Annotated in this window: 96 protein-coding genes and 2 pseudogenes (1 of these 98 only partly in view); 60 read left to right on the top strand and 38 right to left on the bottom strand. The window is 54.2% G+C overall.

Annotated features, from left to right (window positions below):
* The 5 genes from OR1_RS00685 to OR1_RS00665 all read right to left on the bottom strand — a co-directional run.
* A protein-coding gene (locus tag OR1_RS00685; RefSeq protein ID WP_041969338.1) for a multicopper oxidase family protein crosses the window boundary here: on the bottom strand, positions 1-1335 show its 5' portion. 1029 nt of this gene lie to the left of the window's left edge; 1335 of the gene's 2364 nt are visible here — the first part of the coding sequence; it begins with the start codon at positions 1333-1335; its stop codon lies beyond the left edge, outside the window.
* Between the two features lie 65 nt (positions 1336-1400).
* Positions 1401-2222 (bottom strand): PEP-CTERM sorting domain-containing protein, encoded by an 822-nt coding sequence (locus OR1_RS21890; protein WP_041969336.1) that lies wholly within the window; start codon positions 2220-2222, stop codon positions 1401-1403.
* 953 nt (positions 2223-3175) lie between these two features.
* Complete coding sequence (gene speA, locus OR1_RS00675) at positions 3176-5083, bottom strand: arginine decarboxylase (protein ID WP_041969335.1); 1908 nt, start codon at positions 5081-5083, stop codon at positions 3176-3178.
* Positions 5084-5241: 158 nt separating this feature from the next.
* Positions 5242-6390: a carboxynorspermidine decarboxylase gene (nspC, locus tag OR1_RS00670; protein ID WP_041969334.1), complete on the bottom strand. Its 1149-nt coding sequence runs from the start codon at positions 6388-6390 to the stop codon at positions 5242-5244.
* Positions 6391-6394: 4 nt separating this feature from the next.
* Entirely contained in the window at positions 6395-7591 is a 1197-nt protein-coding gene (locus tag OR1_RS00665) for a saccharopine dehydrogenase family protein (protein WP_041969333.1), read from the bottom strand.
* Between the two features lie 222 nt (positions 7592-7813).
* Here OR1_RS00665 and proC point away from each other — a divergent pair, with 222 nt between their 5' ends.
* Both proC and OR1_RS22435 read left to right on the top strand, forming a co-directional pair.
* The gene (gene proC, locus OR1_RS00660) at positions 7814-8629 is read left to right on the top strand and encodes a pyrroline-5-carboxylate reductase (RefSeq protein ID WP_041969331.1); all 816 of its coding nucleotides are present in this window, start codon (positions 7814-7816) and stop codon (positions 8627-8629) included.
* Positions 8630-8794 (top strand): hypothetical protein, encoded by a 165-nt coding sequence (locus OR1_RS22435; protein WP_193377078.1) that lies wholly within the window; start codon positions 8630-8632, stop codon positions 8792-8794.
* A 77-nt stretch (positions 8795-8871) separates the two neighbouring features.
* Here OR1_RS22435 and OR1_RS00655 read toward each other — a convergent pair whose 3' ends face one another.
* Genes OR1_RS00655 through OR1_RS00645 form a run of 3 tightly spaced genes read right to left on the bottom strand, consistent with a single transcriptional unit; the run spans position 8872 to position 12616 of the window.
* Positions 8872-9663 carry a polysaccharide deacetylase family protein gene (locus OR1_RS00655; RefSeq protein WP_041969330.1) on the bottom strand — a complete coding sequence of 264 codons (792 nt, stop codon included), beginning with the start codon at positions 9661-9663 and terminating at the stop codon, positions 8872-8874.
* A complete protein-coding gene (locus OR1_RS00650; protein WP_052440171.1) occupies positions 9660-11120 on the bottom strand; it encodes a pitrilysin family protein in 1461 nt (486 codons plus the stop codon). The genes OR1_RS00655 and OR1_RS00650 overlap by 4 nt, the downstream gene beginning before the upstream one ends.
* Positions 11117-12616 carry a pitrilysin family protein gene (locus tag OR1_RS00645; protein ID WP_041969329.1) on the bottom strand — a complete coding sequence of 500 codons (1500 nt, stop codon included), beginning with the start codon at positions 12614-12616 and terminating at the stop codon, positions 11117-11119. The genes OR1_RS00650 and OR1_RS00645 overlap by 4 nt, the downstream gene beginning before the upstream one ends.
* A gap of 195 nt (positions 12617-12811) precedes the next feature.
* On the opposite strand from OR1_RS00645, the gene OR1_RS00640 reads away from it, so the two are divergent.
* The 38 genes from OR1_RS00640 to OR1_RS22640 all read left to right on the top strand — a co-directional run bounded on the left by OR1_RS00640 (position 12812) and on the right by OR1_RS22640 (position 51285).
* Positions 12812-13780 carry a polyprenyl synthetase family protein gene (locus OR1_RS00640; protein WP_041969327.1) on the top strand — a complete coding sequence of 323 codons (969 nt, stop codon included), beginning with the start codon at positions 12812-12814 and terminating at the stop codon, positions 13778-13780.
* Between the two features lie 157 nt (positions 13781-13937).
* A complete protein-coding gene (locus OR1_RS21310) occupies positions 13938-14177 on the top strand; it encodes a hypothetical protein (RefSeq protein ID WP_082002737.1) in 240 nt (79 codons plus the stop codon).
* A gap of 145 nt (positions 14178-14322) precedes the next feature.
* Positions 14323-14853, top strand: a complete 531-nt coding sequence (locus OR1_RS00630; RefSeq protein WP_041969325.1) for a TlpA disulfide reductase family protein — start codon at positions 14323-14325, stop codon at positions 14851-14853.
* Positions 14853-15575 carry a cytochrome c biogenesis CcdA family protein gene (locus OR1_RS00625; protein WP_041969324.1) on the top strand — a complete coding sequence of 241 codons (723 nt, stop codon included), beginning with the start codon at positions 14853-14855 and terminating at the stop codon, positions 15573-15575. Before OR1_RS00630 ends, OR1_RS00625 begins: the two co-directional genes overlap by 1 nt.
* A 7-nt stretch (positions 15576-15582) precedes the next feature.
* Entirely contained in the window at positions 15583-15993 is a 411-nt protein-coding gene (locus tag OR1_RS00620; RefSeq protein WP_041969322.1) for a VOC family protein, read from the top strand.
* Positions 15994-16398: 405 nt separating this feature from the next.
* The gene (locus OR1_RS00615) at positions 16399-17184 is read left to right on the top strand and encodes an A24 family peptidase (RefSeq protein ID WP_041969320.1); all 786 of its coding nucleotides are present in this window, start codon (positions 16399-16401) and stop codon (positions 17182-17184) included.
* Positions 17185-17383: 199 nt separating this feature from the next.
* A complete protein-coding gene (locus tag OR1_RS00610; protein ID WP_237754186.1) occupies positions 17384-18796 on the top strand; it encodes a sensor histidine kinase in 1413 nt (470 codons plus the stop codon).
* Entirely contained in the window at positions 18783-20159 is a 1377-nt protein-coding gene (locus OR1_RS00605) for a sigma-54 dependent transcriptional regulator (RefSeq protein WP_041969318.1), read from the top strand. Before OR1_RS00610 ends, OR1_RS00605 begins: the two co-directional genes overlap by 14 nt.
* 205 nt (positions 20160-20364) lie before the next feature.
* The gene (locus tag OR1_RS00600; RefSeq protein ID WP_041969316.1) at positions 20365-21168 is read left to right on the top strand and encodes a DsbC family protein; all 804 of its coding nucleotides are present in this window, start codon (positions 20365-20367) and stop codon (positions 21166-21168) included.
* A gap of 31 nt (positions 21169-21199) precedes the next feature.
* Positions 21200-21745, top strand: coding sequence for a zinc ribbon domain-containing protein (locus OR1_RS00595; RefSeq protein ID WP_041969315.1), 546 nt, complete (start codon positions 21200-21202; stop codon positions 21743-21745).
* A gap of 125 nt (positions 21746-21870) precedes the next feature.
* Positions 21871-27096, top strand: a complete 5226-nt coding sequence (locus tag OR1_RS00590; protein ID WP_052440170.1) for a hypothetical protein — start codon at positions 21871-21873, stop codon at positions 27094-27096.
* Position 27097: 1 nt separating this feature from the next.
* On the top strand, positions 27098-27610 hold the full coding sequence (locus tag OR1_RS00585) for a Tfp pilus assembly protein FimT/FimU (RefSeq protein ID WP_041969314.1): 513 nt from the start codon (positions 27098-27100) through the stop codon (positions 27608-27610).
* A complete protein-coding gene (locus OR1_RS00580) occupies positions 27597-27995 on the top strand; it encodes a prepilin-type N-terminal cleavage/methylation domain-containing protein (RefSeq protein WP_052440169.1) in 399 nt (132 codons plus the stop codon). Before OR1_RS00585 ends, OR1_RS00580 begins: the two co-directional genes overlap by 14 nt.
* Before the next feature lie 24 nt (positions 27996-28019).
* Positions 28020-29171 carry a type II secretion system protein J gene (locus OR1_RS00575; protein ID WP_052440168.1) on the top strand — a complete coding sequence of 384 codons (1152 nt, stop codon included), beginning with the start codon at positions 28020-28022 and terminating at the stop codon, positions 29169-29171.
* Positions 29172-29186: 15 nt separating this feature from the next.
* Positions 29187-29843 carry a hypothetical protein gene (locus OR1_RS00570; protein ID WP_041969310.1) on the top strand — a complete coding sequence of 219 codons (657 nt, stop codon included), beginning with the start codon at positions 29187-29189 and terminating at the stop codon, positions 29841-29843.
* 38 nt (positions 29844-29881) lie between these two features.
* Positions 29882-30190: a helix-hairpin-helix domain-containing protein gene (locus OR1_RS00565; RefSeq protein WP_052440167.1), complete on the top strand. Its 309-nt coding sequence runs from the start codon at positions 29882-29884 to the stop codon at positions 30188-30190.
* Positions 30191-30520: 330 nt separating this feature from the next.
* Positions 30521-30721, top strand: coding sequence for a helix-turn-helix transcriptional regulator (locus tag OR1_RS00560; protein ID WP_041969309.1), 201 nt, complete (start codon positions 30521-30523; stop codon positions 30719-30721).
* Between the two features lie 21 nt (positions 30722-30742).
* Positions 30743-31798 (top strand): type IV pilus biogenesis protein PilM, encoded by a 1056-nt coding sequence (gene pilM, locus OR1_RS00555; protein ID WP_041969307.1) that lies wholly within the window; start codon positions 30743-30745, stop codon positions 31796-31798.
* Positions 31792-32373 (top strand): PilN domain-containing protein, encoded by a 582-nt coding sequence (locus OR1_RS00550; RefSeq protein ID WP_041969306.1) that lies wholly within the window; start codon positions 31792-31794, stop codon positions 32371-32373. The genes pilM and OR1_RS00550 overlap by 7 nt, the downstream gene beginning before the upstream one ends.
* A gap of 62 nt (positions 32374-32435) precedes the next feature.
* Positions 32436-32591 (top strand): hypothetical protein, encoded by a 156-nt coding sequence (locus OR1_RS23130; RefSeq protein ID WP_370543313.1) that lies wholly within the window; start codon positions 32436-32438, stop codon positions 32589-32591.
* A 1-nt stretch (position 32592) separates the two neighbouring features.
* Positions 32593-33042 carry a type 4a pilus biogenesis protein PilO gene (locus tag OR1_RS00545; RefSeq protein WP_370543312.1) on the top strand — a complete coding sequence of 150 codons (450 nt, stop codon included), beginning with the start codon at positions 32593-32595 and terminating at the stop codon, positions 33040-33042.
* On the top strand, positions 33023-33643 hold the full coding sequence (locus OR1_RS00540) for a pilus assembly protein PilP (RefSeq protein ID WP_041969304.1): 621 nt from the start codon (positions 33023-33025) through the stop codon (positions 33641-33643). Before OR1_RS00545 ends, OR1_RS00540 begins: the two co-directional genes overlap by 20 nt.
* A 12-nt stretch (positions 33644-33655) precedes the next feature.
* Positions 33656-36412: a type IV pilus secretin family protein gene (gene pilQ, locus OR1_RS00535; RefSeq protein WP_041969303.1), complete on the top strand. Its 2757-nt coding sequence runs from the start codon at positions 33656-33658 to the stop codon at positions 36410-36412.
* A gap of 28 nt (positions 36413-36440) precedes the next feature.
* Positions 36441-37010 (top strand): hypothetical protein, encoded by a 570-nt coding sequence (locus OR1_RS00530; protein ID WP_152609764.1) that lies wholly within the window; start codon positions 36441-36443, stop codon positions 37008-37010.
* A 65-nt stretch (positions 37011-37075) separates the two neighbouring features.
* On the top strand, positions 37076-40120 hold the full coding sequence (locus tag OR1_RS00525) for a CFI-box-CTERM domain-containing protein (protein WP_041969302.1): 3045 nt from the start codon (positions 37076-37078) through the stop codon (positions 40118-40120).
* Positions 40121-40497: 377 nt separating this feature from the next.
* Positions 40498-41685, top strand: coding sequence for a chorismate synthase (aroC, locus tag OR1_RS00520; protein WP_041969301.1), 1188 nt, complete (start codon positions 40498-40500; stop codon positions 41683-41685).
* Between the two features lie 77 nt (positions 41686-41762).
* On the top strand, positions 41763-42875 hold the full coding sequence (gene aroB / locus OR1_RS00515) for a 3-dehydroquinate synthase (RefSeq protein WP_041969300.1): 1113 nt from the start codon (positions 41763-41765) through the stop codon (positions 42873-42875).
* Positions 42875-43906, top strand: coding sequence for a lipopolysaccharide assembly protein LapB (locus OR1_RS00510; protein WP_041969299.1), 1032 nt, complete (start codon positions 42875-42877; stop codon positions 43904-43906). Before aroB ends, OR1_RS00510 begins: the two co-directional genes overlap by 1 nt.
* Positions 43885-44250 (top strand): roadblock/LC7 domain-containing protein, encoded by a 366-nt coding sequence (locus tag OR1_RS00505; protein ID WP_041969297.1) that lies wholly within the window; start codon positions 43885-43887, stop codon positions 44248-44250. Before OR1_RS00510 ends, OR1_RS00505 begins: the two co-directional genes overlap by 22 nt.
* Before the next feature lie 7 nt (positions 44251-44257).
* Positions 44258-44698 carry a type II 3-dehydroquinate dehydratase gene (gene aroQ / locus OR1_RS00500; RefSeq protein ID WP_041969296.1) on the top strand — a complete coding sequence of 147 codons (441 nt, stop codon included), beginning with the start codon at positions 44258-44260 and terminating at the stop codon, positions 44696-44698.
* A 13-nt stretch (positions 44699-44711) separates the two neighbouring features.
* Positions 44712-45779 (top strand): Xaa-Pro peptidase family protein, encoded by a 1068-nt coding sequence (locus tag OR1_RS00495; protein ID WP_041969295.1) that lies wholly within the window; start codon positions 44712-44714, stop codon positions 45777-45779.
* A gap of 57 nt (positions 45780-45836) precedes the next feature.
* Positions 45837-46304: an acetyl-CoA carboxylase biotin carboxyl carrier protein gene (gene accB, locus OR1_RS00490; protein WP_041969294.1), complete on the top strand. Its 468-nt coding sequence runs from the start codon at positions 45837-45839 to the stop codon at positions 46302-46304.
* A gap of 9 nt (positions 46305-46313) precedes the next feature.
* On the top strand, positions 46314-47654 hold the full coding sequence (gene accC / locus OR1_RS00485; protein WP_041969292.1) for an acetyl-CoA carboxylase biotin carboxylase subunit: 1341 nt from the start codon (positions 46314-46316) through the stop codon (positions 47652-47654).
* Between the two features lie 3 nt (positions 47655-47657).
* The gene (gcvH, locus tag OR1_RS00480) at positions 47658-48044 is read left to right on the top strand and encodes a glycine cleavage system protein GcvH (protein ID WP_041969291.1); all 387 of its coding nucleotides are present in this window, start codon (positions 47658-47660) and stop codon (positions 48042-48044) included.
* A gap of 73 nt (positions 48045-48117) precedes the next feature.
* Positions 48118-48666 carry a menaquinone biosynthesis protein gene (locus OR1_RS00475; protein ID WP_237754185.1) on the top strand — a complete coding sequence of 183 codons (549 nt, stop codon included), beginning with the start codon at positions 48118-48120 and terminating at the stop codon, positions 48664-48666.
* Entirely contained in the window at positions 48554-48943 is a 390-nt protein-coding gene (locus OR1_RS22645) for an MqnA/MqnD/SBP family protein (protein ID WP_237754194.1), read from the top strand. The genes OR1_RS00475 and OR1_RS22645 overlap by 113 nt, the downstream gene beginning before the upstream one ends.
* 16 nt (positions 48944-48959) lie before the next feature.
* Positions 48960-50549 carry a diguanylate cyclase domain-containing protein gene (locus OR1_RS00470; RefSeq protein ID WP_237754184.1) on the top strand — a complete coding sequence of 530 codons (1590 nt, stop codon included), beginning with the start codon at positions 48960-48962 and terminating at the stop codon, positions 50547-50549.
* Entirely contained in the window at positions 50530-51285 is a 756-nt protein-coding gene (locus OR1_RS22640; protein WP_237754183.1) for a bifunctional diguanylate cyclase/phosphodiesterase, read from the top strand. The genes OR1_RS00470 and OR1_RS22640 overlap by 20 nt, the downstream gene beginning before the upstream one ends.
* A 45-nt stretch (positions 51286-51330) precedes the next feature.
* On the opposite strand, the gene OR1_RS00465 is transcribed toward OR1_RS22640, so the two are convergent.
* Positions 51331-51780, bottom strand: a complete 450-nt coding sequence (locus OR1_RS00465) for an NUDIX hydrolase (protein ID WP_041969289.1) — start codon at positions 51778-51780, stop codon at positions 51331-51333.
* A 67-nt stretch (positions 51781-51847) separates the two neighbouring features.
* A complete protein-coding gene (locus OR1_RS00460) occupies positions 51848-52138 on the bottom strand; it encodes a PxxKW family cysteine-rich protein (protein ID WP_041969287.1) in 291 nt (96 codons plus the stop codon).
* Positions 52139-52342: 204 nt separating this feature from the next.
* Between OR1_RS00460 and OR1_RS00455 the strand changes: the two genes are divergently transcribed.
* From OR1_RS00455 to OR1_RS00435, 5 genes and pseudogenes are all read left to right on the top strand, one after another.
* Positions 52343-53764, top strand: a complete 1422-nt coding sequence (locus OR1_RS00455; RefSeq protein ID WP_041969286.1) for a phosphoglucomutase/phosphomannomutase family protein — start codon at positions 52343-52345, stop codon at positions 53762-53764.
* Positions 53765-53821: 57 nt separating this feature from the next.
* The gene (gene nifU, locus OR1_RS00450) at positions 53822-54682 is read left to right on the top strand and encodes a Fe-S cluster assembly protein NifU (RefSeq protein WP_041969284.1); all 861 of its coding nucleotides are present in this window, start codon (positions 53822-53824) and stop codon (positions 54680-54682) included.
* Positions 54679-55845, top strand: coding sequence for a cysteine desulfurase NifS (gene nifS, locus OR1_RS00445; protein WP_041969282.1), 1167 nt, complete (start codon positions 54679-54681; stop codon positions 55843-55845). Before nifU ends, nifS begins: the two co-directional genes overlap by 4 nt.
* An 89-nt stretch (positions 55846-55934) precedes the next feature.
* Positions 55935-56291 (top strand): hypothetical protein, encoded by a 357-nt coding sequence (locus OR1_RS00440; RefSeq protein WP_041969281.1) that lies wholly within the window; start codon positions 55935-55937, stop codon positions 56289-56291.
* Between the two features lie 53 nt (positions 56292-56344).
* Positions 56345-57855, top strand: a pseudogene (locus tag OR1_RS00435) (cobalamin-dependent protein).
* Between the two features lie 64 nt (positions 57856-57919).
* Here OR1_RS00435 and OR1_RS00430 read toward each other — a convergent pair.
* The 23 genes from OR1_RS00430 to OR1_RS00320 form a co-directional block, all read right to left on the bottom strand.
* Complete coding sequence (locus OR1_RS00430) at positions 57920-58690, bottom strand: cytochrome c biogenesis protein (protein ID WP_237754180.1); 771 nt, start codon at positions 58688-58690, stop codon at positions 57920-57922.
* Positions 58691-58697: 7 nt separating this feature from the next.
* Positions 58698-59999 (bottom strand): cytochrome c biogenesis protein ResB, encoded by a 1302-nt coding sequence (locus tag OR1_RS00425; protein ID WP_052440165.1) that lies wholly within the window; start codon positions 59997-59999, stop codon positions 58698-58700.
* Positions 60000-60007: 8 nt separating this feature from the next.
* Positions 60008-60529, bottom strand: coding sequence for a hypothetical protein (locus OR1_RS00420; RefSeq protein ID WP_041969279.1), 522 nt, complete (start codon positions 60527-60529; stop codon positions 60008-60010).
* Between the two features lie 99 nt (positions 60530-60628).
* Entirely contained in the window at positions 60629-67594 is a 6966-nt protein-coding gene (locus OR1_RS00415; RefSeq protein ID WP_041969278.1) for a CxxxxCH/CxxCH domain-containing protein, read from the bottom strand.
* A gap of 30 nt (positions 67595-67624) precedes the next feature.
* Entirely contained in the window at positions 67625-68065 is a 441-nt protein-coding gene (locus OR1_RS00410; protein WP_041969277.1) for a hypothetical protein, read from the bottom strand.
* 14 nt (positions 68066-68079) lie between these two features.
* Positions 68080-70857, bottom strand: coding sequence for an Ig-like domain-containing protein (locus OR1_RS00405; RefSeq protein ID WP_041969276.1), 2778 nt, complete (start codon positions 70855-70857; stop codon positions 68080-68082).
* Positions 70858-70872: 15 nt separating this feature from the next.
* Entirely contained in the window at positions 70873-72123 is a 1251-nt protein-coding gene (locus OR1_RS00400) for a CxxxxCH/CxxCH domain-containing protein (protein WP_041969274.1), read from the bottom strand.
* Between the two features lie 99 nt (positions 72124-72222).
* Positions 72223-72696 (bottom strand): hypothetical protein, encoded by a 474-nt coding sequence (locus OR1_RS00395; protein WP_041969272.1) that lies wholly within the window; start codon positions 72694-72696, stop codon positions 72223-72225.
* Positions 72693-73976: a hypothetical protein gene (locus tag OR1_RS00390; RefSeq protein WP_041969271.1), complete on the bottom strand. Its 1284-nt coding sequence runs from the start codon at positions 73974-73976 to the stop codon at positions 72693-72695. Before OR1_RS00390 ends, OR1_RS00395 begins: the two co-directional genes overlap by 4 nt.
* 328 nt (positions 73977-74304) lie before the next feature.
* Positions 74305-75453 (bottom strand): Na+/H+ antiporter NhaA, encoded by a 1149-nt coding sequence (locus tag OR1_RS00385; protein ID WP_041969270.1) that lies wholly within the window; start codon positions 75451-75453, stop codon positions 74305-74307.
* Positions 75454-75585: 132 nt separating this feature from the next.
* Entirely contained in the window at positions 75586-76011 is a 426-nt protein-coding gene (locus OR1_RS00380; RefSeq protein WP_041969269.1) for a CBS domain-containing protein, read from the bottom strand.
* A gap of 31 nt (positions 76012-76042) precedes the next feature.
* Positions 76043-76747, bottom strand: a complete 705-nt coding sequence (locus OR1_RS00375) for an ABC transporter ATP-binding protein (protein ID WP_041969268.1) — start codon at positions 76745-76747, stop codon at positions 76043-76045.
* Positions 76740-77465 carry an ABC transporter ATP-binding protein gene (locus OR1_RS00370; protein WP_041969267.1) on the bottom strand — a complete coding sequence of 242 codons (726 nt, stop codon included), beginning with the start codon at positions 77463-77465 and terminating at the stop codon, positions 76740-76742. Before OR1_RS00370 ends, OR1_RS00375 begins: the two co-directional genes overlap by 8 nt.
* A complete protein-coding gene (locus OR1_RS00365) occupies positions 77462-78400 on the bottom strand; it encodes a branched-chain amino acid ABC transporter permease (RefSeq protein ID WP_041969266.1) in 939 nt (312 codons plus the stop codon). The genes OR1_RS00370 and OR1_RS00365 overlap by 4 nt, the downstream gene beginning before the upstream one ends.
* Positions 78397-79326 carry a branched-chain amino acid ABC transporter permease gene (locus OR1_RS00360; RefSeq protein ID WP_041969265.1) on the bottom strand — a complete coding sequence of 310 codons (930 nt, stop codon included), beginning with the start codon at positions 79324-79326 and terminating at the stop codon, positions 78397-78399. The genes OR1_RS00365 and OR1_RS00360 overlap by 4 nt, the downstream gene beginning before the upstream one ends.
* 46 nt (positions 79327-79372) lie before the next feature.
* Positions 79373-80563 carry an ABC transporter substrate-binding protein gene (locus tag OR1_RS00355; RefSeq protein ID WP_041969264.1) on the bottom strand — a complete coding sequence of 397 codons (1191 nt, stop codon included), beginning with the start codon at positions 80561-80563 and terminating at the stop codon, positions 79373-79375.
* A 262-nt stretch (positions 80564-80825) separates the two neighbouring features.
* Complete coding sequence (locus OR1_RS00350; RefSeq protein WP_041969263.1) at positions 80826-81041, bottom strand: DUF551 domain-containing protein; 216 nt, start codon at positions 81039-81041, stop codon at positions 80826-80828.
* A 47-nt stretch (positions 81042-81088) separates the two neighbouring features.
* Complete coding sequence (locus OR1_RS00345; RefSeq protein WP_041969262.1) at positions 81089-81409, bottom strand: hypothetical protein; 321 nt, start codon at positions 81407-81409, stop codon at positions 81089-81091.
* Between the two features lie 31 nt (positions 81410-81440).
* Entirely contained in the window at positions 81441-82835 is a 1395-nt protein-coding gene (locus OR1_RS00340) for a TRAP transporter large permease (RefSeq protein ID WP_052440164.1), read from the bottom strand.
* On the bottom strand, positions 82832-83497 hold the full coding sequence (locus OR1_RS00335; RefSeq protein WP_041969260.1) for a TRAP transporter small permease: 666 nt from the start codon (positions 83495-83497) through the stop codon (positions 82832-82834). Before OR1_RS00335 ends, OR1_RS00340 begins: the two co-directional genes overlap by 4 nt.
* Positions 83498-83576: 79 nt before the next feature.
* Positions 83577-84569: a TRAP transporter substrate-binding protein gene (locus OR1_RS00330; protein WP_082002735.1), complete on the bottom strand. Its 993-nt coding sequence runs from the start codon at positions 84567-84569 to the stop codon at positions 83577-83579.
* Between the two features lie 253 nt (positions 84570-84822).
* The gene (locus OR1_RS00325) at positions 84823-86193 is read right to left on the bottom strand and encodes a sigma-54 dependent transcriptional regulator (protein WP_041969259.1); all 1371 of its coding nucleotides are present in this window, start codon (positions 86191-86193) and stop codon (positions 84823-84825) included.
* On the bottom strand, positions 86193-88706 hold the full coding sequence (locus tag OR1_RS00320; RefSeq protein WP_041969258.1) for a PAS domain-containing sensor histidine kinase: 2514 nt from the start codon (positions 88704-88706) through the stop codon (positions 86193-86195). The genes OR1_RS00325 and OR1_RS00320 overlap by 1 nt, the downstream gene beginning before the upstream one ends.
* A gap of 126 nt (positions 88707-88832) precedes the next feature.
* Between OR1_RS00320 and OR1_RS00315 the strand changes: the two genes are divergently transcribed.
* On the top strand, positions 88833-90671 hold the full coding sequence (locus tag OR1_RS00315) for a UbiD family decarboxylase (RefSeq protein ID WP_041969257.1): 1839 nt from the start codon (positions 88833-88835) through the stop codon (positions 90669-90671).
* A gap of 80 nt (positions 90672-90751) precedes the next feature.
* Here the strand turns inward: OR1_RS00315 and OR1_RS00310 are convergent, their stop codons facing one another.
* Complete coding sequence (locus OR1_RS00310) at positions 90752-97399, bottom strand: putative Ig domain-containing protein (protein ID WP_041969256.1); 6648 nt, start codon at positions 97397-97399, stop codon at positions 90752-90754.
* Between the two features lie 232 nt (positions 97400-97631).
* Between OR1_RS00310 and OR1_RS00305 the strand changes: the two genes are divergently transcribed.
* The 3 genes from OR1_RS00305 (at position 97632) to OR1_RS00295 (ending at position 99692) form a co-directional block, all read left to right on the top strand.
* Positions 97632-98240 carry a carbonic anhydrase gene (locus OR1_RS00305; RefSeq protein ID WP_041969255.1) on the top strand — a complete coding sequence of 203 codons (609 nt, stop codon included), beginning with the start codon at positions 97632-97634 and terminating at the stop codon, positions 98238-98240.
* A 93-nt stretch (positions 98241-98333) separates the two neighbouring features.
* The gene (gene greB, locus OR1_RS00300) at positions 98334-98840 is read left to right on the top strand and encodes a transcription elongation factor GreB (protein WP_237754179.1); all 507 of its coding nucleotides are present in this window, start codon (positions 98334-98336) and stop codon (positions 98838-98840) included.
* Positions 98841-98894: 54 nt separating this feature from the next.
* Entirely contained in the window at positions 98895-99692 is a 798-nt protein-coding gene (locus OR1_RS00295) for a M48 family metallopeptidase (protein WP_041969251.1), read from the top strand.
* 79 nt (positions 99693-99771) lie between these two features.
* On the opposite strand, the gene OR1_RS00290 is transcribed toward OR1_RS00295, so the two are convergent.
* On the bottom strand, positions 99772-101046 hold the full coding sequence (locus OR1_RS00290) for an MFS transporter (protein ID WP_237754178.1): 1275 nt from the start codon (positions 101044-101046) through the stop codon (positions 99772-99774).
* Complete coding sequence (locus tag OR1_RS00285; RefSeq protein WP_041969247.1) at positions 101033-101275, bottom strand: hypothetical protein; 243 nt, start codon at positions 101273-101275, stop codon at positions 101033-101035. Before OR1_RS00285 ends, OR1_RS00290 begins: the two co-directional genes overlap by 14 nt.
* Before the next feature lie 245 nt (positions 101276-101520).
* On the opposite strand from OR1_RS00285, the gene OR1_RS00280 reads away from it, so the two are divergent.
* The 8 genes from OR1_RS00280 (at position 101521) to OR1_RS00250 (ending at position 107674) form a co-directional block, all read left to right on the top strand.
* On the top strand, positions 101521-102072 hold the full coding sequence (locus OR1_RS00280; protein ID WP_041969246.1) for a hypothetical protein: 552 nt from the start codon (positions 101521-101523) through the stop codon (positions 102070-102072).
* A gap of 91 nt (positions 102073-102163) precedes the next feature.
* Positions 102164-102964, top strand: coding sequence for a DUF5677 domain-containing protein (locus tag OR1_RS00275; protein ID WP_041969244.1), 801 nt, complete (start codon positions 102164-102166; stop codon positions 102962-102964).
* A gap of 99 nt (positions 102965-103063) precedes the next feature.
* Positions 103064-103846, top strand: a complete 783-nt coding sequence (locus OR1_RS00270; RefSeq protein ID WP_041969242.1) for an RNA polymerase sigma factor — start codon at positions 103064-103066, stop codon at positions 103844-103846.
* Between the two features lie 67 nt (positions 103847-103913).
* Positions 103914-104357: an alpha/beta fold hydrolase gene (locus OR1_RS22630; RefSeq protein WP_237754177.1), complete on the top strand. Its 444-nt coding sequence runs from the start codon at positions 103914-103916 to the stop codon at positions 104355-104357.
* 32 nt (positions 104358-104389) lie between these two features.
* Entirely contained in the window at positions 104390-104833 is a 444-nt protein-coding gene (locus tag OR1_RS22625) for an alpha/beta fold hydrolase (protein WP_237754176.1), read from the top strand.
* A gap of 199 nt (positions 104834-105032) precedes the next feature.
* Entirely contained in the window at positions 105033-105968 is a 936-nt protein-coding gene (locus tag OR1_RS00260) for a hypothetical protein (protein ID WP_041969241.1), read from the top strand.
* A gap of 176 nt (positions 105969-106144) precedes the next feature.
* On the top strand, positions 106145-106678 hold the full coding sequence (locus tag OR1_RS00255; RefSeq protein ID WP_052440163.1) for a type II secretion system protein: 534 nt from the start codon (positions 106145-106147) through the stop codon (positions 106676-106678).
* A gap of 27 nt (positions 106679-106705) precedes the next feature.
* Positions 106706-107674 (top strand): hypothetical protein, encoded by a 969-nt coding sequence (locus tag OR1_RS00250; RefSeq protein ID WP_041969239.1) that lies wholly within the window; start codon positions 106706-106708, stop codon positions 107672-107674.
* A gap of 23 nt (positions 107675-107697) precedes the next feature.
* On the opposite strand, the gene OR1_RS00245 is transcribed toward OR1_RS00250, so the two are convergent.
* A complete protein-coding gene (locus tag OR1_RS00245; RefSeq protein WP_041969237.1) occupies positions 107698-109083 on the bottom strand; it encodes a TatD family hydrolase in 1386 nt (461 codons plus the stop codon).
* 33 nt (positions 109084-109116) lie between these two features.
* Positions 109117-109500 carry a response regulator gene (locus OR1_RS00240; protein ID WP_041969235.1) on the bottom strand — a complete coding sequence of 128 codons (384 nt, stop codon included), beginning with the start codon at positions 109498-109500 and terminating at the stop codon, positions 109117-109119.
* A gap of 154 nt (positions 109501-109654) precedes the next feature.
* Between OR1_RS00240 and dnaE the strand changes: the two genes are divergently transcribed.
* From dnaE to OR1_RS00225, 3 genes and pseudogenes are all read left to right on the top strand, one after another.
* Positions 109655-113128: a DNA polymerase III subunit alpha gene (gene dnaE, locus OR1_RS00235; RefSeq protein WP_041969234.1), complete on the top strand. Its 3474-nt coding sequence runs from the start codon at positions 109655-109657 to the stop codon at positions 113126-113128.
* A 207-nt stretch (positions 113129-113335) separates the two neighbouring features.
* Positions 113336-114299: pseudogene (locus OR1_RS00230) on the top strand (acetyl-CoA carboxylase carboxyltransferase subunit alpha).
* Positions 114300-114365: 66 nt separating this feature from the next.
* On the top strand, positions 114366-115166 hold the full coding sequence (locus OR1_RS00225) for a pseudouridine synthase (protein ID WP_041969233.1): 801 nt from the start codon (positions 114366-114368) through the stop codon (positions 115164-115166).
* Positions 115167-115343: the final 177 nt, after the last annotated feature.

The raw sequence follows: 115343 nt of genomic DNA, 5'->3' as shown, positions 1-115343 counted from the left end.
CATCGGCACTTCGGCAGCTTGTGAGAGGAAGCCGCCTTCGGTAGCAATCTGCAGCACCGCCGGCTTTCCATTTGGATTGAGAGCGTCTTTCAACGCGGCATTGAGGAACGGCGCGTTGGTCGGGATGCCGGCGGCATTAAGGGTGATGCCGTCAGGAGATCCGTCATCAAGATAGAGCTGCAGGTTCAGGAACCGGGCGTTACAGGCGTTGAGCATCCGCAGCCGGTAACGGCGCGGCTGGACCTGAATTTCCGGATATACGGTGCCGTTGACCAGCATGGTATCTCCGAACATCTCGGCCACGATCGACGGATTGGGGAGCGGTTTGGTGCTGTAGGTCTTACGCCAGCGGTTGGACTCGTAAAGGTGCGGATACCAGAGGCTGCCTGGACCCTGGGCGCTTGGGGAGACGATATTTTTCCACGACGGATCCAGCAGGTTGATGTTCTTGCCGACAAAGATCTTGTCCTGAAATACCAGCGGGATTTCCTGAATCTCAGTACCGGCTTTTGCCGAGGACTCGACGTACGGCGGCAGGCCGGCATTTGCGATCAGATTCGCCTCGAAGTTGTCCCTGATAAAATAGGCCGATGCAATGCCTGCATAGGCATGGATGCGCGTAACACCATAGGCATGGTCATGGTACCAGATGAACCGGGCGCTCTGGTTGTTGCCGTAGTAGAATTCGGCTTCACCGGCGGCTGCGCCGGGGTTGAGAGTTTCGTTATTTCTGAAGCTGAGGCCGTGGGTTCCGTCCGGTTTCCACCAGTCGAACGGGCCGCCGTCACTGATCCATGGGATGTAGCCGCCGTGGAGGTGTGTGCATGTCCGGTTTACACCCAGACTGGCACCACCGATGGTAATGTCATTGGGGATGATATGTTTGGTCAGCGGCTGACCATTGTAGGTCTTGTCCAGTTTGTTGCGGAACGTGATCTGGACCGGCTCCCCACGATTGGCAAGTATGATGCCGCCGAGGTGCGTTGCCGGCGGTTTGGCAAGCCCGAGAGCCTCCTGGACGGTGTTGGCCGGATCATAGCCCCAAAAGGTGGTTTTGTCGTAACCATACCCGGTCGGGATGATCTGGTCCTGGAATTCCTGAATGCTGATCGTATAATGTGTTACGCCGGTAACCGGAGCTTTGGTCAAGTCTGGTGCGCTGATCGGTATTTCAGTAATCCGGAAAGGGGTCTTGAACAGCGGAATCCCCGATGATTGATAGAATGCCATGGCGTTTCCGCTTCCGAGCCACTTGACCGGCATCGGCAGCATGCTGGCGCCGGCAGCCAAACCACTTATCTGGAGAAATCTCCTTCTGCTGAATCTCGTACTCATTGTGTGCCTCCTCTTATCAGCTATGCCTGGTTAGCTGTTGAACGGTTGATATGCCCTGAATCGTTTCAGGAAAGACTGGCCGCCCGGCGACGACGGTAGGCAATCAAGCCGGCCATGCCGGCACCGAGGAGCAGGAAGGTGCCCGGCTCGGGTACTGTGGCTGCAGTTTCAGCAAAGGTGAAGGCCTGCCAGTAGCCGAACCCGTCTCTAAAATTCATGGCAAGGTCTCCGGTAAAATAGCCGTCGCTGAACAGGGTTTTGTCATATGTTACGGAATTCAAAACATTGCCGGTACTGTCGGTGTTCACTAGCGCGAACTGGAAATATGATTTCCCGAATGCCGTTTCACCCAGAGGCGAGGCCGGGTCGAGAAGGGCAAAGGCGGCAGCGAAATCGAAGTGATAGGATACCGAAGCGCCCGCATCAACGGTGAAATACTGCCTGTAGGTGTAGTCGCTGTAAGCTGTTGCCAGTCCGGGGAAACCATCATTGATGTACGTTGCCGAGGACGCAACATTGAAGTTCTGCAATTCAATCCAGTTCGCGACGCCGTCAGCTGCGCTGTTCGTCCCCAGTACGTCTCCCGGCAACAGGGTAGCGGATGCGAAAGCCCCGCTCTGATCCGCCGGGGAAGTCTGGCTATCACTGCTGGTCAGCGATGTTGCGCCGGTTGCCGAAGCAGCCACATTCGCACTGGTTACGATGTCTCCGAGTATCAGTCCTGCCCCTGTGATGGCAAAGCCAGATTCAGGAAGATCGGGTGTACCCAGATGCACATCGTTTGTGATCGTGAGGTTGACGGCAAAGGCTGCCGGTGCAAATGCCGTGATTGCCAATGCAACGAGACTCCCCAAAATAACGGTTCTGCTTTTTCCATTCTTTCTCATTGTTGTATCCTCCCTTGCGTTTTAGTCGATTCAGGTTCCGACGAGTTTTGTCCTGAACTCTGTTAAGTGATAGCCACTCGAAATCGTGTTGATTAGATATAGCAATATGAGTGCCACGATGTAACACGCTTGAATTATTGAATAAAATGCGATATTTGGCTGTCTGGTATGGATGGCGGCAGGATTTGTAAGTCTGGTCGACAATGCCACTGGAAGGAAGTAAACGCTTGTTGCATCGGGAGAAATTGGGCGAGTAGCAACAACACCGGCAGTCGTGACCATGTGACCGGGGGATGGTTTCCCAAAGGGCTGGTAATTACGACTTAAAACCAGGAAATGATCTGACGGGTGATACTGGCGGCAGTATTGAGAGTGACACTACCTGTCATCCAACGTTTATACGCGTGCAAAGTATGTTTCAGGAAAAAAGTGTAAATAGATTCGACAGTTGTTGTGCGCTTACCTTTAACCGGATTGTATGATGCCAAGAGCGAGCGCTTTTTAACAACATTTTAAAATGATAATAAATTCCGGGTGTTGCGGTTATTGGTTGTCTGGATGCGATCAGAAAAGGGTGTCAATATTTTTGCAGCCAAAATGATGTAAAACAAATCCTCTTCCAAATCGTTACTTATATTCCGGATAACTATTCATGTAACCAATTGTTATGAGTGTATGAAATGGCAATGACCCTTTTGGGGGAGGGGGTATGACGGGGGAATTTTAATAACTGAGGCTCTGCAAAAAAAGTTTCAGGCATGTGATGCGTTAAAAGTGTTATAATTCCCGACATTACAAAGTATTTCATGTAAATCTAATGTTACCGGAACCATGAATCGAGCCGGTTCGGGATCGATAAGCTGCTACTCAGGGAGTTGTAAAGTTGGGCGCAGGGATTGGTGATACTGAAAGGGGAGCGGCATGGCCGTTCCCCTTTTTCTTGCGGATAACGGTTATTCTCCGAAATAGGTGTAGCCCAGCAGGGTCTTGTCCAGTAGTTCCAGGAAGTGACTGCTCTCCTCGATGGAGACCTTGCGGTGCGCGACGCTCTTCTCCAGGGTATCGCGGACATGCTTCAGGATCTCCGGTCCCTTGTACTGGACGTACTTCAGGCTCTCCCAGACCGCGTCGCCGTTGATTACGGTGTCGATTTTGTAGTTGGTCTTCTTGTTGAAAGTGATATGCACGGCATTGGTGTCGCCGAACAGGTTGTGCATGTCTCCCAGGATCTCCTGGTAGGCGCCGATGAGGAAGAACCCGATATAGTAATCCTCGTTCTTGCGCACCTTGTGCAGCGGCAGGAACTTGGAGCGGCCGTTCTCGCCGACGAAGCTGGTGATCTCGCCGTCCGAGTCGCAGGTGATATCGGCTATGGATGCCATGACATCCGGCTTCTGGTTGAGCCGCTGGATCGGCATGATCGGGAAGAGCTGATCGATTGCCCAGGAGTCGGGGATCGACTGGAAGAGCGAGAAGTTGGCAAAGTAGGTCTGGCGCAGGGAGAGCTGGAAGTTGGACAGCTCGTCCGGTATCGGCTTGATCTTCTCCAGAATGCCGTTGATCTTTTTGAATATCCTCGAACAGAGCCATTCGGCAACGGCACGGTCCTGCAGGTTCAGATACCCCAGGTTGAACAGGCTCACAGCCTCCTGGATCAGCTGCAGGGTGTCGTGGTAGTCCTCGCGCAGCGAATGGCGGTCGATGCTCTTGTAGATGTCCACCAGCTTGCGCACGGTTGGCGAGAGCTTCTCTGTGGTCTCCAGCACCTCCTCGAAGTCCGGGGTCAGGCTCTGGGTATTGGTGTCCAGGGCATTGGTGATCAGCACCGAGTAGTGCGCGACAATGGCCCGGCCCGATTCGGAGATGATGTTGGGGCAGTCGACCCCGGCCTCGTCGCAGATGTTCTTGATCTGGTAGACCACGTCGTTGGCGTACTCTTCGACGGTGTAGTTGACGCTGGAAAAATAGCTCGACTTGGTGCCGTCGTAGTCGACCCCCAGGCCGCCGCCGATATCGACGTATTCCAGCCCGACCCCCATCTTGCGCATTTCGGCGTAGATCCGGGTCCCTTCGATCAGGGCGTTCTTGATCTTGTCGATCTTGGTGATCTGGCTGCCGATATGGAAATGGAGCAGCTTCAGCCTCTCCAGCATCCCTTCCTCTTCCAGAAGTTCGATGGCGGTCATCAGCTCGGAGATCCTGAGGCCGAATTTGGCATCCTCGCCGCCGGAAGTGGCCCACTTGCCGGTCCCCTTGGAGGACAATTTGACCCGTATCCCCAGCTTCGGAACGATGCCGATCTTCTTGGACAGGGCGATGATCTTTTCCAGCTCGAACAGCTTTTCCACCACGATGGTGATGTCGAAACCGATCTTGGTGGCGTACAGCACGGTCTCGATGAACTCGGCATCCTTGTAACCGTTACAGATGATCGGGGTGTTGGTGCCGGCGGCAAAAGAGATGGCCACGACCAGTTCCGGTTTGGAGCCGACCTCAAGACCGATGTTGTAGCGCTTGCCGAACTGGGTGATCGCCTCAACCACCTGGCGTTGCTGATTTACCTTGATCGGATAGAAGGTCCGGTACTTGGCCGGATATTCGTTCTCGCTGATGGCGCTCTTGAAGGCCCGGTTGATGGCCCCGATCCGCCCTTCCAGGATATCCATGAAACGGAGCAGCACCGGCGGCTTGATCTTGCGTTTGATCAGGTCGTTCATCAGTTCCCGCAGGTCGATGGAGTATTTGGAGGTCGGGGAGGGGTGGACGCAGACATGCCCCTTTTTGTTTATGGAGAAGAGCTCGGAGCCCCAGTTGTCAATGTTGTAGATCTTGGCAGAGTCGGCGATGCTCCATTTTTCCATATCTTCTCCTTGGCGATACCGATGCCATATTCGCGCCCTAACGACTCCGGTTCGTCGTCCGGCTCCTCGGACGTAGCGCTGCTACGCCTGCGGGCCAAACTGCTCACCGGCGCCGTTATCATCGCGAATCTGACTCGTTGATCTGACGGTAATTAACTTTACGACAATCTGCTCTTGAAATCTCCGTAGCCGAACTTTCGCACCACCCTCAGTTCTCCGGTATCCGGGTCATAGGTGCAGATGGCCGGGTGCTGGATGCCGTTGAAGGTGGTGGTCTTTACCATGGTGTAATGGGCCATATCCTCGAACGCCAGCCGGTCACCAGGTTGCAGCGGCCGGTCAAACGACCAGTCGCCGATTACGTCGCCGGCCAGACAGGACGGGCCGCCGAGACGATAGGTGTGCGATCTTTCTCCTGGGTCGAAGCCGTTTGTGATACCGGGCCGATAGGGCATCTCCAGGCAGTCTGGCATGTGACAGGTGGCGGAGACGTCCAGAATGGCGATATCCATCTCATTGTGTACCACGTCCAGCACCTCGCTCACCAGTATGCCGGTGCCGATGGCGATCGCCTCTCCCGGTTCCAGGTAGACCTCGACCCCGTACTTCTCACGGAAATATCGCACCAGCTCCACCAAGGCATCGATGTCATACCCTTCCCGAGTAATGTGGTGCCCGCCCCCGAGATTGAGCCATTTCATCTGCGCTAGGAATGGGCCGAACTTATCCTCAAATGCCTTTGCTGTCCGCTCCAGCGGCTCGAACAGCTGCTCACACAGGGTGTGGAAGTGGAGTCCTTCGACTCCGGCCAGCGATTTGTCCTCGAACTCCCTCCGGGGAATGCCGAGCCGCGATTTGGGGGCGCAGGGATCGTAGATAGGGGTATGCCCCTCGGAGTGCTCGGGATTGACCCGCAGGCCTATGGAAACACCACTTTGCTCCCACAGCGGCCGGAACCGCTCCAGTTGGTGGAAGGAGTTGAAGACCAGGTGGTTGGAGGTGGTCAGGAGTTCCCGGACATCCTCCTCTTTGAAGGCGGCGGCAAAGGAATGCACCTCGCCGCCGAACTCCTCATATCCCAGCCGCGCCTCCCAGGGGGAACTGGCGCAGACGCCCTGGAGCGTTTCCCTGATGATGGGAAAAACGCTCCACATGGAAAACGCCTTCAGCGCCATCAGGATCTTGGCGCCGCTTCGCTGCTGCACCTGGTCCAGGATTGCCAGGTTGTGACGCAGTCGTCCCAGGTCCACAACATAGGCAGGGGATGGTGCCAGCTCAAGGATTTTCGGGATATCGATACCGATCAATTGACTAAAGTTCCGGCCACTCGCCGCCGTCGATGACTACGGTCGGCAGCCCCATGGGGCCCAGCTCCTCCAGGAACAGCTCCGGATCGAACTGTTCCATGTTCCAGACACCTGCCCCGTGCCACTTGCCGGTCAGCATCATGATGGCGCCGACCACGGCCGGGACGCCGGTGGTGTAGCTGATCGCCTGGGACTGGACCTCCCTGTAGCACGCCTCGTGGTCGCAGATGTTGTAGATGTAGACCTGTTTCTGCTTCCCGTCCTTCAGACCGCGGGCGATGACGCCGATGCAGGTCTTTCCCTTGGTGAGCGGCCCCAGAGAGCCCGGATCGGGGAGGAGCGCCTTGAGGAACTGGATCGGGACGATCTTCTGCCCCTGGAACTCCACCTCGTCGATGCGGGTCATCCCCACGTTCTGCAGCACCTCCAGGTGCTTCAGATAGTTGTCGGAAAAGGTCATCCAGAACTGGGCCTTCTTGATGGTCGGGATATGCTTGACCAAGGACTCCATCTCCTCGTGGTAGAGGCGGTAGCAGTTCATCGGCCCGATCCCCTCGGGGAAGTCGAAGACCCGCTTGGTGGACAGCGGCGGACTCTCCACGAACCGGCCGTTCTCCCAGTGGCGGCAGGTGGCGGTCACCTCGCGGATGTTGATCTCCGGGTTGAAGTTGGTGGCGAACGGCTGGCCGTGGGAGCCGGCGTTGGCGTCGATGATGTCGATCTCCTCCACCACGTCAAGGTACTTCTTGGCTGCCAGGGCGGTGTAGACATTGGTGACACCCGGATCGAAACCTGAGCCGAGGAGCGCCATCAGCCCCGCATTCTTGAAGCGATCCTGATAGGCCCACTGCCAGGAGTATTCGAACTTGGCCGTGTCGAGCGGCTCGTAGTTGGCAGTGTCCAGATAGTCCACGCCGGTCTCCAGGCAGGCGTCCATGATGTGCAGGTCCTGATACGGCAGGGCCACGTTGATGACCAGCTGCGGTTGCACCTGCTTGATCAGGGCCACCAGCTCCGGGACATTGTCCGCATCCACCTGGGCGGTCTTGATGCTGTTGTTCAGCTGGGCAGCAATGGCGTCGCACTTGGCCTTGGTCCGTGAAGCCAGGGTAATCTCGCTGAAGATATCGCGCCGCTGGGCGCATTTATGGGTCACAACCTGGCCGACGCCGCCGGCGCCGATTATCAGAACCTTGCTCATGAACTTCTCTCCCTGTTGCTGTCGAAATTTATCGGACCTTTCCAAATATTCTTTACCGGGCGTGCTGTCAAGTGAAAAGTTTAGCATTAATACGGGTAAAGTCTAAGTATTCCGGGAAATTTGACGAAAAACGGAATCTTCGTATATTTGGAGTTGACACGAAAAATAACTTCTATAAGTTTCTTGAAGGTATTGATCACAATTTGGTTGGGGGATGGCGAGATGCTCCGGAATATGCAAATAGGAATAATCGGTGGCGGTAATATGGCGGAGGCCTTGATCAAGGGGCTTATCCAGGGCGGGATTGCTGCCGGCAAAATTGAGGTGGCAGAGCCGGTTGCCGGCCGCAGGGATTTTCTGGCAGAGAAATATAGCGTACGCGTCTCCTCGGATAACGGCAGAGTGGCGGCAGATTGCAGCCTGATACTGCTGGCGGTCAAGCCGCAGATGGCTGACCCGGTCATGGCAGGGATAGCTTCAGCAGTAACCGCTGATACCTTGATAATATCGATTATGGCCGGGGCTACCTGTGCCGCGATCGAATCTTTATTCTCGATACCGGTCAGGGTGGTGCGGGCAATGCCAAACACTCCGGCGCTGGCACTCCAGGGGGCAACGGCAATCGCTGCCGGTACTCATGCCTCTAGCGAGGATATGACCCTGGCTGCGGAGATATTCGGCATGGTCGGGAAGTGCTGGCAGGTGGACGAGAAACTGATCGATGCGGTAACCGGGCTTTCCGGGAGCGGGCCTGCCTATGTGCTGACCTTTATTGAGGCGTTGTCCGATGCCGGGGTCAAGAACGGCCTCCCCCGAGATACCGCTTCCGGGCTTGCCCTTCAGACTGTTTTCGGCACTGCCTGCCTGCTGAACGAGACCGGAGAGCATCCGGCCCTGCTGCGCGAAAAGGTTACTTCTCCCGGCGGTACTACAATTGCCGGTCTCCAGGCCCTTGAGGTCGGCGGTTTCCGCGGCACGGTCATGCGCTGCGTTGAGGCGGCTACGCAACGGTCCGCTGAGCTTGGGAAGAAGAAATGAATGGCTGAGGAAAAGAAGCATCCTTGCAAGGACTGCGAGTATTGTCAGTGGTGCAGCGACGACCGCTGCCGCCTTTGTCTCGCCAGCGGGTGCAGGGAAAAGAAAAAGCTCTCTCTGCAGGAGCAGATCGAGCTTTTTGAGACGATCAACAGGCAAGAGAAATGACCGGGGAACGTGGATTTTTTGACGAGCTCAAGGCGCTCAACGGATGACGCCGAGATTGCGAAAAAGCCGCGTTCCCTTTAGTAAGCGATGTTCCGCTTCGGGGCGGTCCCAGCCAAGATCTGTGCGAACGCCTTCCCCTGATCCGAGTTTATCAGCAGGTACCGAGGCAGTTTCATGACTGAGTCGCCGGCCCCGGCATGGTGGCGTTCTATGGTAAAAGTGGCTGTATAGCCGCTTGCTGCTGCCTTGCCAAGAAGGTAGTCGTCGAAGATGCCGAATGGCCAGGCAAGCATGTCCACGCTGCCCCCCAGCTCCTTCTCCAGCTTGTCCTTCGATTTTCTCAACTGGGTGTTCACCAGCTTATCCAGCTCCGCAGGCTTGAGCTTCTTTTTTTCCCGCTTGAAGTTGGGATGCCAGAAGGTATGCGACTGGATATCGAACAGTCCGGTCTTCTTGAGTTCCCGCAACTGTTCCCAGGTCATGGCATATTTGGCGTTGGAGATGGCCGACGGGTACACGAATATCGTTACCGGTACATTGTATTTCTTCACCAGCGGCAGCATGTCGCTGTAAACGGTCTTGTGGGCGTCGTCCTCGACAATGACCACCGATTTCGGCGGCGGGGCAGGGGCCTTTTTCTGATACCAGTCCACTAGCCGCCTGAGCGGAATCACTTTGAAGCCGTTGTTTCTCAGGTATTGCAGATGTGATTCGAATACCGGAGTGGTTATGGTCATGCCGTCGGCAACAGTCGGTCCGAAACGATGATAAAGCAGGATCGGCACTCCTGGCTGTTGCGGCGGCAGAGAGGCGAGGGCAGGCGTTGCGAAGATTGATAATACAAGAAGAATTGACCAGATATGCTTCATTTTTGCGCACTACCACCTTTCATTTTGTCTGATTTTCCATTGTTTTCCAATTTGATATCTGTCACCCGTCCGAAGGTTGACAACGGTTTGTCAAAGGCATTGTCGTTGCCGACTACGGAAATTACCATCTTGTCCGGGTACAGATGTTTCCGGGCTGCCTGCAGAATATCGTCCCGGGTGACTTTGGCGATGTTATCCCGGTAGTTTTCCAGATAGCCCTTGGGATAGCCGTAATATTCGAGTCTTGCCTGCTGGTTTACGACGGCCTCAGGCTTGGCAAAGCCGAAGATGAAGGCGTTGATGATGGAATTCTTGGCGAGATCCAGTTCCTGGTCGGAGACCGGCTCTTTTGTGATTCCGGCAATTATCCCGGTCATCAATGTTATTGCCTTGGCGGTTGATTCGGACTTGGTTTCGGTCTGGGCGACAAAGGTGCCGACAAAGCGGCGCCCGACGTCGAAATGGCTCTCGACATTATAGGCGAGACCCTGGTTGGAGCGGATCTCTTGGGTGAGCCTCGACGTAAACCCCCCTCCCAGGATATAATCCATGACCCTGATGGCGTAGAGGTCAGGGCTGTCCTTGTCTATCCCCAGGTGCCCGATCCTGATGGCCGACTGGTTGACATCCTTGTGCGCCAGGAGAACCTGCGGCTTTACTTCCTCAGAAGGGAGAGGGATTTTGGGGAGAGGCTCCGCGGTATTGTTCCAGCCGGCAAAGAGCTTTTCCAGGCGCGCTTTCAACTCATCGGCCTTCACGTCACCGGCAACAGCCAGGATAGTCCTGTTCGGGCTGAAGAACCGGCGGTGGAATTTTGCCAGATCGTCACGGGTGATCGTGCCGATCCCGTCAACCGTTGGGTAAGCCCCAAGCGGGTGCCCGGCGTAGAGCGCCTTTCTGAGCTCGCGATCGGCAATCGCCTTGGGGTTGTCGTTTTGCCTCCTGAGAGCCTCCACGGTCTGTTTCTTGGCCAGGTTCAGCCTCTCCTCGCGAAAGGCCGGTTTCGTCATCACACCGGCAAAAATCTCCAGGGTGCGGTCGAGATTCTTGGTAAGGGTTGCCATCGACACGTTGCCGACATCGGACGAGATCCCGGCTTCAACCGAAGAAGCCATGAATTCCAGTTCAGAATCCATTTCGTCAGGAGTCATGGATTCCGAGCCGCCGCTTCTCATGACTGTGGCTGTCAGCGACGCAAGGCCTGACTTGTCCGGAGGGTCATAGATGCTGCCGGTGTTTACGTAGGCGGTGATGCTCACCAGCGGGAGCTCGTGGTCTTCAAGCAGGTAGACCACCATGCCGTTGGCCAGTTCCATCCTCTGGCTCTTAGGAATCTCGAATGACAGCGGCGGGAAAGTCATGGTGCGCGGATTTGCCTGTTTAAGCGCACCGGTACATCCGGATAGAGCAACAACAAAAAGGATCAATCCCAGAAAGCGGCAGGCGGCTCTGGTCATTTCGATTCCTCCTTAAGCTTCTTGGTGATGAAACCTACAGTCCGGTTTTCTTCGGTGAAATATTTTCTGGCAACTCTTACAACATCCATCGGAGTTACACTGGCCACTTTCTGACGATGCTCGATCAGGTAGCGCCAGGTGCCGGCAACAGCCTCGTATTCGGTCAGATTCCTGGCAAGACCGCCATTAGAGCCCATCTGGCGGAACTCTTCATATTCCAGCCGGTTGAGGATCTTCTGCAGATCCCGCTCGGATACCGGCTCGCTCTTGAACCGCTCCAACTCCTCATAAATCGCTCCTTCGACTTCCTTGACCGTATGCGGTGCCCGTGGTGTGGCCGATATGATGAAGAGGTTGGGATAACGGCTTCCCGGGGCGGAGAAGGAGCCGACTTCCGTTGCAATCTGCTTCTCCACGACCAGTTTCTTGTACAAACGGGAAGTCCGGCCGTCCGCGAGCAACATATCTATGACATCGAATACGTAATCATCCGGGTCGGGTAGGGTCGGTTTATGAAAGCCGATCATCATTTCCGGCTCGGCATCGCCGATGATTTCAACCCTTTTTTCCCCCTGCTGCTTCGGTTCCCTGACTGCAACCGGTGGCACCGGTTTGCCTGGCTGGATATTGCCGAAGTACTGCTCGACCATGGCAACCGTGTTCTCGGGGTTGATGTCACCGACAATAGCGATTATGGCATTGTTGGGTGCGTAGTAACTCTTGAGAAAATGCTCGGCCTTGGTCCTGGTCAGGTTTTCAATGTCAGACATCCAGCCGATGATCGGCTGCCCGACCGGGTGGGCGACAAAAGCGGTTGCCAGAAAGGTTTCCCAGAGCTTGCCGGCAGGCTCGGCATCATATGAGCGCCTGCGTTCTTCCATGACAACGTCCCGTTCGGTGTAGAACTCCCGGAGTACGGCATTCTGCATCCTGTCGGACTCGATCGCTGCCCAGAGCTCCAGTTTGTTTGAAGGCAGTCCGATGAGATAGGTCGTGCCGTCTTTGCTGGTGAAGGCATTGTAGTTGTAGCCGCCGTTACGGGAGTACAGGTCCGCGAACTCCTCTTTTATAACGAATTTACCGGCTTCGCCTTCGAGTTTTGCCAGCTCGCCCTGCAACATGTTAATCTTTTCTTTGTCACCCTTTTCCTGTCGGGCTTTCTCTTGAACGAGCTGTTGCGCTACGTCCTCAATCCTGTCCAGGAGCGGTTTCTCAGCTGCATAATCCTTGGTTCCGAGTGTTTTGGTCCCTTTAAAGAGCATATGCTCAAGCAGATGCGCCACTCCCCGTTCATCGCTGTGTTCGTCAACACTGCCGACTTTGAAACGGATCCAGGCGGAAACAGTTGGCGAGGTATGCCGTTCGACCATCAGGAGTTTCATCCCGTTTTTAAGGGTGTGCTCGATCACCCTTTCGGACAGACCCGCGCCGGATGCAGTCGAGGTAATGACAATAAGCAGCAGGAGTTGCAGAAAAAATGTGTTAACTGATTTCATTTAGATCCCTCTTGAAAGGCTGCTGTTTTGACTTTGCTGTCTGCAGGGGCACATATTACCCTGTAGTGTCTCAATTTGCAAGGCAAAGGGGCGATAAATGCAGCCTTGCCGGGACAGTGGTGAGTCCAGAAAAACTTTGACAAACTGCGAGGGGTTCCTATAGTATTGCCGCAGATTTAATTGAGGTATTTATTCATGGAAGCAGTCCTGGCCCTTATCGGTGATGAGCTAAAACAGGTAGAGCAGCAGTTCCGTAAGGACCTCGCGTCGGATGTCCCGCTTATTCGCAAGGTTGGCGAATATGTCCTTTCCAGCGGCGGCAAGCGGATAAGGCCTGCCTTGCTACTCCTGGCAGCAAAACTCTGTGATTATCAAGGCGATCGCCATGTACCGCTGGCAAGCGTTGTCGAGTTCATCCACACGGCGACTCTGCTTCATGACGATGTTGTCGATAACGCCAATCTCCGCAGGGGGATTGCCTCGGCAAATACTCTCTGGGGTAACGAGGCTTCCGTATTGGTTGGGGATTTCCTGTTTTCAAAATCGTTTTCTCTGATGGTTGCGGACGGCGACCTGGACATCCTGCGGGTGCTTTCAGGCGCGACGACCATGATTGCAGAGGGTGAAGTGCTGCAACTGGTATGTACCAGTGATATTTCCATGACTGAACAGCGTTACATCGATGTTGTGAAGTGCAAAACAGCGATTCTTATCTCTGCGGCGTGCCAGTCCGGGGCCATCCTGGGGAAGGTTCCGGATGAGATGGAAAATGCTTTGAGAGACTTCGGCATGGAGTTGGGGATCGCGTTTCAGCTGATGGACGATGTCCTCGACTATGCCGGGGACCAGGAAGAGTTCGGCAAGAGTATTGGCCACGATATCGAAGAAGGCAAGATAACATTACCTCTGATCCATGCGCTGCTGCAATGTACCGATGCAGAGAGAGGCCGGGTAGGCGATATAGTGACTTCAGAAACAGTTGAAGATGAGGATTTTACCTTTGTTTTCGATCTGGTGCGCCGCCATCGCGGCATAGAGTTCACTGTTTCGAGAGCTCGCGAGTATATAGAGCGCGCAAAGGCGTCTCTGAACCCTTTTCCTGAGTCAGGCATAAAATCCGCTCTTTTTCGGCTCTCTGATTACGTTGTTACCAGACAGCGTTAAAACCGGTAATCCCGGTTAAATCACCGTTGCTGCCTACCCTATCCGATCAGAATTCCATAAATTTTAACGTTAATTTCGCTTGGCGTGCATTTTGCAAAACTATTTTATAGTAATATTTAATTTTATGTATTGCTATTAATTCATGTGGTGAAATGCTATGGAACACGGGATTCTGGTACATCAAACTCAAGTTCATGTAGAAGGCGATTCTTATCATGTGCAGGTTTACTGCCGCGATGATGGCCGTCACTTTGCCAAGACGCACTTGGGCGGAGATGACATCATCATTAATGATGGCATGTCGCTGGAGGATGTGTTGTCGAAACATACCGAGCTGCTTCCTTTAGCGGTTTCGACCCGCAGAATTCGCCAACAGATTCGTGGGGAAGATTTCTAATATCCCCTTTTTCTTTTAGATTCAAATCATTCCGCAATATTTGCGTAATTATCCTTTCTTGCGCGAAAATCTCCTTGCTTTACATTAAACCTCGCCTAAAATAATTAAATCTGTATCTATCTACAACTATTTTTGGAGGTTGTTCATGAAGTGGTTTGTTCTTGCTCTTGTTGTTATTTCATTCTCCTTGGTTGCATTTGGCTGTTCAAAGGAGGACAAAGGCAAATCTGCTGAAGTCGGGCATCTGCTGGAGGGGAAGCCCGCCCCAAACTTCACTATCAAGGATCCGGATGGACGTGATGTCGCCCTATCCTCTCTGAGGGGAAAGGTCGTCTTTTTAAACTTCTGGGCAACCTGGTGCCCGCCATGCAAGGAAGAGATCCCCTCAATGATGAAACTAAACCAGAAGATGAATGGCCAACCTTTTCAGATGCTCGCAGTTTCTATCGACGAAGGGGGGAGGGATGCAGTCGTGTCATTTTTCAAAAAGACCGGTTTTAACCTCCCATACTTGAACGACCCGGAACAAAAAGTGGGGAAAATGTACGGCATAACCGGTGTGCCTGAGACGTTTGTCATCGACAAGAACGGCATTTTGGTCAAGAAGGTGATAGGAGGGATGGACTGGGCATCTCCTGAGTCGGTACAGCTCTTTTCCGATCTGGCAGCAAAATAATGACCGGAGCTAACATTTCGTATGCCGGAGCTTTCATTGCGGGTCTTCTTTCCTTTCTCTCCCCGTGTGTTTTGCCTCTCATACCTTCGTACATTACATATATTACCGGTCTCTCTTTTTCGGATCTTCAGGATGAGCACCCTTCGCAAAAGGTCCGGTATCAGACCGTTATCCACTCACTCCTGTTCATTGGAGGTTTTACCCTGATTTTCGTCCTGCTCGGGGCGTCTGCAACCTTTCTCGGTGGTTACCTGCAATCTAAGATCGATTTGTTGAGAAAAATCGGCGGGGTGCTGATAGTTCTTTTCGGGATTCATATCACCGGCCTTGTCCCTATCGGCATTTTGCTCGGAGAGAAAAAGATCAACATTCAGAGAAAACCTGCCGGTTATTTCGGGAGTTTTCTCGTTGGGATCGCATTCGCTGCAGGTTGGACCCCTTGCATAGGGCCGATACTCGCCTCAATTCTCATGGTCGCAGCAGCTGAGGACACAGTATATAAAGGGGTTGCTTTGCTGATGACGTACTCCATGGGGCTGGCAGTTCCTTTTTTCTTCTCATCACTTGCTTTGCACCGGTTCATTCTTATATTCAACCGATTCAAAAAGAATATCCGAATATTTGAAATCGTTACCGGACTATTTCTGATTGTTTTGGGAATAATGTTGTTCACAGATTATCTATCAATTTTGGGTCAGTATTCCACCAGACTTATGGGATGATTGAGTTATGAGCCGCCATTCTGCGAAAATGTCCATACAGCTTACCGTTGCCGATCTCTCCACCACCGAGGCTTTTTATGCCGGCATTTTGGAGTTGCCGGTCCGACGGGCTGTTACTGTTCCCGGAGCGCCGGAACATCTTGAAATGAAACTCGACGGGTGCAATTTGATTTTTGTAGAAGAGGCCACGGTCTTGAAGGTTCATCCGGTGCTTGAAGAACGGTTTGCCATGTTTCCTAAAGGTGTGGGGGCAACGCTTCATTTCAAGGTAAATGGATTGGACGAGATCTACGAGGCGATCATGGAGGAGGAGATGGAGATCCTTTATCATATGGAAGAGCAGCCTTACGGAATCAGGGATCTCTGGTGCTTTGATCCGGATGGTTACCTGGTTGTTCTGGAAGAGCCCACCCGTTGAATCAAGAGCCTCATTGAGTCGATATTCAAAATTGAGACACTGAACCTGATGAACAGGGCCGTCAGAAGAGACGGCCCTGTTTGATTACGGATGCTTTTCTCGGTCCTTCTTTTTTTCGCCCCGGTCCCCGAGGTCGCACGAATCCGATATTCAGGTAGGAACCCCCATCCGTGGCAGTATATATTTCTGCAGAACAACCCAAAAAACAGCCACTCCAGCAAGAATCAGAGCATCTTTCATTGCCGCCACCTCCGTTGCGTCAATATAACAAATATGCGGCATTTTATATATAGATAAATAATCATTTGCTTATATCCCACATTTTGCGCCGTTTCTGGAAAATGAACCCGACTCATGTATAATTCAACCGTCTCAATTGAATCATATTTCTGAAAAGGTTTCTTAATGTCTCCAACCGTTACCTACAATCTCTTTGCCTTCATATATGGCGCAGTAATCGGATCGTTTCTAAATGTCTGTATCTGCAGACTCCCTGAAAACCGTTCGGTCGTATCACCACCTTCCAGTTGTCCGCATTGCGGCTACCGGATAAGGTGGTACGACAACATACCGCTTGTAAGCTATGCTCTGCTTGGGGGGAAATGCCGGTCTTGCCGGGTTTCCATATCTTTTCGTTATCCCTTGGTCGAGCTTGTTACTGCCCTTCTGACCCTGATGCTTTTTATCCGGTTCGGTCCAACCCTTACTTTTCTGGCCCTGTTTATCCTCTGTGCCGCTCTGGTCGTTATAACGTTCATAGACATTGACCACCAGATCATCCCGGATGTGATCAGTTTACCCGGGATTGTGATAGGGTTCGCCTTCTCTTTTTTCCTTCCCTGGCTGGGGTGGAAAGATTCGCTTATCGGGGTGCTGGCCGGTGGTGGTAGTCTTTTGGTGGTTGCTTACGGCTACCAGATGCTTACCGGCAAGGAAGGGATGGGAGGCGGTGATGTTAAACTGCTGGCCATGATGGGGGCTTTCCTTGGCTGGCGTTCTATTTTGTTTATTGTTTTTGCGGCATCGCTTGTCGGGTCCATTATCGGCGTCGGACTTATGCTAGTCAGAGGCAGGGATTCGAAGCTGCCCATTCCGTTCGGCCCTTTCCTTGCCTTAGGCTCAATTCTCTATATATTTTACGGCAGCAGGATAATTGATTGGTATCTTGGCCTCTCGAGGCTCGGAGGGTAATAATACCCAAATGAAAAGCTTCAGGCCCAGCCTAACACTTTCCATCCTGGCCGTATTGTCTTCGATTTTATTACTGAACTGGCTTCTCCTCGGGGCTATATCATTAAGCTTGTCGAAAAAAGATCTATATTCCATGAAAGGGCAAGAAGGTAGCGCCCTGCTTGCAACAATTCTCAACTTAGCACCTCGTCAGTTGGTTTTGAGTAATATTATTGAATCCGGGTTCTCTGATGTAATCAGGTCGCTTCAGAGTATCCCGGATTTTGCCGGTCTGCTGCTGGTCGATCAGAACGCAAAAGCCGTTTATGCTGTAGATGAAAAACGCGGCGTTGACCAGAAACTCGCGGACACTGTCAGCACTGGCGTCGGGGCGTCCCTTTTGAGCGCCGGCGCCAAAGAGATACATGTCTATGCGCCTATCATGCATGAAAATATTTGTATTGGAGCGGCGCGCCTTGCTTTGTCCCTGGCAGGCGAACAGGAGCGGCTTGCGAGGTCACAACGACTCCTTATGGCATATTTTGTCCTGGATTTCCTGCTGCTCCTGGGAATTGGTTACGTATTTCTGAGGAGGAGTGTTGTTGCGCCTATGCGAGGGCTCCTTGCAGCGATCGACAGGGTTGCCAAAGGTGATTACGAACAGACGGTGCATGTTCCGGGAAGCGCTGAAATCGCCGATCTTTCAGACTCATTCAATGCCATGCTGGCAAAATTGCGGAACAATCGCGCTGAGGTTAAACAGCATGTCAGTTCGCTGGAAGAGGTAAACCTTAAGCTTCAGGAGGCGCGGGAAGAGGCTATCCGTTCCGAAAGATTGGCATCGGTCGGCCTGCTTGCAGCAGGAACCGCCCATGAGATCGGTACTCCTCTCGCGGCAATAATCGGATATTCCGCCATACTTTCCGATGAATTGACCGCAGAACCGGACAAAAGGGATTATTCCCGGCGCATAGAGCAGGAGGCCAGCCGTATCGACAGGATTGTCAGAGACCTGCTCGATTACGCCAGGCCACCGAGGTGTGAATTCACCTATGAGGAGGTCGCTCCGCTTATTGAAGAGACCGTCAGCCTGTTGGATGGCCAAGGGGTTTTTAAAAATATCTCCGTAAGTGTGGTTTCTGACTCTTTTCTTCCCGAGCCGTATATCGATCGTCACCAGTTTCAACAGGTGCTGATTAATTTGCTGCTGAACGCCCGTGATGCCATGCCTGGCGGTGGTACAATAGAAGTAAATGCCGGTCTGGCCGGGGAGATAAACTGGGGCAGTGCTCAGATTATTGTCGGTAGGTCCCTGGGTAGGCGCAAGGACGATTTTCGTTCGGCATTCCAGGCCGGGTTCTCCGGTGAAACGTCATCAAAAGCGCTCAGGATAGATATCCGTGACAGTGGCAGCGGCATACCGTGCGAAAATATGGAACGGATCTTTGATCCGTTCTTTACCACCAAAGAGCCCGGGAAAGGGACCGGTTTGGGGTTGTCCATAGCAGCAAGAATCATCGATTCTTTTGGTGGCAGAATAATAGTCACGAGCGACCCGGGGTTGGGGAGCTGTTTCAGCATATTATTGCCGGTAGCTGAGTCCGGAGGTTCTGATCAGAATGAAAACCCCTGAGAGCAAGCGCATCCTAGTGGTGGATGATGAGGAAAACCTTCGCCACATGCTCAAGGTTATGCTGCAGAAGATCGGCTATGCCGTGGAGCTTGCCACTGACGGGGCAGATGCGCTCGATAAACTATCTCACGACCGGTTTGATTTTGTGCTCTGCGACATAAGAATGCCCGGGATTGATGGAACCGAATTCATCAGGTTGGCAGTTGAATCCGGCGTAACAGCGACTATCATCATGATGTCGGCTTACGGGACGGTTGATTCCGCAATAGATTGCATGAAGCGGGGGGCATACGATTACATCTCAAAACCGTTCAAAAGTGATGAAATCGCCTTGGTGCTTAAGAAAGCAGAAGAGCGGGAGCGGCTGAAACTGGAAAACCGCCAGCTCCAGGAAGTTGTTAACCGCGAGTTTTGCTTCTCAGGGATTATCAGCAAGAACCAGCAGATGCTCGAAATCTTTTCGCTGGTCAAAAAAGTCTGCGATTTCAAAACTACTGTTCTGGTTCTCGGGGAATCAGGGACCGGAAAGGAACTGATTGCCAAGGCCCTGCATTTTAACAGTGTTCGACGAAAAGGTCCTTTTATCGCCGTAAACTGCGGCGCTATCCCGGAAAACCTGCTCGAAAGCGAACTGTTCGGTCATGTAAAAGGGGCTTTCACTGATGCATCCTGTGACAAGCCAGGCTTATTTGAACGGGCGGACGGAGGGACCCTTTTCCTAGATGAGATTGGAGAAATGCCGCTTTCCCTCCAGGTAAAGCTACTGCGGGTGCTTCAGGAAGAGGAGATCAGGAGGGTTGGGGCGTCTTCAGCGAAAAAAGTCGATGTCAGGGTCGTGTCTGCAACATCAAGGGACCTTGAGGCAGACGTGATCAAAGGACGGTTTCGGGAAGACCTTTATTTCCGGCTCAATGTCTTTTCCCTCACCCTTTCCCCCTTGCGGGAACGAACTGAGGATATTCCGCTTTTAGTGGACCATTTTCTTAATCGCTATGGCGATAAATTCGGAAAGAGCGGCATCCGCTGCAGTCAATCCACAATGCAGCTGCTCCTGGACTACCAGTGGCCGGGAAATGTCCGGGAACTTGAAAACACCATTGAAAGAGCGGTTGTCGTCTGTGATGGTTCGACGCTTGGTCCGGAATGTCTCCCGGAAAAGTTGCGCAGAACCAGTGGCGGAAAACTTCCGGAAATCATTCCTCCTGACTGCATTTCTCTGAAACGCGCCGAAGAACTGCTGGAACGGGCTTTTATCCGAAAAGCCCTTGCAGCGACTGGTGGCAACAGGAGCCAGGCTGCCAGGATACTGGAGATAAGCCACCGGTCACTGCTTTATAAACTCAAAGAATACAAGATTGACTGATATGAAATTAATGCATATCAATGGCTGGCTGACTATGCAATTATTGCGGTATAATGTAGTTCGATTAGAAGTGTGCCGTAAGTAATGTATTGAAAATACCGTATTATGTTGTTGCTGTATTAGCTGGCACTTGAGTTGCTTTAATTTTTTATCGTTCATGATAATAATACTCAATATATCAGCAATTCATGACGAAAGGTAGAATATGAAACTAGTGATTATAGCTGGATTGTTCCTGATTTTATCTGCCGCAACCGTGACCGCCTTTCAGCAGGAAGAAGGGTGTTCCGACGGGACTGGCCACTCAGGTGCAGAATGTGCAAATTGCCACAAACTGGGACTGGATGAAGCAGGCAAGTTACTTGAGGGAGTAGGTAAGGTGGTTTCAGTTGGACAATCCCAGGTACGCGGCCTATTTGAGGTTTCGCTGGAAAACCAGGGCAAGAAGGGGACGGCATATGTTGATTATGCAAAGAAGCACCTGATTGCCGGTTCCATTTTTTCTATAGCAGCGACTCAAAAAGACTCGGGCGATAACCAGGTCAGGGCACCATTGCCAAAACCCGCCAAGGTCGACATAAACGCATTGCCGGTAAAAAACTCGATCATTCTGGGCAATCCGGACGGCAAGAAGCGGCTTTTCGTTTTCACGGACCCTGACTGCCCATTCTGCTCCAAATTGCATATGGAATTGATCAAATTGATTTACATGGAGCCTGATTTGGCGATTGTAGTAAAGATGTTTCCTCTGAAAATGCACCCTGGAGCATATGACAAGGCCAGGGTCATTCTCGGCGGAGATTCCTCATATCTACTCAATAAGGCTTTTAGTGGCGAGCAGTTGCCGCCACCAGGGCCAAAGGACGCAAAAGAGCCTGTTGATGAGTCCATCAAGCTTGGCGAGTCCCTTGGGATTACCGGGACTCCGACTTTAGTGCTTCCGGACGGGCGAATTTTGCCCGGGTTTAAAGAAGCCGGCGAGATAAAGCGATTACTTGATAGCAAATAGAGACGTTATTTTGGGTTCAAGGGGATAAAATGTGAGTGATTCGGCCAAAAATCTAGCGGAAAAATATGACAATTTGGAGCTTTGCTACAAGGTAATGGGGTTGTCTTTCAGTGATCCCCCTGAAAAGGTTGATAAAGTATTTAATAACCTTATGGCGGGGTATAAACAAAAGCTCAGATCATCCAAGCCTGATGAAGCACAGGATGCCCAGATGAATATTGAGCAGATTCAGGAAATATACGAGCGAATAACCAATTCGATGATTTATAAGGATTATGCCCGCGAGTATGAAAAGTATAAAAATGCTCAGAATGCCGTTAAAGAAGAACGACAAATGAAGGCTCATGTTGAAAAAAGCACGTTTGTGAACTGTCCTTCGTGCGGCAAAATCTTAAACATCGGTTTCAAAACTTGCCCTTACTGCCGTAAGAAGGTGTATACCCCGGCAGAAATGATGATGATGAAGATTTTCTCGACCAGAAACATAATAATTGCAGCTGTCGTGATCTTGGCGATTGCGGCAGTCGGGATTTATTTATTCAAGCCGGAGCTTGTAAAGTTTTTGAAACAGGTCTGACCGCGTTGAGAATGTTTTGTCGTGTTTGCCTGACGGTTCAATGCCGGGTTTCAAGGAAGCGGGAGATATCGAGAAGCTGCAGCAATAGGGGAATAGGTGTTTTACCAGGTGGAGGAGAAAGCGTCATGAAAAACAGATCCATATTAACGCTTGTTGTTGCTTTGTTCATTACACTGCTCGGTACGATGGCATTTTCGACAACTGCATTTGCCTGGAATCCATACTTTACATCATACTATGGCACTAATAACACTAATGATTTCAATGACGCAGCAGCCAACTGGACCGGGGGTACAGTCTATAGAAAAGGAAACAATTACTATCAGCTGGGAACTTCAAGCCATTTGGAAAATCAGGCAGGGTCAGACGGCGAGAAAACTTTCGAAGTAAGACCTGCATCCGGCTACAAGATCAAGCAGATCAAGTGGTGCAGGGCTTCCTGGACCAATCCGGACACGGTAACAGCTCCATATTCCGCATTCTACTCCTGGCATGATGTCTCAGGGCTGGCAACAAACCAGACCGACAACTTCCAGTTTTCATTCGATACATCTAACGACAGGAAATACCTGATTTGGGTCATATTCGAAACGTACGATCCGGATGCCCATGGTGGCCAGCTTGGCGCCTGGTACGGCACCAACAACACCACCGGTTACAATACCCCGGCTGCCAACGGCAGCGGCGGATCGGTCTGGAAGACCGACGGCACCGATGCACAGCTTGCCAACGGCGATGCCAATGGTACATCACTGTCTTCGGATGGTCACCGGCATATTTCGGTGCGGCCTGCCTCAGGCTATAAAGTGGTAAAAATTGAGTACGGAGAGAGCTTGAGCCCGACTGTATGGACGCCAGTCACTCTGCCGGATTCACCGCAGACATCCTCTGTGTCGTTTACAATTGATATGAGCGGCGGGAAGCAGTACGTCCTCTGGGTTGTCTTCGCTTCCACCGCGGCCAGCAGTTACACGGTCAGCGGGAGCGTTGATGCCGCCACGGATGCCGCCTGCACTTCCAACTCCGTGTCGCCGTCGAGTTCCGATGTCAATGCCAATGAGACTTCGTCGTTTGCCCTCTCAACTTCCGCGAACTGTGTAGTCGACTGCGTCAACTTTAACAGCGGCGGTTGCACTACTACCGGTGTTTCGGGTTCGGTTTACACTACGCCGGCCATAACCCAGGATTCGACATTTACCGTAAAATTCAAAAAGGTTGATTTCACAATAGCCGCCACTGTGTCGGCTTCCAGCCCTTCCGGGTCGGGAACCATCACCAGCCCATCCGGAAACGGCACCATTGCCGTCACCCAGGGTTCCAGCCTGACCTTCACTGTGACGGCCAATGCCGGATACAGCGTTTCCCATGTTTACGTGACCGATCCGAATAAATCGTACACCAATCTCGATGTGGCGCCGCTGGCGTCAAATACTTACACTTTTAACAATATTCAGGCCAATGGTATTATTACCGTGCATTTTGTTGCGTCGGTTCCGGTGTCCGGTAACGACTATTGCCAGATCCCGCCATTTGTCCAGGGTCAGACCAACCTTACTCCCAATGTGCTGATCATCTTCGACAACTCCGGCAGTATGGGGGGGACCGATACTGACGGCTATGCCTACTACAACAACAAGACCTACAGTTGCACCGATGCCCATAATGCTACGACAAATCCATGTCCGACGATTTTCTATGGCTATTTCGATCCGATGAAGATGTACAAGGTTGATACAGGTAACGCCAATGTTTACCTGATAGATAATGTTACGCTGAACCTGTCGCAAACTAACGCCAAGTCAGGGAATTACCTCAACTTCCGGCAAATGAACAAGGTAGATGTAGTGCGCAAGGTTCTGGTCGGAGGGCGGGTTACCGACAAGGGGTCTACGACGCTTGCTGGTGCCAACCGTGCCACTCTGGCAACAAAATACCTGTATTCGGATAAGGGGAAGTGGGTCGAGTATGGTACGTCCGAGCCAAAGGGGCTGGTGCAGGATCTTTCGGACCGGGTGCGGTTCGGCCTTGAGGTGTTCGGGTCCACCAGCAACACAAATACCGATGGCGGCAAGATCGTGGCAAAGCTGGGTTCTCCGGTGGGGGATCTGGTAACCGCCATCGAAGGTCCGGATACCAATCCGAAGACAAACACCCCGATCGCCGAGGCGCTATACGAAGCGGTAAGGTATTACCAGGCAAAACCAAGCGCCTTTAATTCCAATACCAACTACGGTGATGCCACCTGGAACCCCCCCGCCAATCCAATCATCCAGTTCGCTTGCCAGAAGCACTTTGTCCTGCTGCTGACCGACGGCGAAGCTAACAGCACCGACAAACTGCCCGGTTTGGCCACAAATCCGTCTCTGAACAGCTATACCGATAATGTTTTCGATGTGACAACCTGGGTCGGAAGAATGACTGCAGCAGACAAGCCGACCGGGAGCGATGGGCAGTATGCTGACGGTGTGGCATACTACGCCCATGTGAATGACATGCGGAGTACGACGCTGGGCAATGACATGACCGGCACTCAGAACATTACCTTCTATGCGGTCTACGCATTTGGCGACGGCACCGGCACCAAAACCCTGCAAAGCATGGCCAAATACGGTGGTTTCGAGAGCAAGAACGGCGACGACAAGGGGACTTCTCCAAACCAGTACCAATCGCCGGACCTTGCATCCGAATGGGACAAGGATAGCAACAACGTGCCGGATACCTATTTTGAAGCTGATGACGGGGCCGTTTTAGAGTCGAGCATAGCCACTGCCATGTCGAATATCCTGGCAAAGGTTGCATCCGGTACTGCGGCTTCGATATTGAGCAACAGCGAGGGTAGCGGCGCTAACCTGCTGCAGGCGGTATTTTATCCGAACAAGATCTTCCCTCCTCCTACTGTTAATGATGTGGCGACATCAGCAACATGGATCGGGGAGATGCAGAATCTTTGGTACTATGTTGATCCGTTTATTGCGAACAGCACCGTCAGAGAGGACACCGATTTCTCAACCACTACCCCTCACCATATTTTGCATCTGAAAAATGATTATGTGGCCCGGTTTTTCTTCTCAAATTCAGAGACAAAGGTCGAACTCAAGCAGGACACTAACGGTGACGGCCTGGGCGACTCTCTTATCACAGCCGCTGAAGACCCGGACCTAGTTAACAGTCTCTGGCGGGCCGGCAAGCAGTTGTGGGCGCGTTCGGCCGATTCCCGGAGAATCCATACCAGTATTGACGGTTACTCCCTGTTGCTACCGAATACGGATACCAAAGGGGGATTTTACGCTCCTACTGCTGCGGCTACCAGAACTACCAGCCTCCAGCCCTATCTGCAGGCTGCCGATGGCGCTGATGCAAAAAAGATAATCGATTATGTCCGGGGGAGTGACCAGTTCGCCTACCGGAACCGAAAGGTTTCATTGTTGTCCGGCGGTTCCACGGTCACTTCGGAATGGAAGCTGGGCGATATCGTAGCATCAACTCCCCGTCTGCAATCCACCAACAAGCTGAATGCATACAACCTGGAAGCTCCCGCAGGATATGCAGATAAGAGCTACGCTGCCTTTACAGCATCAGCAAACTACAAAAACAGGGGGATGGTGTATGTCGGGGCCAATGACGGCATGCTGCATGCCTTCAAACTGGGCAAACTCACTGTTAGCGGGATAACGGACGTGCCAAAAAACCCGAGCGGTCATGTGGTGATCGGCGGCGATATCAAGGCAACCCTTACCGGCACCGATCTTGGGGAGGAGCAGTGGGCGTATGTGCCGAGAGGTGCGCTGCCATATCTGAAATATTTTACCGATGCTCAGAATTACAAACATCTTTTCTATGTTGACGGCGCGACAGTGATTGCCGATGTTTCCACTGCCGGATGTGTGGATAATCCCGAATATTCACTCTGTGAGAGGGACAATTCAGCCGGGTCCAATTGGAAAACCGTGCTTATCGGGAGCATGGGGCTGGGTGGCGCGTCTTACATCAAGAACTCCGCCTGTACCGCCGATATTAACGGCACCTGCGTTAAAACCCCAATTTTTGCCCGCGATGCATCCAACAATGAAGACGCAACCAGGGGGGTCGGATATTCTTCGTATTTTGCGCTTGATATAACAGATCAGTATTTCGCCAATGACGGCAGCTTGGTAAATCAGCCGACATTGAAATGGGAGTTCCCGCCTGCCGATGCGGTTGGTGATATCGGCCTTGGCTATGCAACGTCCGGCGCGGCAATAGTAAGGATCGGCGACAAAAACAAGAGCGGCAAATGGTTTGCGGTGTTCGCCTCAGGCCCGACCGGGCCGATCGACACGGGCATGCACCGGTTTATGGGGCGGTCCGACCAGAACCTGAAAATATTCGTAGTTGATTTGGGCGCATCCGGGCCTCTGGTGAAAAACACTGCAGCTCCGCCTGCAGCTCCGAATGGCAACTACTGGGTAATCGATACCAATATCAAGAGGGCTTTTGCCGGTACCATAGTCAACTCGGTAATTGATACGGACAGATGGGACAGGAACACCGACGGCAACTACCAGGATGACGCACTTTATATCGGTTACACGAAAGCGAGTATCCCGGACTCTGATCCGATTCTCTCAACAACCGGCGATGTCTGGACTACCGGTGGCGTTGTGCGGCTTCTGACCAAAGAGGATACCAATCCTGCCAACTGGTCGGTCAGCAAGGTTATTGAGGGTATCGGTCCCGTGACTTCAGGAGTTGAAAAGCTGCAGGATAGAAAAAACAGGAAGCTCTGGCTCTATTTCGGGACCGGCCGGTTCTTTTTCAGCGGCGATGACTCCACAAATGCTCGCTATATAATGGGGGTCCAGGATTTGTGTTATACTGCAACCAATAAAATTAAAAAGGATTGCACTGTTGCTGATGCCCCGATACTCGGAATAGGAGACCTTAAAAGGCAGAATACCATCGGCGCCATGGGAACTGAAAAAGGATGGTATATCGAGATGGACGCGCAATCCGCCTCTATGGGAGCTGAACGGAACATAACCGATCCGGTGGCTTTGACCAACGGGCTTGTTCTGTACACTACATTCAAGCCGACCGCTGATGTATGCAAATTCGGCGGTGATTCTTATGTCTGGGGCGTCAAATACGATACGGGAGGGACCCCCTTGGCATCAACCACAACAGGCAAGATGCTGGTTCAGGTCTCGACCGGCGCATTTGAGGAGATTCCTCTCGGTTCCGCGTTGACAGCCATGGATGGCAGGAAGATGGGGACTGCCATGACCGGTAAACCTCCGGCAGACCGTCCCCCGGTCGTTAGCAATGCCGGTAACAAACCGGCAAAGAAGGTCATACATGTGCAGGAAAAGTAAAATGACGTTTTTGCGCAAGGCCAATGGGGTTACTCTGGTTGAGCTTGTGATTGTTATCGGGATAATCGCGTTTGCTTCGACTATTGCAACCATATCATTTCGTTCATGGGTGATAAAATACAATGTCGAAGCTCAGACCCGCGAGATTTATAATGATTTAAACCGCGCCAGGTCCAATGCCTTTCAACAGAAGAAGATACACAGTGTCATTTTTCAACCCAGCGGCTATGTGATGAAGACATACAGTTCACAGTCTGAACCCACTGCGGCGGGGCAGACAGTGCTCCGTAAGACCGGCCTGAAATACGGGCTTACCATGAAGTCCGGCGCTGCTCTGAACGCGGATATAAGCGACTACGGGCCGACATATGATATCAGGGGATATGACGCTCTAGGGAATTTCACCCTGATAGTCAACCCCTATGATGCCGGTTCGGCCGTCAATTGCATTGTCATATCCAAGTCAAGGGTGAACCTGGGGAGAATCAATGGAGCGACATGTGAGTTCAGATAATCAGAGCGGGTTCACCCTGATTGAGTTTTGCGTGGCAGTTCTGATCATGATGGTCGGGCTGTTGGGGTTGCTGCAGGCGGTCAATATGGCGACCGAAAAGAACCTCACCAATATCCTGCGCAATGAGGCCGTATCGGTTGCCGACAATCAGATGGTCCAGACAAAGGCTTCCGTTGTCGATACCGCCACTTTCAATACCCTGGCCAATATGTCGTCTCTTGTGAGCACACGGATAAGAAGCGGCTCCAAGAGCTATTCCGTAACCAGAAACGTTACTGCGGCCAGTTCGAATTCCAAAGAGGTCGTGGTCGCGGTGTCCTGGCAGCACAAGGGGAACACATTCAGGCATTTGATTTCCTCTATGGTCGTTAATCCAAACAACTAATACCGGTGGAATATGAGTGTAGTCATGCGAAACAACCGTGGTTTTACACTAATCGAGCTGGTCATCGCCATGGCGCTGTTTATCGTTGTCATAATGATTTCCGCGTCAGCATTCGAGTCGATCTTGAAGACGTCCGGCAGACTTATTTCCAGTGAAGAGAGCAACATCGAAGGGGTAGTCGGCCTGGAGATGTTCCGCCACGACCTGATGCAGATGGGGTTCGGTCTGCCGGCTTCTTTTCTGATAACCCCTACATATTCTGAAGCCGCAGCAGGTCCGGATGGCCTTAATGACTCTCCGTCCGGGGTCCCGCGGCCGGTTGTCTCTCGAGAAAACTATTCCGCTTATGGCGATTACCTGGCAGTCAAGGGGTCGTCTGTCGGTAATAATGCGGCTGCCCAGAAATGGACCTATATGAGGTATTCTTCGACCACTGCCAAGGCACGAGTCTGGCCGAGGGGCGACGAAAATCTTGATACTGAGCACGACAGAGTGGTCATTCTTGATCGTTCCTTTTCTAAAGACGGGAAAATGGCCAGTACCATGGTGAATGCTACTGAAGATGACTGGAAAGGGTATCTCCCTAATTCAGTCTCACCGGTCGACAAAACCCAGATCTATTATATCTACGGAGTTAACAAAAATAATGATCTCAGGATGCCATTCAACAGGGCGGATTATTATGTGAAAAGACCGGTGCAAGCTTCCAGCGTTCCAGCCTGGTGTGCCAGTAACGTCGGCATATTGTACAAAGGAACGGTTAACCATTCCGATGGGCAATTCACTGAAAACCCTCTGGTAGACTGCGTTGCCGACATGCAGGTGGTATTCGGGTGGGATGTGGCTGGTACAGGGGTTATTGACGAGTCTTCGGCATACGACTCGGATGCGGCAAAAATCTCGGTATCCGGCACGGCCACACCGGCAGAGATCAAGGCTATTATGGAAAACCCCGATGAGGTCAGAAGCAGGCTGAAATATGTGAAGATATATATAATGGCCCAGGACGGACCCAAAGATCTGAATTTCACCAACAGCTCGAAAATTGTCGTCGGAGATGTCGAAAGTCTCGTGAGTAGCTATACGGTGGCGGCACTGACTGCCAAAGGGTGGCTGAACTACCGATGGAAGATCTACAGGTTGGTCGTAAGGCCCAAGAATCTTACTGGTAACTAAGGTCTGGATACAGATATGAAACCTATACGCAATCAAAAAGGGATGGCTCTGGTAACGTCGTTGATGCTGACGCTCATATCGTTAACCATTGTCATGTTTTTGATGTACCTGATTACATCGGGGGTACAACTTTCCGGTGCCAATAAGCGTTACAAGACCTCTCTCGAAGCATCCTACGGCGGGGTTGAGATCATTGCCAAGGATGTCATGCCGCAGCTGTTTGCCAATATTTCCTCTCCATCTGCTGCCATCTCCGCCGGCGGATTCGGAACGGCATTCAATTTCCCGGCAACTACCGACGCTACGGCAAATGCCTGTCTGCATAAGAAGCTGACTAGCCCTTCTTCAAGCTGGGGTACTTGCAGCAGTACCACCGACCCCAAGACGTCACCTGATATGAGGCTGACTTTAAATTCAACCACTTCCGATCCATATACACTGTACAGCAAGATCGTAGACACAGTATGCAGTGACAGCCGGCCTTATCCTGAAGGTAAGTGTACCGGAAGCGATCTTTCCGGAGTCTATCTGGACGGTGGACTCGGGGTTGCAGGAGGTAACTCTGATGTTGCCGTCCAGCCAAAACCAGCATTGTACCGGATTGAGGTTACTGCCGAACATTCAGGAAATTCTCAGGAAAAATCCAATTTGTCGATTCTTTATGCATATTAGGGGGACAAAAAGTCTCAGAAAAAATTGGGGGTAAAATCATGATCAGGGCGACACGAACATTAATGATAATTTTCGTACTGTGCTTATTATCGGTTACGATTACCGGTGCTGCTGAAAAAAAGACAACCTCGAAGTCTCATGAAGAAGAAGTCACCCTGACGAACATCAATACCGCTTCAGATACGGCCTTGAGATCTTTACCCGGCATTGGGGAATCAAATTCATTGCGCATAATTGCCGGCCGGCCGTATGCATACAAGGAGCAATTGAAGACGAAAAAAATTATTCGAGAGTCAGTGTATAATAAAATCAAGCATTTAATAACAGTTGGGGGAGGCAAGGATTGATAAATAGCCAGCCGTGATTGAAGGCTCCGGACGTTCGGCACTGAAAAAGCCACTGTAAATAGATAGTTCGCATATTTTTATGAAGTTCCTTCAAGATTCTTCAAAGTCAGCCGATATTTTTATTATCGAGCCCTCTCATTTTTGACGACGTTCCTCCTTACTCAGTGATGTCAAAATAGAATTTGGTTTTTGTTGTAATAGTAGTTATGCGTACAGGAGTATAAATGCATGACAATCACATATAATTATATTAAACATCTTGACAATTGCAGAAAATGCGATACATTTCCGCTAAATATTGGAAATGTCTTAATATATGGTGGGTCAAGCATGAAATGTAAGAATAATGTGAAAAAAATCAGGGAAGCCAAGCTGATGAGCAAGGCGGAATTGTCACGACTTGCCGGGGTTTCGCCGGTCACAATTGATCGGATTGAAGACGGAAAAGACTGTCGGGTGGAAACCAAACGAAAGATAATTCTTGCTTTAGGTTATTCTCTTGCCGAAAAGGACAAGGTTTTTCAGGAATAATCCCAGGGATAGGAAACGCTCATGTTATTCCAAAGAAAAAAGGAAATTCTCGGGATTGATATCGGTTCAAGTTCCGTGAAGCTTGTACAGCTCAAGCAGCAGAAAAACGGCTATATTTTGGTTAATCTCGGGTTGTTGCCATTGCCAACTGAGGCGATTGTAGACAATTCGCTCATGGATAGTTCTTCCATAGTTGAAGGCGTCAAGAATCTGATAAAAAGTCTCAATATAAAGGATAAGGAAATTGCTTGTTCGGTGTCAGGAAACTCAGTGATTATCAGAAAAATACTGCTGCCCTCCATGTCACCGGAAGAACTTGAAGACCAGATCCAGTGGGAAGCCGAGCAATATATTCCTTTTGATATCAATGACGTTAATATTGATTTCCAGCTGCTTTCTCAGGACGATAATGACGTTTCAAAGATGAATGTTCTGCTGGTAGCGAGCAAAAAGGACGTCATCAACGACTATATAACTGTTTTCAATGAGGCGGGGCTCAAACTCGTTGTCATGGATGTCGACTCGTTTGCGGTCCAGAATGTGTTCGAACTGAATTACGATATTGATCCGGAAGAGGTCTATGCCCTCATAAATGTGGGCGCTAGTATTATGAACATCAATATTGTCCGGGGTGGTATTTCCCTGTTCACTCGTGATGTGCAGATGGGCGGAAATCTTTACACCGAAGAGATCCAGAAGCAGTTCGCTTTATCGCGAGACGATGCCGAGCGCGTCAAGATTACCGGTGAGACCCAGGAGCCTGAACGTTTGAGTGATGTCATAGACAGGATTAATGACACCCTGGCGATTGAGATTCGCCGGTCTCTGGACTTTTATAATTCAAATGCCGGCGAGGGGAAAATATCAAAGGTATTTTTGAGTGGAGGGTGCTCAAAGACGCCGAAACTACCGGCTTCAGTAAGTGAACGACTTGGGATGCCGGTAGAATTGCTGAATCCTTTTCAGAAAATAAAATTCAGTGAGAAAGAGTTTGACCCTGAATACCTTCAGGAAATCGCGCCTCTCATGACTGTTGCTGCCGGTCTGGCGACAAGGAGGTACGGGGATAAATGGTAAGAATCAATCTACTACCTGTAAGAACGAATAAAAAGAAGGAAACTGCAAAGCAGCAGGTTCTAATTGCCATTGTAGTGTTTTCTGCGTGCGTTGTTGCCTGCATAGCGGTCTATTCTCTCACCCTGGCTAAAATTGCAACAACAAAGCAGGAGATTACCAAGTCTGAGAAAGAAATAGCGGCATTAAAGATAAAGATAGGTGAAATAGACAATATTAAAAAGCTTCAGGATGACGTGAGGCGAAAACTCGACGTTCTTAATCAGCTCAGAAAAAACAAGACCGGCCCAGCAAAACGGCTTGCTCACATCTGTGACTCTGTGCCTGACAAGGTATGGCTGACCAAATATGTTGAAAGCAGCACATCCATTTCAATGGCAGGTGTGGCTTACAATGAAGAGCTAATTGCTGAATTAATGCGCAACCTCATGGCAACAGGCGATTTTTCCAATGTTGAGCTTCAGGTCTCTGAACAATATGAAGTGGTTGGCGTCAAGGCAAAGAAATTTGAACTTGTATGCTCATTGAAGACAGTGCCGGCAGCGCCCCCTAAAGAAGGCGGTGCTCCCAAGAAATAAAGATCTTCTCCCCGGTTACGGGAGCGGTTCTACTGGATGAAATCTCTTTGGGGATAATCTTTATGGATCCAAGCATTGAAAAAATACTGAAGCTCCCGGCAAAGCAGAAAGTTGGCCTGCTGGCTCTTGTTATCGTTGTCATTGGCGCGGGGTTTTTTCTTTGGCCTTCAGCAACCAAAGCTCAAGGAGTTGAAGAAACAGCAGAACAATCTGGCTAAATTGCATGAGCAGGTCCAGGAAAAAAAGAAAATTGCCGATCAGCTGCCGAAATTCAAGAGCGAATATGCAAAACTTCAGAAGGACCTCGAAAGCGCCCTGACCGAACTCCCCAATCAGAAAGAAATTCCATCGCTGCTGACAAGCATAACGAATGTCGGGAAGGCAGCGGGCTTGGATTTTCTTCTCTTCAAGCCAAAAGCTGAAGCAGCCAAAGGGTTCTACGCGGAAGTTCCCGTGGACATTACTGTTTCAGGCAGTTTCATGAATGTAGCCAATTTCTTCATTGCTGTGGGGAACCTGCCGAGAATCGTAAATATTGGCAACGTAAATTTTGCTGACATAAAGTATGACAAGGATAAGGGGCGTACTAACCTTCGCGTAAACTGTCTTGCAACGACATTCAGATTCCTGGACAAGAAAGAGATCAAGGATGACAAGAAGAAGAAATAGTCGCAAGATCGCCTTCCTGTTACTGGCTCTAGCTGTATCGGTTGCCGGGTGCAAAAAGGAGGAGACTCCCGTACCTTCTCCGGCGAAGCCGGCCAAGCCCTCGCAGCCGGTTGCCCAGAACAGATCGACATCTGCAGCCAGATCTCCACAAAAGAGTGTGCAAAAGCCGCTCTCTTCTTCGGCTGCTCCAGGTAAAGGGGTTCAGTTGCAGAGCTCGTCGATGAAGCGTGTCGCTGTCTCTGAGACGCAGATTGATTTCGCTGGCAGAAAAGACCCTTTTAAACCGTACATTATCCAACCGGTCACGCCGGTCAGAAAAGCTGGCCAGGCAAAAATTCAAAATGCGCTTCCGATACAGAGTTTTGATGTTAACAAGTTCAAACTTACCGGAATCATAGTAGGACTTAAAGAAAATCGGGCGCTGATAGTTGATCCGTATCGCAAGGGGTATGTGGTTAAAGCAGGCATGCTACTTGGCAACAATAATGGACGAATTACAAAGATTACCGGTGATGCCGTAGAAGTACTCGAACAGTTTCGTGATGATAACGGAATCCTTCGTAAACGTACTGTGCGGCTTGTTCTGCCTCAGAAAAAGTAAGGAGACAGTCAGATGAGAATACATCCGTTCAGTAAACTGCTAACTCATGCACTGACCGTCGTGGTGATGATCCTGGCGCTATGTACCGGATTAGCCTCGGCAGCGGTCGAAAGCAAGGGAGCGGATACTCCGGCCTTGCTGAAGGCGATCAAAGCTTCCCCTGACGGCTATCAGGTCGAAATTGCTGCGGACAGAGCTCTGACATTCACCTATTACAAAACATCCAATCCCTACCGAGCGGTTATTGACCTTGCTCAGGCTGACGCCGGGGAAGTTCAGAAAAACCTGGAAGTCAACGTCGGCATTATCAAAAGAATCAATGTAACCAAACATACTTTTGGGGCAGGGTTTCTGAGCAGGATTGAGATTGTCCTTGCTGCAGATGAAGAATTCAGCGTAACCCCGGATGCGGAAGACAAAGGCCGGCTGATTGTCGCATTCGCAAAGCCTCCGGTCCAGTCCGCCAAGCAGGACGAACAGAAGCCGGCTGAAGCAAAGGACGTGGAAAAGCCGGTTGATACGGCAGCGATCCCTGACGCAGCTGCAACAACTTCAGCTCCGGCAGAAGTCCCGAAAACTTCAGCCAGTGAGCAGCCGGCCGGTAAACCAGCAGCCGAAACGCCTGTTACCGCACCAACGCCGGAACCTCCTGCAGTTGCGGAAAAGAAGGAAAGTACCGTAGTTGAGATTACAGCTGTAGAAGCTTTGAAAGACTCAATTGCAATCAAGACCAACGGGCAGGTAGCTTCATTCAAAAGTTTCAGAATGAACAAGCCCGACAGGCTGGTAGTTGACATCCTTGGCGCTAAATCTTTGCTGAAAACGCAGTCGATTGACCTTAGCTCATTTGGAGTCGGCAAAGTCAGGATCGGGACAAGCCCCGACAAGGTACGCCTTGTCTTTGATTCTGCAAAGGACCGGTTGCCGCCGACCCTGGTTGAAAACAGTGATACCGGTTTAAAGGTGACCTTTCCTGCCGAGGAGTCTAAAGGGGCCGGAGTAAAAGAGGCACCGGTAACTCAGGCTGCGCCGGCCGTCAAAGAGGCCAAATCCAAGAGCCCGGGTGTAGTTGAGGCAATTGATTTTGAAGTGCAGGGCGATAATTCGCTGGTTACCGTAACAGTTAGTGGAGTTTGTGAGCCCGGCAGACCAGTCAAGGTTGCCAAAGGAGCCACCCTGACATTTAAAAATTGCCAGATCCCGCGCAGGCTCCAGCGTTTTATCGATTCAGGATCGTTTCCGAGTGTCGTCAAAGGGATAACACCGATTAGTGTTAAACGGAAGAATGCCGGTGATGCCAGGCTGATAGTGCAGTTAAGGGCCGATGCACCAAGCAAGGTGATGCAGTCCGGCGACAAGTATATATGGGAGATCAGGAATACAAAGCTGCCAACACCAAAAGTTGAAAAAAACCTGCCGGAATTGAAATCCGGAGATGTCAAATCGACCAAAAACATCGGGACTGAGCCGGCAGAGATTGAGCTTGCCGGTGATAGCGGTGTTGAAATACCGGCTGTAGATAATGCGACAACGTTCACTCAGAAGTCGGTTGCGAAAAAGAAGTATACCGGTCGCCGGGTATCTCTGGAATTCTCTGATGCGGAAGTCCGTAAAATATTCCAGCTGATTGCCGAGGTCAGCAATCTCAATTTCCTGATTGCCGACGATGTCTCCGGGACCATCAGCATAAAACTGGTTAATGTCCCCTGGGATCAGGCGCTTGATGTGATTCTCGAGTCCAAGAACCTGGAAATGAAGCGAGAGGGGAACATTGTTCAGATCAAGCCGAGGGGTAAGTTTAAGAGTGCCCAGATCGAAGAACAAGAGGCTAAAAAAGCTCAGGAACGCACTATGCCGCTTGTTACTGAAATCTTCGATGTAAACTTTGCCGACATTGGCGAAATCCAGACGCAGTTTGAAAAGATAAAGAGTGAAAGAGGGGTAATTACCAAAGACGGGCGTACCAATCGTGTCATTGTTAAGGATATTCAAAGCGCTATCGACGAAATGAAATTCCTTCTGAAAAATGTCGATATGCCTGAACGGCAGGTGCTTATCGAGGCTCGCATCGTTGAAGCGACATCGACATTTACCCGAGATCTAGGGGTGCAGTGGGGGCTTCACTATCGTGACGGATCGGCATCGTTTGCCGGCATTAACAGCCTGGACACCGGATGGGGCGGGGTAATCGGGATCGTTCCACCAACAACAGGGTTCAACCCTGCTGATACATCAGGGACGTCCATGGGGCTTTCGTTTGGAAAACTAACCAGCAACATACAGCTTGATCTCCGGCTCTCAGCTGCTGCCAACGCCGGTCTGGTCAAGATCGTTTCCAGTCCAAAGGTCGTGACGCTTAACAACAAGCAGGCAAAGATTTCACAGGGTCAGGCGATTTATCTACCTTCCACTTCTGCCGAGGGAACGAAGCAGGACAAGGTGGACGCGACCCTTTCTCTTGAGGTGACGCCGCACATAACCCCTGACGGTACAATATCCATGAAGATCACCGCCAAGAATGATGCTCCGGGTACTGCGCCTCCGGGCGCGACCGCAGCGGTCAACAAGAAAGAGGCGAATACCGAACTCCTGGTCAAAAATGGCGAAACAACGGTTATCGGCGGTATTTACGTGGACAGCGACAATGAAACGAACACCGGTGTGCCATATCTGATGGATATTCCGTTGATCGGTTGGATGTTCAAGTCAAATTCCAAAGTTAAGACAAAGACCGAGTTGCTGATATTTATAACACCTAGAATAATTTAAGTGATAACGCAATTGTCGAGGAGATTTTATGAGATTTAAAGACTTGTTGGCAGCTACTGCAGCACTTAGCACCCTGTGTCTGGTAACATCTTGTGGTGATTCGTCGTTAGGGAGTGGCGTGGGTGAAGGCAAGACGGTAAACGTAACTGCTCAGGCTGCAGATTCATACAAAGAGTTCGATGTCATAACTGGCAATACCTGCAGTACTACCGGCTCGACCGGAGGAACAATCGCTACCGAATTTGTTAATGTTGACGTTGCATCCGCGCAACAGATTTCTACAGGCAAAGCATTGGACGTCAGGGTGAACAGCGCCACTATCTCGTACACACCGGCATCTTCCACATCGCCACCTATTCAAAATCAATATGTTGCCATCGGCACTACTCTCCCTGCTGGCGGCTCAATCTCAATACCCATTCCTGTTGCCTTGAGAGAAGTCAAGCTGGACTTAATGAACAAAGGGCTGCTGCCCTGCTCGACCACAATATACAAATACCATGTAACGGTTTCTTTCGAAGCGGTTGAAATCGGTACCGGTTCGACCATGTATCCCACTGCCAACATGACGGCATCATTTGCTGACGTTTCAGGTTAGTTCGGCTAATTGTAGGAAAATATGCCTGGATGATTTATTGACCGATTGAACAGGAGCCCCCCGATATGAGTTTAAATAAGTTATTTCTGAATATGACCCAGCTTATCATCCTTTTGATACTCATTGTCATAACAGGATGTTCGGGAAGTACCACTACCGGCTCTCAAAATTCAACTGGATCGCCGAAAAAATCGGTAGCCAAGCTGGTAGGGGGCGAGATTACGGTCACTGCAGCCAATGATGATCAGCAGAACCCTCAGGTAATATACCTGGCTGACAAAAACATCTATTTTTCGGTATGGGAAGACTGGCGTAATCGCAACGTCACCGGCGGCGACATATACGGCAAGTTTATAAACCCTGACGGAACTGCCTGTGGCTCAGAATTTGTCATAACAAATGCCCCCGGTAACCAGACCGTACCCAGTGCCGCTTATCGTCCCGGAGACAAAATAGCCGTAGTCTGGCAGAATTCCAACGGCACATCATCAGGCGGCTATGTGCAATACGCGGGTATTACCGGCATTCCGACTGGAGCTGCCTGTTCATCGGTCAACCCTGTCATTGGCGCTGCGGCAAATGCCGGTTTCACTCAATCCAAGCAATACGGATTATCGTCTGCCATAGCTTTGGAAAGTGCAACAGGGGCAATCTTTTCCAATACCTCCGGGGCAACGAAATTGACTTCCAGTCTGTCGCCGGCAAGCATAGTATATGGGACAGTCAACGTAAGCCGAAACTCTGTAACAGCTTTTCGAGATAATGGCGACGGCACTCTGACTGGTCAGGATGGAAGCGGAACTATCAATTATCTGACCGGCGCGATTACTGTTACCAGAACTGACCCGGTTCCTAAAACAGGTGTCTCCTATGACGTTCAGTGGTCAAGTTATACGCTTAATCCTGCAGACTCGGGGGATGCACTGTTATCGAGGAAAAGCCCGAAAATAACCTATGATGGACCCCGGGACAAGTTCTGGGTAACCTGGAATGAATCTAGAAACACGACGAACTTTGCTTCTGTTCTTTGTTTTGGGGCTGTTCCGGTTACATGGACGTATGGAGACACAACTTTTGCAGGGCTCATGAAACTTAATCCCGCACTGACAGAAGATAGAATCTTTAATTTTTCAACTGGGCCGGAAGTTATTCGCAATCAGGAGACAACACTCAGTCGATTCCTTGCGACGACAGCGACTGCGACTCAAGAAATATACACATTTGAATATTTTACGTCACTAAATAACCCCACTGCAGCAACTGATACCTCATCTCCTGAGGCGCTCTTTGTCTGGGAAGGGGTACGGAACAAGGGGATTGTTACCTGCACTCTCGATGCAGCAAAGGGCATTGTCACTTCAACATTTACATCATCTCCTTATGATGACGGTAAGCTCAATATTTATGGTCTGTTTGATAAACAGTTGAATCAGGCATCATTTGGCTCTGTCAAATTAAGTGATTTAAGTGTCGGGGCAGCTGCTGCGACGGCTACAGCGTCTAACCCTTCCGTGGCAGTCGATGACATTAGTGTCCCGAGAAAATTCCTGGTTGCTTGGGAAGACACCCGTGACGGAGATAATACGAAATTATATGGCCAGCTGATTAATTCCGGGGGGGACAAGTACAATACCAACAAGCTGATTTCTTTCTCGGATACCAACGGCGATGCTATTCAGGACTCCAATGTGGCGAATTCCCGACAGACCAGGCCGGTAATTTCCTATGACTCGGTCAATCAGCGCTATTTCGTGGCATGGCAGGACGGTCGGAATGGAACGGTCTCTCTGGAAAACCTGGATATTTTTGGCCAGTACGTCGATCTGGAGGGGACACTCAGAGGGGGTAATTATGCTATTACCACCAAACCGTCCAGCCAGATTGCGCCGGCACTTGCCTATAATTATCAATCTAACCAGTTTTTGTCTCTCTGGAAGGATGCCACCGGCATCACCTCGACTCCGTCCACGGCATCCGATGTCATGGGGCAGATCTTTTCGCTCGGCCAGCCGCAGTTGACGGTTCTGAAAACCGACAATACCTCTCTTGAACCAGCGCTCATTGATTTCGGCAATGTTATTGCGGGCGGTTCGCCGACGCGGGTTTCCTTTAAAGTTCGTAACAGCGGCGATGCGGCTTTGAAGATTGATTGCATCTCTCCTATGCCTTCCTCGCCTTTCAGCTTTGAGAATCTCCCTGCAGCACTCAATACCTGCAGTGACGGCCAGACCTACGACCTGACACCAGCCGGTGAGATGACCTTGACGGCCAAATTCTCTCCGACCGCTGGAGGCAGCTTCAACAGCGACTTTACCATCAAGAGTGACGGCGGCGACCGACAGGTGTTTCTGCTCGGTCAGGGAACTCCGCCGACCATGACATTGACCGAAGGTGACGGTTCATCCGACGGCACTCTCAATTACGCCAATGTCGAGTCCGGTCAGACCAAGGACATCACCCTGACGATTACCAATAACAGTGCGGTTACTTACAATATTACCGCTATTCAGGGAGTTAACACACCGTTCAGTATTGTCAATGCGCCAACATTCCCGGTGGCCATGGCTTCTTCGGCTTCGTTGACGCTCACCATTCGCTACTCGCCGACAGCCGCAGTTAACAATACGGCGCAGCTGACAATCGTCACGGACAAATCTCTGACCCAAACCGTCAACCTGGTCGGCACCGGTACATCCTCAGGAACCACTCCTCCTCCGGATAATGGGGGGAATACCGGTGGGTCAGGAAACAACGGGACCTCTGTTGCTCCCACGTCCTCAGGTGGCGGCAAGAGCGGTTGTTTCATTGCTACTGCGGCCTACGGCAGCTATCTTGATCCCCACGTCATGGTGTTGCGTCATTTCCGGGATGATTTCCTGTTGAAAAGCGCTCCGGGCAGGGCATTCGTGGCATTTTATTATAAGCACAGCCCGCCAATCGCAGATTTCATCAGCGAGCACGATCTGCTCAGGGCTGTTACCCGAATTCTTCTTACTCCGCTGATCTTTGCAGTAAAGTACCCGATTCTGTTTGCCTTGCTGCTTTCGACAATTGCAGCGGGTGTGGTCAGTTTCAGGAAACATCGGAAAGAAGAGGCGTTAGGGGACTGATTACCAGTATTGATGAGGTTAGAAGACCTCCTGGGAGCAATTCCCCGGAGGTCTTCTTGTATCATGGCGCATCATCCTGGAATTGTTATTAGTTGAAGTTGCGGAAGTTCCTTAAAAGGAACTCATTCATTTTCCACAGGTTACAATTGTGATGTAATTGCGATTGGGAGTAGCTGTGGTATTATTTCGCCATCATTTGAGATAATTCACGATATTAGCGGTGCCGGTTGTCTGACAATATAATTTCAGGAAGTTATCAGTATGGATTCAATGACGATCAATATTTGCTGTTTAAGCTCTTTTGGGGAGAGCCTGTTGTTTAGAGAGTTATTTCGTGGTAGTCTGCCCTCCTTTAGCTCGTATAGGAGGTTTGTTCTGTGACCAGATTACGTTATCTTACTGCCGGCGAGTCTCATGGCCCGCAACTGACTACTATTATTGAAGGCATTCCGTCGGGGTTAACCCTTGTGGATGACGATATTAATCTTGATCTTGCCAGACGTCAGATGGGATATGGGCGCGGAGGCAGGATGCTGATTGAGAAAGATACTGTTGCCATTCTTTCAGGGGTGCGCTGGGGGAAAACCATTGGTTCGCCGATAACGCTCGGTATTCAGAACCGGGACTGGGAGAACTGGCAGGAGAAGATGTCGCCGCATCCCAGACATCGGGACGACCGTATCAGGGTGACGCGTTCTAGACCTGGGCACGCCGATCTTCCCGGGGCAATGAAGTACAACCATACCGATGTCCGGAATATCCTCGAACGGTCAAGCGCCAGGGAAACCGCTGTCCGTGTGGCTGTGGGAGCTGTGGCAAAGGCCCTGCTGGCCCAGTTCGACGTAACGGTTTCCGGGTTTGTTACTGAACTGGCCGGCGTCAGGGCGGAGCGGAAAAACCTTCCTCTTACGGCACTGCGTGAACTGGCAACCAAATCCGAACTATTCACCTATGACGCTGACGCGGAACTGAAGATGAAGGAGGAGATCGACCGGGTCAAAGAGTCTGGCGACACCGTTGGTGGCGTTATCGAGGTTGTGGTGACAAACGTCCCTCCGGGGCTTGGCAGTCATGTGCAATGGGACAGAAAACTCGATTCCCGCTTGGCAATGGCGCTCATGAGCATCCAGGCGATCAAGGGGGTCGAGATCGGCAGCGGATTTGATGCGGCACGAAACCCCGGCTCCAAGGTTCATGACGAGATCTATTACGATTCTGCCCGTGTTGCACACGGCGCTCAGAGCGGATTCTACAGAAAGACCAATAATTCCGGTGGTATTGAAGGGGGAATCTCGAACGGCGAGGATATAGTGGTTCGGGCTGCCATGAAACCGATTCCCACACTTTACAAACCGCTCAAGTCGGTGGACATAGTTACCAAGGAGCCTTTCGAAGCCACAGTCGAGCGGTCGGACACATGCGCCGTTCCTGCAGCTGCTGTGGTTGCCGAAGCCGTGGTTGCCATCGAGATCGCCAACGCCTTTTTGGAGAAGTTCGGCGGGGATTCGATTGAAGAGATTGAACGTAATTTCGGAAGCTATATAGAATACCTTCGGTCATTCTGATCAAAGTATTGCGATTGGTTGCTGTGAAAAGACTGAGATAATGGAATTTTATTATGACTAAAATCTTATCGTCGGGAATGGACGATTTATCTTCGGTTGGGGGAAATTCTCCAGATGTGACGGTTTCCCTTGGTGATCGCAGTTACGGGATTGCCATAGGGAGCGGCACTCTCGGGAATCTCGGCCAGGAATGCCTTAAGCTGGAAATCGGGAAAAAGGTTGCCATCATTACCAATCCGACGGTGGCCGGATATTATCTCGCTTCGGTCCGAACTTCGCTCGAATCGGCAGGGTTTAACGTGGCAGTGGTCGAAATACCGGACGGAGAGGAGTTCAAGAACCTTGATACCGTGGCTAGCGTTTATAACGATCTTGTCGATGCCGGGATGAATCGGGGTGGTTTTGTTGTCGCGCTTGGAGGTGGGGTTGTAGGCGACCTGGCCGGCTTTGCGGCTGCGACCTTCCTGCGGGGGATCGAGTTTGTTCAGGTGCCGACTACCCTGCTTTCCCAGGTTGACAGCAGCGTAGGGGGCAAAACCGGCGTCAATCTCGACAAGGGTAAAAACCTGGTGGGCGCGTTTCATCAGCCAAGATTTGTTCTGATTGATGTCATGACTCTTTCGACACTGCCGGAACGGGAGTTCATCGGCGGGCTTGCCGAAGTAATCAAGTACGGAGCTGTTCTGGATGCAGAACTATTCGGTTTCCTGGAACAGCACTCGGAAGAGATCCTGGCGCGTGATCCTGAACCGCTCAAGCAGATTATCTCCTGGTGTTGTCGTCTCAAGGCGGATGTAGTGGCCCAGGACGAGCGCGAAACCGGCCTCAGGGCCGTACTGAATTTCGGTCACACCTTGGGGCATGCGGTTGAGTTGCTCACAGGATATGGCAAGTATTCTCACGGCGAGGCCGTAGCCATAGGGATGGTTGCTGCGGCAAGTTTTTCGGAGCAAAAGGGGTTTGCTGCTCCGGAAGATACCGCCCGGATTAGGGCATTGCTCGCCAGGATGGGATTGCCGGCCGAAGCCCCGCAGTTTGCGCCGGGAGAGTATATCGCATCCCTTGTCAGGGATAAAAAGTCCCGTGACGGTGGCATTACTTTTGTTTGCAACAAAGGTATCGGTGGCTTCAGCTTTGAACGGGTAACCGATCTGTGGCCGCTTCTTTCGGCATCCGGCATAGGGGGGTAATGGCGTTGAACGATTCTTCCTTCTGGGCAGATATCAAGAAGTTCGAGGACACTCTGGCAAAAGACCCTGCTTCGTACTGCTTCGCTCCGCTTGCAGAGTTATACCGGAAGTCCGGGCTGGTGGACGATGCAATTTCAACTGCACTGAAGGGGACAGAACTCCATCCGCAGTATTTCGGCGGATATATGGCCCTTGGGCGGGCCTATCTGGACAAGGGTATGAATTCCGAGGCGTTGACTGCGCTGCTGAAGGTAATCGGAATCAATCCCGAGAATGTCCTGGCTCAGAAACTCCTGGCCCAGATTTATATGGATAAAGGTGAGAACGGTCGTGCGCAAAATGCCCTGGAAGCAATACTTGCTTTGAATCCTTCGGATACCGAAAGCAGGATATTGCTGGAGTCTCTTGAAAGGGAGTCTGCTGGCGCTGGCAAAGGTAACGCAGAAATAGTTGCGGACGAGGCAGGAGAGCCTGCAGATTTCAATTTTCTGATTGAGCTTGAGCCTGGTGATGATTCGGCTGTAGATCTGGAGGAACTCGAGCTTATTGAAGAGCTCGAAGAAGTTGAGGATTCCCCTGCCATTTTCTCGGAACCCGAGATGGCGCAAACTGTAATTGTGCCGGATGGGGATGAGCAGTTCGATATTGGTGAAGAAGAGGATTCCCGGGCCGGGATCAGGACAGTTACTATTGCCGAGCTTTATGTCGCCCAGGGACATTACCGGAATGCTGTCGAGATTTACCGGGAACTGCTTGAAGCCGAGCCGGCTAATCAGGGATACCGGACGCGCATTGCAAAACTGGAGCAGCTTCTTTCCGAAGAGCCTGGAATACCGGTACCCCCGGTTGAAATACCGCTAGTTGACGAACCTGTTCCCGAGTTGTATCCGGATCGAGCCGAACAGACTGTTGTCACGGTTTCGGAGCCGGAGTCCGATAGTCTCGACAGTAATGACGAACTTGTTGTCATGCTCCAGGGGTGGCTGAATAACATAAGGAGGGCTAGAGAATGTCGTTCCGGGAGAGACTGAAAAACATAGTCGAGCAGGTGGATGGTGCTATAGGTGCCCTTATTATGGGTTATGACGGTATTCCCATAGACGAATGCATTCTTCCGGACGTTTCTCTGGACGTGCAGCTGTTAGCGGTTGAATATGCCACTTTATTGAAAGAGATCAAGAGAACCGTAGATGTGTTGAAGACCGGCGGCATGGAGGAGGTTTCCATTTCCACCGGGGAATTACGAGTTGTGATCAGGGCTCTGAACGAAGAGTTTTTCCTGGTTCTGCTGATGGTGAAAGATGGGAATTTTGGCCTGGGTCGGTATCTTCTCCGGCTTAATGCTTCAGTTTTCAGAGAAATGCTTCAGGATTGAGGACAATATGAAGATTCTGGTAATTCACGGGCCTAATCTTAACCTTCTTGGAACCAGGGAACCGGATGTTTACGGCAGCCAGACGATCTCAGACGTAAATGCCGCATTGCAAAACCTTGCCGTAGAACTCGGGATCGAACTTTCATGCATGCAATCCAATCACGAAGGGGCGATAGTCGATGCCATTCAGGCGGCAAAGGCCGATTGCGCCGGAATCCTGATCAACCCGGCTGCATACACCCATACAAGCATAGCAATCAGAGACGCTATTTCTGCCGTGGCACTTCCTGTAGTTGAAGTCCATATCTCTAATGTCCATGCCCGCGAAGAGTTCCGCTGTAAAAGCCATATCGCTCCAGTTGCCGTCGGCCAGATTTCCGGATTCGGCGTAAATAGTTATCTGCTGGGGCTTCGCGCAATTTTTAGTCATATTAAATTGAGATTGTAATCCCCCATTGATTATGCTAAAAGACAGAATCTTTTCGGCCAGAGAGTGTTTGGAGCGACATAGTCTGGATGCGCTCCTGGTAACGAGTCTTCACTCGATACGTTACCTGTCGGGTTTTTCCGGTAGCGACGGGGTGTTGCTGGTGACCCCGGACAGCGGTTGCTTCCTCACCGACTCACGTTATACCACCCAGGCCGGTATCGAGGTTTCAGGATTCCCTGTTGCCGAATACCGGATCAAACTCGATGCGGTTGTAGAATGGCTTTCTGCCAATAGTTGCCGCCGGATCGGATTTATTGCGTCTCAGCTTACGGTGGAGGTCTTTGACGAGCTCAAGGGGAAACTCCCGGTAGCCGAGTTTGTGCCTCTCAAGGATGAACTGGCCGAGATCAGGTGCATCAAAGACCAGTCAGAGCTTACCCTTTTGGAGACCGTTGCCGGGTTGGCCTCCGAGGCGTTCCTGGCTGTTCTGCCTTTGATAAAGCCCGGAGTTCCGGAGCGGGAACTCGCCCTGGAGCTGGAAATCGCCATGCGGCGCCTGGGTGCGGACGACAAGGCCTTTGATTTCATTGTCGCATCGGGAGAGAGGGGGGCGCTCCCCCATGGTCATGCCAGCGAGCGGTTGGTGTCTGCCGGTGAACTCGTGACATTTGATTTCGGCGCGATTTTTCATGGCTATAATTCGGATGAAACTGTTACTGTCGCAGTCGGTGGGGTTGACCCAAGGCTGCTTGATATTTATTCCATCGTAAAAGAGGCCCATGACCGGGCCATTGATGCGGTAAAACCCGGAGTTCCCCTGAAAGAGCTCGACCGGATAGCCCGTTCCTATATAGCCGAGAAGGGGTTCGGACCTTATTTCGGCCATGGTCTGGGGCATGGTGTCGGGCTGGAAGTTCATGAAAAGCCTCTTGTTTCTTTTCGGAGCGAGGAGGTTGCCGCTGAGGGGATGGTTTTCACAATCGAGCCTGGCATATACGTTCCAGGTCTCGGAGGGGTCAGGATCGAGGATACGGTATCGGTTGAGAAATCCGGGTGCCGGCTTTTGACAAAGGTTTCCAAGGAACTGCAGGTGCTTTGAATACTGCGGATTTTTAGCGTGAGGCAGTTGATGCTGCCGTTTGAAAAGGAGATTAGTATGGACATCAAAGATATCAAGACGTTGATAAAGATGGTTACAGAGACTGACATAACGGAATTCGAGGTTGAAAACCAGGAAGAAAGGATCATGATCAAGCGTGGTTCGACCACTGAGGTCGTGCATCTTCAGGCACCGCAGGTTATGTCCGCACCGCAGATCTCTTCAGCCCTTCCCCAGGTGGTTCCGGCTGCAACAGCCTCTGTTGCCCCTGCCGCAACTGAGAAGGGGGATCCGATCACTTCTCCGATCGTCGGCACATTCTATCGTGCCCCGGCACCTGACGCCGCTCCTTATGTCGAGGTCGGTCAGGTGGTGGAGAAAGGGCAGGTGCTCTGCATTGTTGAAGCGATGAAGCTTATGAACGAAATTGAAGCGGAATACCGCTGCAAGGTCATAAAAATATGCAAGGAAAACGCCCAGCCGGTAGAGTTTGGCGATGCTCTGTTCCTTGTCGAGAAAGCTTAGGGGTCTTACATGTTTTATAAAGTTCTCATCGCCAATCGTGGCGAAATAGCGCTTCGTGTAATACGTGCCTGTCGCGAACTCGGCATTAAAACCGTCGCTGTCTACTCGGAAGCCGACCGCGAATCGCTTCATGTCAGACTGGCCGACGAGAGTGTCTGCATAGGTCCGGCGCCGAGCCTGAAGAGCTATCTGAACATAAACGCTCTCATCAGTGCCGCAGAACTGACCGATGCCGAGGCCATTCATCCCGGCTACGGATTCCTATCGGAAAACGCCGGTTTTGCTGAAATTTGCGAAAAATGCGGGATAACCTTTATCGGCCCCTCTGCCGAAAGTATGCGGATAATGGGGGATAAGATCAGCGCCCGCCAGGCAGTCATAAAGGAAGGGGTTCCGATCCTCCCCGGCACCAAGGAAGGTGTCCAGGATGTCAATGAGGCGGTAAAGATCGCCAAACAGATCGGATTCCCGGTAATTATCAAGGCCACAGCCGGTGGTGGCGGCAGGGGGATGAAGATTGTCCATTCGCCCGCTACCCTCCCCAATGCCTTTGCCACCGCAAGGGCCGAGGCCCAGGCCGGTTTTGGCAACCCGGAAGTTTACATTGAGAAATACTGCGAGCAGCCGCGTCACGTTGAAATACAGATTATGGGCGACAAACACGGCAATGTGATCCATCTCGGCGAGCGCGATTGTTCGATCCAGCGCCGCCACCAGAAACTTATTGAGGAGGCTCCTTCCACCATCAGCACGCCTGAGTTGAGGAAAGCAATGGGGGATGCGGCGGTCAGAGCTGCAAAAGCTGTCGGATACAGCAGCGTTGGTACTATGGAGTTTCTGGTCGACAAACAGAACAACTTCTACTTCATGGAGATGAATACCAGGGTTCAGGTTGAACATCCTGTCACCGAGATGGTTACCGGTGTCGATATCGTGCGGGAGCAGATCCGGTCAGCGGCAGGTGTTAAGCTGCGTTACAAACAGAGCGATATCAAGATCAACGGTCATGCCATCGAGTGCCGGATCAACGCCGAGGATCCGTTCAAGTTTACCCCCTGTCCCGGCCGGATCACTGCTTATCACCCGCCAGGTGGGCTTGGGGTCCGCGTAGATTCGTTTGCTTACGCCAACTACTCAGTAGTGCCGCATTACGACTCGCTGATAGCGAAACTGATCGTTCATGCTGAAACAAGAGACGATGCCATCTGCAGAATGGCGCGAGCACTTGACGAATATATAATCGATGGTATAAAAACGACCATACCTTTTCACAAGCGGATAATGGCCAACAAGGATTTCATTGAAGGGAACATCGATACCAGCTTTTTAGAGCGTATTGTATTGGAGTAGGAGATGGACTTTCCTGAGGAACTGAAGTACAGCAAGGAGCACTTCTGGGTGCGTGTCGAAGGGAACCGGGCTGTCATCGGAATTACCGATTATGCCCAGAAAGAGCTGGGGGTAATTACCTCGGTTGAACTTCCCGAAGTAGGTTATGAACTTGAACAGGATGATTCGTTCGGGTCGATCGAGGCCAGAAAAACTGTAGCCGATCTGTACGCCCCTGTGGGCGGTGCGGTATTGGCTAGCAATGAAGAGCTTGTTGACGCCCCGGAGCTTATCAATGACGATCCTTACGACGGTGGCTGGTTTGTCGAGGTTGAGCTGTCGGACAAGGATGAACTCAACCTTCTCATGACTGCAGAAGATTATCAGGATTATGTAGCGGAAGAAGAGTGATAGGAGCCAGAATTATCACACTTTCACAAGGCGGGGATACTCGCCTTGTTTTTTTTGTTGAGGTACATCAGTCATGACTCTCAGGGTTGGCAGGATAGAGTATGCTAATTGTATCCCTCTGTTCCGGGCACTGGATGAGCTTAGTGATAACAGACACAGTTATGTGAACGGCGTGCCCGCAATATTGAACGCCATGCTGTCGCAAGGCGAAATCGACCTTTCACCTTCGTCATCAATACTGTACGGAGTTGACCCGAAGCGTTACTGGCTTCTCCCTGATCTTTCCATAAGTGCCACCGGCCCGGTCAAAAGTGTATTGCTTTTTTCGAATCAGCCGGTTGAAACACTTGACGGCGCAACTATTGGTCTGACTAACGAGTCAGACACCTCAGTAGCACTTCTTAAGATAATCCTGGCCAAATTTTTCGGATTCAATAACAGATTTCTGCGTACGGACATGATGCCGCAACAGGCTACAGAGGCGTTCGGTGCTTTACTTCTCATCGGAAATCAGGCCATGCGGGAGAGTATTAGCGGGGGGGGGTCAATATGTCTACGATCTGGGCGAACTTTGGTTCCGGTTCACCGGACTTCCGTTCGTATATGCGCTCTGGGTCGTTAACAGGGAGTCTGTCGCCGGCAAAGAGGAACAGGTGATTGATTTGGCGCGCGCCCTGCAGCAGGCAAAGGTAGCAAGCAGGGACAGGCTTAGTTTATATGTAACGGGATCGCGTCTTGAATGGTATGGCGTAGATAATCTGCTATCTTATTGGCAGACAATCTCCTATGATCTTGGCGAACGCGAGATTGCCGGAGTCAGATCTTTTTATCAGTACGCAAGTGAATTGGGCATTATCGGGCAATCCCCGGAACTATCTTTTTTCCCTCTGGTTAGATAAGCCCACGGAGACATTGATGTCAGACATCAACGGTAATAAAGGGAGCGCCAGATGGTTTGATACCCTTGCAGACCGCTTTAGGGGAGTTCGCAACGGTCGCAAGATTGAGCCGATCAGCGTTGCCGAGGGGCGAAGCCGGCTCGTGGCCAGGGTTCGCTGGCTCCTCCTTGTTTTTATCGGATCGTATGTCATCTCTGCGGGCAGCGTTTTTTCTTTCAGCCGCTACGGGTTTTTCATATCGCAGGAGCAGAAGTTTATTCTTATCGGCAGTGTTCTTGCCGTTGCCGTTTATAACCTGGTTTATCAGTTCTGGTATGACCGGATTAGCCGTTTCCGTTTTGTCGATCACTATCAGATCCTACTCGACATATTTTTTGTCACCGCACTTGTGCATGTGAGCGGTGGCGTCTCCAGCTGGTTCTGGGCGGTATATCTGGTAGTGACAATAGAAGCGGCGTTTCTGCTTGAGAAAAAAAGCGATGTCTGGATATTGGGCGCAATCGGTGGTCTCCTGTTCGGAGCATTGCTGGCGGCTGAATATTTCGGGCTTATAGAGTATGTCATGATGCCTTTTGTTGCAGGGGAGTTGCATCATGATTACCTGTACATTGCCTTGCGCTGGCTTTGGGTGGCGATTATCAACACTGTAGCCGCATTGGTGACCACTTTCCTGATGGGGGTAATTAGGACCGAGTCTCAACTGCTCAGGGAAAGTGAAGAGCGGTTGATCAACTTTATCGATACTGCCAATGACCTTATTCTCTGCTTCACTCCTGAAGGACGCGTCATATATGCCAACAAATCAGTGTGTAAATCATTGGGATATAACAAGGAGGAGGTTCTTGAGCTTCAGATCACCGGCTCAATATCAATTGCAGGACAAAAGGCATACAATGCTGCAGTTGGCCACGCAATAAAACATGGCTATTCGGAAACCGTTGAAACCGATCTGGTGACCAAGGAAGGCAAGGCAATACCAGTTGAGGGAACCTTTACCTGCAGTTTTCGCGGCAATAATCCGGTTGCTGTCTGGTGGATATGCCGGAACATCTCTGAAAGGAGATTGGCGCAACAACAACTTTACCAGCTTGCCCATTATGACTCCTTGACCGAGCTTCCCAACAGGGTCCTGTTGTATGACCGTCTGAAGCAGGCCAGGGCTTATGCCCACCGCGAAGGGAGCATAATGGCGGTTATTTTTCTGGACCTCGACCGGTTCAAGATCATCAATGACACCCTTGGCCATCCGGTGGGGGACAGGCTTTTGCAGTCGGTCGCCAAACGGCTTTCTTCATGCGTCAGGGAGGTTGATTCTGCGTCCCGGATCGGTGGAGACGAATTCGTTATCATACTGGTTAACCTTCGTGAGCCATCCGATGCCGAAAAGATAGCTGCAAAAATCCTCGCATCTCTTTCCACTCCGCACCTTATTGATGATCATGAGCTATTCATTACCACCAGTATTGGAATCAGCCTGTATCCATGTGATGACGAGGATCTGGACAACCTGATAAAAAACGGCCGACATTGCCATGTATGCCGCAAAATCGGAGGGGAGCAACGCTTACAAATTCTACGATACCTCAATGGACGAAAATGCCCATAAACGGTTCGTGTTGGAAAACAGCCTCAGGAAAGCAGTGGAAAATGATGAGTTCCTGCTTTACTACCAGCCCAAGGTCGACATCTTAAGCGGAGAAATAACGGCATTTGAGGCTTTGCTGAGATGGGAGCATCCTGATCTCGGGTTGCTTTCGCCTGCAGAGTTCATTCCGCTGGCTGAGGAGACCGGATTGATCATCCCGATCGGCGAGTGGGTCATCCGGAAGGTGTGTGCCCAAAATGTCGCTTGGCAGCAGGAAGGGTTAGCAAATCTGAGGATTGCAGTAAATTTGTCCGGGTATCAATTGCAGCAGAAGAATTTCCTGTTATTCGTCCAGGAAATATTATCGGAAACAGGGCTCGATCCGGGATGTCTTGAGTTCGAGATAACAGAGACAGTAATAATGCAGAATCCTGATTTTACCATTAACATGCTTAATAATCTCAGGGACATGGGGATTCATATTTCCATAGACGATTTTGGCACGGGATATTCTTCACTTTCGCATCTCAAGCGTTTTTCGGTTAACACGCTGAAAATCGACAAGACCTTTGTCAGCGAAGTTGAGTCAAGTGCTACTGATGCTGCGATTGCGTCGGCAATTATTGCTATGGGGAGCAGCCTTAACCTCAGGGTGATTGCCGAAGGGGTGGAAACCAGGGGTCAGCTTGAATTTTTAAAGGAAAAGCTTTGTGACGAGATGCAGGGGGTTTTATTTCAGCCGGCCCATGCCGCATGATAAGGTGACCGAGTTCATGAAGGGGAGGTTGATCAGATGCGCAGATTAACTGGTTTTTCCCTTTAGGTCCGCATAGTCTTGCAGGATCTTATTGTGGTCAAAACAAAGCTTTGCCGGCAGATTTTCCAGGGTAAAGACGCTAAGGTTTTTTGCGTCATCCGCTGCCTTTGGTATTCCCGAACCTCTCCCGAAATAAACCGTCGAAATAGTATGAAAACGGCTATCCCTCGACGGATCCGAATAGCACCCGAGCAGTCGCAGGCCTGAAACCTCCAGAGAAGTCTCTTCCCTAGCCTCCCTTATTGCAGCATTCTCCAGAGATTCGCCATAGTCAACGAACCCGCCGGGTATCGCCCAGCCAAAAGGTTCGTTTTTCCGCTCAATCAAGACTATTCCATGTTCCGTTTCGATAATGATGTCTACCGTCGGCAATGGATTGCGGTATGATTTGACCGGCTCCCCGCATCTGGGGCAGGTGATGGTATCGAAAGCCATGTGCACCTCATAAAAAAACGGGGGCCATAGGCCCCCCGGTACTCTCGGGGACTCGTCCCCATAAAAGTTACTTCTTTTTCCCGCCGGCAGCTTTTTTCGAAGCCTTGAGAGGGTTGATCTTGAGCTCTTCACTCTTGATTTCTACCTTAACATGTGTGGCGAAATTGCATATACCGTCGACCCACTTCTTGCCAGGTGCGGGATAAGCGTTGCAGACCTGGCCGATCGAGCCTTCAGTAACCCTTTCACATCCTTCGCAGTTCTCCACAATTACCTGGCAAGAGCCACCGGAGAACACACACCCCTGATTCCCCCAGAATGTACACTCTGTACCGCGAAGCACGGTTTGACACTGCATGATTCTCCTCCTCTTTTCCGTTCAGCTGTTTCAAACGTAAAGCTTAATTTACCAATTTTGGTTTGATTAAGTCAACCGGAAAAAACCATTAACACTATCTTTAGTTCCCATGGTTTCCCTTGACTCGTCAGGGGGTGTGTATTAACCTCTTAACAGCCATATTATCTGTTGATTGGCTCAGAAACTGCTTTCTCGGGAGGGGATATGAATCGGATCGCATTCGGTACCTCAGGATGGCGCGGCATACTCTGTGAGGACTTCATTTTTGAGAACGTCAGGGTAGTGACTCAGGCAATAGCCGATCACCTGATCGCAACAGGAGAGAGCAGTAAGGGGCTCATAGTAGGTTGCGACTCCCGTTTTCTGGGGGAGAGATTCGTCCGCGAATCGGCTCAGGTTCTTGCCGGCGCCGGCGTAAAGGTATTTATCTGCAATCGCGACACTCCCACTCCGGTAATTTCTTTTGAGATTCTCCGCAGAAAGACTGCCGGGGCTATAAATTTTACTGCCAGCCATAACCCTCCGGAGTATAACGGCATTAAATTTTCTCCGTCCTGGGGAGGCCCTGCTCTCCCGGAAACCACCAGCGATATCGAGCGCCGGGCAAACGAGATGCTCGGCGAATTCTGCTACAAAGAACGATTTCTGGACAAGGCCAAGAAAGACGGGCTTTGCGAGGAGATCGATTGCCGTTCCGCCTACCTTGATGATCTTGAGACAAAAATTGATTTTGATGCCGTTGCAACTCTCGGAGGGATTGCCCTGAACCCCTTGTATGGAACTGCCCGCGGCTACCTCGACGAGCCGCTGAAAAAGCGCGGTATGAAATTCCATCAGATCAACGCCCATCGTGACCCGTATTTCGGAGGTTTTCCGCCGGAGCCATCGGAAAAGAACATCCATGATTTCATCGCGCTGGTCAGGAAAGATCCGGCAATCAGTCTCGGCCTGGCAACCGATGGCGACGCGGACAGATTCGGCATCATTGACGCGGACGGGACATACATAGAACCGAACTATATAATTGCTCTGCTGCTCGATTACCTGATAAGAGTAAGAAAAATGTCAGGCGGGGTTGCCAGAAGCGTGGCCACATCCCATCTGATCGACGCGGTGGCGAGGCATCACGGGGTTGAACTCTTTGAGACCCCGGTCGGGTTCAAGTATGTTGGCGAACTGATCAGCAAGGATAAGATAATTATCGGCGGTGAGGAAAGCGCCGGTCTTTCGATCAAGGGTCATGTACCCGAAAAGGACGGCATCCTCGCCTGTTTCCTGGTCGCCGAGATGGTCGCCAGGGAAGGCAAAAGTGTATCGCAGCTTTTAAAAGAGCTTTATGCAAAGGTTGGGTGCTACCTTACAAGGCGTGACAATATTAAACTCTCCCCGAGCCTTGAGGCTGCCTACAAGGGTAAGGTGGCCGCTGTTCCCGCCGAGATTGCCGGGCTGAAAGTCAAGGATGTGGTAACGATAGACGGCATGAAGCTGATCCTTGAGGACGGCAGCTGGATGCTGTTCCGCAAGTCCGGTACCGAGCCGGTGGTACGCCTGTATGGTGAGGCGTCGTCTGAAGAGCGCCTCAATAAGGTTATGTCAGCTGGTCGAGAGTTCATTCTCGGCAAATAGGACTTGATTTGTCCTGTTGTCGGTTATATTATTTGATAGAAAAATCTGGAGGGTCTTATGTGGGACTATACCGATAAAGTCAAAGAACATTTTCTCAATCCTCGCAATGTCGGCGATATCCCGGATGCGGATGCGGTCGGCGAGGTCGGCAGCCTGGCGTGCGGTGATGCGCTGAAACTTTTCATCAAGCTGGACGATAATAAGGAGCGGATCGTTGACGCCAAGTTCCAGACCTTCGGCTGCGGCAGCGCTATAGCGTCTTCTTCGGCGCTGACTGAGATGATCAAAGGGAAGACTCTGGACGAAGCTCTCGGAGTGACCAATCAGGAGATAGCTGATTTTCTCGGCGGGCTTCCGGAAGAGAAGATGCACTGCTCGGTCATGGGCCAGGAAGCGCTCGAAGTCGCTATCGCCAAATACCGCGGCGGCCCTCTGCCGGTCCATCACGACCATGGCCATGACCAGGAGCAGGAGGGGGAGATCGTCTGTAAATGCTTCGGCCTGACTGACGGGTTCCTGAAAAAAGTCATTGCCCAGAACCGGTTGCATACCGCCGAACAGGTGACCCATTTCACCAAGGCCGGCGGCGCCTGCGGCGGCTGTATCCCGAAGATAAAGGAGCTTATTGCCGAGGTGCTCGGCGAACAGAAACAGGATGCTCCGAAGAAACCGGAAAAACTGACCAACCTTCGCAAAATGCAGCTGATCCAGGAGGTGCTGGAGAACGAGATCAGGCCGCAACTCTGGACAGACGGCGGCGACCTCGAACTGATCGACATTGCGGGCACAGTGGTGCAGATCGCTTTCCGCAAGGCATGTGCCGGTTGTGCGTCGTCCGGCTATACTGCCAAGTTTGTCGAACAGAAGCTGCGCGATCTCGTAAGTGATGACATCACTGTCGAGGAGGTAGCGCAATGAAAGAGATTTACCTCGACAACAATGCGACATCCAAAGTGGACGATGCCGTCTTTGAAGAGATGCGACCGTATTTTTGCAACTTGTACGGCAACCCCAGTTCCATGCACTTCTTCGGAGGGCAGGTCCAGAAGAAGATTGACGAGGCCAGGTCACGGGTCGCGGCACTGCTCGGCGCAGACCCGGCGGAGATAATCTTCACTGCCTGCGGTACCGAGAGCGACAACACGGCAATCCGGTCGGCACTGGAAGTATTCCCAAACCGCAGGCACATCATCACTACCCGTGTCGAGCATCCCGCGGTGCTGACCCTCTGTCGCAACCTGACCAAACATGGCTACCGGGTGACCGAACTCAATGTGGATGGGGCCGGACGGCTTGATCTTGAAGAGCTGAGAAAGGCGGTGGATGAAGATACTGCCATAGTTTCGGTTATGTATGCCAACAACGAGACCGGCGTGGTATTTCCGATCGAAGAAGTAGGACAGATCGTGAAGGAAAAGGGAGCTCTGTTCCATACGGATGCGGTGCAGGCGGTCGGAAAGATCCCCCTGAACATGGCCGCATCGACCATTGACATGCTGGCGCTTTCGGGCCATAAACTTCATGCTCCAAAGGGGATCGGCGCTCTTTATCTCCGCAAAGGGGTACCATTCAGGCCGTTCATGGTTGGCGGCCATCAGGAGAAGAGCCGTCGTGCCGGAACGGAAGCGACAGCGTCCATAATTGCGCTCGGCAAGGCCTGTGAGCTAGCCGGACAGAGTCTCGAAGAAGAAAACACCAGGGTTAAGGGTATGCGTGACCGCCTGGAACGAGAGCTGATGACGATTATCCCGGCGGCAAGGATCAACGGCGGCGGGGCTGAGAGGCTCCCCAATACCGTTTCAATCGCATTCGAGTTTGTCGAAGGGGAAGCGATCCTGCTGCTGCTGTCGGAAAAAGGGATCTGCGCATCTTCAGGCAGCGCCTGCACTTCCGGCTCGCTTGAGCCCTCTCACGTTCTGCGGGCAATGGGGGTTCCGTTCACCTGTGCCCACGGCTCAATTCGCTTCTCCCTCTCGCGCTTTACCACTGACGACGAGATCGACGCCGTAATCCGGGAACTGCCGCCGATAATCCATCGCTTGCGGGAGATCTCACCATTTGGCAGGGAACTGCTCAAATAGCATTCGATGAAAATCATCAGTAAGTTAAAGCCACGTACGATGCGTCTGCGTGGCTTTTTTTCCTAAAATCGGCCAATAGCGGGGCAGCTATGCCAATCCTTAAAAAAATTTTCATCGTTTTGAACGGTTTTGTCCATGATTTTTCTGCCGGCTTTTGGCTTGCGTCCGTCACCTGCATAAAGATTCTACACAGCTTTCAACTTAGCTTGCCTTCGGTGGCGCAACTCCTTGGTACCATCGAGCGGGTCTTTTTCTGGAACTCTCTGGCAGCGGCAGCTGTCATCATGATAACCGGAGCAGGGAGGGTCTTTACCTATGTGGACAACGCATTTGGCGATCAGACCGAACGTGCCCGTCGCATCATGCTGATAATCAAGCATGTCATCCTGTTGCTTATCTTCGGGTCAGGCGGATGGTACGGCTATTTGCTGGCTTTTCATACTTGAAGGTTGTTCTGTTGCAGTTATACTTTAAATAAACAATGGATTGCCGGGCTATCATGAAGATACGGAAAATTGCACTCATAACTCCGCCATACCATTCCGGTGTGGTAGAGTCGGCCGGTACCTGGTTGAATGTCGGTTTTGTCTACATCGCCGGCGCTTTGAGAGCTGCCGGGTATGAGGTGGATTATTACGACGCCATGTCGCTGTGGCACGAATGGCCTGATATCCGCCGCAGAATAGAGGCTTTCAGCCCCGATGTCGTGGCAACTACTGCCTATACTGCTTCAGTGGTTGATGCGATTGAGCTTTGTGGTTATGCAAAAGAGATTAATCCCGCAATCGTAACGGTTCTCGGCAATGTCCATGCAACCTTTATGTATGAAGAGGTGCTGAAGCGCAACAACGACAAGGTTGATTACGTGGTCAGGGGAGAGGGGGAGCTGACGCTCCCTGAGCTGTTGGATTGCCTGAATGCGGGAGATGACCCGGCTAAGGTCGCAGGGATCGCCTTCATAAAGGAAGGCATGGTTCAGTCGACCCCGAAACGGCCATATATCCAGGATCTGGACTCGCTTAAAACAGCCTGGGATCTGGTCGAATGGCCTATTTACACATATCGCGCAAAGAAGAACGCCCGTCTGGCAATAGTCTCATCGTCCCGTGGTTGTCAACAGCAATGCTCCTTCTGCTCTCAGCAACTATTCTGGGCGCAGACATGGCGTGCCCGCTCACCGGAAAACTTCGTTGCGGAACTGGAGCTGTTGCATTCACGGTTCGGCGTAGAGGTGGCGATGCTTTCGGATGAGATCCCCACCTTCGACCTCGGCCGTTGGAACGCCATCTTGGACCTTATGATCAGCCGCCGGGTGCAGGTTAAGCTGCTGCTTGAGACCCGCGTCGACGACATCCTCCGCGATGCGGATATCATGGATAAATACCGTCTCGCCGGGGTAGAGCATATCTATGTCGGTGTCGAGGCCGGACGGCAGGAGACGCTTGATCTGTTCAAGAAGGATACTAAGGTGGAGCAGTCCAAGAAGGCGATCGACCTGATAAACGGCGCAGACATGGTCTCGGAGACCTCATTCGTTCTGGGCATGCCGGACGACACCCCTGAAACAATCGCGGAGACGGTGGAGCTTGCCAAGCATTACAACCCGGACATGGGGGTTCTTCCTGGCCATTGCGCCGTGGCCGTATTCCGATCTCTACCCTGAGCTGGCACCTTATGTTGCAACGAGCGACTACCGGAAATACAATCTTGTTGAACCGGTGTTGAAACCCCGAAACATGACTATGGAGCAACTGGAAAAGGAGTTGGGACTGGCGTCACAGAAGGTTTTTTATGCACAAGTTCCGGAACCTCCATACCCTTTCATCCTGGAAGCAGGAGTTCATGCTTTCGGTTCTGGATCTATTGATCAACCATTCTTACCTGGCTGATCAGATGAAAGCGGCAATGAAGGCCGGCGGGGAGATGCCGGACGAGGTGAAGCAGCTTATCAGGAGTGTCAGGGCATCACAGGCAAGCCAACGCCAGAGTGTCGTTGCCCCCATTCCTTGAACCGGTTACTTGAAGTATTCCGCATGGATTGAACTCCCCATGTGGGAAGTGACGAAAAGCGAGATCAGTGACACGACGAAGCATGCCAGGTACAGCCACGCCGCCGTTTCCCCCCCCATCTGAAAAAGTGTCGCAGATGCAGATACACGCCGAACATGAGCCAGGTCATCAGAGACCAGGTCTCGACGGGATCCCATCCCCAGTATCTTCCCCATGACCGATAGGCCCAGATCGAGCCGGCCAGCATCGCTATGGCCCAGAATATGAAGCCGAACCCTGCGAATCGGTATGCATAAAGATCCACGGAGTTGGCGTCCGGAAGCTTGTTGAGCCATTGCGGGGGGTGGCTTCGCGCCTTCAGCAGGACAAATACGGAAAAGGCGCAGGCGATCACCAGGGTTGCCAGTGAAATCTTGTAAAAGGAGATATGGAAGATCAACCAGACCGAGCCGAAGGTGGTCGGCAGAGATCTGATGCCCGGGTTGTACATGTTCGCCAGCGCCAGCATCAGGAAGGTGGCCGGGAACACCAGGATGCTTGCCGGTCTGATTCTGGGGAATTTGCGGATGAAAACGATGAACGCGGCCATGGTGACCCAGGCGTCCGATGACAGGACCTCGCTCGGCGCCATGTACGGTCCATGCCCAACGATTTTCCACCAGTGCCCTATTGCTGCGGCGTGAACAACAAGGGCCGCTGCAGCGAGCCAGTAGCTCCTGCTTTCCGGTTTTTTCCGGTCGAAGACGATCCCCCACACATTGGCGATCGTGGCGAGAACATAGAAAAACACCGCTATCCAGTTGAGCGTCACATAGAGTGCTGTCTGCTTGTCCATCAGTCTCTTACCTTTCCTGCCCCATTCCGGCGCGGATATTTTCCAGCTCTTCCCGATACAGCTCTGCAAATCTTTGCGAACGCCACGAAAGAAAGACTTCCTCGCCTTTCGCAACTATCACCGCCTCTCGTGGCGGCATACAGTAGGTCAGGGCAGCCCCGATCACAATCAGGAAGAATCCGGCAAAAACCCCCTCTATGCCGTATAGCCGCACAAATATCAGTCGCCCCCAGTCACGCACATCAAGCAGCGCCACCCGGTCCCCACCGAGCATGCCGCTTTCCCCTTGGCGAAGGGTCAATCGGGCGCTCTCCCTGTCATTGTCCATAAGCCTCAGGGTCAACGGCATTTCAGCAGGATCGAGCGGTTTCCCGCTTGCGAACGGGGAGTATTTCGCCTGCATCAGCCTCGGCTCGCCAGGAACCCTGAACTCGTTGTAACCTGCCTCGTCGATTCGCGCCGGGAACCGGATCGAATATGCGGCCCGTGACAGCTCGCCTGTTTGGGTGCGAATCTCAATGAGGAACGCTTGGCCGTACTCATTACCCTGGTAGATGGTCAACCCTTCATGCGACAAAGGGGTGTTGATCGCCGTTTTCGCCATGATTCCGGCCGATCGGTCGGTGCCGAAGAACAGGGTGGCCTCCACACCCTTGACGCTCCCATTACTATAATCAAGCCTCAAACCGTCCAGCCTGACCGGTTCCGGGAGCACCAGGCTCCCTGCCAGCAGCCCTCTTTCCTCACCAGTCCAAGGCGCACCTGCCAGTTGGGTCTCTCCCCGGACCAGATCCACGCTCCCCCGCTGCTGGGTGAGCGCTATGAGCAGCGACGCCGCAATGCAGACGAGCAGCCCGAGATGGAGTGAAAAGGCCCCCCAGTACCCCCAGGGATTTTTGATGAAGCGGAGGGTTGCCTGAGACATTTGACGATATCCGAGAGCACGGAGTACGCAAATCGCGTGCTCCTGCGTGATCGGGAAGTAGCCGACCGGCTCCCCGCCTGGAGTCCCCTTGAAAGTCTTGGCCCATGCGGATTTACCCTGCTCACCGGTCGATATCGTGAGGGATATGCAGACTAACAGCAGTATGACGGCAAATCCGGGGGTGGTGTAGACATGCCAAAGCCCCAGGAGATCGGAGAGCGTGGACAAGGTGGGGTGCAGCGATCGCCATTTCTCCAGCTCGATCCGGTCGGTAATGAACTCCTGGGGTACCAGCGCTCCTAGGGTTACAGCCCCCAGGGCAAGGAGGATGATGGTGAGGACGGTACTACGGGAGAGGAAAAACCGTTTCACGCGGGTCATCATGCTATCTGCTACCCGTAGAGTGGTTCAGGGGGGGGTCTTTTCTTCTCCGGCCAAGGGATGACCGTATCGGTGCTGGTCCCGGAGAGCGTGTCAACGTTCGTGATGGCCCAGCGGCTACCATCACGCTTCATTTGATAGCGCATCTCGTAGATGAAACCGCGCTCCTCGGCAAATTTCTTTCCGGTGTCGATGTTGATATGCGTGAAGTCCCAATTCTCTCTGGTCTGGATAACCGCTTCGCCGGGGCGCGGGTATTCGGTTTTGACAAAGGTGATCCCTTTGAGCGCCGAATCCATCCGGAGCTTACCCTCGCCAAGGGCGGCCATGTGGTGGTACAGCCTGGTTGCCTGCTCCACCGTGGCCACCTCCTGGAGCGGGTTCATGTTCATGCTGCGGTAGCCATCGGCAAGTAGCTGGTTGTAACGCATGATGACCGATTTGACCTGCCGTTCGGTGTCAGCCGCAGGGTTGGACAGGGTGCAGGCGTATAGGACTAGGGTTGCGAGTAGAAGTAGATAGCGTGGTGGCATTGTCGGCATCGTAGGGAAATAGTATCACGCAGTAAGTGGAGTGCAAAACAGTATGAAAAAACAGCCCCCGCCGGCATGGCACCGGCGGGGCGGTTATGGCTACCAGGTTTCCGGGGAGGTCACAGCTCCGTGACTGCTGCAGCCACTCTGGTTGCAGTTGCTTTCCGAGTAGTTGCTAGGGCCGGCAGCTTTCTTGAATTGCGTTACCCTTCCTCCGGAGAACGCACCGTTATTGCCATCAGGCTTGTAACGTCCCGGCAAACCCGCCGTATCTGTCGTAATGAGACGAGACAGTTTGCCGCCGTGGGGAACCCGGATATGGCAGTTCACGCAGGGGATGCTTGTATGGTTGCCCCGAGAGTGAACATTGTTCTGGTTTGTGCTCGGATGACAGTTGAGACAGAACAGGCCGTTATTCGTACCACTGTTTGTGGTCCTGGTACTCAAGGTGAAGAAAGTCCCTGCAGATGTGCCGTTGCTCGCCGCTGATGTGTACGGCCATGCCTTGTTGGCTCCGGTCAGCATCCACTTGACGGTCGAGCCATGCGGGCCCTGGGAGCCGGCGGTATCTGAGGCATGGCAGTCGGAGCAGTACATGGTCTGGGTGCCGACAGCTGTCCAAGGTGCAGTCATCTGCGCGGCGGTCAAGGCTTTAGGAGCCAATGACCCGGTTTGGTTGTTCAGTGAGACGATAACCGGATGCGCGGATTTGTTATTCGGGTTGAATTCCAGCCCCAGATCGGTCCAGGCTGCCGCTCCTGTGCCGCCCCAGGAGATATTATTCAGGTTGTGGCACTTGAGGCAGATTTTGTATTCCATGTCGGCCGTAGCTGCATTCGCATACGATGAGACTCCGCCCCAGTTGGAAGCGACGAAGCTCGGTGTGGCGCCGCCTACGCCGGTCAGGACTCCGGAGACATTGTTAGTCCCGATCGCATGATTTGATGCTGTTGCTGCATGCGGGTTGTGGCAGTCGCCGCATTCGACGTGCTTTGTGGTTATAAGCCCGCTTCCGTTTGGCTCGGTAAGATAATGAATGCCGCTGTAACCGGCAACGTTATGCCTGCCGCCGGTCTTGGCAAAATCAGAGAATACGGCTTCGGCTGCGGCATCCATGGCAGCCCTGTTGTAGTAGTCACGATTGGCGGTTGTCTTTGCGGCAGCGCCGCCGGGGTTACTGTCCGTAGTCTTGCTGTGGCAGCGGAAGCAGTGATTCTGCTCCAGAGGATCGCTACCGGCAACAACCGTGAGCCCCAAGCCACCCAGCAGCTTTCGGTCGTACCCCAGGTGAGTGGCGAACTGGTTGCCGGACTGGAATGAAGAAGTCTCCGTTGCCCTGGCCAGATGGCATTTGCTGCAGTTGGCATTAAATGTCGTGCCGTCGCTGTAGGTCGACAGTGCCGTGTATTGATGGGCTGCAGTGTTGTAGGTTGCATATTGAACGGTGGCAAGTACCGTTCCGACTGACGGGGCGTTCTTCTGGTTGACGGAAATGTTCTGGGTGTTGGTGTGACAGGTAATGCAGATCCCGCCGTTGTCGAGAACCCCGAAATTGCCGAAATCAGAGTTTGCATTACCACCGGTTTGGGTTGGGGTGTTAAGCCTGCTGCTCCTCAGGTTGGCGCTTCTGTCGGCAATGCTCGGATTCGATGTATTATAGATCGGGCTGAAGATGTTGTGATCAACATGGCACTGCAGGCATGTAGATGATCCGTAGTCGACGTTTGAATTCACCGGGTGGTGATAGGTCGTGGTGTCGTTGGCCATTGCCGAAGAAAAACTGTGGCAGTTGTTGCAGGCAATGCCACCAGCCGATTCGCCGCCGTCGATGGTGCCGTTGATATGCTTGGAGGCATCGGTAAAACCGGTACCGGCGGCGTTGACATGGCTGTGGCAGCCGGTGCAGGCGGTTGCGGCCTTGCCCGCATGAATTGCATTGGCCGGTGGATAGCCATGGCACTGGGCGCAGAGACCTGTACCGGTGGTGCCGCCGACACCGCCAGTCCCCACAGCGCCGACCGCAGGATAGGGGGTTGCCCATGACGGTGCGGTTCTGGCCGGGTTATTCTGCGGGATCAGGCCGGTATTGCCGCCATGGCACCAGCTGGTGCTGCATGAGGTGGCGTTGGTGCTTTGTGATTTGGCCAGGGTGCCGAAGGCAATTTCAGTGCTGCCGTTCATATGACCTGCTGCCGTTACTGTTCCCGGAACCGTATGGCATTCACTGCAGGCAATCTTGCTGCTGAGGGTGTGGCTAGCCTGCAGGTGCGCGGTATGAGCTCCTGCCTTGGCATCGGTATTGGCCGTCACCTTGGGGATGGCGTTCGAGTAAAACGGTACAGTTGTCGCCGAGCCATGGCACTTTTCGCACTGGACCGCCGAGTACGGGAACCCGTTAACCGGGGTAGCGCTGGTGGCTCCCCATGTCGGCGCTCCCTGGCCGTGGCAATTTGTTGCAGAGCAGGTCAAGGCTGCAACGGTCCAGACCGGGTTTGCCCCCTGTCCGGTAAAGGCTACCGTAACGTTGGCAACTGAAGTTTTGGCTGTACGATTGCCGGGACCGTGGCTGGTGGTTCCGGTACCGCCACCGGTGTGGCAGGAGACGCAGGAAATACCGGCCAGCGCCGCATGCACGCTGTGGGAACCGGCATTATTCGGGAACGATGAACCGTTGGGGAGGCCGTTCGTGGCGCTGACACCATGGCAATCCCAGCAGGAAGAGGTGCCGGACGGGACCTTGAGCCCTCCCAGGTGGCAGGCGTTACAGTCCGGAGGAGTGCCGGCCGCCACCGGATAAGTGGTGTTCACGCCGCGTGTATGGCAGCCGGCAGTCACGCAGCTGGCCCATGGAGTGGTGCCGGCAGCGCTGAGGTGTGCAGAACCCTGATACGGGAATGAATGCCCGCCGCTGGCATCGATGGTGCCGTTGATATGCTTGGTCGCGTCGGAGAATCCGGTGGCGTCGGCGTTGACATGGCTGTGGCAGCCGGTGCACTGGGTAGCGATCTTGCCTGCATGGAGGGCATTGGCCGGTGGATAGCCGTGGCACTGGGCGCAGAGACCGGTACCGGTGGTGCCGCCGACACCGCCAGTCCCTACAGCGCCGACCGCCGGGTAAGGAGTTGCCCATGCCGGTGCGGTTCTGGCCGGGTTATTCTGCGGGATCAGGCCGGTATTGCCGCCGTGACACCAGCTGGTGCTGCATGAGGTGGCGTTGGTGCTTTGCGACTTGGCCAGGGTGCCGAAGGCAACTTCGGTGGTGCCGTTCATATGACCTGCTGCCGTTGCTGTTCCCGGAACCGTGTGGCATTCACTGCAGGCAATTTTGTTGCTGAGGGTGTGGCTTGCCTGCAGGTGGGCGGTATGAGCTCCTGCCTTGGCATCGGTATTGGCCGTCACCTTGGGGATGGCGTTCGAGTAAAACGGTACGGTTGTCGCCGAGCCATGGCACTTTTCGCACTGGACCGCCGAGTACGGGAACCCGTTAACCGGGGTAGCGCTGGTGGCTCCCCATGTCGGCGCTCCCTGGCCGTGGCAATTGGTGGCAGAGCAGGTCATGGCTGCAACGGTCCAGACCGGGTTCGCCCCCTGTCCGGTAAAGGCTACCTTGACATCGGCAACCGAAGACTTTGCCGTGCGATTGCCGGGACCGTGGCTGGTGGTTCCGGTGCCGCCACCGGTATGACAGGAAGCGCAGGAAATGCCGGCCAGCGCCGCATGCACGCTGTGGGAACCGGCGTTATTGGGGAACGATGAACCGTTGGGGAGGCCGTTCGCGGCGCTGACGCCATGGCAATCCCAGCAGGAAGAGGTGCCGGACGGGACCTTGAGCCCTCCCAGGTGGCAGGCGTTACAGTCCGGAGGAGTGCCGGCCGCCACCGGATAAGTGGTGTTTGCGCCGCGAGTATGGCAGCCGGCTGTCACGCAACTGGCCCATGGAGTGGTGCCGGCAGTGCTGAGGTGCGTGGAACCCTGATACGGGAATGCATGACCGCCAGTGGCATCGATGGTGCCGTTAACATGCTTGGCCGCGTTGTTGAAGGTCTGCGCGTCGCTATTGAGGTGAGGATGACAGATCGTGCATTGGCCGGCGGTTTTACCCGCATGCAGGGCGGTGAGAGGCGGGTAACCGTGGCACTGGGCACAGTAGCCGGTCCCTGATGTGCCCGCTGCACCGCCGGTCCCAAGCGATGACCCGGTCGGAAACGGCGTTGCCCATGATGGGGCGGTTCGAACCGGATTGTTTTCCGGAAGCGATGTTGTATTGCCGCCGTGGCACCAGCTGGTGTTGCAGGATGTGGCATTGGTGCTTTGCGACTTGGCCAGGGTGCCGAAGGTAATTTCAACGGTGCCGTTCATATGGTTCCCGCTGTTAAGTGTGCCGGGAACGGCATGACATTCGCTGCAGGCAATATTGCCGCTGATTGCATGAGTTGCCCGCAAATGTGCCGAATGCGCACCGACTTTGGCATCGGTATTTGTGGTTATTCTTGGGATGGCAGTCGAATAAAACGGCGCACTGGCATCGCCGTGGCACTTTTGACAATCTGTACCGGACAAGGGTGATCCCCAGGTAGGAACACCCTGACCATGGCAGTTGGCGGCGGTGCATCTGCCGAAACCCTGCCCAGGGTCTATTGCCGCCCCTTTTGTATAAGTGGCGCCGACAGCCCTTGTCCCGCTGAAAGCTATGTTGATCTTGCCGTTGGCATGAAGCGGGGTGGCTATCCCGGTGTTCGGATCTTTGCCGGCTCCGGAATGGCATTCGCTGCACGGCATTCCGTATATCCTGGCATGCGCGGCATGGCTACCGGTTCCGGTAGTGTCGACGGCCATATTTACATGACACCCCCCGCAAGTCCCTACCGATGCCGCATCCCCCCATGTCGGGGTCTTGTAGGTGATACCGCTGCTGTTGCCGCTGGTGGCGTTTTGCACCGTACTGTGGCAGTAAATGTTCTGGCACTGCCGGAATCCGGTACCCGGGGTTTTGGTGTTGCCGCCGTAGTATGACGGTGTTGTGCCGCCATTGGTTGCCGGTGCCGAGAACGAGAGGTTGATCGAATTATCGACGTGGGTAGCGGTTACTACCGATGCATTGGTATAACCGCTATGGCATACGCCGCACGAGTAGACGTATGGTGCCTGGGCATGGGTCTTGTGGCTGCCGGTTCCTGACGTGTCAGTCGCCATATTTGCATGGCACGACCCGCAGCCGATGGTCCCGTTGTCGATTCCCCAGTGCGGGGACCTGAATGCCGGCGCGCCGCTGCCGCTGGCGCCCTGAACATTGCTGTGGCAGTAAATGTTGGTGCAGGTTGCACTACTTTGAGCCCAGATGCCGCCGGTCGCCGGATCTCCGAAAACTACATCTTTGATCCCGTTGGTGTGATTGCTCTGGTTACTGATGGTAGTGGTTGTGAAGCTTGTTCCCGAGACCGTTGCCGAGTGGCAGACGCTGCAGGCAATAGCGTAACCGGCAGCATTGATATGTTTGGTGTGGCTGTTGGTTGCGATCGGGGCGGCATGGCAGTTGTTACAGCGGGAGGCGTTTGGCTGGCCGGTTATTGCTCCCTTGCCGTTATTCCATGCCGGAATTGTTGCCGGTGTCGGGGCATTCTGTGTGATGCCGGTCCGTGGGGCGCCGTTGCTGTGGCAGTACACATTGGCGCAGGTGAACGTACCGGCGTTGTATGACGGGGTCAGTCCGCCGGTGGCGGCAATTGAGCCGGCAGTATCCAGAAATACGTCCTGGAAGGTTCCGGTCGCGTGGCTATTGCCGTTATGGCATTCCGTGCATGCCTTCTGATAAGGGGTAGAGGCATGCGTGGCATGGCCGCTGTTTGCTTCGTTGGTAAACGGCGACCCTGCGGCATAGCCGTCAGGGCCTCCGGCTGTATTTGCCCGGGGGGGATACCCGTGACAGGAGTTGCAGGCCTTGTTGGGGTCCACTGAATAAGTGCCAAGCGGATTGTCGTGGGAATGGCAGTTAGTGCAGCCGGTGGTGTCGGTTATGTTATGGAAGCTCTGGAAGCCAGAGCCCATGGGGATGTCGTGACAGGACTGGCAGACTCCGGTGCCGTTCGCATCTTTATAATTCTTTACCGCGGTTGACTGGAAAAAGACCGGCTTGTTTTTGGCTGATCTGAGCGTTGACGAAAAGCGCATCTGCCGGTTCACCAGCCGGACGTTCGGGGTGGTGCCGTCACCTGGATCGACATGGCCGCCGTGGCAGTCGCCGCACTGGACATTCTGGCCCCGCCTGTTGTGACTGAATTTGCCGGTATGGCAGGCAGTACAGAGGTTAGGGCTGTTTGGCTGCGCTCCGCGAAGGGCTGTCCTCAGCAGGTTGCCGTCCCCGGTGGAAAGATTGTTGTAACCGGCTGCGGTCTTGGCAGTCCCGGCGCGCGAATCGGTATAGTGGACCCCATGGCAGGAGCTGCAGAGAACTTTGCCGCTGACGAGTTTGAGGCCGCTGGAGGCGGAAAATCCCTTGAACTTCGGGTTGCCGGCCGCCCGGGCCGCATAGTCAATCCCGACCGGATGCGTGCCGGCCTTGTGGTCAGTCGTGTTTCTCTGACGGTGGCAGTCCAGGCAGAGCTGGTCCTGATCGTTGGCAACCCTCAGGAACGAACCGTTGGCATTGGAATGCTGGTTATGGCACCTGACGCAGGCGAGCTGTCCGCCGGTCTTGGTGCGAACGCTGGTGAGACCGGCCTGCAAAGGAGGTAATGCCCCTGCCGCGGAAACGGAATCCGATCCCTGCCATGCATGGGACGTCTGGAAGACCGAACCGTTGCGCGTTGAGGTAAATGTCCCGAACGGGTTTGCCATGTCCGCCTCTGTAAAAGGCTTGCCGCCCCCCCGGGGAAAACCGGGCCTGTGGCAGTTGAGGCAGATGTTGTTGTAACCGGTGCCGCCGAGGACCGGATGGCTCGCATGGCAGGCTATGCAGGTAAAGCCGCTGGCGCTGCTGTGGGGAGCATCCGGGATGATTGCGGAATATGCAGGGTTCGCGAAAGCCAAACAAGCGGCAATGAACCACGGGGCAAAGGTTCTCAGCATGGCTCCACTCCTAAAAAATTCGGTCGTTTCCTATCTGACATTGTCAATTGCGAAGGTCGGCGCTATCTGGGCCTGAGGAATCATAGCACCGTTCAAATCCTTGATCACAGCAGTTGCGCCGGTACTGAACTGGCTTGCTTGCGGGTTGGAACCATCCTTTATCGCAAGGCTGACTGTCCCCAATATACTGCCCACAGGGGTGCCGGAGGCTGAAATGAGTACCACCCTCACGCTCGAAGGCGTCACCCGCTCCCAAACATTAAGTGCACTGTTCGGGGTTATGCCGGTAACTGAATACTGGGCAAAGACCGGGAACGTGACATCTGCGGCACCTACCGGTCCGGTAGCGGTTCCTGTGGTGCCGATCTTCAGATCTGCAGCCGTCGGCGCAGAAGGAGAGGCGCTGTTGCCGCCGCATCCTGCCAGGGAAACCAGAAAGATCAAGAGCATTGCTGATTGCAGATAGGTCATTACGGTTCTCCTAATCAGAAATTGATGAACCCGAGCAGTTTGCGCAGAATGATCAGGACGTCGCCACTGTCGATCACGCCGTCAGGCGTTGGAACGCCATTTACAAGCGGCGCCACGTCACCGCGAAGGAGCAGGAAGGGCGTTGCATCGGCACGTCCCATAGCTATCTGAAGCGCTTTGATGGCGTCTGTTATGTCCGGCGGGCTGTTGTCATTCCCCAGGCGGCCGTTTCTGGTGCTGTTGCCGGCCTGGTCGAGGCCGAACAGGTTCATGGTCGCCGGGTCGTATGCCGATGGCAGGGTAATGGTCCAACTGCCGCTGGCGCCCACGATCAACGGGGTTATCAAATCGGTGCCGTCGGATCTCTTCACAAAGATCGTTGCTCCCGGTTCAAGAGTGCCGTTCAGGGTGGTCGACTGGCCGGCAAACTGATCGATTGAGAATCCGGCCGGAGGCGAGGTCTTTACATAACGGCTCCGGTAGGCAGTTGCCGTGTTGCCGAAGGCGTCGGTTGCCGAAAGTGCCAGGAGGTGAACGCCATTGGCAATGCCGCTTCGGTTGAGAGTGAATGTTGCCGGCGCTCCCGGGATGAAGGTTACCGGTATGTCCGAACCGTCCATGGTGACAGTGACCGCTGCGGCCCCGGCAATGCCGGTCAGTGACAGGTCAGTGCTGTCGGTGGCCAGGTCGTTCGCCGGGGCGTTAACCGTAATGGTCGGCATGTCAGCGGCTACTCTGGTTACGGTCAAGGAGGCACTGGTCAAAGGATTGGTGCCGTCCATGGCCGTTGCCTGGATGGCGTTGATCCCGTTATCGAGATTGATCCCTGTTGCGCTCCAGGTGCCGGCAGGTCCGAGGTTTGCCTGAACAGTTGTAGGTGTGCCGTTGATCGTAAAGCCGATGCTGACAGAGGTAGCGCTGGTCGGCATAGTGCCGGACAGATCGAGCGCCGCGGACGAGGTAACGCTGCCGTCGGTAGCAGTGGTGGCGGTAATGGTGGCCCGGCCGTTAGTCGGGTCGAAGGTGATGGTGCGGCTGTCGGTCGCGCTGTTGCCGGCTTTGTCGTATACCGTAGTCGCGACGGTATTGGTGCCTCCGTTCAGGAGCACCGGATAGGCGAACGTCTCTCCCTGCACAATGACGGCGACCGGCGAGCCGTTGTTGATGGTGGCGGTCAGACGGTCAAAGTTTTCATTTATAGCAACAGTGCCGCGAACGGTGAGAAGCTGGGTTGCCGTAGTGCTGCCCGAGACAAGGGTCGCGGCATGCATCTCCGGAGCAGACAGCACAACGTTTATTGTCGCGGCAAGGGTAGAGCCGGTTTTGCCTCCCAGGGAACCGGCGATTGTGAAGAAGTTGGCGCCCTCGGCAAGTGTTGCGGCGAAGCTCCAGAACGTCCCGGAAACGGTCGCCGCCGCGCCGTTGACAGTCACGGTGCCGCCGCTCTCAATGGTTCCGGACAATGTTTGGCTGGTGCTGTTCGTCGGGGTTGTTACCGGATTGATGGTCATGGCCACGGCATTGGCGGCGCTGAAGTTAATGGTTCTGGTGAGCGTGGCCGGATTGTTGGCGCTGTCATAGGCCTTTATGCTGATAATGTTTGCCCCGCTAGCCAGGTTGCTTACCGTGGCGTTCCAGGTGCTGGTGCCGATTGAGTTGGTGGGAGAATAGGCAACCGGACCTGTCGTTGCCGCGGTATCGGCGGTCAGCGTCACTAAGGCCCCGGTCTCAACCGTACCGGAGAAGGTTACGCTGCTCTGGTTGGTCGATATCCCCGAAGCAGGGAACGCGGTCAGTGACGGTGGCGTAACATCCACATCGACCGGGGTTGCGCCGCCGTCAATTGAAAAGGCTGTCAATGAGCCGATGCCGTTGGCAACTATAAGGCGGCTGTTGATGTTGTCGAAAACGACATCGGAAGGGTTCCTGAGCTTGCCGTTACCCCGGCCGTAACCGCCGATCTCTTTCAGAAACGTGCCGTTTCCGCCGGGGTCTATCACCTGGACCCTGCTTTGAAATGAATCGAGGACGTACATTCTGTAAAGATTTTGGCTGGCATCCCTGGTGTACTCGAACACGAGCCCCTCCGGAGAGGTGAATGACAGCTGCCCCGAACCTAGGCTGCCGATGCTTTTTTGGAACGAATAAGTAAGGTCGAAGAACTGTACCCGGCCATTAAAGGTGTCGGCCACTGCAATCTGCCGGGATTTCTTTTCAAAGGCCAGGCCGGTCGGCATCGAAAACTGGCCGTTACCGGTTCCGGTGCTGCCGAAACTGTTGGCAGGCTTGCCGCTCGCTGCGACTCCGGTGGTTATGGGCTGCCCCAGCCGGTCGAAGACCAGAATGCAGTCGGCAAGACTGTCGGAAACAAAGATGTTGCCGGTCACCGGATCGATTGCCACGCCGTTGGCATATTGGAATACGAAGGTCGATCCCTGAGAATCCTTCATGGTAAACAGAGCACTCCCCGAACCTGAGACTACCGAGACCCTGTCCTTCTGGCTGACCACCAGGTCCTGATTGTCGGTAACCGCAACTCCTTGGGGTGACGGGACCGGTATTGCGGCGATCCATTTGCCGGTTCGGTCATATTTGTTGATCCCGCCGCCGCGTGGGTCAGTGAGATAGATATGCATGAACTGATCTACTGCCAGCCGGACCGGCGAGCTGACATGACTCGTCACTGCCGGCAGGTTGTCAACGGCCGGGGAGGCGGCAGCCAGACACGAACCGGCAAAAGCGGTGAGCAGAACCATTCCCCTGATAATATTGTAGATGAAGCGGACGATCATCGGTCGATCCCTCCGTTATTGCCAGCTCTCGGAACCATGGCAAACACCAACGCTGAATTGGGCCGGGTTATTGCCGGGCGAGCAGCGCCCGCCGCTGTAATTTACCGGGCCTCTGATGGTGAGCCCTGGGCTGAGTTCGAAGATCGGGGTGGCCATGTTGCTGAAATGGCTGTTGCTGCCGCTTGAAACGCTCATATCGTGGCAGTCCGTGCATTGCAGCCTGATAGAATTTACGTGACGGCTGTGCTGGCCGGAGAAGTAGCTGTTGTATTGCGGTGTCTGGCTGGCAGTCCCCTGGGTATGACATGCGATGCACTCTGCTGCCGCATTGATGGCCCCGGTTCCCCATGGCGGGGTGGTCACGCCGCCGTGACACCTGATATTCCGGCAGGTCAATGAAGCGGTCACGCTCCCGGAACCGGTCTTGGCGGCAAAGTCCTGAGAGATGGCTGTCGAGACGTTGGCGAAGCCGCGCGATCCATGCCGCGGAGTGCCGCTTCCGGCGCCGTCGTGACAGGCCGTACAGAGGGTTGCGATGCTTGCCACGGCGCTGTGCGCAGCATGGCTGCCTGTTGCCGGGGGCTTGGCGTGACAGGAGACGCACTGGCCGGCCACCGGCGGCATGACCGCGCCTGCACGATTGTGGCAAGAACTGCAGGCCGGTCCGCTTCCTCCTTGGTAAAGGGAACCATGGCAAAGGGTGCAGGCGCCTGCTATGTTGCCGGCAGCGGCGTGGTTATTCCAGCTTGCCGGAAATCCCGCAACCTTGGCCGGATCAACCGGAGGGTGGGCGGTGCCGGTCTTGTGGCAATCTTCGCAACCGTTGGTGAGCGATCCGATCGTTACGTTGAACCTGGGGTTGCTCCCCGGGACGGTTCCGGTGGCGTGGCAGGCTCCGCAGCCGGCGATGTCCGCATTTGCTTGCGGGCCGTGAAGGTTTGCCGCCTTGAACGGCAATTGGTGGGTTACTCTCGGGCCGTGACCGTTTGCATGGCAGGGACCGGCAGGAAATCCGGCCAAGCCGGTGGTGCAGTTGACGCTGGCGATCCCGCCGTCAAGATTGACTCCGTGACACTCCTTGCACTGTTGGGCGCCATCGGCAATAAAGGCCGTTGAAAAGGCATTGCGGTGTGCCGTGTACCAGTCGGCCGGGTGCTTTCCGGATGCGTTGACGCTCGGGGCCTTGCTGTTTGAGCTGCCGCACCCCTGGAGGGCCATAGTTATGACAGCTGCAAGGAGTATGAAGTTCATTTGACGTGTGGTCATCGGGGTCTCCTGATAAAAGATGTGAAAAGTGAAATGTGAAGGGTGAAAAAGATTTTAAGATTTAATCCATTTCACTATTCACTCTTCACCATTCACCGCTTACCGGTGGCAGGTCACGCATTTTTCGTTGTTTGCCCGTCCGTGGCAGCGGTAGCAGCCGGTCGGGTCAAGCTTGCCCTCGAACTTGTGCCGGGTCATGTAGTCCCCGCGGTGGACCAGGTCGCGGTCCGGCCGGTCCCCCAGCTTCAGCGAGGGTTTTATCTCGTTGTGATTCGCATGGCAGTCGGTGCAGAACGATTGTTTGTGGCAGATCGCGCAGGTCCGTTCCTCTGACTGGGCCGCAAAACGGTGGTCCTTCACGAACGACGGGGTATGATCGAATACCGCATACGGTTTCAAAGAGTCTTTGAGCGTGGCCTCGTGGCATTCGGTACAGACCGGCCTCCCTTGCGGGAGCGCTTCCGGGTGCGTCGAAGGGAGGTTGCCAGATGCGGGAAGAAGTTGGCTGCAGGCGGTCATGAGCAGCATCCCGAAGCCGAGCGCCGCCGGAATTGTCCAGGTGACACGGTTCATTGTGCGGCTCCTTTACTGTTGTAAGAATAGTTGAGTCTGAGCAGCCCCCTGACATCCTTGTCGTACCATGGGGTGTCGGCATAGGTCGCTTCACCGGAAACCCGCAAGGATGGCGTTATCGCGTATCCGCAGCCTCCGGTAATCTCGTAGGAGTCTTTTTTCCCGTAAACTGAGTCGTCGTAGATATTGCCGATGGCATCCAGGTTCACGCTGAACCGGCCGTAACTGTACATGGCGAATGCCCGCGCCTCATTGTACGACATGATACCGTTGGCTGCCGCAATCCGGGCATAGGATACACCGGTGTTGAGCTTGTCTAGAGGGGTCAGGCGGATCTCCCCGCCGTAACGGTCCGAGTTACCTTTGCTGTCCCGCTTGAAATGCCTATATTCCAGCGAAACCTCAGCAGGGAAGGGGAGTTTGGTGATCCGGTAGGAGACGGTCGCGCCGTGCGACCGGAATTTATCGCCGTTGTTCGGGTTGAAGAGCGACGGCACATTGGTGAAGGCAAAATAGTCTTTGAGACGGATATCGGTATAATGAACGGCTGCGGTAAGCCCGGAAACCGGGCGGACCGACAGGAGGTAGGAGTGTTCGGCAATCTCTTCGGTGGTGCCGTTGTAGCTGCTCCGTCCCGAAAGCTCGACCATCCGGTGGGGAGAGAACCAGATGTCGCCACCCAGCATCTGCCTCTTTTCTTTTCCGTACAGAGTCGGGGAGTCGGCTTCGTGAAGCCCGGAAACCCCGAGATCGAGAATCCCGCCGTAGCGGTAGCCGAGCCTGCCGCCGCCGATATATTTCCCCTTGGTCATGCCGTCACGGTCCAGCCTGACCGGGATGCCGCCGAATGCGGCAATGGTAAACCCCTTGTTGAGGTCGGTCCGGGCATACACCCCGTCGATCTGCTCCGCCGCAATCCCTTCATAAACGAAGAACCGTCCGGCTTTTACCCGGGCATTGGCCTTATCGAAGCGGTACTGCAGGTAGCCGTATGTGAAATTCCCGTCGGTCGAGCGGGGTGTTGTGCTCTCAGCGCTGTCATCGGCAAGGTCCAGGCGCCCCCAGCCGTAAAAGTGCATGGAAAGGCCTTTGATGCTGATATCTTCGGCATCGAATCCGAGATATTGGGTCGCCGGGGCAACCGTTTGCTTCGCAAAGCCGGGTACACTCCGCTCCTCTATCCGGATGATCGTTGTGCCATCAGCGCCGATTTCAACGCCAGCGGCCATGGACGGTAACAGAAGGGCGAGAAGGGTGGCCATACTTGCCAGACGCTTCATAGAGTCGCTCCATTAGAGGAAATGATTCAATTGTGCTAAGTGTACCTGAGAGCAATATCAAGTCAAATCGGTGAAAGGAGATGCTTAATCTTTGTACAGGAGCAGTATCCATGCCTTAAAAGCGCATTTAAGTAATTGTCTTTTATAACGGTGGGTTGGCGACGCAGGGGAGAAAAATGCGTATCAGTAACGTGCAACATTACTTGAGATATGGTACAGGCGAAACTTAATGAACGTGTAAAATCAGTGGGTTACGTTGAGAAAAAAATAATTGGCATGCAATAAATGTTGCATGAATTTATTGGACCGGTCAGCGACGTTGTCGTTATCAACTCTTTCTTGCAATTCCCAGTATCCGTCCCATGATGAGTCCTATGACAGCTGCTATGATGCTGAACATGGCCCCCATTTTGGCGGCACCGCCGATTATCGGATTGCTGAATGCCTCACCCGCGACAAACAGGGCAACCGTAAACCCGGTACCGGCGATCATCCCTGCCGTCAACAAATCTCTGTGGTTCATCCCGTGAGGCAGGCTAAATCCGAACTTTGCCGCCAGCGCTCCGAAGCAGAAAATACCGCATGTTTTGCCAATTATTAGTGACGCCAAAACAAGTCCGGTTACTGTCCCCATGCTTGAGAACTGCACCCCCGCATTGGCCAGCCCAAACATAAACATCCCGAAATCGACAACTACCTTCCATTCATGCTCGAATCTTGCTAACGGAGTATGGTCGCCCGGGTCTTCTTCAAAGAAATGTTTATGTTCAGCTTTGGCGTGGGGAAGAAAAGGGATTATGAAGACGAGCGCCAGGGCCGGGTGCAGGTGGGCATTGTGCAGGCCGGTCCAGCTCATGATTCCGCCTGCCAGGATGTAGGGCCAGTAGTTGCGCAGATTGACACGGCGCATCAGGTAGGCAATCGCCATTCCGGAAGCTGTCAACAGAAGCCATAAAGGTTCTGTCGGCATGTTGGGATCCGGGTAGAAAATCGCGATTATGGCAAGACCGATCGCATCGTCGGCAACAGCGAGCAAGAGGAGGTAGGATACTGCTGGATGGCCTGCCCCGAATACCGTTCTTGCTGCCAGCCATGCCAGGGCGATGTCCGTTGCTGTAGGAATGCCCCAGCCGTTCCTTAACTCCGGAGTTCCAATCAAAGCATTCAACCCGAAATAAATCGCAACCGGGCCAAGTACGCCGCCAATCGTGCCGAGAAGTGGATTTACCGCCTTGGAAATCGGGTTCAGGTCGCCGCCCGGCAGAAAACTTTGGGTAATTTCAACGGCTGCAATACCAAAGAAGAGCACCATGAACAGTTCGTTGGCAACGAAATGAAAGGAGAGCCCGCCCAGAAAGGGGGTTGAATTGAAGTGGGCGTACCCTGACGGGTCAATATTGGCCCATAAGATGGCAACGGCAACACCGGCCAGCAGCGGCACGGAAAATTCGCGGAGAAGGTTGAGTCGGTGCTTCATGGTTTTCCCAGATGCGTGACGCGGGGATGGAATTCACTCACCACGTTTGTACAATAAACAAAGGCGCTTTTCCAAGCGCATTTATATATCCCCTTTGGTGAGAGGCTCTGTAAATAGGGCAGTGCCCTTGCCTCAGGGAGTCTGGGATTTGCAGATTGCGATCAGCGCTTCGAGCGCATTGGTTGTGGTGAGTATACCCACAAGATGATCTGACGAGTCGATCACCAGTACGCCGTTCAGTTTACGGTCATGAATCAGTTGAGCACAGCTGGCAAGGTCGGTGTCTGGCGTAACCCGGTATGGTTTGGGGTTCATCGCCTCGGTAACCGGTGTCTTTGCCAGGAAGTAATGGACCTCCCAGGTGTCGAGTGAGGTCGATTTGCTCGGTTTGAAGTCCAGGACCATTTTTTCGGTCAGGATTCCGGCGATCTTCTGCCCGTCCATCACCGGCAGGCGGCGGATGTTTTTCTCCTTCATCAGGTGCATCGCCTCGATGATGGTCGCGTCCTTGTCGATCGTGACGGGGTTTGGGGTCATCCAGTGCGCAACTTTATACATATCGCCCCCTTGTACATCTCCTCCTGCAGTCTCAAACACCCAGGTACGCCGTCTTTATATGCTCATTATCGAGCAGTGTGGCACCCGTGCCTTCCATGACGAGTTTGCCTGAAGCAAGCACATAGGCTTTATCGGCAATCGCCAGGGAGAGTTTGACGTTCTGTTCGACGATCAGGATTGTCATCCCTTCGCTACGGATTGTTTTGATTACCTCAAAAATATCACGCACCAGAATGGGTGCCAGCCCGAGAGACGGTTCATCGAACATGATCAGCTTCGGCTTGGACATCAGACCTCGTCCTATAGCCACCATCTGCTGCTCTCCTCCGCTCAGCGTTCCGGCAAGTTGCTTGCGCCGCTCTTTTAAACGGGGGAACAGTTCGTAAACCATGGTTTTTGTCTCTTCACGCAATTTTTTCGCATTTCCCTTAAGTGAGCCCAGGTCGAGGTTCTCTTCAACGGTCATCTCGACAAAAAGCCGCCGAGCTTCTGGAACATGCGCCAGTCCGGTCTCGATCAGATCGTATGGCTCCATCTGATTGATCTCTTTTCCATCGAAGATGATCTTCCCCCCGGAAGGTTTGACAATGCCGGAGATAGTCTTGAGGATAGTCGATTTGCCGGCGCCGTTAGCGCCGATCAGGGCGGCGATTTCACCACTTTGCACGGAAAAGGAAACATCCCAGACGACTTGGACATCGCCGTAACAGACGTCTATGTTTCGGATTTCAAGCATTCTGAGTTTCCCCCAGGTATGCCTCTATAACGAGCGGATTGTTCCTGATTTCATCCGGACTCCCCTCGGCGATCTTTTCCCCGTAATTAAGGACCATGATCCGGTCCGATATGGACATGATAACCTTCATGTTGTGTTCGATGATCATGATGGTGATGCTATTTCCCTTGATGTTTCTGATGATTTCGATCGACTCATTCTGCTCGGTGGGGTTCAGGCCGGCAAAGGACTCATCGAGCAGTATCAGTTCCGGTTTTGTCGCCAGTGCCCGGGCTATTTCCAGACGTTTGCGCTTGCCGAGCGGCAGCCCCTTGGAAATGACATCACGGTCATCATTCAGTCCGGTCAAAAGGAGCACTTCGGTAGCGATGGCTTCAGCCTCTGCCTTGTTTTTTGCCCGCAAAAAGGCCGAGGCGATGACATTGTCGAGAACGGACATTCTCTGGAGAGGTTTTACCACCTGGAATGTCCTTGCCATGCCGAGCGCACAGATCCTATGAGGCTTGAGACCCGATATCCTGCTCCCCTTGAAGAAGACCTCCCCCTTCGATGGGGCGTAGAACCCGTTGACGACATTGAAGAGGGTCGTCTTCCCGGCGCCGTTGGGTCCGATGAGCCCCAGTATCTCGTCTTTCCTGACATCAAAGGAGACGTCGGTCAGCGCGGCCAGGCCGCCGAAGAATCTGGATACATTTTTAAGTTCCAGTAGAGGTGTCATAAACTCTTCCTGAAGCCAAGCAGCCTTTTCAGCTTGGGGATGTCGCCGATGATGCCGTTCGGCAGAAAAATGATGATAACGATCAAGAGCAGTCCGAACAATGTGAGATGCGCGGCACCCAGCTTCGGTATGGATCTGATCAGTTCCGCCAGCAGCACCATGATGGCGGAGCCGATTATCGGGCCCCAGTAGGTCGCCACCCCGCCCACCATCACCACCATGATGACAACGATCGAAATGTCATGGAGGGCAAAGACGACTTTCGGGTCGATGTATCCCATATAGCTGGTATAAAAGGCGCCGGCAAGTCCGGTGATGACTGCGCTCAGGCAGAGCGCGATGGTCTTGTAAAAGGTGGTATCGATGCCGAGTGATTCTGCGGCATCCTGATCTTCACGGATGGCGACAAAATAGTAGCCGAGCTTGGAGCCGATTATTTTTTTTATCAGGATGAAGACCAGTACGGCCAGCGTGAGAATGATGTAGAAGTACCAGGTCTTGTCGACCCAGGTTCTTTCCCGGATCATGATGCCGAGGTTCCCTTCGGTGATGCCGGTGAGGTTTTCGGCCGTAATCCGGAGGATGACGCCGACTGCCAGGGTGCCCAGGGCGAAAAACGGTCCGCGCAGCCGGAGGCAGATGAAGCCGATGACGAGGGCGAAGAGGGCGACAACTACTATGCTCACCGGCATGCCCCACCATGCTGACAGGCCGAGTTTATGGTAGAGGATGCCCGAGGTATAGGCGCCGACCCCGAAAAACGCGGCGTGACCGAAGGAGACCTGGCCGCAGAAGCCGCCAAGGAGGTTCCATGCCATGCCGATGATGGACCACATGATGGTGATGATCAGGATATGGAGCAGGTAGGTATTGAGCCCGATCAGTGGGAGCATGGCAAGAGCTGCTATTATCAAGGCCGGGGCGAGCTTTTTCATCTGCCGAACCTCAGTTTTCTGAAGAGGGAGACGATTCCGCCCGGGATGAAGATGAGCGCGGCGATGAAGATGATGAATCTCCCCACCGGGGCCCACCCCATGCCGACATAGGTAGCGGTCAGTGATTCGAATATCCCCAGGATGAGCCCGCCGACGATGGCGCCGACCGTCGATCCCAACCCCCCGAGGATGGTGATGACAAAGGCGATAAGGGTGAATTGCCCGCCGATATCCGGATACAGGTAGTAAATAGGGATGAAAAGGCAGCCTGCTGCTCCGACCAGGGATGAGCCGAGTCCGAAGGTGATTACCCGCATCCGGTTGACATTGATCCCCATGAGCAGGGCCGCGTCGTTGTCCTGAGCCGTTGCCCTGATCGATTTGCCCAGATCGGTTTTCGTGAGAAAAAACCAGAGAATGGCAGTAATGAGGAGGGCAATGAGAAAAGAGACTGACCAGGGGAAGGAGATGGAAAGCTCAATGGGTGAACTTTTCCAGAAATCGCTCAGATACCAGGCCTTGGTGGCATAGGAGACCGGGGTGGAACGGTAGTCGGAAGCGAAGAAGATCGTCGCCAGGTTGGCCAGCACCATCCCTATCCCCACGGTCAGGATCACCTGGTTTTCCGGCAGAATCGACTCTACTTTCATCACCGGGTTGATCAGGAATTTCTGGAGTATGACGCCGAGACCGAAAAGGACCGGTGCGGCGATGAAGACCGAGAGATAGGGATCGACCTGAAAATACGAAAACAGGGCGTAGGCGATATACATGCCGACCATCATCAACTCTCCGTGAGCAAGATTGATGATCTTCATGACCCCCATGATGAGGGTCATGCCGATGGCCAGCAGCGCATAGAGCCCCCCGAGGAATATCCCGGAGATAATCGTCTGGAGAAGGACTTCAAGCTGGACGGACGTCATGGCAGATCTCCTCAGCCCTTTTCGCGTTCAGTTGCCTTGCTTTGATTTATCTCCGCTCTCTCCATTTCGGTATCGGGTAAACATATTTCTTGCTCGCATGCCGCTGAGGCCAGATGGTCTCGAACTCTCCCTTCTGTACCTGGGTGACCAGTGTATCGTTGAAGTTCTGGTTCTGATACCCCTCTTTGTCCTCGAATTTAATCGGGCCGAAGGCGGTTTTGATGTTGGTGGCTTTCAGGGCGTTGCGGATCTTTTCCGGGGTATAATCCTTCGCCCGCTCAAGTGTATCCTTCAGCACATAAATGGCCGAGTAAGCGGAGGCGCCGTGATAGGAAGGATAATCCCGGTATTTTGCCCGGTATTTTTCGGCATATTCCTTTGCCCCGGGATATTTCAGCTGCGGTGTCCAGAGGGTGGCGCTGATGACATAGTCGGCAGCATCCTTGGCATTGTCCGGAAATTCGGGGATCGAAAAACCGGCAGCGCCGCCGGCAAAGAGCTTGACATCGATCCGGAGTTCCTTGATCTGCTTCATCAGGAGGGAGGCATCCATAACGTAGGAAACCATGAAGAGGACGTCCGGCTGGGCTGCCTTGACCTTGGAGAGAATCGGCTTGAAGTCAATGGAGCCTGATTCGTACTTTTCCTTGAGCAGGACCTTGATACCGAGCTTTTCCGCATCCTTGACCATGGCATCGGCTCCCGAGGTGCCGAAGGCGGAGCTTTCATAGAGGATGGCGATTGTTTTCGGTTTTACGACCTGTTTGAAGAAATCGATGACGCCGTCGGCATAATGGGCATTGACGGCATTCTGGCGGAACACATATTTGTAGTTCTGGCGGGTGATGGCGTCATCGGCGCTGGCAACGATGAGATACGGGGTTTTCCGCTCTTCGGCAACGGCGGCTACCGCCTTGGCGCAGGATGAGGTGTACTCGCCGACAATAATCGGCTGTTTCTTCGAATCGATCAGTTTTTCCACTATTGCCCGGGCGGTTTCCGGCTTGGCTCCTGAATCCTCGAAGGAGAGGACCAGTTTCTGTTTCCTGATGCCACCCTTGGCATTGATCTCCTCAGCCGCCATCTGATAGGAACGTTTCATCATTTCACCGAATTTCGCCTGTTGACCGGTAAGGGGAATGGGGATGACGATTTCGGGTAGGTTCGCAGCTAAAAGTGACGATGGCAGAAGGACGAACAGAAACAGAATCAAAACATCCAAGGCATTCTTTTTCATACATACCTCCCATTTGGTAATGCTGCTTTAATAAATTAAATTGTAGCTGTTTTTTAATTGTATACAAGCAAATATCTGTCTGATCAGTATCTTGCCATAATTATCCGCAGCCATTTTCTATCTGATTTGATGACCAGTTACCAAGCCGAATAACATGGTTTTCATGAATAAAAAAAGGCCGGAGGAAATCCTCCGGCCAGAAAGGAGCACACATGGCAGAGTGTGCTCTTACTGCATTATAAAGGCCTTGTACACGATAATATCAAACCAGCTTCGTCGGGATCGGCGGCAACGGCATCCAGTGGGTAAATACCGGAACCTGCTTCCGGTTGATCCGGGCCGTGCAGGTTGAGATACTCTCTTTTGTGCCGACACAGGTGTGGTCATCACCCAGAACCCGGTACGGAGTGAAAAGAAGAACCCGCTCGCTCTCATCAGGAAGATGCTCGGAAATGGGAATCCATTCCATTACGCTCATAACAAACCCCCGTGAAAATGGTGCTTCAGTACGTCCTGAATCAGCCCTCAACAACGGGCAATGCCCCTCTTTATGTTCCTGTTGTACAGGAGCGCTGCCACGGTGACCAGCCAGGGACCGGCAATCAGAAGGATGCTCATGGCATTGGTAACCAGGAACTCCATCCTTGACTGGTCAGCGACATGGCTGTTGATCACCCCGCTGGCGACCAGGGCGCGCATGACGGCAATTGCCACCAGCGGCACGGCAAACGCGATCCCCATAAACAGCCAACGAGTGCTCTGCATCCGTTGCAGCCTCCAGATGAGCATCAGCTGGCAGAGCGCGTTCAGGAGCACTATCACGTAAATTAAGATATGGTCGTGCATCTGGTCTCTCCTAAGTATCCAAGGCCGTTCCTTACATCATCCCCATTACCTTTGGCAGCCAGATGGACAGCGACGGCCAATAGGTAACGATAATAAGGAAAATCACCATGGTGCTGAGCCATGGTAATACCGCCATCGTAAGCTCGGTAATACTGAGCTTTGAAATGCCGCTGGCGACATAGAGGTTTAGTCCCACCGGCGGATGACAGAGGCCGACTTCCATGTTGGCGTCGATCAGGATGCCGAAGTGTACCGGATCGATGCCGAGGCGCATCGCGGCCGGGAAGAGGATCGGGGCAAAGATCAGGATGATGGAGGATGGCTCCATCACGTTGCCTGCCAAGAGCAGCACCACGTTAACGAAGATCAGGAAGGTCACGACACCTAAGTCCTTGCCGAGAATCCAGTCCGCCATGGCCTGGGGGATATTCTCGTGGGACATCAGGAACGAGAACAGCACCGCGTTGGTGATGATATAGAGCAGCATGGCGCTCAGGTTGGCCGAGTTGAGCAGTACCCTCGGCACGTCTTTCATCCCCATGTCCTTATAGACGAATACGGAGATGAAGAAGGCATACACCGCCGACATTGCGGCCGCCTCGGTGGCGGTAAAGATACCGGAATAGATCCCTCCGACGATGATAACCACGAGCATCAAGCCCCAGACACTCTTGCGGAAGGCGCTGATGCGCTCACCCCAGCTGGCTTTCGGCAAACGCGCGTAGCCGCGTTTCTTGGAGACATACCAGGTAACGGCGCAGAGCATGGTCGTAAGCAGTATCCCCGGCAACAGGCCGGCAACGAAGAGGGCGCCGATCGAGGTATTGGTCGCGATTGCATAGACCACCTTGGGGATCGATGGTAGCATGAGGATGCCGAGAGAACCGGCACAAACTATGATGCCGGCGCCGAAGCGCATCGGATAGCCCTGTCTGACCATGGCCGGAAGGATGATCGAACCGATGGCCACTACCGTGGCGACGCTGGAACCGCAAACCAGGGCAAACATGGCGCAGGCGATGATGCCGGCAAGCCCCAGACCGCCGTGGAAATGGCCGATCATGCTGGTGGCAAAGGCTATCATCCTTCGGGCCACACCGCCGTGGGTAAGGAAGTTCCCGGCCAGGATGAAGAACGGAATGGCCATGATCTCGAACTTCTCGATGCCGGTGAACAGTTTGAGCGCCACCGCTTCGATCGGCACGTTGGTCAGGAGATAGAGAAAGGTGAGGACGGTCAGCCCGAGGGCGATGGACACCGGCACTCCGGTCAGCATCAGTGCCAAGAGTAGTGCGAACACAATGCCGACATTGCCGTAGTATAGGCTGACACCGATCAGGAGTGTTGAAATTCCCACTAGCCAGGCGCCGGCCCGGGTCTTGCTCATGGGAGGTATGGCATTCAATGCCAGTTCCGCTGTGCTCATTTCGTCATACCTCCTTCAATAACCGCATCTTCATGTGTTATCGGGTCGTGCAAAACACCCGGCACGTCTTCCGTTACTTCATCAATCCCCTCTACATGGCCTTCGTTGTGGCGCGGCAGCTCTCCATACCGCAGGAAACGGTATCCGACCTGGATAAAACGGAAGCACATCAGGTACGAACCGAGCGGCACGGCCGAGTAGATGATCCAGGTCGGCCATTCCAGGTCCGGGGTGATGGGGCCTTCGGTCAGATCGGCCAGATTCATCCCCAGTTTGTTGAACACGGCGTAGTGCATGCCGTTCTCCCAGACAAACGTGGCGCCCAGGGTGCCGATGATGCCGGTGAAAATGGTGCCGCAGATGATGGCCACCATCACCCCTTTTTGGCGCCAGTCTACCGGAAGCCGGTTGACGAGCACATCCACGCCGACGTGGATGCCGGAACGAACACCATAGGCTGCGCCGAACTTGGCCATCCAGACGAACATGTAGATGCACAGCTCCTGGGCCCAGCTGAGGTTGAGCTGGATCAGCCAATCCTGAACGCCCGGGATCGGCAACCCGGCGCCATAACGGTGGATGATCGATACGAAGATGATGAGCGTTGCCGCGCCCATGAGGAAGGTGATGATCCATTCCTCGAGATGATCAAGATATTTCATGACCCCAACTCCTGGATTTAGTCGCTAAAATGGCCGCTGCTGTCAGCACAGCGGCCATGCTTTCCCGATCGGCCGGTCGCTACGGCTTGTAGCCGGTGGCGGCGTACGCTTCCTTGACGATGTCGGCGCCGATCCTGCCCATGTTATCCTTGTGGGCCTTGTCCATCGCCTTCTTCCAGGCGGCCTTTTCCTGCGCAGTCAGGGTGACGAGCTGTGACTTGCCGGATTTCTTCACGCCTGCCAAGGCTTCGTCATTATCCTTCTTGGCTACGTCGTTGGCAAATTTTGTGGCATCCTTCATGGCGCTTTCCAGGGCGGTGCGGATATCTGCCGGCAGCCCTTGCCAGAACTTCTTGTTGACGATAACGGCGTAACCAAGATAGCCATGGTCGGAGAGTGTTACGTATTTCTGCACTTCATGCATCTTCTGGGTGTAGAGGTTTGAAGGGGGGTTCTCGGTGCCGTTTACAACGCCGGTCTGCAGGGCCTGGTAAACCTCGGAGAAGGCCATGACCTGGGGAATGGCGCCCATTGAGCGCATCTCGGAATCGAGCACCTTGGAGGACTGGATCCGCATCTTCTGGCCACGGAAGTCGGCAACTGCTTTGAGCGGTTTGTTGGCGCTCATCACCTTGAAACCGTTGTCCCAGTAAGCAAGGCCGAGAATCCCCTTGGGCTCCAGCTTCTTGAGCAGTTTGGCCCCCACCGGCCCCTGGGTTACCTTGTGCAGTTCCTGGTAGCTATCGAAGAGAAATGGGAGATCGAACACCTCGAATTCCTTTACCCCCAGCGGGGCGAACTTCGAGAGTGCAGGGGCCAGCATCTGCACGGCGCCGAGCTGCAGCGCCTCCATCTCTTCCTTGTCCTTGTAGAGCTGGCTGTTGGGATAGACCTCCACCTTGACCCGCCCCTTGGTCCGCTCTTCGGCGAGTTTCTTGAAATAGTCGGCGGCCTGCCCTTTGGGGGTGTTCTGCGCGACTACGTGACTGAACTTGATGATAATCGGGGCGGCCAAGGCGTTGGTGGCGAATGTTACTACCATGGCGAGGGTCAACAACAGTTTCAGTTTCATGTTTAGCTCCTTAGATGGTTTTTAGGCAACGGTGCTTCTAAAGATAATAAAGAACGGTTGCTTATAGCGAAAACGGCATTGATAAATAGCGTTTTAGCAATCATGATGCCATGAATATTGGGTGGCATAAGAGCGCGGTTTATCTGGAAACTAGTGTATTCAAGGGTAGCGGCGGAAAGATGGTGTGGCTGAAATTGGCCAATTATTGTGGCTGAAATTGGCCATGTTGGATATTAAACTGGCGTTTGGGGGATTACGGCTGGATACCGAGTTTGCCCATCTTGTAACGAAGCGTTCCTCGGGGTATTTTCAGCAGCTCTGCAGTCTTCAGGACATTGCCGCCGCATTTGTCCAGCGCTGCCCTGATGATTTCCAGCTCGAACGCCTCTACGGCCCCTTCAAGGCCCAGCGTTTCGACATCGGGGAGTTCGGCCCGGGCTGACCGGGTGGGGGCGCCTGAGATCTCCGGCGGCAGATGGCTGGCCGTGAGTGTCGGCCCCTGGTTGATGATGCAGATCTTTTCGATGACGTTTTTCAGCTCGCGGATGTTCCCGGGCCAGTTGTAACCCGACAGCAGCGCCTTTGCCTCTCCGGATATCTCATGGAAGCCGCGCGAGAACGCCCGGCTGTATTTGTCGAGGTAAAAGGCGGCGAGCACCGGGATATCCTCCCGCCGTTCGCGCAGTGGCGGGATCCGGATCGGGAAGACATTCAGCCGGTAGAAGAGGTCTTCCCGGAACTGGCCGGATTTGATCGCATCTCCGAGGTTCCGGTTGGTCGCCGATATCACCCGGACATCGACGTCAATATTCCGCGTACCGCCGACCCGGCGGATCTGGCGGCTCTCCAGCACCCGCAGCAGCTTGGCCTGCATGGCCGGGTCCATCTCGCCGATCTCGTCCAGGAAGATGGTTCCCTTGTTGGCCGCTTCGAACAGCCCGGTCTTCCGGGCCGAGGCATCGGTAAAAGCCCCTTTTTCATGGCCGAACAGCTCGCTTTCCAGGAGGTTGACCGGGATCGAGGCGCAGTTGATCTCGATGAACGGCGCCTCGCGCCGGTCCGAGAGGTGGTGGATCGACTTGGCGATCAGCTCCTTGCCGGTGCCCGATTCCCCGGTGATCAATACGGTCGCTTCGGCAAAGCGGGCAACTTCGCGGGCCTGGCGGATAATCTCTTTCAGCGAGGAATTTACCCCGACCAGCGGCACTTTTTCAAACAGCTCCAGCGCCCCCTGCCGTATGGCGCGCACCTCACGCTTCAGGCTGGTGGTCTGCAGCGCCAGTTTGACGATGACCCGCAAGGCATCTGCCTTGAACGGCTTTTTCATGTAGTGGAATGCCCCGAGTTTCAGAGAGGCGACCGCACTCTCCACAGAGCCGTAACCGGTGATGACGATTACCAGCAGCTCCGGCTCGATTTTCTTCAGCTCCTTCAGTACGTCAAGACCGTTCTCTTTCCCGAGGTTGAGATCGAGCAGCACCAGGTCCACTTCTTCGGCGGAAACTAGTTCGCTGGCGGTCGTGCCGTCCGCAGCCGCGAGGACCTGGTAGCCGTCTTCCCCCAGAATCCGCTCTACGTTTTCGCGGATGAACGGCTCGTCATCTATTATCAGGATCTTTTCCATTAAGTTTCTCTTTCCAGTAAGCTCCCCATCGGGAGCTCCACGGTAACCACGGTGCCTTCACCACAATTGCTCTCTACTTTGATGCTGCCGTGATGTTCTTCGACAATTCTCTGCACTATTGACAACCCAAGCCCGGTTCCGGCGCTCTTCCGGGTGAAGAATGGCTCGAACAGCCTGGGGATGTCCTCTTCCGGGATGCCGGGACCAGTGTCGGCAACGCTGATATAAGCGCAGTTCGCAGCACAGAATGTGCCAATGGCAATCCTCCCTCCCGGACTGACCGCTTCCAGGGCATTACCTAGGAGGTTGAGCAGCAGTTGTCTGATCTGGTCCGGATCGAAAGGAAATGGCGGGATAGGGTTGCAGGAGGAAACCAGCTCTACTCCTTGTTTTTCGCACGCCTTGCGGAAAAGCACAATCCCTTCCTGCACCGCTGTGTTCAGGTTTGCCAGGACAAAGCAGGCCCTCGGCGGTGAAGAATAGGAGAGCAGGGACGAAATCAGCCGTTCGACCCGTTCCGTTTCCGCAATGGCATGACCGATCATCAACTTGGTATCCGGGTCCAGACCCTGCCGGTCGTGCAGATCGTCGAGAAGGAGGGTTATCCCGGTGAGCGGGTTTCTGATCTCGTGGGCAATACCGGCGGAGATCGTGCCCAGAGACGCCAGCTGGTCCATCCGGGTCATCTCCTCGCGCATCCGCTCTTTTTCGGTTTCGTCGCGCATGGTGACGGTGATGCCTTGTTCGGCGTCACGGCCGATAGGGAAGAATCCGACATCGAAATGCATGGTACTGCCGTTGCGTTCAATGATCAACGGCTCGCGGCCATACGGTTTCTTACCGGCAAGGGCACTGCCGACCCGGTCCGCCATATCCTCCCAGCCAGCGTAGACGGTGCGATACCCCATGCCGACGGCAACGGAGTTTCCCAGAAAATGTCCAGCCGTGGCATTGATCGACGTCAGGACGCCATCGGGCGAAAAGGTGATGATGGCGCTGGTGATACTCTCCAGGATGCTCTCCTGGAAGTTGCGTTCGTCCATGATCTCCAGGCGGGACCGGCGCAGTTCATCCAGGGTCGAGAGCAGGTTGTTTTTGCGGACCTCCAGTTCGTCCGCCATGTGGTTGAAAGATTTCGCCAGCTCGCCGACTTCGTCGGATGATGTGGCAATCACCCTGCTGCCGGTATCCCCTTCGGCAAGCTTCCTGACTCCGTTGGTCAATTCCTGGAGAGGCTTTACTATCCCTCGTGACAGCCGCCAGGCGGCAAAGGCGGACAGGCAGGCAGTGATCAGCAGGATGATGGAGCTCTGGGTACGGTGAGCCTTAAGCTGACTGCTGATCAGCCTACTCCCTTTCCTGATCAGGTCGTTGTACTGGTCGACTTTGAACGCGATGGTTACACCGCCGAAGACGCCGTGGGTGCGATAATCCCCGGTATTGTACAGGATGGGGGCGTAGGCCATGATGTTTTTGGAATCCCTGGTGGCAAGGATTTCCACATACCCGGTTTTGTGCTTCCTGACCTCATCGATGATTTTGGGGAAATTGGGGTTTATGAAGGCAGCGCTGTCCAGTTTGAAGGGGGTGAGCCCGGCCTCGACTTCTGTTGAGGAGGATCGCTCCGTGTATGGCGGGATGCCCCGGCCATCCTTGCCGACTCCCCTGATATACCAGAATCTGGGGTGCGTAACGACCCATCCTTCATCGTCAAAGAGAAAGGCGTAATTGCCGCTCTTGTAACTGGGGAAGACGGTTGAATAGCCGCGCCCCGGATCGATGTGCTGGGTTATCTCCATGAGGTGCCGATGATCGAGCGAGATGACCAGAATGCCGTCAAACCTGCCGTTCTTGTCGTTAAGGGGGGTGCAGAACCGCACTACTCCGCGGTATTGTTCGCCGTTATAGGCATCCTCCGGTTCGGCGGCCCCTTGCAGCTGTTGCTGGCGGGTAACGTGAAACCCGGTGAGATGGGTTACATGGATTCGCCCCGGCTGCAGGGAGCGGGTTTTGAGGAAATAGTCTTCGCCCTTGAACTCTGTTGCCGCCGGATCGGCCACATTGCGCAACTCGTTTTCCGGGACGGTTCTCCCGTCGCGGATGACAATCCGCTCCTGGCCGTGTCTGTCGATCAGTGCTATTGACTGGTACAGAGGGATCAGATCGCGATTTTCCGAAGGAAGATTCGCATCCCGGTCCCGTTCCCAGATATCGCCACGCCTGGTAAGGTAAAAATCGAACAGCGTGAGGCGATCCGGTCTGCTTCGGGCGAGAAAGAGCAGGTCATTTTCACATTTCTGCAGCAGGTCACCAACGGTTTCGGCCACCTGTTTGGCGCGCATCCGGAGCGATTCCGAAGCCTGGACGTCGGATGTGTCGGCGATTTCATCGCTCAATCGGGATGTTATGGATTCCAGTTGCCCGAGAAGAATCAACGAGGACGCAATGAGTGGCGTGAGCGTCAGGAGGAGGGTGATAACAAGAAATTTGGCAAAAAGTGTCTGGCGTGGCATGCCGGCTCCAGCATAAATCGAAGCGATTGTATTTATCTGAGTACAATGATACAGATACACAAATCAAGCATTCATTTGCCGGGGGGCGCGCCTCCCCGGTTGAATCGGAAAGCGGATGGATGATCAATGGGATATCGCAATCTTCAGCAGTGCGTTGCTGATCTTGAGAAAAACGGCCGCTTGATCAGGATTGATGCCGAGGTCGATCCGTATCTTGAGGCAGGGGTTATCCAGCGGCGGGTCTACGAAGCGCAGGGGCCGGCGCTCCTCTTTACCAATGTCACCGGGAGCCGCTTCCCGCTGCTCGGCAACCTGTTCGGAACGCTGGAGCGGGCGCGCTGGATCTTCCGCGACTCCCTGAGAACCATCGAGGCGCTGGTGGCATTGAAGATCAACCCGGCCGAGGCGCTGAAAAACCCGGCTTCCCTGATCAGGGCAGTGCCGGGGGCGCTTCATCTGCTGCCGCGAGCGACCGCGAGCGCACCGATCCTCGCCAACCGGACCACCATAGACCAGCTCCCCAAGGTGATCTCCTGGCCCGACGATGGCGGGCCGTTCGTCACCCTGCCGCAGGTCTATTCCGAAAGTCCGTCAAGGCCGGGTATCAGGAGTTCCAACCTCGGTATGTACCGGGTGCAGCTCTCCGGCAACAGCTATCGCCTGAACAAGGAGGTGGGGCTGCATTACCAGATCCATCGCGGTCTGGGGGTGCATCATAGCGAGGCGCTGGAGCTGGGCAAGCCGCTCAAGGTCAACATCTTGGTCGGCGGCGCCCCGTCCATGACGGTGGCGGCGGTAATGCCACTACCGGAAGGGATGCCGGAGCTTGCCTTTGCCGGTCTCCTCGGCGGCCACCGGCTCCCGCTGGCCTGCCAAGCCGGGGAACTGCCGATCCCGGCCGAGGCCGATTTCTGCATCTCCGGGACGCTTGATCTAGAAAAAACTTTACCTGAAGGCCCGTTCGGCGACCATCTCGGCTATTATTCCCTGGCCCACGCATTCCCGGTGCTGAAGGTCGAAAAGGTCTGGCATCGTGACGGCGCCATCTGGCCGTTCACCACTGTCGGCCGGCCGCCGCAGGAGGATACCACCTTCGGCGCCTTCATCCACGAACTGACCGGAGAGCTGATCCCGACCGTGCTCCCCGGCGTCAAGGGGGTTCATGCCGTTGATGCCGCCGGGGTGCACCCGCTGCTGCTGGCGATCGGTTCCGAGCGCTACGTCCCCTATGCTGCCGAGCGGGAGCCGCAGGAGCTGCTGACCATTGCCAACGCCATCCTGGGGCAGGGGCAGTTGTCGCTTGCCAAGTACCTGTTCATCGCAGCACATGAGGACAATCCGCCGGATATCCACCATATCGGCGAGTTTCTAGGCTTCATGCTGGAGCGGGTGGACTGGCGCCGCGACCTGCATTTCCAGACCAGGACCACCATCGACACCCTCGATTACTCCGGGGAAGGGCTGAACATGGGATCAAAGGTGGTCATTGCCGCAGCAGGGGGGAAGAGGAGGGAGTTGCAGAGAGAGCTGCCGTCTGATCTGACCCTGGGGGACGGTTTCAACAGTCAGCGTATCTGCCTGCCGGGGATCATGGCGGTCCAGGGGCCGGCCTGCACCGATTACACTCCCGGCAACGACCAGGCGATAATGCGCCTCTGCGAGTCGCTCGGCCGCAATGCCCGGATTGACGGCCTGCCACTGGTGCTGGTGGTGGATGACAGCGATTTTGTCGGCCGCACGCTGAACAACATGCTCTGGGTGACCTTTACCCGGTCCAATCCGGCCACTGACATCTACGGCGTCGGCGCCTTTCAGAACTGCAAGCACTGGGGGTGTACCGGACCGCTGGTGATCGACGCCCGGATCAAGCCGCATCATGCCCCACCGCTGATCGGTGATCCGGAGGTGGAGAAAAAGGTCGATGCCCTCGGGGCCATAGGAGGGCCGCTGCACGGGATTATATAGCAGACGGGAAAACAAAATTTTCAGCGAAGGAAAATCTGCGGGGCCGGAGACATCGGCCCCGCAGATTTATGTAACTGACGTCACTTGATAATGATGTTGCTGACCGTAACGCTTCCTGCTGTTACGGTCAGGTTGCCGCTGACAACGGTATAGTAGTCCTGCGGGGTAAAAGAACAGTTGTATCCCCCCCTGAGCAGGACTTTTACGCCTCGGTTGAAATCGAGGTCCCCGGAATAGCTGAATGCCTGCATCTGGATAACGGCATTGTCCGGGGCATACGAATAGAGAGTCGGAAAAGAGTTGTAATAGCCGGAAACCCGGTCGGATGCCATCGGTCCGTACGAGCAGGATAGGGGCAATATCTCAACGGGGAGGTAGGGCGTAATCCTGGAGCCTCCGGCATCGGTGAGTTCAAAGCCGACATTGTGAGAAGGGGCGGGAGCCTGCAGCGTTCCCGTGATCTGGCCCGAGTCCATGTTCAGGCTCAGTCCGGCCGGGAGCGCGCCGGAGCTTACTTTCCAGGTGTACGGCGGTCTTCCACCTGTCGCTCCCAGCGTCATAGTGAACGACGATCCCACAGTCCCCGATATGGAAGCGTATAACGGCGTCAGCGAAAAACCGCTCAGTTCGTAATTGCGGGTTGTTTTTCTGCCTTCAAGGTCTGTGACCTCTATTGTCAACTGGTGGTTTCCGGTCGCGGTCAGATTTCCGGAGATCTCCCCGGATACCGGATTCAATGCGATTCCCGACGGAAGTGCCCCGGATGATAGCCGCCAGTTGTAAGGGGGCGCTCCGCCTTCGGCCTGCAGTTGCGTGTAGATGTAAACGGATGGGAACTGCGTCAGGTCAGCTGCCGGAAGTGAGGTCGTGGCAATGGCAACCGGTTGCCGGATCGTGAGAGAAAACCCTGCAGCCCGGCTGCGGCCGGCCTGGTCCGTTACCTGAACCGAGAACGCATAATCACCGGCTGAGCCCGGTATCCCCTGAATCCTGCCGGATACGGGATCCAGGTCGATCCCGGCCGGAAGCGCTCCATTCGTTATCCCCCAACTAAAGGGCGTAGCAAGGCCTGACGCCTTGAGGTCGAAGGCGTATGTCACACCGGTGGTGCCGGTCGGCAGGGTTGTCCCGGACAGCAGCAGGTCATCGACGACCAGGGTGATAACCTTTGCCACATTATTCCCCTCTGCGTCCAGGGCGCTCACGGTAAGCGTCGTTGAGCCGCTTTCCTGCGGAGTCCCGGTAATCATCCCGGATGATGGTTCCAGGGAGAGTCCGGCCGGGAGTGCGCCGTTGCTGATGGCCCAGGTGTAGGGGAGCGTCCCGCCGGAGGTCTTGAGCCGGTAGCCGGTCTCAATCCCGCGGGGGAGCTCTATGGCGGTTTCGTCTATGGCGAGCGGGTCAAAGATCGACAGCGTGCTGTTGCCGCCTGAGGTCCTATCGACCAGATACATTCTACCTTCGCCGTTGATGGCGGTCCTCCTCTGGTAGCTGTTCGAAACCGGATAGCTCTTGCTGCGCAGGGGCGAGCCGTCGGAAGAATAAAAGAAGAACTTGCCGCTGTTGCCGCTGATGTAGAGATCCCCCTTGTTATCGATACCGATCCCCTGGGCCTTTTCCGTGAGCGGTCCGCTCCTTGCCCAGAGAAGCTTTCCTGACGGGTCGTATTTGACGACGATAAACTGGTAGGCCGCGGTGTAATTGCCCGAGAAGTAACTGGTAAACGATGAATAGCTGTTGCCGGAGCTGTCGAGAACCGGGCCGTAGGTCTCGAAAATCGATGAGCCGTTAGAGAAGGAACGGCTCCATAATAGATTCCCGTCCGGGTCGTACTTGGCGGTCGTATATTCATACGATCCGCTCTTGCCGGAGATGACGGCGTTACCGGACTGTTCCACGGCGATCCCCGAAACCGATAGCTGGTTGGTAGCGGTGGCCAGGGTTTTTGACCAGATGACTGTGCCGCCCGCGTCGGTCTTTGTGGTCAGGAAGGCGCCTCTGCCGGGATTCCCGTCACACTGGATCTCGCCGCCGATCAGTATGTTGCCTGCGCCGTCGGTGGCAGCCTGAAGAATCTTTCTCGTTTGCGAAGTGCCGCTGCAGTAACCGTTCTCCGGGGAGAAGGTCCTGGTCCAGGCTATGGCGCCGGTGGGGAGATATTTCTTCAGAATGGTGCTGTAGTAGCTCATCCCAACGCCCAACAGCGATCCGTCAGGTGTAGCCGACATCCCCCCTGATTCGAGGGACGCATAGCACGTACTCTTGGTTTCCCAAATACCGTTTCCGTCGTTGTCGTACGCCAATGTCGTTAATTTTAAATTGCCGGGCATATAACAGCCGCTTGTGGTGCCGTTAAGGATGACCATCGTACCGGTCAGGTCGGGTATTAACCCGCTAACCCCCCCTGCCAGCTGCGTGAACGAGCGCCCGATTTCGATGAAGTACTCTCTGTCGGAGACGAGCGACTGGCTGTCGGTCGCCCTGATGGTAAAGAGTGTTCTCCCTGTTTGGGTCGGAACACCCGCTATCACTCCGGTGGCGCTGTCAAGCGTCAACCCCTCCGGGAGCCCCCCGGTAGTGATACTCCACGTCAGTGGCGCACTCCCCCCGGAAGCGGTCAGCTGCTGGGAATATGCCGTGTTGAGGAATCCTGCGGCAAGATCAGCGCTGGCCAGGGTCATCGCCTTGATGTCAATGGTGAAGTTTTGGGTTATGGTCGCACCCGCGGCATCGGTCAGGGTGACGGTTACCGCGTAAGAACCCGCTGTGGTTGGCGTGCCGTAGAGCGCCCCGGTTGTTGGGTAGAACGAGACGCCGGGCGGCAGCGATGCGGGATCCAGCGACCAGCTGTATGGTGGGGCGCCGCCACTGGCGGTAAGCACATTGGTATAGTTGCGGCCCACGGTGCCGGTGGATTGCTGCGGCGCTTCGATCCTGAGTGAATCGTAGATTGTCAGCGTGAAAGATTTTTGGGTAATGAACCCCTGGAAATCCCGGACGGTCACGGTAAGCGGCCATGCGCCGTAAACCAGCGGAGTTCCGGTGATGGTGCCGTTCTGCGGGTCAAGGGCAAGACCGGTCGGGAGATCTGCTTCGGGAACCGACCATGTCAACGGCTCTGTCCCGTTGCTTGCTGTGAGGGACTGACTGTATGGCTGGCCAATGGTTCCGTTTGCCAGTGATGGTGTGCTGATGCCGAAGACGTTGACCTGATGACTCTTCGACAGGTGGTAGCCGTCCTGATCGGTCACTCTGACGGTAAACGGGAAACTTCCGTACATCGACGGGGTGCCGGAGATGGCGCCGGTATTGACATCAAGGGTCAGGCCGGTCGGCAGACTGCCGGATTCAACCTCCCATCGATAGGGGACGGCCCCGCCGCTAACGGTCATTGTCTGGCTGTAGGGTGTTCCGACAACCCCGGTCGACAGTGATTGGGGAGATATCCCCATGACGGTAATATGCAATGCCTTGCTCGCAACTGCGGCCCCGGCTTCGGTGACACCGATGCTGAACTCGAAGCTGCCCGGATTTTCGGGGGTGCCGCGCAGTTCCCCGGTATTCTGATCGAGCGACAATCCCGGCGGCAGGGCGCCGCCGGTTATTGTCCAGCTGTAGGGAGCGGCGCCGCCGCTGGTGGCAAGGACCTTGGCATAGGGGAGGCCAACCTCGCCGACAGGGAGGAGTTCCGGTTCGCTGATGAAAAATCTGTCTGCGGTGTAATGGAGCAACAGGTAATCATAATTAAGCAGATCAGTGGCCGACGCGGAATATCCGGCCAGGTAGATATTCTCGCCCGAACGGTCTACTGCGATACCGTAAGCGCTGTCCACCCGGTAATCGAAATATTTGGATCCGAGCAGGGTGCCGTCGGTGTCATACACCAGGAAGAATGCGTTGTAATTGTTTACCGGGGTGCCGCTGATCAGGCCGGCATTGGATCTACCGGCTACATACACCCTGCCGTTGCCGTCAACTGCCACACTGCGGCAGTAATCCCCTCCCTGGTAATCCTTTTGCCAGACCAGGTTGCCCGCGGAATCATATTTGATGGTGAGGCAATAGGTCTTGCCCGAACTGCCGCCCGATTCGCCGGTTACATAGACGTTGCCGCTGTCGTCCACGGCCACCCGGTATGCGTAGTCGTCCCGGCCGTTATTGAAGCCCTTGCTCCATAATGTCCCGCCGGTTGCCGAATCGTACTTGATGGTAAGGAAGTCGTAGGTGCCGCCGCTGTTGGTGAAACCGGTGCCATAAGCGGCTCCGGTGCCATCGGTCGCCATTCCCATGAGCTTTTCGGTGCTGTTGCTGCCAAAAGGCCTTGACCAGAGCTGATTCCCGGCATTGTCGTATTTCAGGGCCACTCCGTCGTACGAATTACCCGATTCCAGCATGCCGGACACAAAAATATCTCCGCTACTGTTGAGTGCAATGCCTGAGCCATGCGGATCCATCCAGGTATGGCCGTTATCGGTCTCTCTGCTCCAGACCTCGCTCCCGTTGGTCGTGTATTTTTTCGTCATGATGTAATAATTGTCACCGACCGGGGAGAATAAGGAATGGTAGCCGGTAATGTAGGCGTTGCCGCTCCGGTCCACGGCAATGCCGATCCCCTGGCTGTTGCCAAGGCTTCGGGACCAGAGAGGGTCACCGCTCCGGTCGAATTTATCGACCCCCAGTGAGCCGTCACGGTAACCGGCAACATAAATATGCCCGAAACGGTCGATTGCGACATCGTTTGCAAAGTCGAACCCGCCGCTGCTGAAGTACACCTTTGACCAGTCAAGAGAATAGTCGTGCAACGCGATGAAGAGAAATACGGTCTTGGTCTTGCTGGCGCCGAACGATTCCGTAGCCTGCACGGTGAACGAGAACTCACCGTTGCTGGTAGGGGTGCCGGATATGACGCCGGTAGCGCTGTCCAGGGAGAGACCGGCCGGAAGCGTTCCGGACGTGATGGCCCAGGTATAGGGGGCGAGTCCGCCGACCGCCGCAAGGGTGAAGGTGTACGGCTTGTTCTTGATGCCGGGGGTGAGGGTGTTGCTGGTGATGCTGAACTCGGGAACCACGATCACCTTTGAGGCAGTGGGTGAGGAGAAGGTCAGTTTCTCCGGAGTGGAGGCGGCCGGGGTCCAGGTCAGGGTGAAAATCCCGTCATTGGCCGCCTTGTCCTCCCCTTGACCGTCATCAAGCATGGGGAAGGTCTGGTTGCCCGAGGTCGTCATGGTCACCGACTCACTGGGCACGCCGCAGGCACTGCTCAGGACCGAGATGATGACCGGGGTCCCGGCGGTGAGGGAAGTCGGGAATTTCAGGGGAGTGATGCTCGACACTCCCGAACAGCTCAGGGCGTTGTAGGCATTGATCCTTTTGCCGGTGACCGTTCCGCCGGTCAGCCCTTCCTTTTCGTCACCGGAAGAAAGGATCAGGTTTCTGATCTCGATCCAGCTCCTGTCAGGGTCTGCCGCCTTCAGCAGGGCAGCGAGACCGGTAACATGCGGGGTTGCCATGGAGGTCCCGGAGTTTGAGGCATACCCACCGGGCACGGTGCTGAGGATATTGTCTCCCGGCGCCGCCACATGAACCGATTGCCGGCCGTAGTTCGAGAACCAGGCCAAACGGTCGTTATGGTCCGTTGCGGCCACGGAAATGATATTCGGCAACTGGTAGTTGGCCGGATAAGCCTCGTTGACATCATTGTTCTGCGAATCGTTCCCTGCCGCGGCGATCTGCAGAATATCGCGCTGGGCGTTCATGGCATCATAGAGCGCCTGGGAGTAGCAGCTCCCCGACCAGCCGCCGCCGCTGCATCCCCAGCTGTGGTTCACGGCAACGATATTGACCCCGTTGTCCTTCAAATCCTTGATGTAATCGAGGCATTCGATCGCGCCGTCGGTGTACCCCCCGCCGTCCGAGCCGAGGAATTTGCACGACAGGATCTTCACGTTCCAGTTGATGCCGGCCACGCCGGTAGCGTTGTTGCCGATCGCCCCGATGGTGCCGGCCACATGGGTGCCGTGCCCCTCGTCATCCGCCGGATTGCTGTCATGGTTGATGGTGTCGATGCCGTAGACATCGTCGATATAGCCGTTGTTGTCGTCGTCGATGCCGTTGCCCGGCAGTTCCAGAGGATTCCGCCAGACGTTTGCCGACAGGTCGCCATGGTTGTAGTCGATGCCGGTGTCGACCGTGGCCACGACCACGGTCGAGTCGCCGGTGGAAACATCCCATGCTGCCGAGACATTGATGTCAGCCCCGCTCGTACCGCCGGTCTGGCCGGTATTCCGCAATCCCCAGGTCTCGTTGAAGCGCGGGTCGTTGGGCAGTGAGAGGGAGTGTACCCGGTAATTCGGCTCGGCATACTCGACATCCGCGTCTTCTTTGTAGCGCTTCATCGCATCGGTAACGTTCTCCCCTTTGGGAATCCGGATCTTGTGGATCCGCAGCTTCTTGAACTCCTTCAGCTTTTCGCCGCCGTGCCGGCTATGCACAGATTGCTGGCCGCTTTTGCTCAGCCCCGGTTTGAACTTGACGATCAGCTCGTCTTCCTTGAACTCGGGCTGCCGGCCTTTTCTCTTGTTGACAATATGTTCCGGATCGTCCGGGTGCAGCACTATTGCCGGGTTGCGCCATCTGTTCCCGGATTCGGTTGCGCCTCCGGCAAACACGGTGCTCGACAGGAAAAGGAGAGAGCCGAAGAGGATTAAAATTCGTGACAGGTATCGCATAATGTAGTCAGTCTCCTTAACCTGGTTAATTTGAAAGCATTTTCTAACATTATTAGGAGCGAATGTAAATCCGTTAATCAATAAATGTGGCATGTTTGGGTCGAATTAATTTGCACAAGGAGGAAAGAGATTCCGTACTCCCGGAAAAATAACTTACCGGTACGAAATCCGGCCGTTTTAATGGTATATTGTTCTTACGCAGCTGCTATTCAACAGGCCATGGGAGGGGAATATGATCAAGACGCTCCTGGACGGCAATAAGCGGTTTGTCACCGAGACCTTCGAGCGGGATAAGGAGCACTATACGGTGCTCGCCAAGGAGCAGAAGCCGACGGTGCTCTGGATCGGCTGTTCCGACTCGCGGGTGCCGGTCAATACCATTACCCAGACCGGCGCCGGAGAGGTCTTTGTCCACCGCAACGTCGGCAACATCGTCGCCACCAACGACTGGAACCTGTCGGCAGTGCTGGAGTTCTCGATCAACCATCTCTATATCCCGGATATTGTAGTCTGCGGCCATTACGGCTGCGGCGGCATCAATGCCCTTGACGACGAAGGGGCGGAGGATAAATATATCCCGATCTGGCTGATCAACGCCTACAAGGCCAAGGAGCGGGTGGACGAGAAGCTGCGGGCGCTCCATATCGATATCGAGCCGGAGAAACGGATGCAGCTGATCGTGGAAGAGAATGTCCGGCTGCAGCTGGAGCATCTCCAGGAGTATCCGTTCATCCGGAAGTCGTTGCGGGAGCAGAAGGTCAATATCCATGGCTGGGTCTATGACATGCATACCGGCGAGATCAAGATCATTCAGAAAAACGCCGTTGCCTGCAGGGATTGAGGCGGATTCGCCTTCGAGCGGATAGCTGCGTCGGCAGTAGGCTTTCTTTCCTAGCCTGAAATCGAATTTAATATGAAGTGGGGAAACGCATCAGTGACCGATTCTGTATCATCCAAATCCAATTACATCACACCGGAAGGGGTTAAACGTTTACGCGACGAACTGGACCATCTCTGGAAGGTCGAGCGCCCCGTAACCACGCAGCGGGTGTCGGACGCTGCTGCCGAGGGTGACCGATCGGAGAATGCCGAGTATATCTACGGCAAGAAGCGGCTGCGCGAGATCGACAGCCGGATCCGGTTCCTGACCAAGCGTCTCGATCTGCTGAAGGTGGTCGATACGGTGCCGTCGGATCAGGAGCGGGTCTACTTCGGCGCCTGGGTGACCGTGGAGAACAACGACGGTGAAGAGGCCACCTACCGCGTCGTCGGCCCGGACGAGTTCGACCCGGCCCGGAACTTCATCAGCATCGACTCGCCGGTGGCCAGGGCGCTGATGGGGAAACGGATCAACGACGACGTCACGGTGCACCGGCCGGCAGGGGTGACTACCCTGACGATTACCGAGGTGAGTTATCGGCCCCCGCCGGCTTACGAATAGTAACCCACTGGGGGACCGTTCTGCGATGTTTCACAAGAAAGGGGATTTGCTCCCATGATTAGCCGGATTTTTATTCTGCTGACTCTGCTAGTGCTGCCGGCCGGTTGCGCTACGGTGCCGATCACCGGGCGTTCGCAGCTGAACCTGATCCCGGCATCGACCATGATGTCGATGAGCGCCCAGGAGTACGGAACCTTCATCAAGGGGAACAAGCCTAGCGCCAACAAGGAGCAGGTGCAGATGGTGAAGCGGGTGGGGGCGCGGATTCAGGGGGCGGTGGAGCGGTATTTCGCAGAGCGCGGCATGGCCGGGAAGCTGGCCGATTACCGCTGGGAGTTTAACCTGGTCGAGGATAATCAGGTCAACGCCTGGTGCATGCCCGGTGGCAAGGTGGTGGTCTATACCGGCATGCTCCCGGTGTCACAGAATGAGGATGGCCTGGCGGTGGTGATGGGGCACGAGATCGCCCATGCCATTGCCGAGCACGGCAACGAGCGGATGAGCCAGGGGATGCTGGCCCAGCTCGGAGGAGTCGCCCTGGCAGAGGCGCTTGCCTCGAAACCGGCTGCCACCAAGCAGCTCTGGATGACCGCCTTCGGTGCAGGGGCCCAGTACGGGGCGATTCTGCCGTTCAGCCGCTTGCAGGAGAATGAGGCCGACCACCTGGGACTGGTGTTCATGGCCATGGCCGGGTATGACCCGAATCAGGCAACTGCATTCTGGCAGCGGATGGCCTCTCAGAAGGGGGGCAAGTCGCAGCCGGAATTCTTCAGCACCCACCCGGCGGACGCCACCAGGATCGAGAACATCAGGCGTTTGATCCCTGAGGTTAACCGGCAATACCCCAGGTAACCCGCGGCGCGGCAGCTGAACGCTCCCCTCGTTCACTCCGGTTGCGCTTCAGCTGCCGTTCTTTGTAAGCATTGATCTGCTACTTCCTTCCGCCGGCCATCTGCGCGCTCTCCGGCCTCCTGCGGAGCAGCCACATGAACAGCGGCCCCATCAGTCCCCCCAGGCCGCAGGTGGCAAAGCCGATCCCCCATTCGCCGCCGATGCCGTGAAACGGCTCCCACCCCTTGAACAGATCCAGCGCCCAGCCGAAGACCGTTGGCGAGATCATTCCCATGGAATACCCCACCAGAGACTGCATCCCCATGGCCGCTCCCAGGTAGGCCGGAGCAACCAGCTCGGTCAGGCCGGTGGAAAAGACCGGCGATTCCGCAACCACCAGGTAGCCGTAGGCGATGCCGACTACCAGGATCAGCAGCGGGTTGGCGTCGAACAGCCAGCCGAAGCTGAAGGAGAGCAGGCCGCTCGCCGTCATCACCACGGTAATGGTTTTGGTTCGGCCCCATTGGTCGGAGAGGGTGCCGGTGATGGCCGTGGCAAAGGCCCCCACCCCGACGATCACCGCTGCAGCCGCAGCGCCGAGCCCGGTGGCCTTGTCCGGCGAAGTGCCGTGGGCAATGAGCGATGCCGCAAGGAACGGGGCCACCCAGGTGCGCATGCCGTACATCTCCCACATGTGGCAGCCGTAGCCGAGGATCATCAGCAGGGCAGGGCGGTTCTGCACCACTTCAGTGCGGAAGCCTCCTGATTCCCCGCTGAAGATCTGCGGGACATAGCCGTCAAACACCTTCTTGGCGATCAGCAGGCCGATCAGGACCCCGGCGGAACAGGCGACAAAGGCGATGCGCCAGCCGACAAACGAGGCCACGGCGCCGGTCAGCGCCAGGGAGAGGGAGGCGCCGAGCACCAGGGCGCCGACGTAAATCCCGACCGCCTTGCCGCGCCTGGCCGGCGAAAACCGCTCCGCCACCAGCTTGAGCCCCGGCATGTAGGTTCCTCCCATGCCGATGCCGGTGAGCGCCCGCAGTATCATGGCCGACAGGTAGTCGTGGGCGAACAGTGCGAACAGCAGGTTGGCGATCCCGGACCAGAGGGCGGCAGTTAGGAAGATGTAGCGGGTGTTAATCCGGTCGGTGAGGGCGCTGAGAAGGACGCCGGAGAGGATGTAGCCGAACTGGTAGACCGAGAAGATCGACCCGGCCATGGTGTTGTTCATCCCCCATTCCGATTTCAGCAGGGGGAGCACTGCCGAATAGTTGATGAACACCAGCATGATGAAGACCTGCGCGGTACAGAGCCGCAGCAGCCAGCGGGAGTCATGGCTCATTCTTTTCGGGGTGGTGTCAGGCGCTGGCAACAGCTCCTCGGTTTTCTCTGACAAGTTCGGCACTGTCGCTGAAGGTGCGGCCGGCAAAGTAACCCTGCCAACGCTCGGCAATGGCCAGGGGGGGCTCATCGGGCCTGTTGGCATGATCTTGCAGGATCAGGCGCGCTTCGACCTGAAGGGAGAGGTTGTGGCGTTTGGCGCGGGCCTTCAGGTTCCGGATGGTTTCTTGGTCAAGGTTGCGGATGATAAGTGTGGACATGTTGCGCCTCCTTGCATCTGGCGCATTATGCTATCACCGTTTGGCTGGCTGCGCAATCGTGCGTCACAGATCTTGAAGCATAAAACGGCTTTAATGCAGAGTGTTTATATGGTATTGAAATGTTAAAATCGCAATAGCTATTTTTTAATGATCACAGGCTAAATGTTCCATTTGGGGGGATGACCGGTTCACGCGCACGCGCGCGTGAACCGGTCAATAACATGTTGAGCGAGTAAAAAGAACGAATGAAAATAATACAGAAAAATAAGCTGATATTATCGGGGACTCCAATACTGAAGGTTCCTTCACGATTCCGACCACTACCTCTCTGGCAGAAAGCCATTGTTTTCCTCGTCACTTATTCAGCAGGATTCTTGTTTGCCGGAAACGCGGTCCTTTTGACGAAAGTTCCGTGGTGGGTTCGCGTGCTAGGCCTATGTCTTGGGGCTATTTTTGCCGGGTTAGGTCACCTCATAGTTTTTCAAGCAAACGCAAGAAAGAACGGCATGATTGTCACAGACGTCGGGGTTTCCATCGGACCTCTACGTTGCGCCCTATGGAGTGAAATAACTGCATGGAATTTCTCCACATTTTCTGGTCTGAAACAAGTTACTTTTACCCACGCCGGAGAAGGAGTTTCTCTGCACCTTTTCACTGGCGAACTAAAAATATCACAGGGGCCTTTTGCGGGTAGTCGCGGCGGAACTGCCTTTGCTGAGGAAGGATACTTTTTCGACGAGACTCAACAGGTTACCTTGCAGAGGGTTTTCGCTGAGCACAATATTCCGAAGTGGTAAGGACGCCCAACAAGGAGGCGGCAGCAGTCTCCGCTGACGCTCCGCTGCTGCGCCCCCACGCCGTTATACAGAAAGAATAGAAAGAACAGAAATGGCACCTTATCACCAGAACGGGTTTCTCGGTAACGACATCAAAGTGTGGATCGCCAATAATAGTCGAGAATATGAAAGCCTTTTCAAACTAGCTGAAAAGCTAAACTTCGACTGCTATGCAATGCTAGAAAGTGCAAGGCCACATAACAAGGATAAGCGAGAACTGCTTGTTTCGTGTCTGTTCCCTCGTGTAATGGAACTATTCCAGGCGACATACTTGCTTGTAACTCGAGGAATGATCCCAGCGTCGAACGTAATGTTGAGGTCACTCATTGAGACGATGTTTGTACTTGTTGCCATTGCCAAGGATAACGAAGCTCTTGATGCGTATATTCTTAATGATGAGAGGGAAAGGCTTATAGCGGCCAATAAAATAATTAACGACACTAGCTCTACTTTTTCTGAAATTCCGCTGGAGGAAGTCATCAGAGTAAAGTCTGAAATAGAGAAAAAACTCGATGGCAAGAAACTTCCAAAGCTTACAACTGAATATTTTTCAAAGAAGGCTGGACTTCATGATTGGTATTTAACGGTATATGCTGTGACCAGTAAATCGGTTCATGCAGCAATTAAAGATTTGGAGCAATATCTTGATATAGGTCCAGATGAAAAAGTTAAATCCATAAAATTCACTCCATCTGCCAATGGAACGATAGGCATACTTTCGACGGCATGCAATGCCCTCGGCATGGCGCTAGAAACGTTTCTTGCCACACTGAATTTAGACACAGACATAACCAGGGAACACGCGGACAGTCTGAGACCATTCTTGGAGTTGGCACTGTCGGAGAAGGATTGATGTATAACAAGGCGGCGGCACACAGGCGCTGACGCGCTGTTGCGTCCCCACGCCGTTGAGCCAAGAAAGGCGAAGATTACAGCAATGGAGAATGTCCCTATGCCCGATGATCCGGCAGAACTTTTTGACCAGTTGTACCCCGAAAACAACGAAATGTTGTACAAGCTGGCTCTGGGGCTCACCGGGAATAGCCACGACGCTGAAGAGGTAACCCAGGAAACATTTCTCCGGGCATTTCGTTCCTTCCGTGATTTTCGAGGGGAATGTGCATTTTCCACCTGGATTTATCGCATTGCCATGAACGTTGCCAATGATTACCTGAGGCAGCGATCCAAGTTTCCTGTTCCTGCGCTTACTGAAGATCTTGGTTATGCGCTCGAAGAAATCCTAGACCCGAATCCTGCCAACAATCCTGAAACCGAACTGCTCGCCAATCAGATCAGAACCAAGTGCCTGCACAGCTTGACGGAATGCTTACCTCTCGAACAGCGCAAGGTGTTTTGTTTGGCAATTACCCTGGGTTTACCCCACAAGCTCGTCGCTGAAATCCTCGAATGCTCGGTCAGTTCGGTAAAAACCGCCCTTCATCGGGCAAAGGCACGATGGTTTGGCTACATGGAGGACCGGTGTCAGCTGATTAACAAGTCCGGCACCTGCTCGTGCAAGCAGTGGGTTCGCTTCGGACTGTCGCAAGGGTGGCTTGCCCCGCAGGCAGCAGTCGCTTTGCCTCCTCCGAATACCATGCAGGCCAGGGAAGAAATTAGCCAACTGAAGGCACTGCGCACCCTCTACCAGAGCACCTGCCAGGAAGCTGCCGACCAAGCGTATGCGCAGAGGCTTAGGAACGGGATAAGAGATAAGGAATGGGCAATTTTTTCCTGATTCCTTTGTAACCTTTTGCCTCCGGTGACGTCTAACCGACATAAACCAGCTTAAGGAGGCAGAGGAGATGACAACAAAAGACACACAATGGGGAGATAAACAGGGCGACAATTTCAGGCCGTTCACGGTGCAGGCCAATGGTCGTACGGTTAACGGCCTCGAAGCAGGGGAAGGGCCGCTGGTCATAGCCCTACATGGCTTTCCCGACCAGCCGATCACCTTCCGCCACCAGATTCAGTTGCTGGCGGAAAACGGCTGTCGGGTGGTCGCCCCCTGTCTGCGCGGCTATTCCGAGTCAGACGCACCGTCCGACGGCCCTTTTGAGGTCGCCATCCTGATTCAGGATCTGCTGGCGCTGATCGATCAGCTGTCGGATCAACCGGTCACCCTCTTAGGCCATGATTGGGGCGCCGCAGTGGTGCGTGGCGCGGCGATCATGGCGCCGGAAAAAGTCGCGAAGATTGTGTGTATGTCGGTGCCGACTGCTGGGAATTTCGGACGGCGTTGTTAACCAATCCGACCCAGCAGAGGCGCTCCTGGTACATGTATTTTTTCCAGTTGCCGCTCGCCGAGATGGCCGTAGCTCACAATGATTTTGAATTCATTGAGCAGTTATGGCAGGAGTGGTCGCCGGGCTGGCGCTGCCCGAAAGCGGTCATGGCTGAAATAAAGGTTGCGTTCCGAAATCCTTCCGTGCTACGGGCGGCTTTAGGGTATTATCGTTCCCAGTTCAACCCCGCTCTCCAGGAGCCGGATCTGGCCGATATTCGGAAGCGTTTGAGCGATCCCATTCCAGTTCCGGCAATGAACCTGCATGGTGCTAATGATGGCTGTATTGGCGCGGAAACTGTTGCAGGGATGGAAAGCGCCTTTCTCAAACATTTTGAAAATCATATCATCCCTTCTGCAGGTCATTTCCTACATCAGGAGCAACCGGACATTGTTAATCGCCTGATCATCGGTTTTTTGAACAAACAACTGAGCTGACGGCGTCGCTCAACCATCGGGTACTGCTGTTTCCGCTACGCTTTCACAGCAGACCCTCAGTCCCGTTAATGGTCATCTTATGTAAGTTTTCCTTTAGTCGATTTTATTGTTAAAGTTTTGTGCTACGATTTTGAAACCTATTTGCATTTTGACTTAACAATGTAACATCGAACCAGGATCTGACCCAGGAGGGCTTATTATGTTACGGTTATTGGCTATTCTGATTTCGTTCATTGTTACGGTTTCGGCACATGCGGAGGAATGGAAACTCAAAGACAGCGGAGTCGGCCTTATTGTTGAAGGTGAGAACTATGACAAGGAACTTAGGATCGTCGAACGCAATGACGTGTGGGATGCCAAGGCACTTTATGAAAACGGCGCCCAGGCGGGCAAATATCGGGGCAACCAGCTCTTTGCCGCCTGGATACAGGGGCCGCATACCAAGGAGTACCTGAACAGCTATGGCACGCCGGTCTGGATGTACAAATACAAGATCACTTACCCGGACGGCAAGACCTTCGAAGCCGGTCCAAGCGGATTTTATACTCCAGGATTTGCCTATTTTGGCATCAAAACCGGTGGCTACACGACCGGCAGTTGGAAAATAGACTGGTACATACAGCACCGGGATACCAAAGAAACTCGCCTTGTAGCGACCAACGAATTCAAGACCACGTTCGGCCATCAGCCTGAGGCGGCCACTTTTGGCTGGAAGGCACAGGACATCGGCGTTGGGCTTATTGTCGAAGACGAAAACTACGACAAACAATTGAAAATCGTCGAACGGGGCAACATATGGGATGCCAAGGCGCTGTACGATAACGGCGCCCAGGCGGGCAAATATCGGGGCAACCAGCTTTTTGCCGCCTGGATACAGGGGCCGCATACCAAGGAGTACCTGAACAGCTACGGCACGCCGGTCTGGATGTACAAATACAAGATCACCTATCCGGACGGCAAGACCTTCGAAGCCGGTCCGCATGGCTTTTACACCCCCGGGTTTGCCTATTTCGGCATCAAGACCGGTGGCTACACGACCGGCAGCTGGAAGATTGACTGGTACATACAGCACCGGGACACCAAAGTGACTCACCAGGTAGGGTCAAGCGAATTCAGAACCACCTTCGGCAAATAAGCCGGCAATCGGCAAGCAGGATTAGGCGTTGGCAACATACTATGGAGGATGCTACCTAAGGCAAATGGAATCGCATAGTTCGAGATTGTTCAGGGCAAAAATACATTTCATGTTTGGACGCGCTTGACCGATAAGAAGCATTGATAATTGTCAATTCACCAATTGGATGAACGATTATGATACGTAATCCGCATAACGGCGCTGATTTCCCCATCCCGGGCGGCAACGAGCCGGCGCCCTCATCACCCGGCGCGAAGTCACTCCTGGCCGGGGTAAAGGCATTTACCCTGATCGAACTCATCGTGGTTGTTGCCATCCTGTCAGCCCTTGCGATGATGGCTCTACCGGCAGGATTCAATTATATCGATAAAGTCAAGAAGGCCCGTTGTATCGGCGATCTGCAGACAATTAGCAATGAGATCCAGTCGTTTTACATCGATAAGAACCGTTATCCTGATTCACTGGCGGAGATCAACCGCGACACTTTTAACGATCCCTGGGGCGTGCCGTATCAGTATACGAACATCAATGGCGGCGGAGATCCTCTGCTCGGGTCCATCGACCAGCTGAACCCGGGAAACGATTATGACCTTTACAGCAAAGGCCCTGACCGGCAGACCAACACCCCGGACTACATCATCGATTCGTGCGAGGATGACATAGTCAGGGCTTCAGACGGCAGTTTCTTCGGTTACAGGGGCGATTTCTAGAATATAGCTTTGGCAAAGGTATAAGTTATGACCTGTTCATGTCCAAAATGCAACGCAGCCATTGAGTTTGATCATGCGGGAATTCCGGATGAAGGGGCCAGTATCAACTGTTCCGCCTGCAATGCGCGTTTGAAGATAGTCAAGGAATCATATGCCCGGGTTGCCTATGGCCGGCTGACGGAAAAGAGTTGCTCGGTGTGCGGAACTGCGCTGGGAGCAGGAATAAGTTGCCCCAAATGCGGAATCCTCTACCCGGATTTTTTCTACGCTGCCGACCCGGCAGTCCTCAAGAGAAAGGCGCGTGAGCAAAAACGCCAGCATATGCTGGCACTCTTCAAAGGGGTGGAGTTTTCTCTGCCGAGTTTCAAAAGCGGGGCGCAAAAACATGCATATACCCATGTCGCGAAACCGGAAGCCAAGAAAACTTCGCCAACTCCGGCAGGGGGCAGCTCGAACAGGATGCCGATGCTGGTCGTCTGTTTGATTGTCGTCCTGGCCGTTTCCGGTGGAGGGTACGCTTTTTATGCCAAAAAGAAGGCGGAACGGATGTATGTCGACACCTACTTCAAGGCCCTTTACGGGATCAAGACCGGAGCCGATCTGAGTATCAAGGTTCAATCAAGGATTGCCAACGACTGGAAAGCGGCCCAGGACGACGGGCGCTCTTTTTCGCCCCTTCCCGCAACCGGAGAGATCACCAGGCTCAACAAGGTCCGGTCCGAAGTTGATAAGATCGTCAACAACCAGCTTGTCAAACCGCCCGGGAAATTTGCCGCTTCACGCGAAACCCTGGCAAAGCTGAATGAGCAGTACGCCAGAATGCAGACCCTGGCACTTTCGCCGCCTAACTCGCTCTCTTCGATGACCGATGCTACGGAAAAAGCAGCTGCGGATTTCGCAAAAACCGCCAAAGCACTCAAGTCGACCCTGCCGGGCGAGATGGCGGAAGAGCTGGAAAAGGCAAAGGTGAAATATAAGAATCTGCGCGAGTTCTAATCGCTGCAGCGGATTATCGCTGCTTATCCCACCTCTTCATATTCCCGGGCGCGGAATGATGCCCCGAGCGATTCGGCGAGTTTCCTGACCGCTTCGATGTCGATCCCCGGCAGAGTAACGGCAGTGGCCACAACCTCGGGTATGAACCGGCTCGCTTCGCGAAGAAAGTCACAGATCCCAGCAAACCCGGCGGTTCCGAAAGGAGTGTTGGAGAGTACGGCATAAATGCCGGCATCGCTGGCGTTGAGGCTGACCGAAATGCTGTCCACAACCCCCTGCAGCTCCGGCAGGATATTTCTGCCATGGACCAGGTTTGCCTGGCCGTCCGTGTTGACCCGCACCTTCACCCCGTGCCGTTTCAGCTCCGCTGCCACCTTCTTCACCAGATCGAGGCGGATGAGCGACTCGCCGAATCCGCAGAAGACCACCTCATCGTAGGGAGTGGGATCGCCAATGGCTGCCAGCACCTCTGCGCTGTCAGGCTCATGTTCGAGCTTGAGCAGGTGACCCTTGACCAGGAAGTCGTCGAACTTCGGGCAGAAGGTGCACCGGTTGGAGCAGCGGTTGGTGATGTTGAGGTAGAGCGAGTTCCTGATCCGGTAAGCGATCTTGTCCTGCTGGTCCGGCTGCGCAATCCGGAACAGCCGGCGGGTGTTTAGAGTGGTGATCCTGCCGACATCTTCAACGGTAAGCCCTTTAAGTTCCGCCACCTTTTCCGCAGTGGCCCGCACATAGGCGGGCTCGTTCCGTTTGCCGCGGTACGGGACCGGTGAGAGGTAGGGGCAGTCGGTCTCGATCAGCAGGTGTTCGGTCTTGATGCTGCGGACTACCTCGCGCAGCTGTTCGTTGCTAGGGTAGGTGACGGTGCCCGGGATCGAGAGGTAGAACCCCATGGCCACACACTCTCTGGCCATCTGCAGATCTCCGGAGAAGCAGTGCAGCACCCCGCCGACCTCCGGGGCCTCTTCCTCACTCAGTATCGCCATGACCCGGTCGTGGGCGTCACGGTCATGGACGATCACCGGCAGCTCCAGTTCGCGGGCCAGCCGGATCTGCCTGCGAAAGACCTCTTCCTGCAGGTGGCGTGGCGAGCGGTCGCGGTAGAAGTCGAGCCCGATCTCGCCGATGGCGACGACCTTTGGATTCCCGGCTGCCAGCCGGCGGAGCTCATCATAGGTATCCTCCGTGACACCGGCAGCATCATGGGGGTGGATTCCGACCGCTGCGTAAAGGTTCGCATACCGGGCCGCTAGCTCTGCTGCTGCACGGCTCGACTCCAGGTCGGCGCCGACCACTACGATTTCTACGACGCCCGCTTCTGCGGCGCGCGCCAGCATTGCCGAAAAATCGGCCTCAAAGTCTTCGCCGTAGATATGGGCGTGACTGTCGATTAAAATAGGTTGGTTCATTTTTATTCCGGGTAAAACGGTTTTCCGAGAGGTTTACTGCTCCAGCAGGATATGTAGATGTTCCGGGAGAAACGGCTTGGCAATGGCTCCTCTGAAGCCGTGCCCTGCCGGATCGTCCATTGCCGGGTCGAACGGATTGCCGCAGGATACATAGGCGGCTACGTCCGGGTCGATTTCCTTCAGCAGCCTGACCGCTTCCTCGCCTCCCATGCCGCCCGGCACGTTGAGGTCGAGTATTACCGCATGGTAGCGGGTTCCGGCATGCAGCCCGGACCGGTACATATCGACCGCTTCCTGGCCGTTTTCGGCAAAATCAACGTTAAAGCCGATACGTTTGAGCATGATAGCCGCGATGAACCGGACATCTTCATCGTCGTCCATAACCAGAACGGTTGGCTGATCAGTCGTGTTCTCCATTGTTCTATCCACTCCGGTTGCCGCGCTGTTCATCTCCGGCAGTATGGAATTGACTCTGTTGTTTGATCATGGCATAATCTGCCAAACATTTTAGTGATACTAAAAAGGGAGTGGCGGTCAGCTACTCCCTTCAACTTATATCGTATAGGTAGCCATGCAGCAAGCGGAATTCGTACATTTACATCTGCATACACAGTATTCGCTTCTCGACGGTGCCATCAGGCTGGGCGATCTGGTTGCCAAGGTCAAAGGGTTCGGCATGCCGGCCGTGGCCATTACCGACCATGGCGCCATGTTCGGGGCGATCGAGTTTTACCAGAAGTGCCTGGACAAGGGGATCAAGCCGCTGATCGGGGCAGAGGTCTATGTGGCGCCGGGTTCCCGCTTCAACAAGGAGCAGGGGAGCGTTCCGGGCGAATATTCCAGTTACCACCTGATTCTGCTCTGCGAGAACCTCAAGGGTTACAAAAACCTCTCCCATCTTGTCTCCGCCGGTTTCAAGGAGGGGTTCTACTACAAGCCCAGGATCGACCGGGAGCTGCTCGCCGAGCATTGCGACGGGCTGATCGCACTTTCCGCCTGTCTCAAGGGTGAGGTCGCATCCCAGTGCAGCCGCAACCGGATGGAGGATGCGGTTGCCACTGCCCGCTGGTACAGCGAGCTGTTTCCGGACCGGTACTATATCGAACTTCAGGAGAACACCCTGCCGGAGCAGGCAGTCGCCAATCAACGGCTTATGGAGGTTGCCGCTGAGCTGTCGCTGCCGCTGGTGGCGACCAACGATTGCCATTACCTGAATCGCGAAGACGCCAAGGCGCACGAGGTGCTGCTCTGTATCCAGACCGGCAAGACCATGAACGACGAACACCGGATGCGGTTTTCTGCCGACGAGTTCTATGTCAAGTCGCCGGAGGAGATGGCCGCGGCCTTCCACTATGCGCCGGAGGCGGTGACCAACACGGCGCGGATCGCGGAGCGCTGCAACCTGGAACTGGATTTCAAGACCTACCATTTCCCCAAGTTCGAGCTGCCGGAAGGGAAAAGCCTGGATGACGAACTGGAGCAGGAGGCGATAACCGGCCTGGATTCCCGGCTGGCGACCATCAGGGCCAAGAACCCGGACTTTGTCGACAGCGATGAGCAGATGTACCGCGACCGGCTCCGGATCGAGCTCGATTGTATCAAGCAGATGGGGTTCCCCGGTTATTTCCTGATTGTGGCCGACTTCATCAACTGGGCCAAGGACCAGGGGATTCCGGTCGGTCCGGGCAGGGGCTCGGCAGCCGGTTCCCTGGTGGCGTATTCCATCCGGATCACCGATCTCGACCCGATCCCGTACAACCTGCTGTTCGAGCGGTTCCTGAACCCGGAACGGATCTCGATGCCTGATATCGACGTCGACTTCTGCACCGACCGGCGCGAAGAGGTCATCCAGTACGTTACCGAAAAATATGGCCGTGACAAGGTCTGTCAGATCATCACCTTCGGCACCATGGCGGCGCGCGGGGTCATCCGCGACGTGGGACGCGCCCTGGACATGCCGTATGGCGATGTGGACCGGATCGCCAAGCTGATTCCGGAAGTGTTGAACATCTCCCTCGCCGATGCGCTGAAACAGGAGCCCAAGCTCAACGAGCTGGCTGGCGCTGATCCCAAGGTCAGGGAACTGCTTGATGTGGCGCTCTGCCTGGAAGGGCTGGCCCGCCATGCCTCGACCCACGCCGCCGGGGTCGTGGTGGCGCCGGACCGGCTCGAAGAGTTCTGCCCGGTTTACAAGGATCAGAAGACCGGCCTGATCAACACCCAGTATTCGATGAAATATGTCGAGAAGATCGGCCTGGTAAAGTTCGACTTCCTGGGGCTCAAGAACCTGACGGTCATCGACAACGCGGTCAAGCTGATCCGCCACGGCCGTGACCCTGAGTTCAACATCGCCCTGCTGCGCGATGACGACCGCGAGAGTTACGAGCTGATCTCGGCCGGCAACACCACCGGTATCTTCCAGCTCGAATCGAGCGGCATGAAGGAGATGCTGGTCAAGTTGAAGCCGTCCTGCTTCGAGGACGTTATCGCTGCCTGCGCCCTGTACCGTCCCGGTCCGCTGGGCTCCGGCATGGTCGATGACTTTATCGACCGGAAGCATGGCCGGAAAAAGGTAGTCTACGACCTGCCGCAGCTGGAACCGATTCTTAAGGACACCTACGGCGTCATCGTCTACCAGGAACAGGTCATGCAGATCGCCCGGACCCTGGGGGGGTATTCCCTCGGCGGCGCCGACCTGCTGCGCCGCGCCATGGGAAAGAAAGACCCGGCGGCAATGGCCAAGGAGAAGGACAAGTTCCTGGAGGGGGCCAAAGGCCAGGGGGTGGACCTGAAAAAAGCCGAGGCGATCTTCGACCTGATGGCCAAGTTCGCCGAATACGGCTTCAACAAGTCGCACTCCGCTGCCTACGCCCTGATCGCTTATCAGACCGCTTATCTCAAGGCCCATTACCCGGTGGAGTTCCTGGCGGCGCTGCTCACCGAAGACCGGGAGAAGACCGACAAGATCGTCAAGAATATCGGTGATTGCCGCGACATGGGGATCGAGGTCCTGCCGCCGGACATCAACACCTCCGAGCTCTCCTTCAAGGTCTCCGGCACCTCCATACGGTTCGGCCTGGGTGCCATCAAAAACGTCGGCGAAGGGGCGATCGAGTCGATTCTCGAAGCAAGGTCGGACGGCCCGTTCCGCGACATCTTCGATTTCTGCGAGCGCGTGGACCTGCGCCGGGTGAATAAGCGAGTAATGGAAGCGCTGATCAAGAGCGGGGCGTTCGACTCGACCGGGGCCAACCGTGCTTCGCTGATGGCGATCTTTGAAGAGGCCGTCTCCGTCGGCCAGAAGATCCAGGAGGAGAAGGAGAGTTCGCAGGTCTCCCTGTTCGGGACGGCCGAGATCGTCAAGAGCAACGGCAATGGCCGCGCCAAGCTCCCCAACCTGCCGGAATGGGATGACAAGCTCAAGCTGACCTTTGAGAAGGAGGCCCTTGGGTTCTTCATTACCGGCCACCCGCTAGACCGGTACAGCCGGGATATGAAGCGGTTCACCACCGTGGACACTGCCGGACTCGCAGAGGTGGCGGACGGCAAGGAGGTCAGGATCTGCGGCATCGTGGTGGCGCTGAAAGAGATGATCACCAAAAAAGGGGACCGGATGGGTTTTGCGACCATCGAGGACCTGATCGGCACGGTGGAAGTGGTGGTATTTCCGGAAACCTACGCCAGGTCCGCCGAAATGCTGAAGACCGATGAGCCGCTTGTGGTTTCAGGCACCGTGGATGTCGGCGAGAAGAGCATCAAGATCAAGGCCACCGATATTGCGCCGCTCCTCGAAATCTCTGCCAAGGGTACGAAGCGGGTTCACTTCACGCTGAAGTCCCCCGGGGTTGACCGGCAGCACCTGGTTGAGCTGATGGAGATACTTGCGCGTCACAACGGCAGCTGTGATGCCATGCTGCATATAGAGATCCAGAATCAGTGCCGCGCCACGATACCGCTGGCGAGCCGCTTCAAGGTGGCTGCCAGCGACGACTTGGCGCTGGATGTCGAGAAGCTGGTGGGATATCGTGCCATAGTTTTTGAATAATGGCTTCGCCTATAAATCCGAAGGATTTATCGGTGAGAAGTCACTAAAAAGTCCATCTGCTGCGTTACGCTCGTTGTTCGTCGCTGCGACGTAGCCTACGGCTACGACTCACTCCTCACGTCTCGCAAGCCTTGCAGCTGGAGCTTTTTGCTGTGCCAATGATTTTCGGGCATTAAATATGTGTTTAGCTCAAAGGAGGATATCAATATGGGATTGCAGAATTTTTATATGGAGTTTGAAAAACCGCTGGTTGAGCTGGAAAAAAAGATCGAAGAGCTGAGGGAGATGTCCGGTGATTCTCTCGACCTTGCCACCGAGATCGGCAAGCTGGAGAAAAAGGCGGAGAAGGTCCGGGCCGAAATCTTTTCCGGGCTGTCACGCTGGCAGACGGCCCAGGTGGCGCGCCATCCGAACCGGCCGTTCACGCTCGACTACCTGAATATGATTTTCACTGATTTTATTGAGCTTCATGGCGACAGGCTTTTCGGCGATGATCACGCCATTGTTGCAGGTCTGGCAAAGCTTGACGGTGAGCCGGTGATGGTTATCGGCCACCAGAAGGGTCGGGACACCAAGGAGAAGGTCTATCGGAACTTCGGCATGCCGAACCCGGAAGGTTACCGCAAGGCGTTGCGGCTGATGGGGATGGCCGAGCAGTTCCGGCTCCCGATCATCACCTTTGTCGATACCCCCGGCGCCTACCCCGGCATCGGCGCCGAGGAGCGGGGCCAGGCCGAGGCGATCGCCCGCAACCTGCGGGAGATGGCGGCCCTGACCGTGCCGATCATCGTTGTGATCACCGGTGAGGGGGGTATCCGGCGGCGCGCTGGCCATTGCTGTCGGCGACCGGGTGCTGATGCTGGAGCATTCGGTGTATGCAGTTATCTCCCCCGAGGGGTGCGCGGCGATCCTCTGGTCCGACGGCACCAAGGGTGCCCAGGCCGCCGAAGCGCTCAAGCTCACGGCCAAAGATATCAAGGATCTTGAGGTCATCGACGAGATCGTTCCCGAACCGATGGGAGGCGCCCACCGCAATCATGAGGTCATGGCCAAGACCCTCCATGAAGCGCTTTCGCGGAACATGAAGGAGCTGAAAGCGATCAAACCGGACAAGCTCGTTGACCTGAGATATGACAAGTTCCGCAAGATGTCGCGGTTTATTGAGCAGTAACCAGCTACAGCATCGGTTTACAGACAGGGGCGGCTTGAGACCGCCCCTCATTTTTTGGAGGAGAGCATGCAGGAGCGTCTGCAGAAGATACTTGCCGGTGCCGGAATCGCATCGCGCCGGGCTGCCGAGCAGCTGATCGTTGCCGGCCGGGTCAAGGTGAACGGAGTTGCCGTGACCGAACTCGGGAGCAAGGCCGATCCGGATGTCGATGAGATTACTGTTGATGGCAACCGGGTTAAACCGGTCGCTACCAAGGTCTATATCCTGCTGTTCAAGCCGTCGGGATACATGACCACCCTGAAGGACCCTGAGGGGAGACCGGTAGTAACCGATCTGCTGAAGGGGGTGGAGGAGCGGGTCTTCCCGGTGGGGAGGCTCGACTACAACACCGAAGGGCTCCTGCTGCTGACAAATGACGGTGAATGGGCCAACCGGCTGATGCATCCGCGCCACGAGGTCGAAAAGGAGTATCATGTGCGTGTGCGGGGGATGGTAACGCCGGGCCAGATTTCACTGCTGGCCAACGGTGTGGAGCTGGACGACGGCATGACTGCGCCGGCCAAAGTCAGCTTGATCAAGGCGAGCGATAATAATACCTGGCTTTCCATTGCCATCCATGAAGGGCGGTACCGCCAGGTCCGGCGGATGTGCGAGGCGGTTTCGCTCAGCGTTGTCCGGCTCAAGCGCGCCAGGTACGGGAATCTGGATCTAAATGGCCTGAACCCCGGCCAGTTCCGGCACCTCTCGAAAATCGAGGTCGATGGGCTTTATCAGGGGGGAGCAGAGCGCGGCAGTGACAGGGGTAACAAAGTTAACGGGATTATTAAGAAATCGAAGGGAAAAATGACCGGATTACCCAAAAAATAAGGTCAAAAACCGTTGTTATAACCATAAGTGTTTCTGAAGTACTAATGATATCAAGGTGTTTGCTGTGCGGTACATTTCGTGCAGAAATATTTTCATCACAAGGCTGGTTAAGCAAAATGACCGTATAATTGCATCCGCAGAAAAGTTTGTTATCCTAGATCCGTAATTGACATGCAT

This window comes from Geobacter sp. OR-1, from assembly GCF_000813145.1.
GTDB lineage: Bacteria > Desulfobacterota > Desulfuromonadia > Geobacterales > DSM-12255 > Geoanaerobacter.
Note: the sequence above shows the minus strand (reverse complement) of the source record. Positions and strands in the feature narration are given on the sequence as shown.

Coding starts and splice junctions, on each gene's coding strand:
- OR1_RS00325 (WP_041969259.1), bottom strand. CDS start 86,193: ATGGAAAAGATCCTGATAATAGATGACGAGCCGTTCATCCGCGAAAAC.
- OR1_RS00585 (WP_041969314.1), top strand. CDS start 27,098: ATGACGTTTTTGCGCAAGGCCAATGGGGTTACTCTGGTTGAGCTTGTG.
- OR1_RS00275 (WP_041969244.1), top strand. CDS start 102,164: ATGGCACCTTATCACCAGAACGGGTTTCTCGGTAACGACATCAAAGTG.
- OR1_RS00590 (WP_052440170.1), top strand. CDS start 21,871: ATGAAAAACAGATCCATATTAACGCTTGTTGTTGCTTTGTTCATTACA.
- OR1_RS22630 (WP_237754177.1), top strand. CDS start 103,914: ATGACAACAAAAGACACACAATGGGGAGATAAACAGGGCGACAATTTC.
- OR1_RS00495 (WP_041969295.1), top strand. CDS start 44,712: ATGCTAAAAGACAGAATCTTTTCGGCCAGAGAGTGTTTGGAGCGACAT.
- aroB (WP_041969300.1), top strand. CDS start 41,763: ATGGACGATTTATCTTCGGTTGGGGGAAATTCTCCAGATGTGACGGTT.
- OR1_RS23130 (WP_370543313.1), top strand. CDS start 32,436: ATGGATCCAAGCATTGAAAAAATACTGAAGCTCCCGGCAAAGCAGAAA.
- OR1_RS00250 (WP_041969239.1), top strand. CDS start 106,706: ATGACCTGTTCATGTCCAAAATGCAACGCAGCCATTGAGTTTGATCAT.
- dnaE (WP_041969234.1), top strand. CDS start 109,655: ATGCAGCAAGCGGAATTCGTACATTTACATCTGCATACACAGTATTCG.
- OR1_RS00225 (WP_041969233.1), top strand. CDS start 114,366: ATGCAGGAGCGTCTGCAGAAGATACTTGCCGGTGCCGGAATCGCATCG.
- nifU (WP_041969284.1), top strand. CDS start 53,822: ATGTGGGACTATACCGATAAAGTCAAAGAACATTTTCTCAATCCTCGC.
- pilM (WP_041969307.1), top strand. CDS start 30,743: ATGTTATTCCAAAGAAAAAAGGAAATTCTCGGGATTGATATCGGTTCA.
- OR1_RS00465 (WP_041969289.1), bottom strand. CDS start 51,780: ATGGCTTTCGATACCATCACCTGCCCCAGATGCGGGGAGCCGGTCAAA.
- OR1_RS00355 (WP_041969264.1), bottom strand. CDS start 80,563: ATGAAAAAGAATGCCTTGGATGTTTTGATTCTGTTTCTGTTCGTCCTT.
- OR1_RS22640 (WP_237754183.1), top strand. CDS start 50,530: ATGGACGAAAATGCCCATAAACGGTTCGTGTTGGAAAACAGCCTCAGG.
- OR1_RS00245 (WP_041969237.1), bottom strand. CDS start 109,083: ATGAACCAACCTATTTTAATCGACAGTCACGCCCATATCTACGGCGAA.
- OR1_RS00540 (WP_041969304.1), top strand. CDS start 33,023: ATGACAAGAAGAAGAAATAGTCGCAAGATCGCCTTCCTGTTACTGGCT.
- OR1_RS00380 (WP_041969269.1), bottom strand. CDS start 76,011: ATGTATAAAGTTGCGCACTGGATGACCCCAAACCCCGTCACGATCGAC.
- OR1_RS00315 (WP_041969257.1), top strand. CDS start 88,833: ATGGGATATCGCAATCTTCAGCAGTGCGTTGCTGATCTTGAGAAAAAC.
- OR1_RS21890 (WP_041969336.1), bottom strand. CDS start 2,222: ATGAGAAAGAATGGAAAAAGCAGAACCGTTATTTTGGGGAGTCTCGTT.
- aroQ (WP_041969296.1), top strand. CDS start 44,258: ATGAAGATTCTGGTAATTCACGGGCCTAATCTTAACCTTCTTGGAACC.
- OR1_RS00375 (WP_041969268.1), bottom strand. CDS start 76,747: ATGCTTGAAATCCGAAACATAGACGTCTGTTACGGCGATGTCCAAGTC.
- OR1_RS21310 (WP_082002737.1), top strand. CDS start 13,938: ATGGAACACGGGATTCTGGTACATCAAACTCAAGTTCATGTAGAAGGC.
- OR1_RS00525 (WP_041969302.1), top strand. CDS start 37,076: ATGAGTTTAAATAAGTTATTTCTGAATATGACCCAGCTTATCATCCTT.
- OR1_RS00255 (WP_052440163.1), top strand. CDS start 106,145: ATGATACGTAATCCGCATAACGGCGCTGATTTCCCCATCCCGGGCGGC.
- OR1_RS00560 (WP_041969309.1), top strand. CDS start 30,521: ATGAAATGTAAGAATAATGTGAAAAAAATCAGGGAAGCCAAGCTGATG.
- OR1_RS00440 (WP_041969281.1), top strand. CDS start 55,935: ATGCCAATCCTTAAAAAAATTTTCATCGTTTTGAACGGTTTTGTCCAT.
- OR1_RS00655 (WP_041969330.1), bottom strand. CDS start 9,663: ATGAAGCATATCTGGTCAATTCTTCTTGTATTATCAATCTTCGCAACG.
- OR1_RS00575 (WP_052440168.1), top strand. CDS start 28,020: ATGCGAAACAACCGTGGTTTTACACTAATCGAGCTGGTCATCGCCATG.
- gcvH (WP_041969291.1), top strand. CDS start 47,658: ATGGACTTTCCTGAGGAACTGAAGTACAGCAAGGAGCACTTCTGGGTG.
- OR1_RS00645 (WP_041969329.1), bottom strand. CDS start 12,616: ATGAAATCAGTTAACACATTTTTTCTGCAACTCCTGCTGCTTATTGTC.
- OR1_RS00340 (WP_052440164.1), bottom strand. CDS start 82,835: ATGAGCACAGCGGAACTGGCATTGAATGCCATACCTCCCATGAGCAAG.
- OR1_RS00410 (WP_041969277.1), bottom strand. CDS start 68,065: ATGACCTATCTGCAATCAGCAATGCTCTTGATCTTTCTGGTTTCCCTG.
- OR1_RS00460 (WP_041969287.1), bottom strand. CDS start 52,138: ATGCAGTGTCAAACCGTGCTTCGCGGTACAGAGTGTACATTCTGGGGG.
- accB (WP_041969294.1), top strand. CDS start 45,837: ATGGACATCAAAGATATCAAGACGTTGATAAAGATGGTTACAGAGACT.
- OR1_RS00470 (WP_237754184.1), top strand. CDS start 48,960: ATGTCAGACATCAACGGTAATAAAGGGAGCGCCAGATGGTTTGATACC.
- OR1_RS00430 (WP_237754180.1), bottom strand. CDS start 58,690: ATGGACAAGCAGACAGCACTCTATGTGACGCTCAACTGGATAGCGGTG.
- OR1_RS00640 (WP_041969327.1), top strand. CDS start 12,812: ATGGAAGCAGTCCTGGCCCTTATCGGTGATGAGCTAAAACAGGTAGAG.
- OR1_RS22435 (WP_193377078.1), top strand. CDS start 8,630: ATGGCTGAGGAAAAGAAGCATCCTTGCAAGGACTGCGAGTATTGTCAG.
- OR1_RS00565 (WP_052440167.1), top strand. CDS start 29,882: ATGATCAGGGCGACACGAACATTAATGATAATTTTCGTACTGTGCTTA.
- OR1_RS00620 (WP_041969322.1), top strand. CDS start 15,583: ATGAGCCGCCATTCTGCGAAAATGTCCATACAGCTTACCGTTGCCGAT.
- OR1_RS00600 (WP_041969316.1), top strand. CDS start 20,365: ATGAAACTAGTGATTATAGCTGGATTGTTCCTGATTTTATCTGCCGCA.
- OR1_RS00395 (WP_041969272.1), bottom strand. CDS start 72,696: ATGAACCGTGTCACCTGGACAATTCCGGCGGCGCTCGGCTTCGGGATG.
- OR1_RS00390 (WP_041969271.1), bottom strand. CDS start 73,976: ATGAAGCGTCTGGCAAGTATGGCCACCCTTCTCGCCCTTCTGTTACCG.
- OR1_RS00335 (WP_041969260.1), bottom strand. CDS start 83,497: ATGAAATATCTTGATCATCTCGAGGAATGGATCATCACCTTCCTCATG.
- proC (WP_041969331.1), top strand. CDS start 7,814: ATGCTCCGGAATATGCAAATAGGAATAATCGGTGGCGGTAATATGGCG.
- OR1_RS00425 (WP_052440165.1), bottom strand. CDS start 59,999: ATGATGACCCGCGTGAAACGGTTTTTCCTCTCCCGTAGTACCGTCCTC.
- OR1_RS00240 (WP_041969235.1), bottom strand. CDS start 109,500: ATGGAGAACACGACTGATCAGCCAACCGTTCTGGTTATGGACGACGAT.
- OR1_RS00505 (WP_041969297.1), top strand. CDS start 43,885: ATGTCGTTCCGGGAGAGACTGAAAAACATAGTCGAGCAGGTGGATGGT.
- OR1_RS00570 (WP_041969310.1), top strand. CDS start 29,187: ATGAAACCTATACGCAATCAAAAAGGGATGGCTCTGGTAACGTCGTTG.
- OR1_RS00270 (WP_041969242.1), top strand. CDS start 103,064: ATGCCCGATGATCCGGCAGAACTTTTTGACCAGTTGTACCCCGAAAAC.
- OR1_RS00415 (WP_041969278.1), bottom strand. CDS start 67,594: ATGCTGAGAACCTTTGCCCCGTGGTTCATTGCCGCTTGTTTGGCTTTC.
- OR1_RS00420 (WP_041969279.1), bottom strand. CDS start 60,529: ATGCCACCACGCTATCTACTTCTACTCGCAACCCTAGTCCTATACGCC.
- OR1_RS00625 (WP_041969324.1), top strand. CDS start 14,853: ATGACCGGAGCTAACATTTCGTATGCCGGAGCTTTCATTGCGGGTCTT.
- OR1_RS00330 (WP_082002735.1), bottom strand. CDS start 84,569: ATGAAACTGAAACTGTTGTTGACCCTCGCCATGGTAGTAACATTCGCC.
- OR1_RS00310 (WP_041969256.1), bottom strand. CDS start 97,399: ATGCGATACCTGTCACGAATTTTAATCCTCTTCGGCTCTCTCCTTTTC.
- OR1_RS00285 (WP_041969247.1), bottom strand. CDS start 101,275: ATGTCCACACTTATCATCCGCAACCTTGACCAAGAAACCATCCGGAAC.
- OR1_RS00605 (WP_041969318.1), top strand. CDS start 18,783: ATGAAAACCCCTGAGAGCAAGCGCATCCTAGTGGTGGATGATGAGGAA.
- OR1_RS00385 (WP_041969270.1), bottom strand. CDS start 75,453: ATGAAGCACCGACTCAACCTTCTCCGCGAATTTTCCGTGCCGCTGCTG.
- OR1_RS00510 (WP_041969299.1), top strand. CDS start 42,875: ATGGCGTTGAACGATTCTTCCTTCTGGGCAGATATCAAGAAGTTCGAG.
- OR1_RS00650 (WP_052440171.1), bottom strand. CDS start 11,120: ATGACCAGAGCCGCCTGCCGCTTTCTGGGATTGATCCTTTTTGTTGTT.
- accC (WP_041969292.1), top strand. CDS start 46,314: ATGTTTTATAAAGTTCTCATCGCCAATCGTGGCGAAATAGCGCTTCGT.
- OR1_RS00280 (WP_041969246.1), top strand. CDS start 101,521: ATGAAAATAATACAGAAAAATAAGCTGATATTATCGGGGACTCCAATA.
- pilQ (WP_041969303.1), top strand. CDS start 33,656: ATGAGAATACATCCGTTCAGTAAACTGCTAACTCATGCACTGACCGTC.
- OR1_RS00405 (WP_041969276.1), bottom strand. CDS start 70,857: ATGATCGTCCGCTTCATCTACAATATTATCAGGGGAATGGTTCTGCTC.
- OR1_RS00320 (WP_041969258.1), bottom strand. CDS start 88,706: ATGCCACGCCAGACACTTTTTGCCAAATTTCTTGTTATCACCCTCCTC.
- OR1_RS00260 (WP_041969241.1), top strand. CDS start 105,033: ATGTTACGGTTATTGGCTATTCTGATTTCGTTCATTGTTACGGTTTCG.
- OR1_RS00365 (WP_041969266.1), bottom strand. CDS start 78,400: ATGAAAAAGCTCGCCCCGGCCTTGATAATAGCAGCTCTTGCCATGCTC.
- OR1_RS00305 (WP_041969255.1), top strand. CDS start 97,632: ATGATCAAGACGCTCCTGGACGGCAATAAGCGGTTTGTCACCGAGACC.
- OR1_RS00665 (WP_041969333.1), bottom strand. CDS start 7,591: ATGAGCAAGGTTCTGATAATCGGCGCCGGCGGCGTCGGCCAGGTTGTG.
- OR1_RS00475 (WP_237754185.1), top strand. CDS start 48,118: ATGACTCTCAGGGTTGGCAGGATAGAGTATGCTAATTGTATCCCTCTG.
- OR1_RS00455 (WP_041969286.1), top strand. CDS start 52,343: ATGAATCGGATCGCATTCGGTACCTCAGGATGGCGCGGCATACTCTGT.
- speA (WP_041969335.1), bottom strand. CDS start 5,083: ATGGAAAAATGGAGCATCGCCGACTCTGCCAAGATCTACAACATTGAC.
- OR1_RS00400 (WP_041969274.1), bottom strand. CDS start 72,123: ATGACCACACGTCAAATGAACTTCATACTCCTTGCAGCTGTCATAACT.
- OR1_RS00550 (WP_041969306.1), top strand. CDS start 31,792: ATGGTAAGAATCAATCTACTACCTGTAAGAACGAATAAAAAGAAGGAA.
- OR1_RS00615 (WP_041969320.1), top strand. CDS start 16,399: ATGTCTCCAACCGTTACCTACAATCTCTTTGCCTTCATATATGGCGCA.
- OR1_RS00370 (WP_041969267.1), bottom strand. CDS start 77,465: ATGACACCTCTACTGGAACTTAAAAATGTATCCAGATTCTTCGGCGGC.
- OR1_RS00530 (WP_152609764.1), top strand. CDS start 36,441: ATGAGATTTAAAGACTTGTTGGCAGCTACTGCAGCACTTAGCACCCTG.
- OR1_RS00345 (WP_041969262.1), bottom strand. CDS start 81,409: ATGCACGACCATATCTTAATTTACGTGATAGTGCTCCTGAACGCGCTC.
- OR1_RS00360 (WP_041969265.1), bottom strand. CDS start 79,326: ATGACGTCCGTCCAGCTTGAAGTCCTTCTCCAGACGATTATCTCCGGG.
- OR1_RS00295 (WP_041969251.1), top strand. CDS start 98,895: ATGATTAGCCGGATTTTTATTCTGCTGACTCTGCTAGTGCTGCCGGCC.
- OR1_RS00630 (WP_041969325.1), top strand. CDS start 14,323: ATGAAGTGGTTTGTTCTTGCTCTTGTTGTTATTTCATTCTCCTTGGTT.
- OR1_RS00350 (WP_041969263.1), bottom strand. CDS start 81,041: ATGAGCGTAATGGAATGGATTCCCATTTCCGAGCATCTTCCTGATGAG.
- OR1_RS22625 (WP_237754176.1), top strand. CDS start 104,390: ATGTATTTTTTCCAGTTGCCGCTCGCCGAGATGGCCGTAGCTCACAAT.
- nifS (WP_041969282.1), top strand. CDS start 54,679: ATGAAAGAGATTTACCTCGACAACAATGCGACATCCAAAGTGGACGAT.